This is a genomic window from Brevibacterium sp. CCUG 69071 (assembly GCF_021023135.1).
GTDB lineage: Bacteria > Actinomycetota > Actinomycetes > Actinomycetales > Brevibacteriaceae > Brevibacterium.
Window position 1 is genome coordinate 342,207 of the sequence record NZ_PGFV01000001.1, and the last position, 115,343, is coordinate 457,549.

99 protein-coding genes and 2 tRNA genes (2 of these 101 cut by a window edge) are annotated in these 115,343 nt (G+C 65.4%); 63 read left to right on the forward strand and 38 right to left on the reverse strand.

The window, feature by feature from the left end; genetic code table 11:
• From CV023_RS01580 to tpx, 8 genes are all read left to right on the forward strand, one after another.
• Positions 1 to 567, forward strand: partial view of a S1 family peptidase gene (locus tag CV023_RS01580; RefSeq protein WP_230743717.1) — the 3' portion only. The gene continues 1,662 nt to the left of window position 1, outside the view; 567 of the gene's 2,229 nt are visible here — the last part of the coding sequence; its start codon lies off the left edge, out of view; the stop codon is at positions 565 to 567.
• A gap of 227 nt (positions 568 to 794) precedes the next feature.
• Positions 795 to 1,355 (forward strand): hypothetical protein, encoded by a 561-nt coding sequence (locus CV023_RS01585; RefSeq protein WP_230743718.1) that lies wholly within the window; start codon positions 795 to 797, stop codon positions 1,353 to 1,355.
• Positions 1,356 to 1,391: 36 nt separating this feature from the next.
• The gene (locus tag CV023_RS01590) at positions 1,392 to 2,210 is read left to right on the forward strand and encodes a thioesterase family protein (RefSeq protein WP_230743719.1); all 819 of its coding nucleotides are present in this window, start codon (positions 1,392 to 1,394) and stop codon (positions 2,208 to 2,210) included.
• A gap of 176 nt (positions 2,211 to 2,386) precedes the next feature.
• The gene (locus CV023_RS01595; protein WP_230743720.1) at positions 2,387 to 2,779 is read left to right on the forward strand and encodes a VOC family protein; all 393 of its coding nucleotides are present in this window, start codon (positions 2,387 to 2,389) and stop codon (positions 2,777 to 2,779) included.
• On the forward strand, positions 2,776 to 3,294 hold the full coding sequence (locus CV023_RS01600; RefSeq protein ID WP_230743721.1) for a DinB family protein: 519 nt from the start codon (positions 2,776 to 2,778) through the stop codon (positions 3,292 to 3,294). Before CV023_RS01595 ends, CV023_RS01600 begins: the two co-directional genes overlap by 4 nt.
• 57 nt (positions 3,295 to 3,351) lie before the next feature.
• Positions 3,352 to 4,371 carry a DUF368 domain-containing protein gene (locus CV023_RS01605; protein WP_230743722.1) on the forward strand — a complete coding sequence of 340 codons (1,020 nt, stop codon included), beginning with the start codon at positions 3,352 to 3,354 and terminating at the stop codon, positions 4,369 to 4,371.
• A gap of 108 nt (positions 4,372 to 4,479) precedes the next feature.
• Positions 4,480 to 6,678: a bifunctional metallophosphatase/5'-nucleotidase gene (locus CV023_RS01610; RefSeq protein WP_230743723.1), complete on the forward strand. Its 2,199-nt coding sequence runs from the start codon at positions 4,480 to 4,482 to the stop codon at positions 6,676 to 6,678.
• A 79-nt stretch (positions 6,679 to 6,757) separates the two neighbouring features.
• On the forward strand, positions 6,758 to 7,258 hold the full coding sequence (gene tpx, locus CV023_RS01615; RefSeq protein WP_230743724.1) for a thiol peroxidase: 501 nt from the start codon (positions 6,758 to 6,760) through the stop codon (positions 7,256 to 7,258).
• A 51-nt stretch (positions 7,259 to 7,309) separates the two neighbouring features.
• Here the strand turns inward: tpx and CV023_RS01620 are convergent, their stop codons facing one another.
• Complete coding sequence (locus CV023_RS01620; RefSeq protein WP_230743725.1) at positions 7,310 to 8,026, reverse strand: PIG-L deacetylase family protein; 717 nt, start codon at positions 8,024 to 8,026, stop codon at positions 7,310 to 7,312.
• Between the two features lie 105 nt (positions 8,027 to 8,131).
• On the opposite strand from CV023_RS01620, the gene CV023_RS01625 reads away from it, so the two are divergent.
• On the forward strand, positions 8,132 to 8,800 hold the full coding sequence (locus CV023_RS01625) for a hypothetical protein (RefSeq protein ID WP_230743726.1): 669 nt from the start codon (positions 8,132 to 8,134) through the stop codon (positions 8,798 to 8,800).
• A gap of 15 nt (positions 8,801 to 8,815) precedes the next feature.
• Here CV023_RS01625 and CV023_RS01630 read toward each other — a convergent pair whose 3' ends face one another.
• Positions 8,816 to 10,072: an NAD(P)-binding domain-containing protein gene (locus CV023_RS01630; protein ID WP_230743727.1), complete on the reverse strand. Its 1,257-nt coding sequence runs from the start codon at positions 10,070 to 10,072 to the stop codon at positions 8,816 to 8,818.
• Positions 10,073 to 10,174: 102 nt separating this feature from the next.
• On the opposite strand from CV023_RS01630, the gene CV023_RS01635 reads away from it, so the two are divergent.
• Positions 10,175 to 11,689: a DHA2 family efflux MFS transporter permease subunit gene (locus CV023_RS01635; protein ID WP_442859907.1), complete on the forward strand. Its 1,515-nt coding sequence runs from the start codon at positions 10,175 to 10,177 to the stop codon at positions 11,687 to 11,689.
• A gap of 49 nt (positions 11,690 to 11,738) precedes the next feature.
• Here the strand turns inward: CV023_RS01635 and CV023_RS01640 are convergent, their stop codons facing one another.
• The 3 genes from CV023_RS01640 to CV023_RS01650 all read right to left on the reverse strand — a co-directional run bounded on the left by CV023_RS01640 (position 11,739) and on the right by CV023_RS01650 (position 13,953).
• On the reverse strand, positions 11,739 to 12,080 hold the full coding sequence (locus CV023_RS01640) for a hypothetical protein (RefSeq protein ID WP_230744406.1): 342 nt from the start codon (positions 12,078 to 12,080) through the stop codon (positions 11,739 to 11,741).
• 509 nt (positions 12,081 to 12,589) lie between these two features.
• A complete protein-coding gene (locus CV023_RS01645; RefSeq protein ID WP_230743728.1) occupies positions 12,590 to 13,177 on the reverse strand; it encodes a hypothetical protein in 588 nt (195 codons plus the stop codon).
• Between the two features lie 188 nt (positions 13,178 to 13,365).
• Positions 13,366 to 13,953, reverse strand: coding sequence for an HhH-GPD-type base excision DNA repair protein (locus tag CV023_RS01650; RefSeq protein WP_230743729.1), 588 nt, complete (start codon positions 13,951 to 13,953; stop codon positions 13,366 to 13,368).
• A gap of 56 nt (positions 13,954 to 14,009) precedes the next feature.
• On the opposite strand from CV023_RS01650, the gene CV023_RS01655 reads away from it, so the two are divergent.
• The 6 genes from CV023_RS01655 to CV023_RS01680 all read left to right on the forward strand — a co-directional run bounded on the left by CV023_RS01655 (position 14,010) and on the right by CV023_RS01680 (position 19,234).
• On the forward strand, positions 14,010 to 14,393 hold the full coding sequence (locus CV023_RS01655; protein WP_230743730.1) for a YchJ family protein: 384 nt from the start codon (positions 14,010 to 14,012) through the stop codon (positions 14,391 to 14,393).
• Positions 14,394 to 14,572: 179 nt separating this feature from the next.
• A complete protein-coding gene (locus CV023_RS01660) occupies positions 14,573 to 15,061 on the forward strand; it encodes a DUF2087 domain-containing protein (RefSeq protein ID WP_230743731.1) in 489 nt (162 codons plus the stop codon).
• A gap of 58 nt (positions 15,062 to 15,119) precedes the next feature.
• The gene (locus tag CV023_RS01665) at positions 15,120 to 15,629 is read left to right on the forward strand and encodes a phosphoribosyltransferase (protein WP_135447217.1); all 510 of its coding nucleotides are present in this window, start codon (positions 15,120 to 15,122) and stop codon (positions 15,627 to 15,629) included.
• A gap of 41 nt (positions 15,630 to 15,670) precedes the next feature.
• Positions 15,671 to 17,002 (forward strand): carboxylesterase family protein, encoded by a 1,332-nt coding sequence (locus CV023_RS01670; RefSeq protein WP_230743732.1) that lies wholly within the window; start codon positions 15,671 to 15,673, stop codon positions 17,000 to 17,002.
• A gap of 29 nt (positions 17,003 to 17,031) precedes the next feature.
• The gene (locus tag CV023_RS01675; protein WP_230743733.1) at positions 17,032 to 18,165 is read left to right on the forward strand and encodes a winged helix DNA-binding domain-containing protein; all 1,134 of its coding nucleotides are present in this window, start codon (positions 17,032 to 17,034) and stop codon (positions 18,163 to 18,165) included.
• A gap of 43 nt (positions 18,166 to 18,208) precedes the next feature.
• On the forward strand, positions 18,209 to 19,234 hold the full coding sequence (locus CV023_RS01680) for a diacylglycerol/lipid kinase family protein (protein ID WP_230743734.1): 1,026 nt from the start codon (positions 18,209 to 18,211) through the stop codon (positions 19,232 to 19,234).
• A gap of 69 nt (positions 19,235 to 19,303) precedes the next feature.
• Here CV023_RS01680 and CV023_RS01685 read toward each other — a convergent pair whose 3' ends face one another.
• From CV023_RS01685 to pdxS, 3 genes are read right to left on the reverse strand one after another with little or no spacing between them, the layout of a single operon-like run.
• Positions 19,304 to 20,920, reverse strand: coding sequence for a helicase HerA-like domain-containing protein (locus CV023_RS01685; protein ID WP_230743735.1), 1,617 nt, complete (start codon positions 20,918 to 20,920; stop codon positions 19,304 to 19,306).
• A gap of 10 nt (positions 20,921 to 20,930) precedes the next feature.
• A complete protein-coding gene (gene pdxT, locus CV023_RS01690) occupies positions 20,931 to 21,515 on the reverse strand; it encodes a pyridoxal 5'-phosphate synthase glutaminase subunit PdxT (RefSeq protein WP_230743736.1) in 585 nt (194 codons plus the stop codon).
• Complete coding sequence (gene pdxS / locus CV023_RS01695; RefSeq protein ID WP_230743737.1) at positions 21,509 to 22,390, reverse strand: pyridoxal 5'-phosphate synthase lyase subunit PdxS; 882 nt, start codon at positions 22,388 to 22,390, stop codon at positions 21,509 to 21,511. Before pdxS ends, pdxT begins: the two co-directional genes overlap by 7 nt.
• 176 nt (positions 22,391 to 22,566) lie before the next feature.
• Between pdxS and pdxR the strand changes: the two genes are divergently transcribed.
• Positions 22,567 to 24,024, forward strand: a complete 1,458-nt coding sequence (gene pdxR, locus CV023_RS01700; protein ID WP_230743738.1) for a MocR-like pyridoxine biosynthesis transcription factor PdxR — start codon at positions 22,567 to 22,569, stop codon at positions 24,022 to 24,024.
• Complete coding sequence (locus tag CV023_RS01705) at positions 24,018 to 24,413, forward strand: hypothetical protein (RefSeq protein ID WP_230743739.1); 396 nt, start codon at positions 24,018 to 24,020, stop codon at positions 24,411 to 24,413. Before pdxR ends, CV023_RS01705 begins: the two co-directional genes overlap by 7 nt.
• Positions 24,414 to 24,577: 164 nt before the next feature.
• On the opposite strand, the gene CV023_RS01710 is transcribed toward CV023_RS01705, so the two are convergent.
• The 3 genes from CV023_RS01710 to CV023_RS01720 all read right to left on the reverse strand — a co-directional run bounded on the left by CV023_RS01710 (position 24,578) and on the right by CV023_RS01720 (position 27,992).
• The gene (locus CV023_RS01710; protein WP_230743740.1) at positions 24,578 to 25,222 is read right to left on the reverse strand and encodes a 4'-phosphopantetheinyl transferase family protein; all 645 of its coding nucleotides are present in this window, start codon (positions 25,220 to 25,222) and stop codon (positions 24,578 to 24,580) included.
• A 3-nt stretch (positions 25,223 to 25,225) separates the two neighbouring features.
• Positions 25,226 to 25,696 (reverse strand): LapA family protein, encoded by a 471-nt coding sequence (locus CV023_RS01715; RefSeq protein WP_230743741.1) that lies wholly within the window; start codon positions 25,694 to 25,696, stop codon positions 25,226 to 25,228.
• Between the two features lie 67 nt (positions 25,697 to 25,763).
• Positions 25,764 to 27,992 carry an NADP-dependent isocitrate dehydrogenase gene (locus tag CV023_RS01720; protein ID WP_230743742.1) on the reverse strand — a complete coding sequence of 743 codons (2,229 nt, stop codon included), beginning with the start codon at positions 27,990 to 27,992 and terminating at the stop codon, positions 25,764 to 25,766.
• A gap of 194 nt (positions 27,993 to 28,186) precedes the next feature.
• Here CV023_RS01720 and CV023_RS01725 point away from each other — a divergent pair, with 194 nt between their 5' ends.
• The 4 genes from CV023_RS01725 (at position 28,187) to CV023_RS01740 (ending at position 31,419) form a co-directional block, all read left to right on the forward strand.
• Entirely contained in the window at positions 28,187 to 28,828 is a 642-nt protein-coding gene (locus tag CV023_RS01725) for a thymidine kinase (RefSeq protein WP_230743743.1), read from the forward strand.
• Positions 28,829 to 28,889: 61 nt separating this feature from the next.
• Positions 28,890 to 29,702: an alpha/beta fold hydrolase gene (locus CV023_RS01730; RefSeq protein ID WP_230743744.1), complete on the forward strand. Its 813-nt coding sequence runs from the start codon at positions 28,890 to 28,892 to the stop codon at positions 29,700 to 29,702.
• Positions 29,699 to 30,769 (forward strand): NADH:flavin oxidoreductase/NADH oxidase, encoded by a 1,071-nt coding sequence (locus CV023_RS01735; RefSeq protein ID WP_230743745.1) that lies wholly within the window; start codon positions 29,699 to 29,701, stop codon positions 30,767 to 30,769. Before CV023_RS01730 ends, CV023_RS01735 begins: the two co-directional genes overlap by 4 nt.
• Positions 30,763 to 31,419, forward strand: a complete 657-nt coding sequence (locus tag CV023_RS01740; RefSeq protein ID WP_230743746.1) for an MBL fold metallo-hydrolase — start codon at positions 30,763 to 30,765, stop codon at positions 31,417 to 31,419. Before CV023_RS01735 ends, CV023_RS01740 begins: the two co-directional genes overlap by 7 nt.
• Here CV023_RS01740 and CV023_RS01745 read toward each other — a convergent pair whose 3' ends face one another.
• Positions 31,420 to 32,010 (reverse strand): hypothetical protein, encoded by a 591-nt coding sequence (locus CV023_RS01745; protein WP_230743747.1) that lies wholly within the window; start codon positions 32,008 to 32,010, stop codon positions 31,420 to 31,422.
• Positions 32,011 to 32,257: 247 nt separating this feature from the next.
• Between CV023_RS01745 and CV023_RS01750 the strand changes: the two genes are divergently transcribed.
• From CV023_RS01750 to CV023_RS01780, 7 genes are all read left to right on the forward strand, one after another.
• Positions 32,258 to 34,063 carry an ABC transporter family substrate-binding protein gene (locus CV023_RS01750; protein ID WP_230743748.1) on the forward strand — a complete coding sequence of 602 codons (1,806 nt, stop codon included), beginning with the start codon at positions 32,258 to 32,260 and terminating at the stop codon, positions 34,061 to 34,063.
• Positions 34,064 to 34,168: 105 nt separating this feature from the next.
• Positions 34,169 to 35,713, forward strand: a complete 1,545-nt coding sequence (locus CV023_RS01755) for an ABC transporter permease (RefSeq protein ID WP_230743749.1) — start codon at positions 34,169 to 34,171, stop codon at positions 35,711 to 35,713.
• Positions 35,710 to 36,744, forward strand: a complete 1,035-nt coding sequence (locus CV023_RS01760) for an ABC transporter permease (RefSeq protein WP_230743750.1) — start codon at positions 35,710 to 35,712, stop codon at positions 36,742 to 36,744. The genes CV023_RS01755 and CV023_RS01760 overlap by 4 nt, the downstream gene beginning before the upstream one ends.
• Positions 36,741 to 38,684, forward strand: a complete 1,944-nt coding sequence (locus CV023_RS01765; RefSeq protein WP_230743751.1) for an ABC transporter ATP-binding protein — start codon at positions 36,741 to 36,743, stop codon at positions 38,682 to 38,684. The genes CV023_RS01760 and CV023_RS01765 overlap by 4 nt, the downstream gene beginning before the upstream one ends.
• Positions 38,685 to 38,787: 103 nt before the next feature.
• Positions 38,788 to 40,698, forward strand: a complete 1,911-nt coding sequence (gene typA, locus CV023_RS01770; protein ID WP_230743752.1) for a translational GTPase TypA — start codon at positions 38,788 to 38,790, stop codon at positions 40,696 to 40,698.
• 41 nt (positions 40,699 to 40,739) lie between these two features.
• Positions 40,740 to 42,092, forward strand: a complete 1,353-nt coding sequence (locus CV023_RS01775; protein ID WP_230743753.1) for a PIG-L family deacetylase — start codon at positions 40,740 to 40,742, stop codon at positions 42,090 to 42,092.
• A gap of 72 nt (positions 42,093 to 42,164) precedes the next feature.
• Entirely contained in the window at positions 42,165 to 43,919 is a 1,755-nt protein-coding gene (locus tag CV023_RS01780) for a VanW family protein (protein WP_230743754.1), read from the forward strand.
• A gap of 51 nt (positions 43,920 to 43,970) precedes the next feature.
• Here CV023_RS01780 and CV023_RS01785 read toward each other — a convergent pair whose 3' ends face one another.
• Positions 43,971 to 45,044, reverse strand: coding sequence for a GNAT family N-acetyltransferase (locus CV023_RS01785; RefSeq protein ID WP_230743755.1), 1,074 nt, complete (start codon positions 45,042 to 45,044; stop codon positions 43,971 to 43,973).
• Between the two features lie 191 nt (positions 45,045 to 45,235).
• Here CV023_RS01785 and fdxA point away from each other — a divergent pair, with 191 nt between their 5' ends.
• The 3 genes from fdxA to CV023_RS01800 all read left to right on the forward strand — a co-directional run bounded on the left by fdxA (position 45,236) and on the right by CV023_RS01800 (position 48,147).
• Positions 45,236 to 45,556, forward strand: coding sequence for a ferredoxin (gene fdxA, locus CV023_RS01790; RefSeq protein ID WP_230743756.1), 321 nt, complete (start codon positions 45,236 to 45,238; stop codon positions 45,554 to 45,556).
• Positions 45,557 to 45,559: 3 nt separating this feature from the next.
• Positions 45,560 to 46,681: a succinyldiaminopimelate transaminase gene (dapC, locus tag CV023_RS01795; RefSeq protein WP_230743757.1), complete on the forward strand. Its 1,122-nt coding sequence runs from the start codon at positions 45,560 to 45,562 to the stop codon at positions 46,679 to 46,681.
• Between the two features lie 182 nt (positions 46,682 to 46,863).
• Positions 46,864 to 48,147 carry a citrate synthase gene (locus tag CV023_RS01800; protein WP_230743758.1) on the forward strand — a complete coding sequence of 428 codons (1,284 nt, stop codon included), beginning with the start codon at positions 46,864 to 46,866 and terminating at the stop codon, positions 48,145 to 48,147.
• Positions 48,148 to 48,503: 356 nt separating this feature from the next.
• On the opposite strand, the gene dapD is transcribed toward CV023_RS01800, so the two are convergent.
• Entirely contained in the window at positions 48,504 to 49,448 is a 945-nt protein-coding gene (gene dapD, locus CV023_RS01805) for a 2,3,4,5-tetrahydropyridine-2,6-dicarboxylate N-succinyltransferase (protein ID WP_230743759.1), read from the reverse strand.
• A 42-nt stretch (positions 49,449 to 49,490) separates the two neighbouring features.
• Between dapD and dapE the strand changes: the two genes are divergently transcribed.
• From dapE to CV023_RS01835, 6 genes are all read left to right on the forward strand, one after another.
• The gene (gene dapE / locus CV023_RS01810) at positions 49,491 to 50,657 is read left to right on the forward strand and encodes a succinyl-diaminopimelate desuccinylase (RefSeq protein ID WP_230743760.1); all 1,167 of its coding nucleotides are present in this window, start codon (positions 49,491 to 49,493) and stop codon (positions 50,655 to 50,657) included.
• Between the two features lie 5 nt (positions 50,658 to 50,662).
• The gene (locus CV023_RS01815; RefSeq protein ID WP_230743761.1) at positions 50,663 to 51,493 is read left to right on the forward strand and encodes a TIGR00730 family Rossman fold protein; all 831 of its coding nucleotides are present in this window, start codon (positions 50,663 to 50,665) and stop codon (positions 51,491 to 51,493) included.
• A 31-nt stretch (positions 51,494 to 51,524) separates the two neighbouring features.
• Positions 51,525 to 52,424, forward strand: a complete 900-nt coding sequence (gene folP, locus CV023_RS01820) for a dihydropteroate synthase (protein ID WP_230743762.1) — start codon at positions 51,525 to 51,527, stop codon at positions 52,422 to 52,424.
• Positions 52,425 to 52,538: 114 nt separating this feature from the next.
• Positions 52,539 to 52,808 carry a DivIVA domain-containing protein gene (locus CV023_RS01825; RefSeq protein ID WP_230743763.1) on the forward strand — a complete coding sequence of 90 codons (270 nt, stop codon included), beginning with the start codon at positions 52,539 to 52,541 and terminating at the stop codon, positions 52,806 to 52,808.
• Positions 52,805 to 54,040, forward strand: coding sequence for a hypothetical protein (locus CV023_RS01830; protein WP_230743764.1), 1,236 nt, complete (start codon positions 52,805 to 52,807; stop codon positions 54,038 to 54,040). The genes CV023_RS01825 and CV023_RS01830 overlap by 4 nt, the downstream gene beginning before the upstream one ends.
• A 117-nt stretch (positions 54,041 to 54,157) precedes the next feature.
• Positions 54,158 to 54,328, forward strand: coding sequence for a DUF3117 domain-containing protein (locus CV023_RS01835; RefSeq protein ID WP_230743765.1), 171 nt, complete (start codon positions 54,158 to 54,160; stop codon positions 54,326 to 54,328).
• 95 nt (positions 54,329 to 54,423) lie between these two features.
• Here CV023_RS01835 and CV023_RS01840 read toward each other — a convergent pair whose 3' ends face one another.
• Both CV023_RS01840 and CV023_RS01845 read right to left on the reverse strand, forming a co-directional pair.
• Positions 54,424 to 55,062, reverse strand: a complete 639-nt coding sequence (locus tag CV023_RS01840) for an O-methyltransferase (RefSeq protein WP_230743766.1) — start codon at positions 55,060 to 55,062, stop codon at positions 54,424 to 54,426.
• Between the two features lie 37 nt (positions 55,063 to 55,099).
• Positions 55,100 to 55,432, reverse strand: a complete 333-nt coding sequence (locus CV023_RS01845; RefSeq protein ID WP_230743767.1) for an MGMT family protein — start codon at positions 55,430 to 55,432, stop codon at positions 55,100 to 55,102.
• Positions 55,433 to 55,589: 157 nt separating this feature from the next.
• On the opposite strand from CV023_RS01845, the gene CV023_RS01850 reads away from it, so the two are divergent.
• The gene (locus tag CV023_RS01850) at positions 55,590 to 56,069 is read left to right on the forward strand and encodes a twin-arginine translocase TatA/TatE family subunit (RefSeq protein ID WP_230743768.1); all 480 of its coding nucleotides are present in this window, start codon (positions 55,590 to 55,592) and stop codon (positions 56,067 to 56,069) included.
• A gap of 119 nt (positions 56,070 to 56,188) precedes the next feature.
• On the opposite strand, the gene CV023_RS01855 is transcribed toward CV023_RS01850, so the two are convergent.
• The 4 genes from CV023_RS01855 to CV023_RS01870 all read right to left on the reverse strand — a co-directional run bounded on the left by CV023_RS01855 (position 56,189) and on the right by CV023_RS01870 (position 60,865).
• On the reverse strand, positions 56,189 to 57,700 hold the full coding sequence (locus CV023_RS01855; protein ID WP_230743769.1) for a polysaccharide deacetylase family protein: 1,512 nt from the start codon (positions 57,698 to 57,700) through the stop codon (positions 56,189 to 56,191).
• A gap of 180 nt (positions 57,701 to 57,880) precedes the next feature.
• Positions 57,881 to 59,002, reverse strand: a complete 1,122-nt coding sequence (locus tag CV023_RS01860) for an Mrp/NBP35 family ATP-binding protein (protein WP_230743770.1) — start codon at positions 59,000 to 59,002, stop codon at positions 57,881 to 57,883.
• 23 nt (positions 59,003 to 59,025) lie between these two features.
• The gene (locus tag CV023_RS01865; RefSeq protein WP_230743771.1) at positions 59,026 to 59,586 is read right to left on the reverse strand and encodes a DUF1003 domain-containing protein; all 561 of its coding nucleotides are present in this window, start codon (positions 59,584 to 59,586) and stop codon (positions 59,026 to 59,028) included.
• A 4-nt stretch (positions 59,587 to 59,590) separates the two neighbouring features.
• Complete coding sequence (locus CV023_RS01870) at positions 59,591 to 60,865, reverse strand: magnesium transporter MgtE N-terminal domain-containing protein (protein ID WP_230743772.1); 1,275 nt, start codon at positions 60,863 to 60,865, stop codon at positions 59,591 to 59,593.
• A 228-nt stretch (positions 60,866 to 61,093) separates the two neighbouring features.
• Between CV023_RS01870 and CV023_RS01875 the strand changes: the two genes are divergently transcribed.
• A complete protein-coding gene (locus CV023_RS01875) occupies positions 61,094 to 63,022 on the forward strand; it encodes a calcineurin-like phosphoesterase C-terminal domain-containing protein (protein ID WP_230743773.1) in 1,929 nt (642 codons plus the stop codon).
• A gap of 126 nt (positions 63,023 to 63,148) precedes the next feature.
• Here CV023_RS01875 and CV023_RS01880 read toward each other — a convergent pair whose 3' ends face one another.
• Both CV023_RS01880 and CV023_RS01885 read right to left on the reverse strand, forming a co-directional pair.
• Positions 63,149 to 64,291, reverse strand: a complete 1,143-nt coding sequence (locus CV023_RS01880; RefSeq protein ID WP_230743774.1) for a P1 family peptidase — start codon at positions 64,289 to 64,291, stop codon at positions 63,149 to 63,151.
• On the reverse strand, positions 64,288 to 65,802 hold the full coding sequence (locus CV023_RS01885) for an aminopeptidase P family protein (protein ID WP_230743775.1): 1,515 nt from the start codon (positions 65,800 to 65,802) through the stop codon (positions 64,288 to 64,290). The genes CV023_RS01880 and CV023_RS01885 overlap by 4 nt, the downstream gene beginning before the upstream one ends.
• A 77-nt stretch (positions 65,803 to 65,879) precedes the next feature.
• Here CV023_RS01885 and CV023_RS01890 point away from each other — a divergent pair, with 77 nt between their 5' ends.
• The gene (locus CV023_RS01890; RefSeq protein WP_230743776.1) at positions 65,880 to 66,737 is read left to right on the forward strand and encodes a PHP domain-containing protein; all 858 of its coding nucleotides are present in this window, start codon (positions 65,880 to 65,882) and stop codon (positions 66,735 to 66,737) included.
• A 217-nt stretch (positions 66,738 to 66,954) separates the two neighbouring features.
• Here the strand turns inward: CV023_RS01890 and CV023_RS01895 are convergent, their stop codons facing one another.
• The gene (locus CV023_RS01895) at positions 66,955 to 68,487 is read right to left on the reverse strand and encodes a DEAD/DEAH box helicase (RefSeq protein WP_230743777.1); all 1,533 of its coding nucleotides are present in this window, start codon (positions 68,485 to 68,487) and stop codon (positions 66,955 to 66,957) included.
• A 62-nt stretch (positions 68,488 to 68,549) separates the two neighbouring features.
• Between CV023_RS01895 and CV023_RS01900 the strand changes: the two genes are divergently transcribed.
• Positions 68,550 to 69,182: a ferritin-like fold-containing protein gene (locus tag CV023_RS01900; protein WP_230743778.1), complete on the forward strand. Its 633-nt coding sequence runs from the start codon at positions 68,550 to 68,552 to the stop codon at positions 69,180 to 69,182.
• Positions 69,183 to 69,368: 186 nt separating this feature from the next.
• Here CV023_RS01900 and CV023_RS01905 read toward each other — a convergent pair whose 3' ends face one another.
• Both CV023_RS01905 and CV023_RS01910 read right to left on the reverse strand, forming a co-directional pair.
• The gene (locus CV023_RS01905) at positions 69,369 to 69,590 is read right to left on the reverse strand and encodes a DUF3107 domain-containing protein (protein WP_230743779.1); all 222 of its coding nucleotides are present in this window, start codon (positions 69,588 to 69,590) and stop codon (positions 69,369 to 69,371) included.
• Between the two features lie 78 nt (positions 69,591 to 69,668).
• Entirely contained in the window at positions 69,669 to 70,262 is a 594-nt protein-coding gene (locus CV023_RS01910) for a TetR/AcrR family transcriptional regulator (RefSeq protein ID WP_230743780.1), read from the reverse strand.
• 172 nt (positions 70,263 to 70,434) lie between these two features.
• On the opposite strand from CV023_RS01910, the gene CV023_RS01915 reads away from it, so the two are divergent.
• The gene (locus CV023_RS01915; RefSeq protein ID WP_230743781.1) at positions 70,435 to 73,752 is read left to right on the forward strand and encodes a PD-(D/E)XK nuclease family protein; all 3,318 of its coding nucleotides are present in this window, start codon (positions 70,435 to 70,437) and stop codon (positions 73,750 to 73,752) included.
• Complete coding sequence (locus tag CV023_RS01920) at positions 73,752 to 76,928, forward strand: ATP-dependent DNA helicase (protein ID WP_230743782.1); 3,177 nt, start codon at positions 73,752 to 73,754, stop codon at positions 76,926 to 76,928. The genes CV023_RS01915 and CV023_RS01920 overlap by 1 nt, the downstream gene beginning before the upstream one ends.
• 27 nt (positions 76,929 to 76,955) lie before the next feature.
• Here the strand turns inward: CV023_RS01920 and CV023_RS01925 are convergent, their stop codons facing one another.
• Positions 76,956 to 78,314: an aminoglycoside phosphotransferase gene (locus CV023_RS01925; RefSeq protein WP_230743783.1), complete on the reverse strand. Its 1,359-nt coding sequence runs from the start codon at positions 78,312 to 78,314 to the stop codon at positions 76,956 to 76,958.
• Between the two features lie 129 nt (positions 78,315 to 78,443).
• Here CV023_RS01925 and nudC point away from each other — a divergent pair, with 129 nt between their 5' ends.
• Positions 78,444 to 79,421, forward strand: a complete 978-nt coding sequence (gene nudC, locus CV023_RS01930) for an NAD(+) diphosphatase (RefSeq protein WP_230743784.1) — start codon at positions 78,444 to 78,446, stop codon at positions 79,419 to 79,421.
• Positions 79,418 to 81,457: an ATP-dependent DNA helicase UvrD2 gene (locus CV023_RS01935; protein ID WP_230743785.1), complete on the forward strand. Its 2,040-nt coding sequence runs from the start codon at positions 79,418 to 79,420 to the stop codon at positions 81,455 to 81,457. Before nudC ends, CV023_RS01935 begins: the two co-directional genes overlap by 4 nt.
• Here the strand turns inward: CV023_RS01935 and CV023_RS01940 are convergent.
• On the reverse strand, positions 81,434 to 82,336 hold the full coding sequence (locus CV023_RS01940) for a hypothetical protein (RefSeq protein WP_230743786.1): 903 nt from the start codon (positions 82,334 to 82,336) through the stop codon (positions 81,434 to 81,436). The two genes, CV023_RS01935 and CV023_RS01940, sit on opposite strands and share 24 nt — an antisense overlap.
• 518 nt (positions 82,337 to 82,854) lie before the next feature.
• Between CV023_RS01940 and CV023_RS01945 the strand changes: the two genes are divergently transcribed.
• A complete protein-coding gene (locus CV023_RS01945) occupies positions 82,855 to 83,406 on the forward strand; it encodes a M48 metallopeptidase family protein (RefSeq protein WP_230743787.1) in 552 nt (183 codons plus the stop codon).
• On the opposite strand, the gene CV023_RS01950 is transcribed toward CV023_RS01945, so the two are convergent.
• Both CV023_RS01950 and CV023_RS01955 read right to left on the reverse strand, forming a co-directional pair.
• The gene (locus CV023_RS01950) at positions 83,390 to 83,953 is read right to left on the reverse strand and encodes an NUDIX hydrolase (RefSeq protein WP_230743788.1); all 564 of its coding nucleotides are present in this window, start codon (positions 83,951 to 83,953) and stop codon (positions 83,390 to 83,392) included. The genes CV023_RS01945 and CV023_RS01950 overlap by 17 nt on opposite strands.
• On the reverse strand, positions 83,954 to 85,504 hold the full coding sequence (locus CV023_RS01955) for a zinc-dependent metalloprotease (RefSeq protein ID WP_230743789.1): 1,551 nt from the start codon (positions 85,502 to 85,504) through the stop codon (positions 83,954 to 83,956). It abuts the gene before it with no gap.
• A 171-nt stretch (positions 85,505 to 85,675) separates the two neighbouring features.
• Here CV023_RS01955 and CV023_RS01960 point away from each other — a divergent pair, with 171 nt between their 5' ends.
• Both CV023_RS01960 and CV023_RS01965 read left to right on the forward strand, forming a co-directional pair.
• Positions 85,676 to 86,815 (forward strand): YlbL family protein, encoded by a 1,140-nt coding sequence (locus tag CV023_RS01960; protein ID WP_230743790.1) that lies wholly within the window; start codon positions 85,676 to 85,678, stop codon positions 86,813 to 86,815.
• A complete protein-coding gene (locus tag CV023_RS01965) occupies positions 86,815 to 89,829 on the forward strand; it encodes a UPF0182 family membrane protein (RefSeq protein ID WP_230743791.1) in 3,015 nt (1,004 codons plus the stop codon). Before CV023_RS01960 ends, CV023_RS01965 begins: the two co-directional genes overlap by 1 nt.
• 443 nt (positions 89,830 to 90,272) lie before the next feature.
• On the opposite strand, the gene CV023_RS01970 is transcribed toward CV023_RS01965, so the two are convergent.
• A tRNA-Met gene (locus CV023_RS01970) sits at positions 90,273 to 90,349 on the reverse strand.
• Between the two features lie 231 nt (positions 90,350 to 90,580).
• Here CV023_RS01970 and CV023_RS01975 point away from each other — a divergent pair.
• Entirely contained in the window at positions 90,581 to 91,129 is a 549-nt protein-coding gene (locus CV023_RS01975) for a YceI family protein (RefSeq protein WP_230743792.1), read from the forward strand.
• Between the two features lie 335 nt (positions 91,130 to 91,464).
• Here the strand turns inward: CV023_RS01975 and CV023_RS01980 are convergent, their stop codons facing one another.
• The 5 genes from CV023_RS01980 to CV023_RS02000 all read right to left on the reverse strand — a co-directional run bounded on the left by CV023_RS01980 (position 91,465) and on the right by CV023_RS02000 (position 96,481).
• The gene (locus tag CV023_RS01980; RefSeq protein ID WP_230743793.1) at positions 91,465 to 92,733 is read right to left on the reverse strand and encodes an aminotransferase class I/II-fold pyridoxal phosphate-dependent enzyme; all 1,269 of its coding nucleotides are present in this window, start codon (positions 92,731 to 92,733) and stop codon (positions 91,465 to 91,467) included.
• Between the two features lie 65 nt (positions 92,734 to 92,798).
• Positions 92,799 to 93,593 carry a histidinol-phosphatase gene (gene hisN / locus CV023_RS01985; protein ID WP_230743794.1) on the reverse strand — a complete coding sequence of 265 codons (795 nt, stop codon included), beginning with the start codon at positions 93,591 to 93,593 and terminating at the stop codon, positions 92,799 to 92,801.
• 9 nt (positions 93,594 to 93,602) lie between these two features.
• Positions 93,603 to 94,652, reverse strand: a complete 1,050-nt coding sequence (rsgA, locus tag CV023_RS01990; RefSeq protein WP_230743795.1) for a ribosome small subunit-dependent GTPase A — start codon at positions 94,650 to 94,652, stop codon at positions 93,603 to 93,605.
• Position 94,653: 1 nt separating this feature from the next.
• A complete protein-coding gene (gene aroA / locus CV023_RS01995; protein WP_230743796.1) occupies positions 94,654 to 95,997 on the reverse strand; it encodes a 3-phosphoshikimate 1-carboxyvinyltransferase in 1,344 nt (447 codons plus the stop codon).
• Positions 95,984 to 96,481 (reverse strand): DoxX family protein, encoded by a 498-nt coding sequence (locus CV023_RS02000; RefSeq protein ID WP_230743797.1) that lies wholly within the window; start codon positions 96,479 to 96,481, stop codon positions 95,984 to 95,986. Before CV023_RS02000 ends, aroA begins: the two co-directional genes overlap by 14 nt.
• A 193-nt stretch (positions 96,482 to 96,674) precedes the next feature.
• On the opposite strand from CV023_RS02000, the gene CV023_RS02005 reads away from it, so the two are divergent.
• Entirely contained in the window at positions 96,675 to 97,283 is a 609-nt protein-coding gene (locus tag CV023_RS02005; RefSeq protein ID WP_230743798.1) for a sigma-70 family RNA polymerase sigma factor, read from the forward strand.
• Positions 97,280 to 97,555 (forward strand): mycothiol system anti-sigma-R factor, encoded by a 276-nt coding sequence (gene rsrA, locus CV023_RS02010; RefSeq protein ID WP_230743799.1) that lies wholly within the window; start codon positions 97,280 to 97,282, stop codon positions 97,553 to 97,555. The genes CV023_RS02005 and rsrA overlap by 4 nt, the downstream gene beginning before the upstream one ends.
• Before the next feature lie 216 nt (positions 97,556 to 97,771).
• Here the strand turns inward: rsrA and CV023_RS19090 are convergent, their stop codons facing one another.
• The 3 genes from CV023_RS19090 to CV023_RS02020 form a co-directional block, all read right to left on the reverse strand.
• Positions 97,772 to 97,846: a 50S ribosomal protein bL37 gene (locus tag CV023_RS19090; protein WP_369299098.1), complete on the reverse strand. Its 75-nt coding sequence runs from the start codon at positions 97,844 to 97,846 to the stop codon at positions 97,772 to 97,774.
• Between the two features lie 81 nt (positions 97,847 to 97,927).
• A complete protein-coding gene (locus CV023_RS02015) occupies positions 97,928 to 98,539 on the reverse strand; it encodes a GDSL-type esterase/lipase family protein (protein WP_230743800.1) in 612 nt (203 codons plus the stop codon).
• The gene (locus CV023_RS02020) at positions 98,536 to 102,288 is read right to left on the reverse strand and encodes a multifunctional oxoglutarate decarboxylase/oxoglutarate dehydrogenase thiamine pyrophosphate-binding subunit/dihydrolipoyllysine-residue succinyltransferase subunit (RefSeq protein ID WP_230743801.1); all 3,753 of its coding nucleotides are present in this window, start codon (positions 102,286 to 102,288) and stop codon (positions 98,536 to 98,538) included. Before CV023_RS02020 ends, CV023_RS02015 begins: the two co-directional genes overlap by 4 nt.
• A 101-nt stretch (positions 102,289 to 102,389) precedes the next feature.
• Here CV023_RS02020 and CV023_RS02025 point away from each other — a divergent pair, with 101 nt between their 5' ends.
• The 11 genes from CV023_RS02025 to CV023_RS02075 form a co-directional block, all read left to right on the forward strand.
• Positions 102,390 to 103,847, forward strand: a complete 1,458-nt coding sequence (locus CV023_RS02025; RefSeq protein WP_230743802.1) for a GuaB1 family IMP dehydrogenase-related protein — start codon at positions 102,390 to 102,392, stop codon at positions 103,845 to 103,847.
• A 134-nt stretch (positions 103,848 to 103,981) separates the two neighbouring features.
• Complete coding sequence (locus CV023_RS02030) at positions 103,982 to 105,313, forward strand: hemolysin family protein (protein WP_230743803.1); 1,332 nt, start codon at positions 103,982 to 103,984, stop codon at positions 105,311 to 105,313.
• Entirely contained in the window at positions 105,310 to 106,365 is a 1,056-nt protein-coding gene (locus tag CV023_RS02035; protein WP_230743804.1) for a hemolysin family protein, read from the forward strand. The genes CV023_RS02030 and CV023_RS02035 overlap by 4 nt, the downstream gene beginning before the upstream one ends.
• A gap of 343 nt (positions 106,366 to 106,708) precedes the next feature.
• Positions 106,709 to 107,764 carry a M15 family metallopeptidase gene (locus tag CV023_RS02040; protein ID WP_230743805.1) on the forward strand — a complete coding sequence of 352 codons (1,056 nt, stop codon included), beginning with the start codon at positions 106,709 to 106,711 and terminating at the stop codon, positions 107,762 to 107,764.
• Positions 107,765 to 107,864: 100 nt separating this feature from the next.
• A tRNA-Arg gene (locus CV023_RS02045) sits at positions 107,865 to 107,940 on the forward strand.
• A gap of 176 nt (positions 107,941 to 108,116) precedes the next feature.
• The gene (locus tag CV023_RS02050) at positions 108,117 to 108,938 is read left to right on the forward strand and encodes an ABC transporter ATP-binding protein (RefSeq protein WP_230743806.1); all 822 of its coding nucleotides are present in this window, start codon (positions 108,117 to 108,119) and stop codon (positions 108,936 to 108,938) included.
• Complete coding sequence (locus tag CV023_RS02055; RefSeq protein ID WP_230743807.1) at positions 108,935 to 111,484, forward strand: FtsX-like permease family protein; 2,550 nt, start codon at positions 108,935 to 108,937, stop codon at positions 111,482 to 111,484. The genes CV023_RS02050 and CV023_RS02055 overlap by 4 nt, the downstream gene beginning before the upstream one ends.
• A gap of 50 nt (positions 111,485 to 111,534) precedes the next feature.
• Positions 111,535 to 112,710, forward strand: coding sequence for an MFS transporter (locus CV023_RS02060; protein WP_230743808.1), 1,176 nt, complete (start codon positions 111,535 to 111,537; stop codon positions 112,708 to 112,710).
• Positions 112,711 to 112,866: 156 nt separating this feature from the next.
• Positions 112,867 to 113,604: a DALR anticodon-binding domain-containing protein gene (locus CV023_RS02065; RefSeq protein ID WP_230743809.1), complete on the forward strand. Its 738-nt coding sequence runs from the start codon at positions 112,867 to 112,869 to the stop codon at positions 113,602 to 113,604.
• A complete protein-coding gene (gene lysA / locus CV023_RS02070) occupies positions 113,604 to 115,040 on the forward strand; it encodes a diaminopimelate decarboxylase (protein ID WP_230743810.1) in 1,437 nt (478 codons plus the stop codon). The genes CV023_RS02065 and lysA overlap by 1 nt, the downstream gene beginning before the upstream one ends.
• A gap of 40 nt (positions 115,041 to 115,080) precedes the next feature.
• Positions 115,081 to 115,343: the start of a homoserine dehydrogenase gene (locus CV023_RS02075; RefSeq protein ID WP_230743811.1), read on the forward strand. The gene runs 1,045 nt beyond the window's last position; only the first 263 of its 1,308 coding nucleotides appear in the window; the start codon lies at positions 115,081 to 115,083; its stop codon lies off the right edge, out of view.

Below are 115,343 nucleotides of genomic sequence, written 5' to 3' on the forward strand. Positions count from 1 at the left end.
GCAACCGTCGACGGAGAAACCTCCGAGGCCACCAGCTTCGTGGTGACTGTCGAAGCCTCCGACGACGCTCCTGCTGAGCGCAAGCTGACCGTTGACCCGAAGGAGGTCACCGCCAGCGACTTCGTGAAGAAGGACAAGGGCGTGCAGATCAAGGCCGAAGGCTTCGAAGAGGGCGAGAAGGTCACCCTCAAGGTCACCTCGGGTCCTGACAACGTCGAAGGCATCACCCTCGACGAGACTGCCAACGAAGACGGCGTCGCCGGCTTCTCGATCTACGGCACCAGCGCCGCCGACCCGTCCGCTTACCTCGGTAAGTACGACGTCCAGGTCACCGGCGCCAACGACACCGCTGACGAAGAGGCCCTCAACGGCTCCTTCGAGGTCGTTTCCGATGAAGACGGAAACGGTGGCGGCGGTAACGATGGTGACGACGACGGCAATGGTGACGGCGGATCTGATCTGCCTCGCACCGGTGCTGAACTGACCGGCCTCGCGGCTGGTGCGGGACTCCTCCTCGTCGGTGGTGCCGCAGTGGTTCTGACCCTGCGTCGCAACAAGCAGAACTGAAGACAGCGTTGACGGTCACACAGTGACTGCCAACTGAGAGTTCACAGGAATGCCCCCGGTCTTCGGACCGGGGGCATTCTCTATGCGCGAGAACGGGCAGCGAACCGAGCTGCCGGCTGAATCCTGAGGAAGCCGACGGCAGTGCCGTGCTCCCACTCCTCACACAGAATCGCGTAAGCCACCGTGTCACGTGCATGACCGTCCGCAGTCGGCCAAGCACGACGATAATGCGCTTCCTTCGTCCACCCAGCACGTTCGAACATCGCCGTGTCATCCTGCAGATCTTCGAAGCGCAGATATCCGACCCTGCCCATGACCTCGTCATCGAGCGAATAGGCGGCAGTATCGTCGCTGCAGAAGTCTCCCGCGTCGATGTGGTCTTCGATCTGGATACGCGTCCACGGCTCGGATCGCACATGGAACGGAAAGTCGTTGCTCGTGAAGAACTCGATGAGCGCTTCCCGGTCGGAGCCCTGCGGGTCGATGCGGTTCAGCGTTATGCTCATGCTTACAGACTAGAGGCACCTGCGGCGGCGACCGCGGACGAAGCGGCAGAGGGGAGACATCAGGTGAGCATCGAAGACGATCCGTTCGACTATCAAGTGACGAAGTCCGGTGTGCTCATAATCCGGCGAGGCGGGCGCGCAGTGATGGAATTGGGAGGAAAGAAGGTTGCCGCCCTGATTCCGAAGCTCGGACGAAGTGACGAGGCTGATCAGCAGCTGCTCGCGCGAGTCACCGGGAACTACCGCCGAGGCAATGAAAGGCAGACCCAGAAGCCGCGCTGACTGTACGATCGTTCAGTGCTTGGTAATGTGTCTCACATGAACTCATCGTCACAGAGCGAATTCGCTCGAGCCACCGCCGTCTCCCGCCGATCCGGGAACACCTACTCAGCAGAAATCGGCACCGGCTGGAGCGTTGCTGGAGCCGTCAACGGGGGATATCTCCTGGCTCTGGCAGGACGCACCCTGCGGGAGGCCAGCCCGAACACCCCTGATCCGCTTGTGGTCTCGATGTACTATCTCGGGCCCGGCGGAGAAGGTCCAGCGGACATCACCACACGCCCCATCCGCGAAGGCAGGTCCAGCGCCACCTTCGCGCTCGACCTCGCCCAAGCCGGCGCCCCGAAGATCACCGCACTGGCGACGATGGGCAACCTCGGCGGGCTTCCCGATGATGTGGCGACCACGGCCACGCCGCCTGACATGCCGTCTCCTGACTCATGCATCGATGTCGCCGAGGCGAGCGAGGAGTTCCTGGCGGTCGCGCCCCTGCTCGGACGATACGAGATGCGCCTGGACCCGGCCACCACCGGCTTCGCCGTGGGCAAGCCCAGCGGGCGCGGCCTGCTGCAGGGCTGGGTCCGCTTCGCCGATGGGACCGAACCCGACTCGCTGGCGCTTCTGGCGTTCCTCGACGCGTTCCCGCCGGTGATGTTCGACCTCGGGCGGTTCAACTGGGCGCCGACCATGGAACTGACTGCGCATGTTCGGGCGGTTCCGGCCCCCGGGTGGATCGGGGTGAAGGTCTCTACGCGCAATATCGCCGGCGGGATGTTCGAAGAGGACTGCGAGCTGTGGGACTCCGCAGGCCGGCTCGTCGCCCAGTCTCGACAGTTGGCCAGGCAGCCCCGTGACTGAGCTCGGACTCGTGCCCAACTTCGAAAACAGAGCATCGGCGGTCAGGTGAGACGTGCAATGACCCTCGGTGACGGGCGAAGACGGCCGATGGACACCGATGACGGCACCGGTGCCCGTGTCATCGGACCGGGCTAGAGTGGGAGGCACGAACCGGTCACCTGGAAAGGACCTGTGCCATGGCATCGCTGTCGTCATTGAGCATCACCTTCGACTGCAAAGACGTCGCCATCCAATCGCTGTTCTGGGCCGAACTGCTCGGCGCCGAGATCGATGAGGGAGCCAATGACCAGGTCGCAAGCATCGGCGGCGTCCACAACGGCGAATCGCCGACTCCGGGCATGCTCTTCCTCCGGGTCGATGACCGGGCGGAGAGCAAGAACCCGTTGCACATCGACCTCGACGATCCGAACTACCCCGCCGACGTCGACAAGGCGCTCTCACTGGGTGCCGAACGTTTGGCCTCCTTCGACGAATACGGCATCGAATGGACCACGCTGAAGGACCCAGAGGGCAATGTCTTCGACATTGGCCGCAAGAAGCAGATCGGAGAGAGCGAGCCTGCCGCATGAGTGATCCGCTGATCGAGCCCGCGGATGCTCCGAGCGAACGTCAGGGCCTCGAAGAATTCCTCGACTACTACCGGCAGGTGATGCGACGAAAGGTCTCCGGACTCGATTCGACTGCGCTCTCACACACGATCGCCTCCTCGACTCTCACCCTCGGCGGAATCATCAAACACCTCAGCCTCGTCGAAGAGTCATGGTTCGCCGAAGACATCCTCGGCCAGGAACTGGGCGAACCCTGGGCTGACATCGACTGGAAAGCCGATCCGGAGTGGGAATTCCGCACCGCTGCCGATGACTCTCCTGAATATCTGCTCGGCCTCTATGATCGCGCCTGTGAGCGTTCACGGGAGATACTGGCGGGTATCGACGACCTCGACACACTGGTCGCCCGCGAGAGCAGCTCGGGACACCGATTCAACGTCCGCTGGGTGCTCATCCATATGATCGAGGAATATGCCCGTCACGCCGGCCATGCCGACCTCATTCGTGAGGACATCGACGGTGTGACTGGGGACTGAACGGGTGTGAGCAATGACGCTGCACATCATCGAGGTCAAACCCCATAGGGTAGAGGCATGACGGCGAACTCCCCTTCAGAATCAGCTGCTGAGAATACTCATACCACGAGCCCGCCACGGTCGAAGGCGTGGATTCCCCTCGACCTGATCCGCGGCTTCCTCATCGGCAGTGCAGAACTCGTCCCGGGAGTCTCCGGCGGCACCATCGCCCTGGTGACCGGAGTCTACGATCAGCTCATCGACTCCGCCGCCCACGTCGTCAAGGCAGCCAGAATCCTGGTCACCGGCCCGAACCGTGTGCGGGGAGCCCTCTCCGAACTGCGCCGCACCGATTGGTTCCTCATCGTCCCGGTGCTGCTGGGTATGGTGACGGCGGTGTTCGGGATCGCCGGACTGATGGAATCCTTCGTCACCGCCAACCCCGAACTCGCCCGCGGTCTCTTCTTCGGCCTCGTCGCCGCCAGCATCGCTGTGCCCCTGCGGATGCTGCCGACCCGAACGTCCCGTCAACCGCTGCTGTTGGGTCTGCTCGCGTTCATCGCCGCAGCCGGGCTGGCCTTCTGGCTGACAGGATTGGCAGGAGGCTCCGATGTGGAGGATCCCTCCTATATCGCCGTCTTCTTCGTCGCCTCGATCGCAATCTGCGCGCTCGTCGTGCCCGGCGTTTCGGGATCGTTCTTCCTCCTCGCCGTCGGCCTGTACTCGACGACACTGAGAGCCGTGGATGAACGCGACCTCGGATACCTCGGCGTCTTCATGCTCGGGGCGATTCTCGGACTCGCGCTCTTCGTCAACATCCTGCGCTACCTCCTCCACAACCACCGGTGGTGGACCCTCGTCGTCATGGCCGGACTCATGCTCGGGTCCCTGAGGGCACTCTGGCCCTGGCAGTCCGCTGCCGAGACTGGTGCGGACGGAGAGCCCCATGGTGCCGGCGGACTGCTTGCTCCCTACGACCCGACCGGCGGTCCGATTCTCCTTGCCGTGATCGGTGCGGCACTCGTTGTCGCGCTCATCATCATCGAAGCGAAGTTCTCGACCGCCAAAACGGAGGCCCATCTCGACAAGGAGAGCTGACAACAGTGTTTGTTAAGTTTTCTCCCACGATTCGCTCAGACTTCAGGGTATTCAGGCTAGAGTAAGAGACCTGAATCACAGTCATCTCGTCTGAACTCCTGGAGACTCATGCGTCTGCGCACCCTTGCCTCGTCCACTCTGGCACTGACCCTCATCGTCACTGGTCCCGCCGCTGCCTCGGCAGCCGTACTCGGGGACGGAGCATCCACCGGCGATGCGCAAGCCGCCGCCTCCGGTGAGCTCACACTGCTGGCAACCACCGATGTCCACGGCCACGTGCTGAACTGGGACTACTTCGCCAACAAACCGTTCCCTGACGGCGAGGAACTGGGCATGTCACGGGCCTCCACCCTGATCAAGGGAGTCCGCGAGGAGAAGGGGTCCGACTCGGTGCTCCTGGTCGACAACGGAGACACGATTCAGGGCAACCCGCTCGCTTACTACTATGCGAAACAGGAACGCATCACCGACACCGGTGAGACCCACCCTCTGGCGAAGACGTTCAACCATCTCGACTACGACGCGCAAGTCGTCGGGAACCATGAGTTCAACTACGGGCTCGACCTCCTCGCGAAGTACAAGGAGCAGGTCGACTTCCCTGTCCTCGGCGGCAACGTCATCGACGACGATGACAACGATCCGCACCTCGACCCCTACACCATGGTCAAGAAGCAGGTCGACGGCCAGGAGATCACCGTCGGCGTCCTCGGCGTGACGACACCCGGCAGCCGGATCTGGGACAAGAACAACCTCTCGGGCAAAGTCCACTTCGACGACCCCGTCGAGACCGCACAGAAGTACGTCCCCGAGATGAAGAAGGCCGGAGCCGATGTCGTCGTCGTTCTCTCGCACTCCGGTAAGGACCCGAAGGGCCAGACCTGGGATCCGGAGAAGCTCCAAGAGAACGTGAGCACCTCGGTGGCCAAGGTTCCCGGAGTCGACGTCCTCGTCGCCGGGCACACCCACCAGAACGAACCGAGCGAGGTCGTCACCCGCGAGGACGGATCCAAGGTGCTCATCACCCAGCCCAACTACTGGGCTCGCTCGGTCTCCGAGGTCGACCTGCCGATCAATCTGGACACCGGCCAGGTCGACTGGGGCACCGCAGAACCCGGAGCCACTCCGTTGGCGACCCAGGGCGATGTTGCCGAAGATCCTGAGATCAAGGACCTCGTCGCCGCCCAGCACGAGAAGACCATCGACTATGTGAACACGAAGATCGGCTCGGTCACGGAGACCCTGTCGGCGAAGACGTCCTACTACGAGGACACCGCGATCCTCGACTTCATCTCCAATGTGCAGACCGAAACGGTGGAGTCCGCTCTCGCCGGGACCGAATACGAGGACCTGCCGGTGATCTCACAGGCCTCACCATTCAGCCGCACCGCCGAATTCCCGGCCGGAGACATCACCATCCGCGACGTCGCCGGACTCTACGTCTTCGACAACACCCTCGGGGGAGTCGAGATCAACGGAGCGCAGCTGCGCGACTACCTCGAGTACTCGGCCCGGTACTTCAACCAGACCGAGGAGGGCGCAGAGTTCGACCCCGAGACCGGGACGAACGCGGTCGACGAGGCCAGCGGTGCCCCGATTCCCGACTACAACTATGACGCCCTGGCCGGCGTCGACTACGACATCAACGTGTCGAAGCCGGTGGGTGAGCGGATCGAGAATCTCACCGACGCCGAGGGCAAGGACATCGGCGACGATGACAGATTCGTCCTCGCGATCAACAACTACCGTCAGTCCGGCGGTGGCGACTATCCCGTCGGTGACCTCAAAGAGGTCTACAACGAACAGGTCGAGGTGCGGCAGGCCCTCATCGATTGGGTGGAGGATCGGGAAGTCGTCGATCCGAAGGACTTCTCCGACGAGAACTGGCGGGTCGTGACCAGCAGCCAGGATCCCGGTGATGATGATGCCGGAGACGACGCGGATGCTGGAGACGATGCCGACGGCGGCGACTCCGCGGCCGGCAGTGATACCGCCGACGGCAGCGACAGCGCAGACGATGGAAACGGCGCCGAGGCGGACGCGGACGGTGCGCAGGCCGGCGCAGACGCCGACGGCACGGACGACGCGGAGGGCGGGACCGCCTCGGCGTCGGGATCCGAGGATGCAGGAGCCGGATCGGACTCCGGCACTGACGGCTCCAGCACCGGCGATGACGGTTCCGGCGATTCCGACGGTGGGGGAGACCTGCCGCGCACCGGTGCCGAGATCGCGACCGCGATCGGACTGGCCGTCGGCGCCATCGCCATCGGTGCGGCACTGCTCATCTTCGCCCGTCGTCGCCGCATCTGAACAGCAGATTCCGCTCACCGCCCACTCACGTAGAGTGGGCGGTGACAGCAGTCAGAACTGATGAAGGAGAAAGCGAAGAATGGCGAACACAGCATTTCAGGGAACTCCGGTCAAGACCGTCGGCGAGCTTCCGGGCACGGGTGAGCAGGCTCCTGCCTTCAGCCTCGTCGGCACCGACCTCGGAGAGGTCAACTCCCAGGACACAGCGGGCAAGCGCGTCGTGCTCAACATCTTCCCCAGCGTCGACACCGGTGTGTGCGCCGCCTCGGTGCGCAAGTTCAACGAACTCGCCGCAAGCCTGGACAACACCACCGTCCTCTGCGTCTCCAACGATCTGCCGTTCGCCCAGGGACGGTTCTGCGGTGCCGAAGGCATCGAGAACGTCACCGCAGCCTCCGGATTCCGCAGCGCCTTCGGCAAGGAATTCGGCGTGACCATGGTCGACGGACCCCTGGCCGGTCTGCTGGCCCGCTCGGTCGTCGTCCTCGATGAGAAGGGCACCGTGGTCTACACGCAGCTCGTCGATGAGATCGGCACCGAACCCGACTACGACTCCGCGGTCGCGGCGCTCGGCGCCTGATCCTGGCGTAAAACTGCTGATGGCGGCCGGTATCCGGCCGCCATCAGCGTCTCACATCTCGAAGACCTGCACGGGCAGCGCGCACTCCACGCCTGCCCGTGTTCCGGCTTCCGAGGCGATCCCCGGGATCATCTCGTTCGGAGCAGGGTGGTCGCTCAGCGCTTCGAGATAGACCCGGTGTGCTTCGAGTGAGTGCACCGCCCGATCGACATGCTCCCGCTCGAGTTCGACGGCGTGCGTGGCCTCGGCACCGTTGACCAGGAGCTTCTCGGCCTTCCAGGGGTCGAGGCCCTCGTCGCTGAGTTCGGGGAAGTGCCACGGATTGTCCGCGTCGCGGATCGCATCGACCGTGGCGATCCCTGCCGCCCTGTGGTCGACATGGTTGAGTCCCCACGGGGTCTTGAGGTCCCAATTGGTGACCATCACCGCGTCGGGGCGGAACTGGCGGATCTTCTTCGCTATCGCCCGCCGCAGCTGCAGGTCGGGTTCGAGGAGTCCATCGGGGAAGTCGAGGATCTCGAGGTCGTCGACCCCGACGATGGTGCAGGCTTCGCGCTGTTCGCCTTCGCGCAGGGCGGCCACCTCGTCGGGATGCATATCGCGGATGCCGGCCTCGCCGCGGGTCAGCAGCAGGTAGGCGACCTCTTTGCCCTGAGCGGTCCACTTCGCCACCGCCGCTGAGGCGCCGTATTCCATGTCATCGGGATGGGCGACGATGCACAGGAGGCGGGTGACGTCGTTGTCATCGAAGAGCGGGAGTTCAGTCATAGTCCCCAGGCTATTCGCCGGGACGCGAATCGGCCAGAGTTCTCCGCGTTCGGGCTTTGCTGGGTACGATGAAGCAGTCAGATCGGCACACTGAAGGTGGGATGAATGCGACGGAGACCTCTGCTCATCGGTGCCCTTGCCTGCAGTCTGCTCGTCTCCGGGTGTTCGGCGCTGAAGATCAGCACAGCAGACGGCGATTCCGGACCGGGGAGGATCGGGATCAGCAGCGGTGAGCAGGATCCTCAGCCCGAGGAGTCGTCGTCCGCAGCGCTGCCCGAGGGGATGGAGGCGGTCACCGCCGACCTCGGCTCCGAATGCCCGATCGAGATGTCGCTGGCAATGGACTCCAGTTGGAGCGACGGAGCCGGATTCGACGGCTATCAGCTCTTCTCCAAGGACTCTGGTGCTATCATCACCCTCAACTGCAACGAGGACAGCGATGAGTCTCCGCAGGCGGTCATCGATTCGGCGAAGCGACAGATGTTCAGCGAGTCAGGATCGACGAACCTCGGCGAGAAGTTCGGTTCGCTGCCCGGAGGCCAGTACTGGACCTTCCACGGCGATCTCGCGGCTGCGGACCTGCGGGCCGTCGATGGTGAGGAGTCCGTGATGTACGGGGTGGTGGCTGGGGTCTCGAAGGACGGCCGGCTCTACAAGGTCACCGTCGACATGCTCGCCCAAGCCAGCGACACCGAAACCGACCAGGCGTTCGCGCAGATGCTGCCCACGGTGAGAATCGATGCCCAGGAACTCGAAGCTCCCGATCTGCGCTGATCGACGCTGATCGGCTCAGTTGGTATCTGCTGGTTCCGACGCTGAGGTGGTCCGACTCCGGCGGCGGGAGCGCCCCAATCCGCCGGGGATGCGTTTGAGCAGTTCCCGGGCCGCGATGCGACCGGCCCGCGTAGCTCCCACGGTCGAACTGGCCGAGCCGTAGCCGACGAGGAAGAGGCGGGAATCGTCCTTGACCGCGACCTCGGAATCCATGGAGATCCCGCCATCGGGAGTGCGCAGGTGCAGAGGCGCCAGATGGTTGAGAGCAGCCCGGAAGCCCGTATTCCAGAAGATGACGTCGACCTCTTCGACGCGTTCCTCCGTAAACGGTGCCCACGATTCCGGGACCGCGAGACTGTCGCTGGCTGAAGGACCGAGACCCTCCGAGCTGACCGCTTGCGTGCCCGACCAGCCGGGGAAGCGGACTCCGTGGGGGAGGATCCGATCGAACATGCCACGGGAGACGAGGACTCCGGAATCGATGCCCCGGCGGAACTCTTCCCTGATGGGCAGGCCGGTGGTGCGGACGACGCTGGCCGGGGCCAGGCCCGCCAGCGTCCGGGAGCGGACCGCACGCTCGACTTCGAGGCCCCAGTTGCCGTCGAATTCCCTCGACGTGAAGTTCGGGGGTCTGCGCGTGGCCCACAGCGTCTCGGTCACCTCGGCGAGTTCGAGCAGGAACTGGGTCGCGGAGATTCCGCCGCCGACGACGAGCGTACGCAGACCGCGGAAGTCCTCGACATCGCGGAAGTTCGCGGTATGGAGCTGATGTCCTTCGAACTCGGCGATGCCGGGGACGAATGGAACGTACGGGTGTGTCCAGGTGCCGGTGGCATTGATGAGGTAGTCGCTGGAGAGATGGACACGTTCACCGTCGATATCGACGGTAATGCGGAGCCGACCGGAAGCGCGCTCCTCGGAAGTCACGGTGACCACCTCGGCGGGGCGGACGACGCAGAGTTCGAGTTCCCGTTCGAACCGCTGGTAATAGTCGGAGACCACCGTCGAGGCGGGGACGGAGGGGTCGGGTCTGCCCAGGGGGAATCCCGGCAGATCGGCGACATGGTTCGTCGATCCCAGGGTCAGCGAGTCCCAGCGTTCCCGCCAGGCCCCACCGGGTCCGTCTCCAGCGTCGAGGACGATGAAGTCCTTGCCGGGTTTGAGACCATCGCGCCAGAGATAATGCGCCGCCGAAAGTCCGGCCTGACCCGCACCGATGATGACGATCGGCCAGTGAGAGTCGATGAGGAGCTCGTTGATTCGGCAGACCATGCTGTCATTGTTCCAGGTTCTGTCCGCCGCCGTCGCCGAGTGATCGGTCACATGGCGGGAAACGCGGTTGACCGGGGTGGTGATCGGGACAATGATGAGTCGGTGACTTCTCAACCGGCTGCTCCGGCAAATCCCTGGCGGGCCCTGTGGGCCCTGTGCATCGGCTTCTTCATGATCCTCGTCGATTCGACGATCGTCTCCGTGGCGATCCGCGACATCATGAGCGATCTCAACGCCGATATCAACGCCGTCATCTGGGTGACCTCAGCGTATCTGCTCGCCTACGTCGTGCCCCTGCTCATCACCGGCAGGCTGGGAGATAAGTACGGGCCCAAACGCGTCTACATGGTCGGTCTCGTCGTGTTCACCGTCAGTTCCCTGTGGTGCGGTCTGACCGACAGCGTGGAGATGCTCATCGTCGCACGCGTGGTTCAGGGACTCGGCGCCGCGGCGATGACACCGCAGACCATGGCCGTGATCACCCGCATCTTCCCGCCGGATCGTCGCGGTGCGGCGATGGGCATGTGGGGTGCCGTCGCCGGCATCGCCACCTTGGTCGGTCCGATCCTCGGCGGCCTCCTCGTCGATGGTTTCGGCTGGGAGTGGATCTTCTTCATCAACGTTCCCGTCGGGCTCATCGCCCTGGTCATGGCCTGGCGGCTCGTGCCCCGACTGGAAACGCATCCGCACAGCTTCGATTGGCTCGGCGTCGTGCTCTCGGCGTGCGGTCTGTTCCTCCTCGTCTACGGCATTCAGCAGGCGCATGGGGTCGAATGGGGTGCCCTGATCGGGCCGATCACCGTGCCCTTCGTCATCGGCGGCGGCATCGTCTTCCTCATCGCCTTCGTGCTGTGGCAGAGATTCACCCGCGCCGAGGTGCTGGTGCCCCTGTCCCTGTTCAAAGACCGCAATTTCTCGTTGGCGGCCATCGCCATGACGACGGTCGGGTTCGGGGTGACGTCGATGGCCTTTCCGATCATGCTCTGGGCTCAGACCGTGCTCGGATACACGCCGACCCAATCGGCGCTGCTGTTGGCGCCGATGGCGATCCTCTCCGGAGCCCTCGCTCCGTTCGTGGGCAGGCTCGTCGACCACGGCAGTCCCCGAGTGCTCGCCGGCATCGGTCTGGGTTCGTTCTCGGCGGCATTGTTCTGGCTGGGCGCGATCCTCGACTCGGGCACTTCCCTATGGGCGGTGATTCCGCCGGTGCTGCTGCTCGGCGTGGCGAACGGCTTCATGTGGGCACCGATCAGTTCGACGGCGACGCGGAATCTGCCCCTGCATTACGCGGGAGCCGGGTCCGGTGTGTACAACACCGTGCGTCAGGTCGGGGCCGTGCTCGGCAGTGCTGCCATCGCGGTGGCGATGGAATCCCGGTTGGAGGCGAACATCGGTTCGTCGAGCGGGATGGCCGGTGGCGCCGGCGCCGGCGCCGAGGCGGGTGCTGAGTCTGGTGCGGGTGCCGCGGGCGGCATGTCCGGTGGTCTGCCGGACTCGATCGCATCAGGGTTCGCTCACGCCATGGGGCAGTCGCTGTGGGTGCCGGCGGCACTCGTTCTCATCGGCTTCGTCGCTGTGCTGTTCTTCGAGCGGCCGAAGGCACGCGTGCGCGACTGACATCTGCCGGGGGAGCCGTGTTTCGCTCTTGTCTTCAGACTGTTGTGGTCTATGTGCAGTCGGGGCCGCTTGGATTCGCATAGCAGTCCTCATCGACGAGGTAGCGATGGAATCGGTAGACGTCGATGTCGATCTCGTTGCTGGCGACGTGCGCAAAGCCGTCGATGGGCAGCCAGGGGCCACCGTCGACGGAGAACTCTCCGGTGAACGTGGCCGTCATGACGACGGTCTTTGTGCCGGTCTTCTGATATTCGTGTCCGATCTGAGGGTCTTCGCCGGGGAGTGGTTTCGATCCCTTGTCCGAGGTGGACCCGCCCGTGTCGTCGCCGAAGTCCCAGTTGAACTTCTCGGGAGTGACCTTGACCTGCACCGCGTAGGTCAGGAGGGTCATGTCGATATAGGCGACGTCGGAGTCGGTCCAGAAGGCGGCCGGTTTGCCGATGACGGCCCAGTCCTTGGGCCAGGCGTGGATAGTTGGTGCGGGGATGTCGAAGGTCTGGAACTGCGACTCCGGGATGCGGGTCGGCGGCTCCGGTCGAGCGGGAGCACCGCCACCACCGCCGCCCCCGCCTCCGCCGGGACCGGGGAGGCTCGAACAGATGTAGCCCGTCTCTTCAAGCGGGCAGTCGGGTAACTCGCCACTGCCGCCGCCGCCACCGCCGGAACCACCGCCGCCGGAGCCGCCACCACCTGAACCTCCTCCGCCGCCGGAGCCGCCTCCTCCGGAGCCTCCTCCGCCTGGGCCGGGGCCTGGAGGTTTGGGCGGCTTTACAACGTCGCATTTGCTGGTGTCGCCTATGCTGCACCCAGGGCCTGCGTAAGCTGGCGAGATCGACAGGGCAAGCAAAAGAGCGGCAACGGCAGACCCAGCCGACAGAATCTTTAGCGGTGAGAAGCCAGCTAGCACTTCCGCTCCCAAAGGTCTTGCTGGTCTACCTTCCAGGTTTCGTCTTCGAGGAGTATCTGGTGCTCCATAGTTACTTTGCCGTCGGGATTGCTGGTCGGGGAATTTCCCGCGGGAGTCATCGACCAATTAGACGTGTCGACGCAAAAATGAAGAATGACACTGGAAGATTCTTTAGAGTTTCCGGGAGCCGAGACGTCGAAAACATCAACAGAAATCGGCTCGATGTGACCTTCAAAATCAGTCGCTCCGGACCTAACGGATTCCGCTTCTTCTTGGATGGAAACGAGCGCATCGCCCCTGGCGAATTCAGGGAACTTTGCGATTTGGTCGAAGTCGCCAGAATAGGCGCTATCAATAGAACTGACGAACCCCTCGAACGCCACCAGCGCCCCTTCGACCGCCTCCTTCTCCTCATCGTTGAGGTCGAGTTCGGTGTCGTATTCCGGGATGGACGGCTTGTCAGTTTCGCTGGACGAATCGTCAGCAGGATCCTGGGCCGGCAATGTGGAAGTCGGAGCCGCGACGGGGGAGTGATCCTCGCATGCAGTCAGTGCCAGCGGCAGCGTGACCGCAAGTGCCATGGCAACGCAGGCTGATGCACGGTGTCGAACTCGTCGCTTGGCTCCAGTCTTCATTCCACGCCTCTGTGGTCAACAACTGCGGCGCCGACACAGCCCTGACGCCCGGAGTCCCTACATTATTCGAGAACGCGCACTTTGAGAACAGATGAAGTCAAATCTGTGGATAACTGACGTGCAAGTGGAAAAACCTACTGCTGTGCGGCCTTCGCCGCCTTCGCTGCGGCCTTCTGCTCCTTCTTAAACGCCCGGACTTCCAGCAATGTGCCCTCGTCGACGACATCGGCGATCGAGCGGCGACTGCCATCGGCGCCGTAATCACCGGCCGCCTCCCGCCACCCCTCGGCACTGAGGCCGAACTGCTTGCCCAACAGGGCCAGGAAGATCTTCGCCTTCTGCTCGCCGAACCCAGGCAGCTTCTTCAGTCGTTTGAGCACCTCGGGGCCGGTCGGGTCACCCGTCGTCCAGATCGCCGCAGTATCGCCGTCATAGTCGTCGACGATCGCCTCGGCGAGCTTCTGCACCCGTGCGGCCATCGACTTGGGAAAGCGATGCACGGCGGGCTTGATCGAGAACTGCTCGAGGAAATCGTCGGGATTCATCTCAGCGATCTCCTCGACATCGAGCTTGCCCAACCTCTCTGCCAACTTCGCCGGGCCGGCGAACGCGACCTCCATCGGCACCTGCTGATCGAGGAGCATGCCCATCAGCAGTGCGAACGGATCATCGGCGAGGATGGCATCGGACTGAGGATCACCGGAGAGGAATACTGAGCTCATACCCCCATAATCGCATGCAATCGGACAGCGAGCACCCCCGGAGATATCATCGGCCCATGATCTGTCCCTGCTCCGGCCGCCCGCCGGGAACCACCTACGACCTCTGCTGCCGCCCGGCCCTCGACGGCGAAATCTGGCCGACCACCGCCGAGGCGCTCATGCGATCCCGCTACACCGCGTTCGCTCTCGGCAACGACGACCACCTGTTCCGCACCTGGCACGCCCGGACTCGCCCCTCGGATGTCGGCGTCGATGACGACACCACGTGGCAGGGTCTGACGATCCTCGACACCACGGACGGAGGCGAGAACGACACCACGGGGACGGTGCACTTCCGCGCCGTCTACAGGGACCACCTCGGCGACCATGTGCTCGAGGAGAACTCCATGTTCGTTCGACGCGCCGGTCGGTGGATGTACCTCGAGCCCTTGGAGTCCTGAGCACTAACTGCCTACAATTGCCCCAGCGGCGCATCCAACGCCCAGCCCAGATCGTGGCCCCAGCACACGATCGCATGGCGAAGGGGAGGAGATCCTCGGACGAAACCGGCACGGTGCTTTCCTGACCCCTGACCAGGTTTCGTGCTGGGGAGGAGCTTGGTCGTCGAAGGAAGACCACCATGACCAAGAACAAGGACTTCAAAACCCTCGTGCGTGCGCGGATGTCCGCGACCGGGGAGAACTACACCTCAGCCCGATCGGCGCTGATCACCCAGGATCTGCTCGAAGCCACGGCACATCAGTGTGCCGCGCACCCCGAAGATCCCGAACTCGACACCGCGCTCGAGGCCTTCAGACGCAAGACCCGATCTTCCTTCATGCCGGGGACGACCCTGCTCGCGATTCCGACGAAGCGACGGGCCCTCGTCGTCATCCTTCTCGACCTCCTGACGACCTTCGACCCGGATCGGGTCTACACGGAACCTGAGGTCAACGACCACCTGCGACGATTCCACCCCGACTGCGCACGACTGCGCCGCGAACTCGTCGACTACGGCTACCTCGCACGCGATCCCCACACCGGTCGCTACTGGATGAACACGGCTCTTCCCGATCGGCGCGGCAACCAGGCACAAGAGGCGAAGGACCTCGAATCGTTTCTGCGGTGAGTCGGCGAACACGTATCCTGGACTCTCGGCCACCACCGGCAATCAACTAGGAGTCTTCATGGGCCAGGCATATCACGCCGATTCGAGCGATCTCAACGACAAAGAGATCCTCACCTGGGACACATTCGGCACCTCGGCCAGAGACTTGGCGCAGACGATCGCGGACTCCGACTACGATCCGGAGATCGTCATCGCCGTGGCCCGTGGGGGACTGCTTCCCGCCGGTGCCCTGGCCTATGCGCTGGGCCTCAAGCTCTCCGACGCGATCAACGTCGAGTTCTACACCGACGTGCATGAGACCCTGCCCGACCCGATCCTGCTGGCCCCGATGCTCGACATCGACGCGATCAAGGGCAAGAAGCTGCTCGTCGTCGATGACGTCGCCGACTCCGGACGGACCCTGGCCCTCGTGCTCGAGCTGCTGCGCAAGCACGGCGCCGAGGCCCAGTCGGCCGTCATCTACGCGAAGTCGGCGTCGATCATCGACCCCGACTTCGTGTGGAAGCGCACCGATCAGTGGATCGTCTTCCCCTGGTCGGCCGAACCCCCGGTCCAGCCCAGCAAGTAGGCACACCGACAGACCGGACAACCAGCAAGTAAGCTGACGACGTGAACACGACACGGGAGATCCATGCTCAGTGCGGGCGCGTCCGCGCCTACGAAGCCGGCGAGGTGGTCCGGGCACGGGGCATCCGCTATGCCCGCGCGAAGCGCTTCGCCCCACCGGTCGACGAACCAGCTGTCGACAGCATCGACGGTGCGGGACCGGGACCAGCCAGCCCGCAGCTGCGCCGTGATCCGAACGCGGGCATGACCTTCGATCAGCTCGGCGGACTGCCGATAAGTGAAGACTGTCTGCGCGTGAGTGTGACGATGCCTCGGGACGTGCACACGCCGAGGGACGCTGCCGGTGCGGGCGCGGAGCCATCACGGCTGCCGGTTCTCGTCTGGATCCACGGCGGCGCCTACGTCGCAGGCGCCGGAGACGCGGAGATCTACAACCCGCACGCCCTCGTCGCCGAACAGAACATCATCGTCGTCTCGGTCACCTACCGCTTAGGGATCCTCGGCTATCTGGGTCTGGGGAAGCCCGAGCACTCGAACCTCGGCCTGCTCGATCAGATCTCGGCCCTGCGCTGGGTCCAGCGCAATATCGCTGCGTTCGGGGGTGACCCGGACAACGTCACGATCGCCGGGCAGAGTGCCGGCGCCGACGCCTGCGCACATCTGATGATCGCCGAGGCGACCGAGCACTTATTCCACCGCGTGATCATGGCCTCCGCCCCCTTGGGCCTGGCCGGAGGCACCGAACCAATGAATTGGGCGATGGCCAGAGTCGCGCAGAAGATGAACCCGGAGGCGAACCTCGCCGAGGTTCTCGCCACCCAGGAAGAGGTGCACAAGGCCGCGCTCGTCGGTGGTCTGCATGCGGGAATGTGCTTCGGCGTCCACTACGGTGACCACCCCCTGCCTCCACGCTCCAAGGCCGGGGCGGCCTGGGCCGAGTCGGCTCGGAAATACGACGTGCTGATGACCCGCACCGAACGTGAGATGGCCTTCTTCGCCGGTTTCGTCCCCGCCATCCGCCGCCTCCACGACCGACAGCTGACCTCCCCGATGCTCGAATCGCTGATCTCGGGGATGACCTCGGCGGTGTACACCCGAGCGGCGAAGGAATTCTACGATCGGCACCGCATGTCCGGCGGGCAAGGTGCCCGTCTGCTCATCGTCTCCCGCGGCGACGGCAGCTTCTTCGATGCCGCTCACGCCGGTGACCTGCCGCTGCTGTTCCCCGGTCAGGTGTGGCACAAGAGTTTCCTCGACTACGGGGAGACCGCAGCGATCGCTGGCCCCGAGCTGCGGACCATCTGGGGTCGCTTCACTGCCACCGGAGCATTGCCGCGGGTTCCCGTGCCCGGTCTCATCGACATCCTCGGGTGATCCCCGGACCTCTCGACTATCGTTGAGCCATGGACACAAGTCAGGTCTCCGCCGCGCGTTTGATCTCCCAGGGGCTCATCGGCCCGGCACCGACGTCCCCGACCGGCAGCGCACTCCGCCCGGCAGCTGCTGTCGTCGAACACCTCGGGTGCGTGCAGGCGCAAGCCTTCGGCGGAGCTCTCGTCTCGGTTGCCCTGCGCGCCGATTCCCAAACGGGTGAGGGCGCCCCGGACGATTCGGGAACGGGTGTGGACGCGGTAAGAGCCGCCTTGGACTCCGGAGAGATCGTGCGCACCTGGACCCAGCGGGGAACCATCCACCTCACCACCGCGAAGGACGTCGGCTGGATCCTCGGCCTGACCGGACAGCGAATGATCAAGTCCACGGCCAAACGTCGCGAATTCTTCGGCATCACCGATGCCATGCTCGATACCGCCGCAGGCCTGGCCGCCGAGGCGATCCGTGACCGTGGTCCTCTGACCAGGCAGGAGCTCCTCGATGCCTTCGCGCCGCTCGACGCCGGTGACGAATACGGGCACGACCGCTACCTCATCACCACACTCGCGCTGCAGGGCATCATCGTCCAAGCCCCGACGATCACGGGCAAAGACGATCTGAAGTACGTGCTCACCGACGAATGGGTGCCCGCCCCGACCCGCCTCGATGCCGAGGCCGCCCTGCACGAATGGACCAGGCGCTTTGTCCTCAGCCACGGCCCGGTCACCGTCGACGACACCGCCCGCTGGATGGGACTGCCGAAGACCGGAATCAAGAAGGCACTGGCAGCTGGAGTCGAATCCGGGGAGATCGTGGAGGCCCGCGTCGGTGAGATCGATGTCTTCCACGCCCCCGACCTCGAAGAACGACTGGCCGAATGGGAAAGAGACGCTCAGGCCACCCTGTTGCTGCCCGGTTTCGACGAGATCATTCTCGGCTACAAGGACCGCAGCGTCACACTCGCCCCCGCACATGAGAAGGCCGTGGTCCCTGGCGGCAACGGCATGTTCAAGAACACGGTCATCCAAGCCACCACAGCCCGAGGCACGTGGAAGCGCTCACCGCGAAAGACCGGTCCGCGCGTGGTCATCGAACCCTTCGACGGTGAGAACCCGGACATTGCGGCCGCCGAGGCGGTCGCCGCGACCCATCCTGCCTTCTGCTGATCGCGCGCCCACAGCGGTGGGGTGGAGAAAGGAGGACGGGAAAATGGTCACGGATGACCTCGTGAACGTCGGAATCATCGTCAATCCCAAACATGCGCGCACCACGCGAGCCTACGCAGACCTGGTACGGCGGCTCAGGGCACAGCGGATCCGGTATCGCAGCTCCTCGACGACACCCCAGCGATCTGGCGCCTGGCAGGCGGGAGAGCTCATCGGCTGGGGTGCGGATATCGTGATCATCCTCGGTGGGGACGGAACGATCCGCGCCGCCGCACCGGTGCTGGCGGCCGCCGAAACACCGGTGATGCTGGTTCCGACCGGGACGGCGAATGTGCTCAGCCGACATGTGGGAATCCGATCCCACCGGCACGCCATCGCGGCGTGCGCCCGCCATGCCAGCGACGCGTGCGTCAGCCACGCCATCACGGCGTGCGCCAGCCGTGCCATCGCGGCGTGTGCCCAGCCCGGGTCGACGCGGGAGATCGGGGTTCCGATCAATGACGTCGAATTCCTCGACGTCGACGGACACTGGCAGCGCAGCCACTTCATCTGCCTGGCAGGCCTCGGCGGAGACGCTCGGGCCGTGGCAGAGCACGGACGCGCCCCCGGTCTGCTCGGCTACGCCCTCGGAGGAGTGCGGGCAGTCTTCGCCCCGAGCATGGACGCCCGAATCGATGCGCCCACCGCCGGGGTTCCCGATACCAACGGAGCACCATCGCCGAGGTGGTCGATCATGGCCTCGAAGGTTGCCCGCCCGGCCGGTCCCATCCCGGTGTTTCCGCAGGCCCGGATCGACGCGGACGACTTCTCGTTCCTCAGCGTCGGGCCACTGGCCGAGGAACCGGGGGACCGCCTTGGCGACTGGGCCCGCATCGCCGCCGCCTGCCTGCAGGGTCGACCGGGTGCGCCGGCGACCATGAACTATCGGACGGGCCGTGAACTCACGATCGGACTCGACTCCCCGGAGCCGGCGCATCTCGACGGGGACCCCATCGGAGACTGTCTGGGCATGCGCATCAGCGCCGGGACCACACGGCTGCGAGTCCTCGTCCCGGAGGCAGAGGACTGAGCATTCCGGACCTGATGCGGCATTCCGATCTTCAGGATCGGACCGAGCTGCCGCACCGGGCGGAGAACCCTAGCGGCGACGGCGTGAAGTGCCGAAGATGCCGCGGGCGATCTCCCTGGCGGCGGTGCGGGTGAACTGTTTGAACGCGGAGGACTTCACCACCTGGGAGAACATGTTCTCCTCCGCGGGCTCCTTCTTCGACCGGGACTTCGAACCCGGTGTCGACCCGGTTTCCTCCGGGAACGGCACCTTGTCCGCAGAGTCCGAGGAACCCTGAGGATCCGGCGTCCCCGGCGAGGACTGACCCGCGGCCTGCTCCTCGGCATGAGCCTCGGAACCGGATTCGAGGCGTTTGGCGAGGATCTCCCGGGCCGACTGGTTGTCGATCGCGGTCCCGTACTTCTCGTACTGATCCGATGCCTTGACCGCCGCGGTGACCTCGCCCTCACCCATCGGACCCATCTTCGATTCCGGTGCCCGCATCCGCGTCGGCGCCACGGGAGTGGGCACACCGTCGGGGTCCATCACGGTCACCACGGCCTCACCGGTACCCAGGGTCGTCAGCAGTTCGGCAAGGTCGTAATCGGACTTCGGGAAGGTCTGCACGGTCGCCTTGAGCGCCTTCGCATCATTGGGGGTGTGCGCCCGCAGCTGATGCTGGATCCGCGAACCCAACTGGGCGAGCACGTCCTCAGGCACATCCTTCGGCGTCTGGGTGACGAAGAAGACGCCCACGCCCTTGGACCTGATGAGGCGCACGGTCTGCGTCACCGACTGCAGGAACGCCTTCGAGGCATCGGCGAAGAGCAGGTGCGCCTCATCGAAGAAGAAGACGAGGGAGGGCTTGTCCGGATCGCCGACCTCGGGCAGATCCTGGAACAGGTCCGCGAGCAGCCACATGAGGAAGGTGGAGAAGAGGGCAGGGGACTGGTTGAGCTTCTGCAGCTCGAGCACGGAGACGATGCCGGCACCGTTGTCATCGGTGCGCAGCAGATCGGCTGTGTCGAACTCGGGTTCGCCGAAGAACACGTCTCCGCCCTGCGCGCTCAGCTCGGAGATGTTGCGCAGGATGACGCCCACGGTGGCCTTCGATGCCCCGCCGATGCTCTCGAGGTCGGCCTTGCCCTCAGCAGAGGTGAGGAAGTAGAGCACGGCCTGCAGATCGCTGAGATCGAGCAGGGCCAGTCCGGCCTTGTCCGCGTAGTGGAAGACGAGCGAGAGCACGGATTCCTGGGTGTCGTTGAGCTCGAGGACCTTGGCCAGCAGAATCGGACCGAAGGAAGTCACCGTCGCGCGCAGCGGAGTGCCGAGTCCGGAGTCGCCGAGCGTGTAGAACTCGGTCGGGTTGGCCTTCGGCTCCCACTCCTGACCGGCCGCGTCGAGGCGTTTGCGCAGCTTCTCGGATTCGGTTCCGGCCGCACCGATGCCCGAGAGGTCGCCCTTGATATCGGAGGCGAAGACCGGGACACCGGCGCGGGAGAGCTGTTCGGCGAGCACCTGCAGGGTCACGGTCTTGCCCGTTCCCGTGGCACCGGCGACCAGGCCGTGCCGGTTGAACATGCCCAGCGGGATCGAGATCGGGGTGTCCGGTGAGAGCTCCTCGCCGTCGAGGGCCACTCCCAGCTGAACTGTCGGAGTGTCGAAGGTGTAGCCGTCCTTGAGCGTCTGCAGTGGCTGAGTAGTCATAGGGCAATCTTTACACAGCCGCACCGAGGTGGTGGAGGAATTCTGCGTGGATTCGCAGGTCCTCACCCAGCTCGGGATGGAAGCTGGCACCCCACACATTCGCCGCTCGCACGAGGACCGGATGCCCGTCATGACGCGCGAGGATCTCGACTCCTGGGCCGCTGTCGAGGATCCGCGGCGCCCGGATGAAAGTGGCGGTGAAGTCTCCCGACAGGCCGGTGATCGCCACAGGCGCCGAGAACGACTCCCGCTGCCTGCCGTAGGCATTGCGCGCCACCGTGACATCGAGCCCGCCGAGGCGGTCGTACCCGTCCAGCGAATCGTCGCCGAGGCGATCGGCGAGCAGGATGAGACCGGCACAGGTGCCGAATGTCGGCAGTCCCGCCCGGATCGTGCGTCCGAGGACCGGGAAGAATCCGGTGCCGGCGGCGAGGCGGACCATGGCGCTGGATTCTCCGCCGGGCAGGACGATCGCATCGAGTCCGGGCAGATGCTCGGGGCGGGTGACCCGACGGGTCTCGGCCCCCAGGGAGGTGAGCATCGTGAGATGTTCGCGGAAGGCTCCCTGGAGGGCGAGGACGCCGACTCTCACCATCCGCGTTCGGCCAGACGGTGGGGTGCCGCAACGTCGGCGACATTGATCCCGACCATGGCGTCACCGAGTCCGCGGGAGGCATTCGCCACGGCTGCCGCATCATCGAAGTGGGTGGTCGCCTCGACGATGGCCTTCGCCCGGGCCTCGGGGTTGCCGGACTTGAAGATCCCCGAGCCGACGAAGACGCCGTCGGCTCCGAGCTGCATCATCATCGCCGCATCGGCCGGGGTGGCGATGCCGCCGGCGACGAAGGTGACCACGGGCAGTCGTCCGAGGCTCGCGACCTGCTTGACCAGTGGGTACGGGGCGGCGATCTCCTTGGCGGCGACGTAGAGCTCATCCTCGCTCTTGGCACTCAGGGCGCGGATCTCGGAGTTGATGGTCCGCAGGTGGCGCATCGCCTCGGAGACGTCGCCGGTCCCGGCCTCTCCCTTCGAGCGGATCATCGACGCACCTTCGGTGATGCGGCGCAGGGCCTCGCCGAGGTTGGTCGCCCCGCAGACGAAGGGCACTTCGAAGACGGACTTGTCGATGTGATTGACGAAGTCGGCGGGGGAGAGGACCTCAGATTCGTCGATGTAGTCGACACCGAGGGTCTGCAGGATCTGGGCCTCGACGAAGTGTCCGATGCGGGCCTTGGCCATGACCGGAATTGAGACCGTCTCGATGATCGACTCGATGAGCTCTGGATCGCTCATCCGGGCGACGCCGCCCTGGGCGCGGATGTCGGCGGGCACGCGTTCGAGGGCCATGACGGCCGAGGCGCCGGCGGCTTCGGCGATGCGGGCCTGCTCGGCGTTGACGACATCCATGATGACGCCGCCCTTGAGCATCTGGGCCAGGCCGGTGTTGAGCAGAGTCTGTGTCTGGGTCATTGCGGTGATTTCCGTTCACTTCGGGTATGCGCATCTGCCGCCGACGGTCGACGAAGAGAGTCGGTGGCAGACCTGAACTGATGGGTGAACGGCCGTTCTCGTTCAGCCTAAACCGACCTTTGGCTCAGTGAGAGTGCCAGAGATCGCGCAGAATTTTGGGCCAGTATGATCGGAGCATGGACACATCACTGCGGAACGGACGGCCGCCTCGGCGAGGTGAGTCGACCTCACCCGGATCTGCGGTCGCACCGATGCCGCGCGCCGACGGTGTCGCACTGCCGGTCGAGGTGAGCCGGGAGAGTTCCACGCCCCTGCCCGATCAGCTCGCCCAGGAGATCCGCCGACTCATCGCCTCCGGAACGCTGCGCCCCGGCGAACCGGTGCCCTCGAGCCGGAGGCTGTCGGCGCATCTCGGGATCTCTCGCGGGTCGGTCGAGACCGCCTATACCCAGCTCGGGGTCGAAGGGTTCCTCGTCAGCGCCGAGCGCTCGGCCACGCGGGTCAACCCTGAGCTCTCCGGCACCGGGCACCTCAGCGTTCACCGGCCGGCCACGTCGGAGTCTCCGCGCCGGCGGCTGCGCAACTACGTCGACCTGCGGCCGGGCTTCGGCGGTGACGACCCCCTCCGCGAGCCCGCCTTCCGACGTGCCTGGCGTGAATCGCTCGACACCGATCCCGGGCCGATCGATCCGCTCGGGCAGCCGAGCGCCCGGTGGGCGATCGCGGACTATCTGCGTCTGAGCCGTGGGATGGCCGTCGACCCTGATGATGTGATTCTCACGAGCGGCTCACGCGACGGTCTGCGGCTGCTGCTGACGGTGGGAATCACCGGGGCGATCGCGGTCGAGAACCCCGGCTTCCCGGGCCTGCGACAGGCGATGGCTGATCGCGATCTCGTACCCCTCGACTCCGCGGTCGATCCCACCGCCTCCTCGGATCCTCGTGTGGGTGCCGTGGTCGTCACTCCCAACCACCAGTTCCCCCATGGGACCCCGATGCCGGTCGACGAACGGGTCAGGCTGCTCGAATGGGCGGCACGCAACGACGTCATCGTCATCGAGGACGACTATGACAGCGAAGCCCGCCTGACCCGCACGCTCGTGCCCACGCTCTACGACCTCGCCGAATCCGGCAGCTCGTCGGCGCAGGTCGTGCACATCGGGACGTTCTCGACCCTTCTCACCTCGGCGGTGTCGACCGGGTACCTCGTCGCCCGCGGCAGCATCGGCATCCGACTGATGGAGCTGCGTACGGCGCTCGGTCCTGCGTTCTCCCCGGTGATGCAGACGGCGATCGGCTCGTACCTCAGCTCCGGCGGACTGCGACGACGCATCTCCCGGGGCCGCCGCAGGCTGCGCGCGGCCGAGTCGGTGGTCTCCGGCATCGGTGAGATCCCCGGACTCGTCCACGACGGACGCACACTCGTCATCGAAACCGGCGAGGCGGAGGCGCAGACGCTGCGGACCCAGCTGAGGGAACGCGGCATCCTCGTGGCCTCCCTGGCCGAAGGATGGGCCGGCGCGAACGATGTCCGACACGGCATCGTCATCGCGCATTCGAACGTCGAGGCCGAGGTACTCCGGCAGGCGCTTGAGACGCTGCAGACCCTGTTGAGTAGGCTGGTTCCATGTTGAAGTTCGGGTTCGTCGCCGATGGCGTCTTCAAGCTGCTCGTCGCCGGCGCGATCTGCGTCTTCCTGCCTGCAGTGGAGAGCTTCCTCCTCGCGCCGAGGTGGTTGTCCATCACGGCCGTGGTGCTCCTCTTCCTCAGCGCGGCCACGGAGATCTCCTACGGAGTGCGCAAGGGTGAGAGGAGCCACGCCAGATACCTGGCGCTCTTCGACTCCCTGTGGCTGTTGTCGACGATCGTCGCGGTGGTCCTTGCACTGGAGGACAATCCGGCGGCGGCCTTCGTGTGGTTCGGCTATCTGGGACTCGGCTCCCTGGGCGTCGCCGTGGTCTTCACCACCGGCGCCAACGGCCCCGACTTCGCCGGAGACGAGGCAGACGATCGCGCTCAGTGACCTTCTGAGGGTCATTCCCCTTGCACGGGCTTCTCAGTCCACAGTTCCGTCGTCAACACCGTCTCCCGAGACGGTGTTGACGACGGAACTGTGGATCGAGGGCGAAAGCCTCTCGCTGACGCCTCGTGTCTGCGACCGATCCGACGGGCTGCACAGACTTCGAGTCAGCGGTTGAAGGCGATTGCGGCGCGGTAGCTCTCGGGAATGCCCGCCACGAAGTCGTCGATCTCGACGTCCGGATGCGGTGACTGCGGTGCAGTGCCCGTGCCGATGTAGTCCATCCCGGGGTCGCGGGCCAGTCCGGTGCTCAGCGCTTTGAGGAAGGCTTCTTTGCGCGCCCAGACGCGCACGAACTCTTCGGCCAGGGATTCCTCGGGAAGCTGTTCGAGCTCGGCGCGCTCCTGTGGGTGCAGCAGCTGCATCGCCTCGGCGGCCACGGCGTGCTCGGGAACGGCTTCCAGATCGACTCCCACCGGATCCTCACCTACCGCCACGAGGACCAGGCGCCGGGCGCGGGTGACGGAGAATTCGCATTCGTCGACCCGGGGCTTGCCGGCCGAGTCGAGGCGGATCTCGATCGATGCGGGGTCCTTCTCGAGGTGGGAGCCGAGGACGTGCCGCAACACGACTCGTCCGGCCGACCAGGTCGTCGCGACCTCGGGGTCGAACTCGGCGGCATAGTTGATCTCCTGCTCGGTGAGCACGGAGTCATCGGTGCGGGCCCATTCGGCAACCGCGGCGGTGTCGGCGAGGACGAGGGCGGCAGGGAGCTCAGTGGGCAGAACGGTGAAACTGGGGTGGAACGCCATCGATCAGCGGCCCAGCGCCTTGTCGATCTTCTTGAGCTTGCGGCTGAGAACGAAGATGCGCACAGAGCCGATGATGCCGGCAATGAAGATGCCGCCGATGGCCGCGAAGAGCATGGCGACTCCGAGCGGCAGCTGGAACTGCCAGCCGAAGTACTGGAAGTCGGCGGGAACATTGTTCTGCAGAATGAAGATCAGGAGCAGTACGACGATGACGGCGCCGAGGATGAGGGAGATCCACATCCCCGCCGACATTCCGGACCCGCCCTTGGCTGTGGGCAGCTCGGATTTCCGGCCGGCAGGGGTCGGCTGCTGACCGCCCTGCGTCACCTCGCCACCTCGTGTGGCGCCTCCGCCCTGCGGTTCGACTTCGCGAGTGTCACCGGTCGTCGGAGCGTCCTCACCCAATACGGATTGGGTCTCGGCCAACAGCTCTTCGGGCGTCTGGGATTCGCCACGCGGGTCTTGAGTACTCATGCGCCCCATCATAGTCGCTGATGAGGCGCATGAGTCGGTGGTCCCGGAACGGATCGAACCGAGTCGATCAGACCTTTTCGCTGAGGGTGGCGATGATCTCGTTGAGCGTGGCCGAGGGGCGCATGGCCGCTTCGGTCTTCGCATCGTTGGGGTAGTAGTAGCCGCCCAGGTCGACGGGGCTGCCCTGGATCTCGAGCAGTTCGGCCGTGATCGTGTCGGCCTTCTCCGTGAGTGCCTTCGCCACCGGTGCGATCGCCTCGGCCAGTGCCTCGTCGGAGGTCTGTGCCGCCAGCTCCTGCGCCCAGTAGAGGGTGAGGAAGAAGTGGCTGCCGCGGTTGTCGATCTCGCCAACTTTGCGTGAAGGCGACTTGTTCTCTTCGAGGAACTTGCCAGTGGCCGCATCGAGGGTGTCGGCGAGCACGCCGGCACGCTCGTTGCCGTGGACGTTGAACTCGTGGCGGAAGGATTCGGCCAGGGCGAGGAACTCGCCGAGGGAATCCCAACGCAGGTGGTTCTCTTCGACCAGCTGCTGCACGTGCTTCGGGGCCGAACCGCCGGCACCGGTCTCGAATAGTCCGCCACCGGCGATGAGCGGAACCACGGAGAGCATCTTCGCCGAGGTGCCGAGCTCGAGGATCGGGAACAGGTCGGTGTTGTAGTCACGCAGCACGTTGCCGGTCACCGAGATGGTGTCCTTGCCTTCGCGGATCCGGTCGATCGAGAACTGGGTGGCCTCCACCGGGTTCATGATCCGGATGTCGAGGCCTTCGGTGTCATGATCGCCCAGGTACTGTTCGACCTTCGCCCGGATGTTGCGATCGTGGGCGCGGGTCTCATCGAGCCAGAACACGGCCGGGGTCTCCGACAGGCGGGCCCGTGTGACGGCGAGCTTGACCCAGTCGCGGACCGGGATGTCCTTGGTCTGGCAGGCACGCCAGATGTCACCGGCGGCGACCTCGTGGCTGAGCAGCACCTCGCCGGCGGAGTTGACGACCTCGACGACACCCGCCTCGGCGATCTCGAAGGTCTTGTCGTGGCTGCCGTACTCTTCGGCCTTCTGCGCCATCAGACCGACGTTGGGAACGGTGCCCATCGTCGTCGGGTCGAAGGCGCCCTTGGCGCGGCAGTCCTCGATCACGGTCTGGTAGACCCCGGCATAGGAGGAATCGGGGATGACAGCCAGCGTGTCCTGGGTCTGGTCGTCCTTGTTCCACATCTTGCCGCCGACGCGGATCATCGCCGGCATCGAGGCATCGACGATGACGTCGGAGGGCACGTGGAGGTTGGTGATGCCCTTGTCGGAGTTGACCATGGCCAGGGACGGGCCGTCGGTCAGGCCCTTCTCGATTCCGGCCTTGACTCCGGCGGCGACGTCGGCAGCGAGCTCGTCGAGCCCGCCGAGGATGGCGGCCAGGCCGTTGTCGGAGGTCAGTCCCGCCTCGGCGAGGGCCTCACCGTATTCGGCGAAGACCTCGGGGAAGAAGGCCTCGATGACCTTGCCGAAGAGGATGGGGTCGGAGACCTTCATCATCGTGGCCTTGAGGTGGACGGAGAAGAGAACCCCTTCGGCCTTGGCGCGTTCGATCTGAGCCGTGACGAACTCGCCGAGGGCGGCGGCGTCCATCTTCGTGGCATCGACGATCTCTCCGGCGAGCACAGGCAGGGACTCCTTGAGTACCGTGGTCTCTCCGGCGGCAGTGCGCAGGCGGATCTGCAGGGTGTCATCGGCCTCGAGGATCACTGACTTCTCGTTGTCACGGAAGTCGCCTGCCGCCATCGTCGCGACATTGGTCTTCGAATCAGCGGACCAATCGCCCATGGAGTGCGGGTGGGCCTTGGCGAAGTTCTTCACGGCCTCGGGTGCGCGACGATCGGAGTTGCCTTCACGCAGGACCGGGTTGACGGCCGAGCCCTTGACCTTGTCGTAGCGGGAGCGAACGTCCTTCTCCTCGGCGGTGGCAGGCTCCTCCGGGTAGTCGGGGAGATCGTAGCCCTGCGACTGCAGCTCGGCGATCGTGGCCTTGAGCTGGGGCACCGAGGCAGAGATGTTGGGCAGCTTGATGATGTTCGCGTCCGGAGTCTGAGCGAGCTCGCCCAGTTCGGCCAGCGAGTCGGCGACCTGCTGGTTCTCGGGGAGGCGATCGTTGAACTGCGCCAGCACGCGCGCGGCGAGGGAGATGTCTCGGGTCTCGACCTCGACACCCGCCGAGGTGGCGAAGGCTTCGATGATCGGCTTGAGCGAGTACGTCGCCAGAAGCGGCGCTTCATCCGTGCGCGTGTAAATGATTTTAGCCATAGTGATGGACTACTCCGCATCGTCTTGGGGTTTGTCAGCTTCATCTTACCTTTCCTGTGATTTCGGTAGACGGCGGCCTGTGATGAGAGTGCTCACACGCGGGGGCGGAACCGGCAGACGGAACCGGTAGTCTTCTGTGTCGGCACGGACAGTCGCCACGGGCAGTCGGCACGGACAACAGAAAGAGGAGCACGGTGGCCAAACTCTACTTCCGCTACGGGGCGATGAACTCCGGCAAGTCGACCGCGCTGCTCCAGGCCGCCTTCAACTACGAGGAGCGCGGACAGCGGGTGCTGCTGGCCAAACCGGACATCGACACGAAGGGCGCCTCGGAGATCGTCTCCCGCCTCGGCGTCACCCGGGAGGTCGACTTCCTCATCCCACCCGAGGCCGATGTCGAGACCATCTATGCCGAGCACGCCGACTACGTCGACCACGACGCTCTCCTCGAATCCATCGACACTCCGAAGGCTCCCGTGGCCTGCCTGCTCATCGACGAGGCGCAGTTCCTCAGCCCCACACAGGTCGATTCGCTTATGCGCATCGCCACCAACGCCTCGGTGCCGGTGATGTGCTACGGAATTCGCACGGACTTCCGGACCAAGGCCTTCCCCGGATCGGGCCGACTGCTCGAGATCGCCCACACCCTCGAAGAACTCAAGACCATCTGCCGCTGCGGTCGCAAGGCGATGTTCAACGGCCGCCTCGTCGATGGGACCTTCATCTTCGACGGTGATCAGGTCGCCATCGACGGCAATGCGGTGACCTACGAATCGCTGTGCCCGCGCTGTTATCTCGAGTACTCCGGCGGTAGGCTGACCAGTGTTGACTCCTGACCTCGAACGGCACCGTCCACTCGATCACTTCTCCGTTAACGTCACCTGCTAGGAGCCTGCCATGCGTATCTCAGTCCATGCCTTCAACGACAATCCCGGTTCACCCGTCCTCGTGTTCGGCAATGCTCTGGGCACCCGCCTGCCGCTGTGGTCGGCCGTGGCCGCTCGACTCGCCGACGACTATCAGATCTACCTCTCCGACCTGCCCGGGCACACCTTCCCAGCCCCCGCAGCGGGCACCTCGACGACTCCGGCCGCAGCGGCCGCCGGCTCCGAGGCGGGTGCCGGTTTCACGATCTCCGACCTCGCCGCCGGCCTCGTCGACTCCCTGGCCGAGATCGGCGTCGAGAAGTTCGCCTACTGCGGAGTCTCGATCTCCGGAGGCATCGGCCTCACTCTGGCTCTCGAACACCCCGAATCCCTGACCGGACTCATCGCCTGTGCGACCGCGACGAAGTTCGGCACACCCGAATCCTGGGCCGAGCGCATCAAGGACGTCCGCGAGGACGGCACCCGCGGCCTCGTCGACGACACCGCCGACCGCTGGTTCGCCGCGGGCTTCCTCACCGAGGACATCGCCACCGGCCCCCTCATCCTCGCCGATCTCGCCGCGATCGACGACGAGGCCTACATCGCCTGCGCCCAGGCCCTGCAGAGCTACGACCTCGGCGGCGGACTCCACGGCATCAGCGTGCCCACGCTGTTCATGGCCGGATCGCAGGACCCCGGCTGCACTCCCGAGGCCATGTCCGAGATGGCCGGGCAGGTCGAGGGTGCCGAACTCGTCACGGTCCCCGACGCCGCGCACTTGGCGATGGCCGAACACCCGGACATCGTCTTCGACCACATCCACGATTTCCTGGGAGCCCTATGACTCAGCTGTTCGCCCCGATCACCTTCCGCGGCCTCGAGGTCGCCAATCGCATCTGGCTGGCACCGATGTGTCAGTACTCCTGCGAAGCCGAGGACGGCATGCCGGGCACGTGGCACCTCGTCCACCTCGGCGCCCGCGCTCAGGGCGGCTTCGGGCTCATCCTCACCGAGGCCTCGGCCGTCGTCCCGGAGGGGCGCATCTCGCCCCAGGACGCGGGTATCTGGAATGACGATCAGGCCGCAGCCTGGTCCGAGGTCGTCGACTTCGTCCATTCCCAGCGCAGCGCGATCGGCGTGCAGCTGGCCCATGCGGGCCGCAAGGCCAGCACCTACCGTCCCTTCGACGGCAATCCACGGGGCAGCGTCCCCGAGGCCGAGGGCGGTTGGCCGACCCTGGGAGCCAGCGCGATCGCCTATCCGGGATATGCGGAACCGAGCGAGATGACGAGCGAGGACATCGCCGAGGTGGTCGAGGCCTTCGCGGCCGCTGCCGTCCGGGCCGTGGATGCCGGATTCGACCTCGTCGAACTGCACGCCGCCCACGGCTATCTGCTCCATTCGTTCCTGTCCCCGCTGTCCAATGAACGCAGCGACGAATACGGCGGCGATCTGGCCGGTCGCTCACGGCTGCTCGTCGAGACCTATCAGGCAGTGCGCGCTGCGGTGGGGGAGCAGGTTCCGGTGTTCGTCCGGCTTTCTGCCAGCGAATGGCAGGAGGGCGGATTCGACATCGCCGAGGCGGTCGAGGTCTCCCGTGACCTCCACGCCCGCGGTGTCGACCTCGTCGATGTGTCCTCAGGCGGGAACGTTCCCGTCAAGGTGCCCGTGGGACCTGGCTATCAGGTGCCGCTGTCGGCGGCGATCCACGCCGAAGGGGTGCCCACGGGAACGGTCGGACTCATCACGGATCCGGAGCAGGCCGAGACCATCCTCGGCACGGATCAGGCCGACGCGATCTTCCTCGCCAGGGTGGCCCTGCGTGAGCCGTCCTGGCCGCAGCGAGCCGCCCACGATCTCGGTGTGGAGCCGGGACCGTATCCGACGCAGTACACGAGAGGTGCATGGTGAACACGATCGAAACCGAACACGTCGTCATCCGGCAGATCGCCGTCTCCGAGATGGCGAACAACGTCTACCTGATCACCGCCCGCGAATCGGGCTCCCAGGTCCTCATCGACGCCGCTGACGACGCCGAGGCGATCACGGAGCTGGTGGCAGCCGGCGCCGCGGACACCGCGGCCGAGCCGGTCCTGCGTGCGATCATCACGACCCATCAGCATTGGGATCATATTCGGGCGCTGCGGGCCACCTCGGCGAGCTATCCCGATGCGCTGACCATCGCCGGCGCACCGGATGCCGCGGCGATCACGGAGGCCGAAGGCGTGGACATCGCCCATCCGGTCGAGCACCTCGACGTCGGAGACTTCGGCGGCTTCGTGCTCCAGGCGATCGGACTGCGCGGTCACACCCCGGGCTCCATCGCCCTGCTGCTGCGCGATGGGGGAGAGACCATCCTCTTCTCCGGAGATTCGCTGTTCCCCGGCGGACCCGGCAAGACGTGGTTACCCGAGGACTTCACCTCGCTCATGGACGATCTTGAGGAACGCGTCTTCGCGCAGCTGCCCGATGAGACCCAGGTGCTCCCGGGGCACGGAGACGCCACGACTCTCGGCACCGAACGTCCGAAGCTGGGGGAGTGGCGCGAGCGCGGCTGGTGATCAGCTGGGCAGGGCGGTGAATCCGAACACTGCCCAGACGATCGCGACGATCAGCGCGATGATAATGGCGAGATTCCACCGCTCCGTGATCGTCCGCTCGCCGCGGGGATTGGCCAGCTCCGCATCGCTCAGAGCGGCATAGCGGTCGAGGACGGTGTCCACAGCGGGGCTGGGATTGTCCATGAGACTGCGGATGCCGCGCTCGTCCTTCTCCATCTTCTTGCCCTTGCCCGCCAACGGCCAGGACGAGTAAGTCTTCTCATGCGTGCGCACCGACAACCCGAAGTGGGTGTCCAAGCCGTCGACGAGGTTCCAGGGGACTGCGATCGTCTTGAGCGGATTGACCAGGCCGATCTGCTGTTGTCCGAGTTCGACCCGCGGGAATCGGTAGAGCACGAAGACGAGCGTCAGCACGGCGACCGGAATCCCTGCCACGGCCAGGCCGCGCATGGTGAAGTCCCCGAGCACGATCGACCCGAGGCCGAGCACGCAGATGGCGGCGATGACGATGAAGAGCACCGTCGAACTCGTCGTCCGCACAATCGTCGGCTGAATTTCGTCTGAGTTGCGACCCATCTCACTGTTTACCACCTGAACATCCTATCCATTGAGACTTCAGGTTTCTTGTATGTTTCCTTGGTTTCGAAACGGTAACGATTCCTAAGGATGCTCAATATGTGGACTCTGTCACAGTGGCGAGTGGATTAGCTTTGATGCATTCCATGTGAAAAACATGAACGCGGTCACATGCCCGATCAGGGCACGAATGACCGGAGAGCATCCCGGACTTGGGATGCAAGCACGAGGGTGACTCGCCCTACGACAACAAGGAGAGAACGTGAAAAAGCGCTTCCTCGCAGCCGGAGCCTCAGTTGCCGCAGCAGCAATGGTGCTCACTGCCTGCACACCCCCCGGCGGCGGCGATGACGAGCAGTCATCCGATAACTCGGCTGTGAACATCGGTTGGAACGAATCCTTCCGCTCGATGAACACCCTGACCGCGAACGGCAATGCCGTCTCCAACGCCATTCTCACCTACATGATGAATGACAACTTCGGCTACTACGACGGCGACCTCGAAGTTCAGGACGGCGCACTCGGCAAGGTCGAGCAGGTCTCCGAGGATCCCCTCAAGGTCAAGTACACCTTCAACGACGATGCCAAATGGTCTGACGGCACCCCCGTCGACGCGGCCGACCTCGCCTTGACCTGGGCAGGCACCTCGTCGAACTTCAACACCGTCGAGTCGAACAACGATGACGAAGGTGCTGTCAAGGAGAACGACGAGAAGACCGTCTACTTCGACTCGTCGACCGCTGGCTCCGCGCTCATCAAGGACTTCCCGGAGATCTCCGATGACGGCAAAGAGATCACCCTTGAATACTCCAAGCCCTATGCCGACTGGCAGACCGAGTTCGGCACCGGTGCCGACGGCGTCGGCGTGCCCGCGCACATTGTGGCGAAGAAGGCCCTCGGGGTCGACGACGCTGCCGAAGGCAAGCAGGCCATCCTCGACGCGATCAAGGATAAGGACACCGAGAAGCTCTCGAAGATCTCGAACACCTGGAACACCGGGTTCGACTTCACCTCGATGCCCGAGGATGAGGATCTGCTCGTCCATAGCGGACCGTACAAGATGACGAAGTTCGAAGAGGGACAGTACGTCACCCTCGAACTCGACGACAATTACTCAGGTCCCGTCAAGCCCAAGGTCCAGACCGTGACCGTGCGCTACAACGGCGACCCGATGGCGATGATCCAGGCAGTCGAGAACGGTGAGGTCGACATGACCCAGCCGCAGGCGACCGCTGACGTGCTCTCCGCCGCCGAAGACCTCGACGGTGTCACCGTCGACTCGGCCGACGGCGCTACCTACGAGCATGTGGACTTCACGTTCGACAACAAGGGTCCCTTCGACCCCGAGGCGAACGGCGGCGATGAGGAGAAGGCGAAGAAGGTCCGCCAGGCCTTCCTCAAGACTCTGCCGCGTGAGGACATCGTCGAGAAGATCATCAAGCCGCTCAACGATCAGGCCGTCACCCGCGATTCCTACTCGCAGGTTCCCGGATCGCCGATGTACGACGCGATCACCGGAGCCAACGGGGTCGTCGATGCGACCACTGTCGACGTCGACGCCGCGAAGAAGCTGCTCGAAGAGGCCGGGGCCGACGCTCCGACCGTGCGTGTGATGTACGACAACACGAACGCCCGCCGCCAGCAGGAGTTCCAGCTGATCAAGGAATCGGCAGAGAAGGCCGGCTTCAAGATCGAAGACGTCGGAGACGTCAACTGGGGCACCCGCCTCGGTGACGGCACCTACGATGTCTCGCTCTTCGGCTGGCAGTCCGAGGGCACCGGCGTGACCGAGAACGATGCGAACTTCCGCACCGGAGCTCAGAACAACTACGGCGGTTACTCCAACCCGGATATGGACAAGCTGCTCGACGAGCTGCTCGTGTCCAAGGAGGACGAGCACGAAGAGCTGCTCACGGACATGGAGAAGATGCTCAGCGAGGATGCCTTCGGTGCTCCGATCTTCCAGTTCCCCGAGCTGACGATCTACCGTGACAAAGTCAAGAATGTGAAGTCGACAGCTGTGTCGCCGACGATGTTCTGGAACTACTGGGAGTGGGAGACGAACTGATACCTCCTCGATGAGGTCGGTTCTTCTCCACGCTCAAGCCGCTGTGGGGATCACTGTGTGGTCCCCACAGCGGCGTCTTCGGAAGTTTGAAACGGACACACCACTATGATCAGATTCATCCTCAGACGACTCCTCTCGACAGCACTCGTGCTCCTCGTCGTCACCTTCGTTCTATATCTCCTCCTCAACGTCGCCCTCGACTTCTTCTGGGATCTCCGCGCGAGCACTTCCCCGAACATCGCGGCCCTCTATGAATCCCGGACCAGACTCCTCGACCTCGACACGCCCGCGGTCGTCCGCTACTTCAAGTGGCTCGCCGGCGTCGGCGGATGCGTGGTCGGCCAGTGTGATCTCGGCATCGCGTGGAAATCAGGGCAGGAAGTCACCGACCAGCTGCAGGGCGCGATCGTCAACACGATCAAGCTCATCACCGCCTCGACGATCGTCGCCATCATCCTGGGCATCGCCGTGGGTATGATCTCCGCGATCCGCCAGTACTCGGGCTTCGACTACTTCATCACCTTCGTCTCGTTCCTGCTCTACTCGCTGCCCGTGTTCTGGGTCGCGGTGCTGCTCAAGCAGTACGGGGCGATCGAGATCAACAACTTCATCAACGATCCGACCCTGAGCAGTTGGGTGCCGATCATCCTCGTCTGTCTCGCTATGGGACTGTTCTGGATGGGTGCCTTGGGCGGTGGGGCGAAACGCCGCCTCATCACCTTCTCGGCCGCATCGATCATCACCTTCGCGACGATCTATTACATTCTCGCCAGCGGCTGGCTGCAGCAGCCGAGCATCGGCATCGTCGGAATCATCGTCATCGGCGCCGGCGCGGCCGTCGTCATGACCTTCCTGTCCACGGGGCTGAAAAACAAGCGGGTCCTATACGCGACTCTGTCGATCGCCGTCATCGGTGCCCTGCTGTACATGCCGCTGCAGTACCTCTTCTACTACGTGGAGATGAATTGGCTGTGGATGTTCGGACTGCTCATCGTCGCCATCGGCGTCGCCGTTGCGGTCGGTCTCGCCTTCCGCGGTCCCGATCCCTGGGACACTGTGCGCACGACGAGCTTCACGGCCATCATCATCGCGTTCCTCATCTTCGCGGACCGCGTGCTCCAGGGATGGACCGAGTATTCGAACGACCCGGCGATCAACAATCGTCCGATCGCGACGATCGGTGCCTCGGCCCCGAACATGGATGGAGACTTCTGGCTGACGAACCTCGATTCGTTCACCCACCTGCTGCTGCCCTCGATCGCACTGATCCTCATCTCCTTCGCCTCGTACACCCGCTACACTCGCGGATCGATGCTCGAGGTGATGGGACAGGACTACATTCGCACGGCGCGGGCCAAAGGCCTGAACGAACGCACCGTGATCATGCGCCATGCCCTGCGCAATGCGCTGCTGCCTCTGGCGTCGATCATCCCGGTCGACATCATCACGATGATCGGCGGTGCCGTGATCACAGAGACGATCTTCGGCTGGAACGGCATGGGCAAGCTCTTCATCGATTCGATGCGGCAGTCCGAACTCGATCCGATCATGGCCTACATCCTCATCACAGGCCTGCTCGCCATCATCGCCAACCTGGTCGCGGACTTCCTCTACGCCGTCCTCGACCCGAGAATCCGAGTGAACGCATGAGTACCAACTACGACAATCAGAATTCCGCCGATCTCGACGAGGTCGGAGACAATGCGATCGAAGCCAAGGAGACCGAAGGCCTGTCCCAGGGCAGGATCGTCTTCCAGAAGTTCCTCCGCCACAAAGGCGCGATGATCAGCATCGGCGTCCTCGCCATCGTGGCGCTCTTCGCCTTCACCGCGCTGGGTGTCGGCGCAATCCCCGGCTGGTGGCAGTTCACCCACACGGCCTCGGGGCCCGTCGTCAATCCCGGCGGAGCACCGACGTGGTCGCTGTCGAACATCTTCTCTCCCGGTCAGCACCCGTTCGGACAGGACGAGATCGGCCGCGATAACTTCGCCCGGGTGATGAAGGGGACGCAGATCTCGCTCGTCGTCATGGTGATCATCGGGGCGGTCTGCCTCGTCATCGGAACGGTCGTCGGTGCGCTGGCCGGCTATTACCGCGGCTGGATCGACTCGGTGCTCATGCGCATCACCGATGCCTTCGTCATCCTCCCGGTCATCGTCGTCGGTTCGATCCTCGGCGTTCTCGTCGGCGGCGCAAGCGGACCGATGCTCGGCCTCGCCCTCGGTGCGATTCTGTGGGTCGGTCTGGCACGTCTGGTACGTGGTGACTTCCTGTCGCTGCGCGAACGCGAGTTCGTCGACTCGGCACGGGTCGCCGGGGCCAGCGACTTCCGCATCATGTTCAAGCACATGTTGCCCAACGCGATGGGCGTGATCATCGTCAACACCACGCTGATCATGAGCCAGGCGATCGTGCTCGAGGCCTCCCTGAGCTACCTCGGTTTCGGTATCCAGCCTCCGGGAATCTCCTTGGGCCAGCTGATCAGCGAGTACCAGACCTCCTTCGCCACCCGCCCGTGGCTGTTCTGGTGGCCCGGTCTGTTCATCATCGTCATCGCTCTGTGTGTGAACTTCATCGGCGACGGTCTGCGCGATGCCTTCGACCCGCGTATGAAGACGATCCCGAGCTGGAGGAAGATGAAGAAAGCCGAACGCATGGCGCAGAAAGGAGCGAAGCGATGACCGCACAGTCAGAGTCTCAGACACCGGTTGAAAAGGGCACACCGATCCTTGACGTCAACGACCTCGGCGTCAGTTTCTGGGTCAGCGACGAATGGTGGACGGCCGCAGAAGGCCTCAATTACACGGTCAACGCGGGCGAGGTGCTTGCCATCGTCGGCGAGTCCGGATCCGGAAAGTCACAGTCGAGCATGTCCCTGCTCGGACTGCTGCCGAGCAACGGTCGGGCCACAGGCTCGGCGAAGCTCAACGGAACCGAACTCATCGGCATGCCGCAGGAGCGGATGCAGCGCATCCGCGGCAATGAGATCTCCGTGATCTTCCAGGAGCCGATGACCGCTCTCAATCCGGTCTACACCGCCGGGTACCAGATCGTGGAGACGCTGCGCGTCCACCTAGACATCGGCCCCACGGAGGCAAAAGAGCGGGCTCTCGAGCTCATGCGCCTCGTGGAGATGCCCGATCCGGAGGACCGCTTCCACTCGTTCCCGCACCAGCTCTCTGGCGGTCAGCGTCAGCGCATCATGATCGCGCAGGCCTTGGCCTGCCAGCCGAAGCTGCTCATCGCCGATGAGCCGACCACGGCGCTCGACGTCACGGTGCAGGCCGAGATCCTCAAGCTCATGCGTGAACTCAAGTCGAAGCTCGACGCCGGCATCATCCTCATCACACATGACATGGGCGTAGTCGCCGATATGGCCGACCGCATCATTGTGATGAGGGCTGGTCGCGTGGTGGAGGCGGGTTCAGCCGACGAGATCTTCTATGCACCGCAGCATCCGTACACGAAGCAGCTCCTCGAAGCTGTGCCGCACCTTGGAGCCGGGGCAGACGGTGCAGTGTTCGGCTCGAATCTCGACGCTGTCGAATCTATCTCCTCCGCACACCGTGAGGAAGAAGAGATCGATCCGCATATCGACGGATCTCGTGATTCTCTGGACTCGACGCACGCCGGCTCCGCGACCGTGGTAGAGGGAGGCGGGAGCCGGACTGACGATCTGGACACCGAATCGCGTGAGATCGCCGAGCGTGGGAAGGTTGATCATCAGATCGAGATGGACTCCACGGAGACCTACTACCACCCCGGATCCCAGGCCGACTTCTCACAGCCTTCGGCCCTGCAGCTGCGGGACGCGGCCATCGAGTATCCGGCGATCGGCCGGAAGAAGGCCTTCCGCGCCGCCCACCACATCAACCTCATGGTCAGCCCCGGCGAGGTCGTGGGGCTGGTCGGTGAGTCCGGTTCGGGTAAGACCACGATCGGGCGCGCCGCACTCGGCCTGCTGCCGACCGTCGAGGGCGATATGGTCGTCAACGGCAAGAGCATCAAGGGCCTGAGCAACAAGCAGATGAGGCCTCTGCGCAAGGAGGTCGGGATCGTGTTCCAGGATCCCGGCTCCTCGCTCAACCCGAGGCTGCCCGTCGGTGAGTCGATCGGCGAACCGCTCTATCTCCACGAGGGGATGAAGGGGCCGGCCCTGAGCAAACGGGTCGAGGACCTGCTGTCCGCGGTGGAGCTGCCGACCTCGATGCGCAACCGCTACCCGCACGAACTCTCGGGCGGGCAACGGCAGAGGATCGGCATCGCCCGAGCACTGACGCTGCGTCCGAAGCTGCTCATCGCCGATGAGCCGACATCGGCGCTCGACGTCTCCGTGCAGGCGAAGGTCCTCGACCTCTTCGAAGGGCTGCAGAAGGAGTACGGATTCGCGTGCCTCTTCATCAGTCACGACCTCGCCGTGATCGAGCGCATCGCCTCGCGCATCGCGGTGATGCGGCACGGCTACCTCGTCGAGATCGGCAAGAGCTCGCAGGTCGTGGCCAACCCGGTTCACCCGTACACGCAGCGCCTGCTCTCCGCGGTTCCGGTACCGGACCCGAAGGAGCAGCGCAAGCGACGTGAAGCCAGGGACGCTGTCCTCGAGGCCACTGCGAACGCCTGAGAACCCACTTGTACGGCCACCTGCACGTGAACACGCGCGGGTGGCCGTATAATTGTCTGTTGGGTCCCCACCGGGCCACTCTCTCTATTTCATAAGGTATTTGATGACTGAAGCCATCACGCGTCGTGAGAATCGCCGCAACGTCGCAATCGTCGCCCACGTCGACCACGGCAAGACCACCCTGGTCGATGCCATGCTCCGCCAGACCGGTGTGTTCAGCGAACACGGTGATTTTGCTGAACGCGTCATGGACTCCGGAGACCTCGAACGCGAGAAGGGCATCACCATTCTCGCGAAGAACACCTCCGTTCTCTACAACGGCCCCTCGGCCGGTGACGAACCGATCGTCATCAACGTCATCGACACCCCCGGACACGCCGATTTCGGCGGCGAGGTCGAGCGCGGCCTGTCCATGGTCGACGGAGTCGTCCTGCTCGTCGACGCCTCGGAAGGCCCGCTGCCGCAGACGCGCTTCGTGCTCCGCAAGGCTCTGGCCGCGAAGCTGCCCGTCATTCTGCTCATCAATAAGACCGACCGCGCCGATGCGCGCATCGACGGAGTCATCGAGGAATCTCAGGACCTGCTGCTGGGTCTGGCTGCAGACCTCGCCGACGAAGTTCCGGACCTCGATGTCGACTCCGTGCTCGATGTCCCCACCGTCTTCGCCGCCGCCAAGGTCGGCGCCGCCTCCCTCGAGCAGCCGGCCGACGGAGAAGCGCCGTCGAACCCGGACCTCGAGCCGCTGTTCAAGACGATCCTCGAGACCATTCCGGCTCCGGAGATCAACGAGGACGACGTCCTCCAGGCGCATGTCACCAACCTCGACGCCTCGCCGTTCCTCGGTCGTCTCGCGCTGCTGCGCATCTTCGGCGGCACGCTGAAGAAGGGCCAGCAGGTCGCATGGGCACGTGGGGACGACATCAGCTCGGTCAAGATCACCGAACTCCTCGAGACCCAGGGCCTCGACCGAGTCCCGGCCACCGAGGCCTCGGCCGGTGACATCGTCGCCGTGGCCGGCATTCCCGACATCATGATCGGTGACACTCTCACCGACATCAACAACCCGAAGCCGATGCCGGCGATCATCATCGACGATCCTGCGATCTCGATGACCATCGGCATCAACACCTCGCCGCTGGCCGGTCGCGAGAAGGGCACCAAGGTCACCGCACGGATGGTCAAGGACCGTCTCGATCAGGAGCTCGTCGGCAACGTCTCGCTCAAGGTTCTGCCCACCGAGCGTCCCGACGCCTGGGAGGTCCAGGGCCGCGGTGAGCTCGCACTGGCCATCCTCGTCGAGCAGATGCGTCGTGAAGGCTTCGAGCTCACGGTCGGCAAGCCTCAGGTCGTGACCAAGCAGGTCGATGGCAAGGTCCACGAGCCCTTCGAAGAGCTCACGATCGACGTTCCGGAGGACTACCTCGGCGCCGTCACCCAGCTCATGGCCAGCCGCAAGGGCGTCATGTCGACCATGACGAACCACGGCACCGGTTGGGTCCGGATGGAGTTCCGCGTCCCGGCTCGCGGTCTCATCGGGTTCCGCACCCGGTTCCTCACCGAGACCCGCGGCACCGGCATTGCGAACTCGTTCTCTGCCGGCTACGGCCCTTGGGCCGGGAACATCGAGTTCCGGACCAACGGTTCCCTCGTGGCCGACCGGGCAGGAGCTGTGACTCCCTACGCGATGATCAATCTGCAGGAACGCGGCACCTTCTTCGTGCAGCCGACCTCCGAGGTCTACACCGGCCAGATCGTCGGCGAGAACTCTCGCGCCGATGACATGGACGTCAATATCACGAAGGAGAAGAAGCTGACGAACATGCGTTCGGCCTCGGCTGACTCCTTCGAGAACCTCGTCCCGCCGCGCAAGCTCACCCTCGAGGAGAGCCTCGAATTCGCCCGCGAGGACGAATGCGTCGAGGTGACCCCGGGCACGGTGCGCATCCGCAAGCTCGAGCTCGACCCGAAGGAACGGGCGAAGACCTACGCGAAGCTGCGTCGCCAGAACGCCTGATCGACGCCCCGACCGCATGACCTCGAGCACTTAAGGACCCTATGACCGTCGTTCCCCGCATCCTCTTCGTGCACGCTCATCCCGACGATGAGACGATCACGACCGGAGGAACGATCGCGTCCCTGGTCTCCGAAGGTGCCGAGGTCACCGTCCTCACCGCCACGCGGGGTGAGGGCGGGGAGGTCATCCCCGCCGAGCTCAAAGGGCTCGAGGGGGACCGCGCCCGTCTGGCACAGGTCCGGGAGACCGAGATCGCTGAGGCGATGGCGGCCCTGGGCGTGCGCAGGCACCTGTTCCTCGGCGGCGAGTCCCGCCGTTTCGAGGACTCGGGCATGGAATGGGGATCCGATGGTCATGCGCGGCCTGCCGCGTCGATGCCCGCCGAGGCGCTGTGCGCGGCCGATGTCGCCACGGTGGCCCGGTACATCGCAGCGGTCATCGACGAGACCCGACCGCATGCCGTGGTCACCTATGCCGCCAACGGCGGATACGGCCACCCCGATCATGTGCGGGTCCACGATGCCACCGTCGCGGCCCTCGACTTCGCGAGCTGGCACACCGGTCGCCTGCTCTTCGTCGACACCCCCGCCGAGGCGGCCCGCGCCGCCTTCGACCCCGCGCAGTCCGGGTTCGCCGAGACCGGATTCGCCGCGGCGGAGACGATTCCGACGAAGCCGCCGGTCGGGGACATCGTCGTGGCCCAGGACATCGCCGGGGTGCTCGACTCCAAACGAGCGGCGCTGGCCGCCCACCGGACACAGGTGAGCGTCTCGGGCGAGTTCTTCGCCCTCTCGAACGGCGTCGGACAGCGGATCGCCGACCGCGAGCACTTCTCGATCGGCGCCGGCGCACCGATCGCGGCGGTGGCCCTGCACGCGGGACCCGCCTCTCACATTCTGGCCGACCTCGACCTCGACCTCGCCGCTGTCGAGGCGCAGTCGATGCCTGCAGAATACGGTGCTGTCGGGGCTGCAGATGACAAGCCTCTGCGCCGCCGTCGTGAACCGAAGAAGCCCGGAATCTTCGCCTACGTCCACGCCGCCCTGCTCGCCCTGCTAATCGCCTTCCTCGGCGCGATGCAGCACCTCAACGTCACGGTCATCGACCTGGCGGGCACACCGGTGATCCTTCCCTGGGGCCTGGCACTGTCACTGCTCCTGGCCGCATGCGGACTCTGGCACCTCAAGACCATGTACCGCAGCTCGGCGCCGATGCTCGTCGCCGCAATCGTCATTGCGCTGCTGTCCTATGTGCTCGGCCAGCCCGATTGGCTGCCCGGTGCAGACATGATCGTCACCGGCACGCTGCGGTCCGTCGCCTGGCTCCTCGGACCGATGGTCCTCGCCGCGATCTTCGCGTTCATCAACGTGCGACGGGCAGACCCGACTCGGTAGAATCGGGACGATCATGTCCACGCACACGTGTCGGACCGGACAGGGACCGGGCCCGACAGAACCGGGAGAACGATGCCGACGCAGACTCTGATGGGTGCCTCGCCGAATCCAGGCGGAGACCCGGCTCCCACGAGCGAGCCGCGGAAGAAGACCTGGGTGATCCTGGGCGTCATCGTGCTCGGGCTGGCAGTGATCTATCTGCTCATCGGCTTCTTCAGCGGACGTGTCCTCGCCCCCGGAACGAGCGCGGCCGGCATCGACATCGGCGGCAAGAGCCGCACCGATGCCGAATCGACGTTGCGCAATGAGCTCTCCGATCGTACTGCGGAGACCATCGAACTCAAGGCCGGGGAGCCGAGCGCGAAGCTCGATCCGGAGAAGGCCGGGATCTCCTTCGACGCCGATGCCACCATCTCCCGCATCACGGGTTTCACACTCAACCCGATGATCATCTGGGATCGACTCTTCGGCGATGATGAGGTCGCCCCAGTCATCAGAGTCGATGACGACAAGTTCGAGACGGCCACGGGCAAGGTCACCAAGTCGCTCGAGGTCGAACCCGTCGATGCCGAGCTCGGCTACGAGAAGACGAAGCCGAAGGTCAAGGACGGCACGGTCGGACAGACCGTCGACGCGGACCAGGTGCGCGCCGCCATCGATGAGCATTGGCTGCGCAGTGAGGACACAGTGCCCGTCGAGGCCAAGCAGGTCGATCCGGAGATCACCACCGCCGAAGCCGAAGAGATGGCCGAGGGCTTCGCAGCCGACGCCGTGAGCTCGGAGAGGACTGTCCGGGCGAAGCCGGGCAAGGACGCCGACGACGATGTCGACGGTGGGGACCTGAGCATCAGTCCGACCATCATCGCCAACTCGCTGTCCTTCGACGCGAAGGATTCGTCTCTGCGTCCTGTGTTCGACAAAGACGATCTGCAGAAGCGGGTGCTGGCGGCCAATAAGGACATCGGTCGCCCTGCGAAGGATGCGAGCTTCACGATCAAGGACGGCAAGCCCAGCGTCGTCGAATCCGAAGACGGCATCGGCATCAAGGGCGACGAGCTCGCCACGGCTCTCACCGAGGCGATCAAGGGAGACACGGAGAAGCCCGAAGTGACCTTGGCGTCCGTGAAGCCCGACTTCACGACCAAGGATGCGAAGAAGGCCGATGTCTCGAAGGCGATGAGCGAATTCTCCACCGGCTACAACTCCGAACCCAACAGGGACAACAACCTGCGCGTGGCGACGAAGAAGGTGTCCGGGACCGTCATCAAGCCGGGGGAGCAGTTCTCCCTCAACGAAGCTCTCGGACAGAGGACGGCGGCCAACGGGTACAAGCCCGCCGGTGTGATCTCTGAAGGTCAGATGAAGGAGGACTTCGGCGGTGGAGTCTCCCAGGTGTCGACGACGCTGTTCAATGCGGCGTTCTTCGCCGGCTTCGATCTCGACGAGCACCGTGCGCACTCCCGCTACATCTCCCGTTACCCCGAGGGCCGGGAGACGACCCTGGACTGGTCGTCGATCGATCTGAAGTTCACGAACACCTCGAAGTCCCCGGTCGTCCTCGACATGTATCTCAAGGACGGTGAAGTCCACGCCAAGGTCTTCGGCGTCAAGAAGCTCTATGTGGACGCCGATGCTTCGGATCGCTTCAACTTCACCTCACCGGGATCCATCACCGAATCCGGGGCCTTGTGCACGCCGCAGGCGCCGAAGGAGGGATGGTCGATCAAGATCACCCGCACGATGAAGGACATCGAATCCGGACGCACGACGAAGGACTCTTTCGTCACCGACTACCGGCCGGTGAACAAAGTGGAGTGCAAGGACTGAACCCGGCTCAGCCTCGGGAGGCGTGACAAGCAACCGCTGGGGGCGCGAGGCTCAGCCTCGGGTGGCGTACCAGGAACGGTGCCGAACCGTGGCACCCAGGGAGTCGAAGAGTCCCAGAGAGGCGGTGTTCGACGCCTCCACATCGACGAGGTAGGAGCGCGCGCCTCGCTGGGACAGCAGGGCCGCCGCCGCCCTGGCCACTGACCTGCCGGCACCGCGGCGACGCAGATCCGGACGCGTGATGAGATTGGTCAGCACACCCCACTTGCTGCGTTCGACCACCCGGCACGCGGCCACCAATGACCTGCTGCCATCGGGATGGTCGGCATAGGCGGTGACGAACTCACAGGGCTGGGCGGCTTCGACGAGGGCACGGAACGCCTCGTCGGAGCCGGGATCCCGCTCGCTCGTCCAGGCCGCATAGTGCACGGGCGTCGGGACCTCGCTGACTTCGATGGTCAGTCCGTCCGCGGCCGCGTCGGTGGGGCTGGCGGCGCCGTCGGCCGCCTCGGCGGTGGCACCGGTGAGCAGGAACGTTGCTTCGCCGGGTGCATATCCGCGTGCCGAGAGCAGGGGCGCCAGGCCCTCACACTCGGGTGCCAGCGTCGCCGAGTCCGCGGCGGAGTAGATCTGGATCTGCGGTGACTTGTCCCGCGCGGCGTACCAGGCTTCGACGGCGTCGAGGGACTGTTCCCAGCCCAGGCCTGTCTCGGTCACGGGCAGGCAGCTGTTCGACCGCCGCGTCACCGATTCGGAGCTGCGCAGCAGCCAGCCCTTCTGCAGCAGGCCGACATCCGCGTCGGCGTCGGGGCTCTCATTGCGCAGATTCTCCACATGCAGCCACGAGACGTCCGCGGGCAGCCACGCGGCCGCGGAGATACGGCGCAGGTCGACGGCGGAGACGATCTCATGGGTGCGTCCCGATCGCGTCGGCGCGGGAGGGACTTCGTGGACGAGTTGGATCTGGGCCCGGGCGATGCGGAGCGGACCGTTCTTCGTCGTGATCTCCACGCTCGACTCATCGGCGGCGGAGATGACACCGAGGGCATCCGAGGTCGAGTGCGTGTCCCCGGGGTTGAGCGAATACCGTACGACAACTCTCTTGCCGGGCTGCAGATCGTCCACTTCTCGCCTTCCGCCTGATTTCGGTCACCCCCAGCCTAGAACACTCGGGTCCCGGCGCAGTCGAGGCGTGACGCGGGACACGAATATGCAATGAGGATCACGTGCCCCCGGTGGAGCCCCGTGCATGCGGAGGGCGTATTGTTGAGGGTGCCACGCGCTTGATCAGTGAGTCTTTAGTAGGAGTCGGTTCCGTGACGTACATCATTGCCCAGCCTTGCGTCGATGTGAAGGACAAGGCCTGCATCGACGAATGTCCGGTCGACTGCATCTACGAGGGCGAACGCAGCCTCTACATCCACCCCGACGAATGCGTCGACTGCGGTGCCTGCGAACCTGTCTGCCCGGTCGAGGCGATCTTCTACGAAGACGATGTTCCCGACGAGTGGGAGTCCTACTACAAGGCCAATGTCGAGTTCTTCGACGAACTCGGATCTCCCGGCGGTGCCGCGAAGCTCGGCAACACCGGCAAGGATCACCCGATGATCTCCGCGCTGCCTCCGCAGAACGGCTGAGGCATGACGGCCGGCTTCGGGCTCAACCTGCCCGACTACCCCTGGGACCGCCTCACCGAGTACCGCCAGCGTGCCGCCGAGCACCCGGACGGGGTCTGCGACCTGTCGATCGGGACCCCGGTCGATCCCACCCCTGAGGTGATCCGAAACGCCCTCGGCGCCGCCGCCGATGCGCACGGCTACCCGACCACCGGAGGGGCCGTCGAACTGCGTGAGGCGATCGCCGGGTGGTATGAGACCTGGCACGGCGTGAGCCTCGACCCCGCCGCCGAGGTGCTGCCCACCGTGGGGTCGAAGGAGTTCGTGGCGTGGCTGCCCACCCTGCTGGGGCTGCGGGAGCGCGGACTGACCGTCGCCTGCCCCTCGGTGGCATACCCGACCTACGAGATGGGGGCGATGATCGCGGGCGTCGACTGCCGACGCCTCGACGCCGCCGATATCGTCGCCGGCGCGTCCCTCGAGGGCATCGGACTGCTGTGGATCAACACGCCGAGCAATCCGACCGGTGAGGTCCTCTCGGCCGATATCCTCGCCGAGGTTGTCCGCCGTACCCGTGAAGCCGGAGTCATCCTCGCCTCCGACGAATGCTACGGACTGCTGAATTGGGAATCCGATGAACCCGCGCCGAGCGTGCTGGCGGCGGCGGGGGAGACCTACTCGGGCGTGCTCAGCGTCTACTCGATGTCAAAGCAGTCCAACCTCGCCGGCTATCGTGCGGCCTTCGTCGCCGGAGACGCCGAGCTGATCGCCGATCTGACGCGCTCACGCAAGCACGCGGGAATGATCGTACCCTTCCCGATCCAGGCGGCGATGACTGCAGGGCTGGGCGACACGGCTCATGTGCGCGAACAGAAGGAGCGGTACCGGGCCCGACGCGAGCTGCTGCGGGCCGGACTCGAAGCCTACGGATTCCGCATCGATCACTCGACGGCGGGGCTGTACCTGTGGTCGAGTGCGGGAGTCGGCTGCTGGGAGTCACTGAGCGGACTGGCTGATCTCGGGATCATCGCCGGCCCGGGGGAGTTCTACGGCGACGCGGGCACCGAGCATGTGCGAATCGCTCTGACGGCGACCGACGAACGGATCGCCGCGGCAGCGAAACGACTCCAGAACGCCGCTCACTGAGCGTTCGCCAAAGTGCCGTCCAGCTGCCGCAAATGTGGTGGATGACCAGGTCAAACGTATTACCGGTCGGTAAGGACCGGTGTGAGTGATTTTCTGATTCCTGGAGTTGTCGGTAGTCTTTGATGGAACTGTGCAAGACACCTCAGGAAGTTCTTGGGGTGGGTCGACGGTGAGGAGATCATATGACTTCGGAGGCGAACCTCAGGATCGCTGACACGGAGCTGACACTGCCCGAAGTGTCATCGTCAGCTGGAAACAACGGATACCGCATCGGCTCGCTGCTCAAAGAGACCGGTTCGGTGACCTACGACCCGGGGTTCGGCAACACGGCTTCGACGTCCTCGGCCATCACCTTCATCGACGGTGACGCCGGAGTGCTGCAGTATCGCGGCTACCCGATCGAGCAGTTGGCCGAACAGTCGAACTTCGTCGAAGTCTGCTACCTCCTCATCCACGGTGAACTGCCGACTCAAGAACAGTACGACGCCTTCGACGCCCGACTGCGCGGACACACCATCGTTCACGAGGATCTGCGGCGCTTCTTCCGCGCCTTCCCCTACGATGCGCATCCGATGCCAATGGTGGCAGCAGCGGTCGCTGCTTTGTCGACTTTCTACCAAGATGACCTCGATGTTTTTGACGAGGGACAGATCGACACCTCCTCCTTCCGCCTGCTCGCGAAGATGCCGACCATCGCGGCACTCGCGCACCGGAAGAATATGGGACTGCCCGTCATTCATCCGGACAACTCCCTGAGCCTGGTGGAGAACTTCCTCCGTGTGAACTTCGGAGTGCCCTCGGAGCCCTACGAGCCCGACCCGCTGGCGGTCAAGGCCATCGACCAGCTCTTCATCCTCCACGCCGATCACGAGCAGAACTGCTCGACCTCGACCGTGCGCCTCGTCGGCTCTTCGCAGGCGAACCTGTTCCAGTCGATCTCGGCCGGTGTGAACGCTTTGGCCGGTCCGCTGCACGGCGGCGCGAACTCCGCAGTGCTGGAGATGCTGCAGAACATCGCGGCCTCCGATGACGGTCCGAAGAAGTTCATGGAGCGCGTGAAGAACAAGGAAGACGGTGTCCGTCTGATGGGCTTCGGCCACCGCGTGTACAAGAACTACGATCCGCGTGCCCGCATCATCAAGAAGACCGCTGACGAGATCCTGGCCCGCTCCGGCGGCGATCCGCTGCTCGAACTCGCTCAGCAGCTCGAAGAGATCGCCCTGGCCGATGACTACTTCGTCGAGCGCAAGCTCTACCCGAACGTGGACTTCTACACAGGTCTGATCTACAAGGCACTCGGCTTCCCGACGAACATGTTCACGGTGCTCTTCGCCGTCGGTCGTCTGCCCGGCTGGATCGCCCAGTGGCGCGAGATGATCAAGGATCCCGAGACCCGCATCGGTCGCCCGCGCCAGATCTACACCGGCGCACATTCCCGCGACTACAAGGACATCGACAACCGCTGATCCCAGCCATCGACAACCGCTGATATAGGTCGTCGACAACTGCTGATATCCGCATGGCCCAAGCGCCGTGAGCATGGCACCTCGTGCCGGCTCACGGCGTTTGCGCATTCAAGCGCGGTGCCCGCTGCGCATCATGCCCTACAGCCAGTGACACACCGCATCGGAGGCCCGGTAGGATGTGTCACTCTCGCGGCGTTATGTCCGTCTGAAGGGCGGTACGCGGGAGCGGGCGCGTGCCGCCGAGGCCCGCACGCGGATGCGCGTCGGTTCGCTCGCGGATGCACTGAGGGCGCGCTCCCAGCGTGGGAGCGCGCCCTCAGTGCAGACCGGACCGACTCAGCGCAGATCAGACAGTCTCAGTGGAGGTCGGGGTTGAGCTCGATGCCTTTGGAGTCACGCGAGATGGCCTCGACGGTGCCGGAGACGGAGTTGCGGCGGAACAGGATGTTGTTCTGCCCGCTGAGCTCAGCGGCTTTGACGACGGCTCCGCCCTCGCCGGGGACCGTCACCCGGGTGCCGGCGGTGATGTAGAGGCCGGCCTCGACGATGCAGTCATCGCCGATGGAGATGCCGACACCGGCGTTCGCGCCCAGCAGGCTGCCGCTGCCGATGGAGATGCGGTGCGTGCCGCCGCCGGAGAGGGTGCCCATGATCGAGGCACCGCCGCCGATGTCCGAGCCGTCGCCGACGACGACGCCCTGGGAGATGCGGCCTTCGACCATGGCCGACCCGAGCGTGCCGGCGTTGAAGTTGACGAAGCCTTCGTGCATCACGGTCGTGCCCGCTGCCAGATGCGCGCCGAGGCGGACACGGTCGGCGTCGGCGATCCGCACACCGGAGGGGATGACGAAGTCGGTCATCCGCGGGAACTTGTCGAGACCGTACACGGCGACCGGGCCGCGAGCCAGCAGCTTCGCCCGAGTGGCCTCGAAGTCCTCGGGGGAGCAGGCGCCGAACGAGGTCCAGACGACGTTCGAGATGTGACCGAAGATGCCGTCGAGGTTGACGTCATTGGGAGCCACGACCCGGTGGGAGAGTGCATGCAGTCGCAGGTAGGCATCGGCCGCCGAGGCGGGAGCCTCGTCGAGGTCGACCGTGGTGGTCACGACCTCGGACTGGGTGCCGCGGGCGTCGTCGGCACCGACGAGGGCGTCGAGTCCGTCATCGGTCGAGTGGGAGGTGGCGGCCGCCTCGGCGAGGTCATGGGTCTCACCCGTGCTCAGGGCGGGGTACCAGACGGAGAGGACGATGTCGTTGTGAGTCGTGGCGAGACCACGAGCGGAAACTATGCGTTCTGTCATGGTTCAAGACTAGTCGGTGGCGGCGGTACTAGGCTAAGCGATATGACTCTCGATCCACCTGCTGAGACTGCTGCCGTGTTCGTGCCCACCGGTGAGCTCGGCGACTATCTGTTCGCCGCCATCGACGATCCCGCGACCCTGACGGGGCGACTGTGCGCCATCGAATCCGTATCCGGCAACGAGACGGCCATCACCGATGCCGTCGTCGCCGTGCTCGAACGCATCAGCGCAGGACAGGGACCCGATCTCGAGATCCTGCGCGACGGGGACACCGTCGTGGCGCGCACCAGGCTGGGCCTGCCGGAGCGCATCGTCGTCGCCGGCCACCTCGACACGGTGCCCGTCGAGGACAACCTGCCGCCCAGGCAGACCGTGCTCGACGGCGCCGACTACCCAGCCGATCCGGTGATCTGGGGCCGGGGAGCCTGCGATATGAAGGCCGGGGTGGCCATGCAGCTGTCCACCGCGGCGGCCCTGCGCGCCCCGCACCGGGACGTCAGCTGGGTCTTCTACGATCACGAAGAGGTCGACGCCTCCCTCAACGGCCTCGGCCGGGTCGCACGGAATCATCCGGAGTGGCTGACCGGTGACTTCGCCATCCTCGGCGAGCCGTCGAACGCCTCCGTCGAAGGCGGCTGCAACGGCACCATCCGCGTGGACGTCACCACCACGGGGGTCCGGGCGCATTCGGCCAGGGCGTTCATGGGCGTCAACGCCATCCACGCGGCTGCCGAGGTGCTCACCCGTCTCGCCGAATTCGAGACCGAGACTGTGAACGTCGACGGTCTCGACTACCGCGAGTCCCTGTCCGCGGTGTCGATCAGCGGCGGCGTCGCAGGTAATGTCGTGCCTGATGAGTGCCGTGTGGCCGTGAACTACCGTTTCGCTCCCAGCAAGTCCGCCGCCGAGGCGGAAGCCTTCCTGCGCGAGTTCTTCACCGGGTTCGATGTGGTGGTCACCGATGCTGCCGAAGGTGCGCGGCCCGGCCTGGATCGTCCGATCGCGCAGGACTTCATCGCCACTCTCGGTCTCTCACCCGCACCGAAGCTGGGGTGGACCGATGTGTCCCGGTTCAGCGCCCTGGGCGTGCCCGCGGTGAATTTCGGTCCGGGCAATCCGCTGTACGCCCACAAGTCGGATGAGCATGTCAGGATCGCCGAGGTGGAGCTGGCCACCCGGACCCTGCGCAGCTACCTCGAGGGCAGCTGAGCGACATGGCCGACGAATTGGACGACGGGAAGGACCCGAGTGTGACCTCGCACGCGAGCGATGACAGTGCGTACTACAGCAAGGGACCGCTGCGGCTGCGCGGCAGCCAGGTGCCGACGACGACCACCGATCAGCGACTCCTCGAATCGCGGTCCTCGGCGGACTGGGTGCATGAGGATCCGTGGAGGGTGATGCGGATCCAGGCCGAATTCGTCGAAGGCTTCGGCTGCCTCGCTGAACTCGGACCCGCGGTCTCGATCTTCGGGTCGGCCCGGTTGAAGGCCGACACCCAGGCGTACCGGGATGCCAGGGTCATCGCCCGCCGCATCGCCGAGAACGGCAATGCCATCATCACCGGCGCGGGACCGGGGATCATGGAGGCGGGCAACCTCGGTGCCGCTGAAGCCGGCGGCGTCTCCGTCGGACTCGGCATCGAGTTGCCCTTCGAATCGGGTCTCAACGAGCACGTCGAACTCGGGGTCAATTTCCGGTACTTCTTCGTCCGCAAGACCATGTTCCTCAAATACTCTCGCGGGTTCGTCGTCATGCCCGGCGGGTTCGGCACCCTCGACGAGCTCTTTGAGGCCTTCACCATGGTCCAGACCGGCAAGGTCACCTCCTTCCCGATCGTGCTCTTCGGCACGTCCTATTGGCAGGGTCTCGTCGACTGGATGAAGTCGACGCTGCTGGCCGAGGGCACGATCAGTCCGAGGGATCTGGAGATGTTCACCCTCACCGACGACATCGACGAAGTGGTGGCGACCATCGGCTCGGCGGCCACCGCAGACGAGGGGCCGGAACCGGTCGATCCCGAACAGCTCGGGCCCCAACAGTGAGTCGGGGCCCAGCAGTGAGGCGGGTACAGAAGTGAAGGGCAGTGCGGAGGCGAACCCGGCAAGCGGACGCTTCGACCTCACCAAGGCACGCGCCGGGAGGCCGGCGATCATGGCGGTGATCAACAGGACGACTGACTCCTTCTACGAATCGGCGTCGACCGCCGAGGAGGCGATCGCCGCGGTGGGCGAAGCCGTGGCCGCAGGCGCCGACATCGTCGACATCGGCGGAGTGCGGGCGGGCCGGGGCCGCGAGATCTCCGTGGCCGAGGAGATCGACCGGGTCTGCCCCGTCATCGAAGCCGTGGCGCAGAGCCACCCGGGAGTGCTCATCAGCGTCGACACCTGGCGCCATGAGGTGGCCGAAGCCGCCTGCGCAGCCGGGTCAGGGCTGCTCAACGACACCTGGGCCGGAGTCGACCCACGGCTCGCCGAGGTGGCCGCTGCCCACGATGTCGGCATCGTCTGCTCCCATACCGGGGGACTGGACCCGCGCACGGACGCCCACCGCAACCGCTACGGACTGCACAGCGGTGAAGTCGTCGACCGGACCATGGCCGGAGTCATGGCCCTGGCCGCGGCGGCGCGGACCGCCGGAGTGGCCGCCGAGAAGATCATCATCGATCCGACCCCTGACTTCGGGAAGAACACCTTTCAGTCGCTGCGGCTGCTGCGTGAACTCGAACGCTTCGTCGGCACAGGTTTTCCGGTGCTGCTGGCGATCTCCCGGAAGGACTTCATCGGCGAGGCGATCGGCGAGGCCGGCCCGGGCGAACGGCTCAACGGAACCGTCGCCGCCACCGCTCTGGCTGTGGCCAAGGGAGCGGCGATGATCCGCACCCACGATGTCGCGGCGACCGCCGAGGCGATTGCGGTGACGCTGGCGATCTCCGGGGAGGCGAGCCCCCGGCACGCAGTGCGCGGCCTGCGCTGAGCACGCCGGTTGCACACGCGCTGGGCGCGCCGTGCCTGCGCTGAGCACGCCGGCTGCGACAAGCGCCTGCGGTGCCTGAGAATCCCGCACAGGCCCCTGTGAGAAGATGACGGCATGCCACTGTGGATAGTCATCGGGGTCGCCGCCGCGATCTTCGTCCTTGTGATCGTCGTCGCGGCCTCCTTCAACATCTTCAACGCGGAGGCCGCCGAGGAATCCGAGGGCGGCTGGGACGGACTGCGCGAGGACTTCACCGCCGCGGACCTCGACCGTCTCTCCTTCCGCCCGGCACTGCGCGGCTACCGGATGGACGACGTCGACCAGGCGATCGGAGTACTGCGCGAGCGCATCCGTGAGCTGGAAGCGACCCCCGGCCAGCAATGAGCAGACCCGCCGACCTGCCCGGAATCACCCTCGCCCCCGAAGTCTTCGACTCCTCACGTCTCTCCCGCCTCGGCGCGCTCTTCCTCACCCTGCCGATGTGGATCCAAGCGATCGCGGTGTACCTGTGCTCCCGCGTCGTGAGCCTCGCGATCTTCGCCGCAGTGCTCAAACGGCAGGACCCGGCGAACTGGTCCTCGAGCCCGGTGACGACGACCCTCAACGACTTCCTCAACTTCTGGGACGGCGGGTGGTACGGTCGCGTCGCCAAGGAGTGGTACCCGAGCGTCCTGCCCGTCGACGAGACCGGAGCGGTGACGGAGAACCAGTGGGCGTTCTATCCGCTGCATCCCTCTGTCGTGGCCACTCTCTCCGACTTCACTGGACTGAGCTACGAGGTGATCTCGCCGCTCGTGTCCACAGTTGCTGCGGGCTTCGCTTCGATCGTCATCCTCGCGCTGTTCCGCAAGTACACGGATCCCGGTCAGGCGCTGATGGGGCTGGCTCTGGTGATGTTCTTCCCACCGGCGGCGATCTTCTCCACCGGATACGCGGAGTCCCTGACCCTGCTGCTCCAGGCGATGGCACTGTTCCTCATCGTCGAGCGCCGGTACCTGATGGCGATTCCCGTGGTCGTCCTCATGGACCTCTCACGACCGATCGGCGTGGCCTTCTCCTTCTTCATGCTCTTCCACCTCATCGACCGGTTCCTCAGGCGACGTGAGGACCCGTATCCGGTCGCCGAGGTGGTCCGTTCGTGGACATTGGGCGTGCTCTCCTGTGTTGCCGCCCTCCTCCACCCGATCCATGCGTGGTGGGTGACGGGCTCGATCACCGCCTACACCGACACCGAGGCGGCCTGGCATACCGGGGATTCGACGTATTTCGTGCAGTGGCTGGGACAGGCCAACAGTCTGATCGGGCCGCTCGGGCCCGTGCTGCTGTTCGTGGTCATCGCCGGGATGCTGGCGATGATCTTCTCTCCGGCCGGGGCCAGCATGGGGCGGACGATGCAGCTGTTCTGCCTCGGCTACGGCATCTACCTGCTCATCTTCTTCATGCCGCAGACTTCGACACTGCGCCTGCTGCTGCCCCTGTTCCCGATGGCTCTGACGCTCGGACTGGTCCGCTCGCGAGGCTATCGGGCGGCGCTGCTCGTGTCCTTCATCCTGCTCCAGATCATCTGGGTCGCCTACCTGTGGCACTTCACTCCGCCGGCCGATCTGCCGCCGTAAGACACAAATATCGTCTGGGTTACCCCGGATTGACCGTATCGTGGAATAATCGAATCACAACATTCGGTCCACCGAGCGTGGACCGTCTTTGCATGGACAACGGAAGGAAGAGCCCACATGGCAGCCCAGAAACCCCGCACCGGCGACGGACCTCTGGAAGTGACCAAGGAAGGCCGAGGCATGGTGATGCGGCTTCCCGTCGAGGGCGGAGGTCGCCTGGTGATCGAACTCAGCCGGGATGAAGCCACCGGCCTCTATGACACTCTGGCAGAGACTCTGGGCCTCTGAGAGAGACGCACCGGCAGAACAGCCCGCACGAACAGCAGAGACTTCGCAGAGTCTCTGCTGTTTTCGCATTCACCGGCCGCTCAGGCAACCGTCGCTCAGCGGTTGGCCTTCTGCAGCACTAGGAGGCCCTGGCCGATGGGCAGCAGCACGTGCTCGAGCCGTTCCTGCCGGGCCATCCGGTTGAGCAGACCGCGGGCGGCCTGGGTCTTCGGACTGCGGTCGACGGGATCGGCCACCCCGCCCTTGAGCAGCGTCTGATGGATGACGAGGAGGCCGTGTGAGTCCAGCAGCCGCAGCGCGGGTTCGATCATGCGCTCGAGGTTCGTGGGATCCGAGTCGATGAAGACCATGTCGTAGGCGGTCGGTGCGAGCTTCTTGAGAACCTCTTCGGCGCGGCCGTTCATCAGTCGCAGTCGTCCGGGTCGGATCCCGGCCATGTCGACGAGGTCACGGGCGGCGGCCTGAGCCGTGGAGTTCGTGTCGATCGAGGTGAGGATGCCCGCGGTCGGCATGCCACGCAGCAGGGCCAGGGTCGAGGTTCCGACCCCGGTGCCGACCTCGACCGCGGCGACCGGCGTGAGCAGTCGAGCGAGCAGGCTCAGCGTCTTCGCAGTGGTCTGCGAGACGGGAACGAGACCGCTTTCGTGAGAGTGCGTGCGCGCCGCGTCGAGGAGCGGATCGGGACCGTTGTACTGCTCCGAAAAGGTGAGGTCACCTGCGTTTTCGCGTGACAATCGTTCCCTCGCTTTCGGCTGACATCTGCCCTTCAGTCTAACCGCACTCGGGGTCGATGCCGTGGGTGCGCCACAGCTCGTCGAGCTCATCGACAGCGAGAAATGCCGAACGGCTGACCTTGTCGTGGGAATGCTCGGTGCCTTCGTCGGCCCAGAGCTCACGCGCACGGGGGAGCAGCGCCTCGGGGAGGACCCCGGCGGCGTTGACGACTCGCCACCAGGTGACGTTCGAACCGAACTCCTTCATCACCCGACCGACATAGCGCGGGGAACACTCCGCGACCGCACCGACGGTCCCGTAGGCGACGACACGCGAGGCGGGCACGAGTTCGACGATGCGCAGAACTCGCTCGACCACGACCTCATCCATCCGTCTGCTTCCTTTCCCCTGGTCTTCGTCTCTCCCGGCTCCTCGCAGGCCCCTGTTGCCGGACTCTTCCGGCCCAGCAGATCTCGGGGTCCGCGCTGTGTTCAAGCTGTGCCGTTCGTGAGTCGAGCATACTGCCGTCCACGGTAGACTTGAGGGCATGTTGGGTATCAACGGCACCGAGATGTTGATCCTGGTGGTCGTGGCTCTGGTCGTCATCGGGCCCAAACGCCTCCCCGAATATGCTCAGAAGCTGCGCGACCTGGTTCGGCAGATGCGTCGGATGGCCGAGGGCGCCAAGGACAGCGTTCGGCGTGACTTCGGTGACGAGTTCAAAGACGTCGATTGGCAGAAGCTCGATCCGCGTCAGTACGACCCGCGGCGCATCGTGCGTGAGGCGCTCGTGGAAGAGGACGCCGCGATCCGCGAGTCCAAACGCAATGACCGTTCGCTCGGGTCAGGCTCCGATGCGGCACCTGCCGTGACCGACGGCGCCGCCGGATCCGGCGAGAGCGCCGAAGACTCCGCGTCCTCATCGGTGACCCCGACACGTGACATGTCGCCGATCGAACGCTTCCAAGCGCAGACGGCCCAGCGCGATCAATCTTCCGCGGCCCCCTTCGATCCTGAGGCCACCTGAGCGCTTCGCAACCAGGGCCGGCAGAGCGCCCGGCAATGCCGTAGTCGCCTGCGCACTGCGAACCCGCAGCCTCCCGAGCACTGCCCTGAGAATCGGATCCCCAAGTCGCCAGCGTGTGATCAGTTCTTGTGCACAGAAGGATGTTCGGGATTCGAGCACAGCTTATCGGAGTAGCCGCGACAGAAGTATGAGCCGCCGTTCTCCCATTTGATGCCGTCGAAGAGTTCGCTCACCGTCACTGCGTAGAGTCCCTTGTCGGCGACCGCGGCGAACACGCCGGGCGCCGCGTCGACGGTGGTCGGGTGGATCGAGTGCATGAGCACGATCGATCCCGGTTTGGTGTCGCGCTTGACCGTTGAGATGGTCTTCTTCGGCTTCTTGTGCCTCCAGTCACCGGAGTCGACGTCCCAGATGATGGCGGGGTGGCCCAGCGACTTCGCTGCCCGTTTGTTCAGTGCCCCATAGGGCGGTCGGACGAGGAACGGCTCCTTCAGACCCTGCGCCTCAAGGGACCGGTCCGTTCGGTTCACCTGCTTCTTGACGAGTCCGGGCGGGGTCTGGTCGAGCTGCGGGTGGTTGTAGGTGTGATTGGCGATCTCATGCCCGGCACCGGCGATCCTCTTGACCTCGCCGGGACTCTCATCGACATGCCCGCCGAGGAAGAAGTAGGTGAGCCGGACCTGCGCCTTCTTCGCCGCGTCGAGCAGGCGTCCCTCCGTCTTCGCATCGCCGGGGCCGTCGTCATAGGTCAGCGCCACGCAGGGGAGGAGGGAGCAGGAATAGTCGGGTATGCGCCGATCCGCCGCCTCGGGCAGCTGGACCGGTGTGTGCAGGGACGAGATGACCTGCTTGCCGAGTTCGGTCAGTGCGTCTCCGCTCGCGGTCTTCTTACCGAGGGTGAGCGCCCCGGTGTCATCGGCAGCGAGATCGGCGACGTCGACCTGTGAGGTGAACATGTCTTGGGCGTCGACCGTCTTGTCCTCGTGGAGATCGGTGAGGAGGATCCTGACCTTCTGCGCCGGGCTGGTCTGTTCGACCGCTGAGACGAGGTATCTGCCGCCGGCGGCGATGACGCGGGTGCTGTAGTCGATGACTCCGTCGTCCCCGGATCCTTCGTCGCCTGATCCTTCGTCCCCGGCATCCGGGGATGCCGCGGCTTGGTCGGTGGGGGTAGCAGCCTTCATGTGCTCGGCCGCCGAGGCGGTCGTCGCATCGGTGAAGGCGGTGGTTTCCCAGCGGTGCGAGGGTGGAGTGAGAACCGGGTCGTACGCCTCGTGCCGGCCGAAGCCTCCGGCGTCCTTGATGCGTGCGAGCAGGGATCGTTCTGTTGCGCTGCTGAGCGAGCCGAGGCCGGGGATCCCGAAGAAGTGGGCGTTGATGCGGGGGTGGCCCTTGTCGGTGACGATGGCATAGCTGCGTGCCTTCTCGGCGACGGTGCGGAGATTGGCCTCTGCTGTCCGCTGATTCCGGGCGGAGTCGGCGACGGTTTGGGAGGGGCCCGTCTGAGAGGGATCGCTTCGGGTGGGTCCGGCGACCACGCAGCCGGCGATGATGATGACAAGGGAGGTGGCGGTGAAGAAGGTGATGACGGAGCGGACGGGGGGCAGGGACCTGGGGAGGACGAACGCCAAAAGCAGTTCCTTCGCAGCGGACGGAGAGTGTTCGGGGGAGTCGGCCGAAGCCGCACAGACAGTCTAGTCAGCTCGATCGGGACAGAGGCAGCCGAGCATGGGGTCCGCCGCGAAGAGATGCCCGATCGTGATGGCCGCGTGTGCAGACAACAGAATCGTTACACGCATCCAAGCCGGTACTCAGACGGGACTGAGCCCCAGGGACTTGCCTGCCAGTCCGCGGGTGCGCTGACGCAGGGAATCGGCGAGCGAATCGAATGCCTGCGCGGCGGGGGACTCCGGGTGTGCGAGGACGACCGGGGTGCCCGCATCCGAGCCCTCCCGGACTTCGGTGTCGAGCGGAATCTGCGTGAGGAGCGGAACCTGGGATCCGATCGTCTCGGACAGGTTCGCTGCCACACTCGCCCCACCGCCGGAGCCGAAGACCTCCATGCGGGTGCCATCGGGCATGACCATCCAGGACATGTTCTCGATGACTCCGGCCAACCTCTGCTTCGTCTGCGTGGCGATCGACCCGGCACGTTCGGCCACCTGGGCGGCCGCGGCCTGCGGGGTGGTGACGACGAGGAGTTCCGAACCGGGCAGCAGCTGTGCCACGGAGATCGCGATGTCACCGGTGCCCGGGGGCAGGTCGAGGAGCAGGACGTCGAGGTCTCCCCAGAAGACGTCGGTGAGGAACTGCTGGAGGGCACGGTGGAGCATGGGTCCGCGCCACACCACGGCCTGGCTGGGCGGGACGAACATGCCGATGCTCATCACCTTCACCTCATGGGCGATCTGCGGCAGGATCATGTCATCGACCCGAGTGGGTTTGCCGCCCAGTCCCAGCATGCCGGGGATCGAGAACCCGTAGATGTCGGCGTCGACGATGCCGACCCGCAGTCCCTTCGCCGCCAGCGACACGGCAAGGTTGGCGGTGACCGAGGACTTTCCGACGCCGCCCTTGCCGGAGGCGACGGCATAGACCTTGGTCAGGGAGTCGGGACGATTGAACGGAATATCGCGGGTCCCCGCGCCCTGCAGCTTCTCCTTCATCGCGGTGCGCTGTTCCGCGGTCATGGTGCCGAGGACGACGGACACCTCGGTGACGCCGTCGAGCTTCGAGACCGCGGCGGTCGTGTCCTTGGTGATGGTGTCTTTGAGCGGGCACCCGGAGATGGTGAGGAGGACGGTGACGGTGATCTTGCCACCGGAGATGGCGATGTCCTCGACCATGTCGAGTTCGACGATGGAGCGGCGGATCTCCGGATCGATGACGCCGGTCAGCGCCTGGCGAACCGCTTCCACGGTTGGTCCGGTCATGCCCACGTCCTTTCTGTCCCGGCTCATTCCTTCCGGGGCTTCAACCCTACCTGTTCGCCTTCGTCACCGTCACCCCGTCCGTCACCTTTCGCCGCCGGTGCTTCGGCCTTCGCATCCTCCTCGAGTTCCTTGAGCAGGTCCTTGAGCTCGGAGCGGATGAAGTCTCGGGTGGCGACCTCACGCATCGAGATGCGCAGGGCAGCGACCTCCCTGGCGAGGAACTCGGTGTCGGCGAGATTGCGCTCGGCACGCTGGCGGTCGTGTTCGAACTCGACCCGGTCACGGTCGGTGCTGCGGTTCTCCGCGAGCAGGATCAGCGGTGCCGCATAAGAGGCCTGCAGGGAGAGGATGAGGGTGAGCAGGGTGAAGTTGAGCGAGCGCGGGTCGAACTGCCAGGACTCCGGCAGCAGCGTGTTCCACAGCAGCCAGATGGCACAGAAGACCGTCATCCCCACGAGGAACGCCGGAGTGCCCATGAACCGGGCGAAGGCTTCGGCTCCTCGCCCGAAGGTCTCCGGTGACATCGCGAAGTTGGGGAGTTTGCGCTTGCTTGAGCGGGGGACCTCGAAATCGTCGGCAGCCATGTCTCTATCCCCTCCTGTGATCGTCGCGACCGGTGGTGCGCCAATCCTCGGGCAGCAGCTCGTCGAGGACGTCATCGACCGTGACCACGCCGATGAGGCGGTCGTTGTCATCGGTGATCGGCACCGAGACCAGATTGTACGCGGCCAGGAGCTTGGTCACCTCGCCCAGCGGCGAATCGGGGGGCAGCGGTTCGACCTCGGTGTCGAGCATGATGCCGACCGCCTCGTGCGGCGGGTGGCGCAGCATCTCCTGGATGTGGACGAGACCGAGGTACTTTCCCGTCGGCGTCTCGACGGGTTGACGGCAGACGAAGACGGCGGCCGCCAGGGCTGCGGGCAGGTCCTCCCGGCGGACGTGGGCGAGCGCCTCGGCGACTGTGGTCTCCGGGGTCAGGATCACTGGCTCCGTGGTCATCAGACCGCCGGCGGTGTCGTCGTCGTAGGACAGCAGGGTGCGTACGTCCTCTGCCTCATCGGGCTCCATCAGGGCGAGGAAGCGCTCGGCCTGTTCGTCGCTGAGCTCGCCGAGGAGGTCGGCGGCGTCATCGGGCTCCATCTCCTCGAGCACGGTTACGGCGCGTTCGGTGTCGAGAGCGGACAGCAGCTCGACCTGGGTGTCATCGGGAAGCTCCTCGATGACGTCGGCAAGGCGTTCGTCGTCGAGGGCGCGGGCGACCTGGAGGCGCCGCTCCGGATTCATCTCGAACATGACATCGGCGAGGTCGGCCGGTTTCGTGTCCTGATAGGCGGCGATGAGCTGGGTTGCTTCCTGATCATCGGCGGAGTCCGCGGGATGGTCGGCGTCCGTCCAGTCGATCTGCTTCGTCTCTCCCCGCCGGCGGAAGGCGGAGAACGCGCTGCGTTCGGCCACCTTGCGAACGAACAGGCGGGTGACCTCCCAGTCCTTATTCACCTGCTGTTCGATGCCGACGTCCTCGATCTGGATGGGGGAGTTGTCCTCGCGAAGTCGCAGCCTGCGGTCGAGCAGGTCATTGACGACGAGCGTCTCGGACTGGCGCTGCTCGAAGCGGCGCATGTTGACCAGGCCGGTGGTGATGACCTGCCCGGAGTCGATGGAGGTGACTCGCCCCATGGGCACGAAGACGCGGCGGCGGCCCGGGACTTCGACGACGAGACCGATGACCCGAGGGAACTGGCGCATGGTCGCCCGGTAGACAATGACGGCGTCGCGGACACGCCCGACCTGATCGCCCAGGGGGTCGAAGACGGGGACGGCGATGAGGCGGGCGACGAAGACTCTTTTCGGTGGACCACTCATACCCTCAGACTACGTGGTGGAGGGGCGGATGCGCCGGATCTCATCGGCATGCGGAGGCGGAATCCCTGTCCGAGCGACGTGAGACTCCACACGATATGGGCCCGGTGTTCCATACCCGATCCTCTTCCTATTCATCAAGAGGCCCTGTGTGCTTCATCCCGTTGTCGCTCGGTCTCCTTAGGGTCGATTCTCGGCAGATACCGCCACAGTCGAACACAGGAGACATCCATGCCCGCACGACGAATCCGCCCACATGCCGCCGCAGGTCTCAGCGCCTGCGCGGCACTGACCCTGCTCACCCCGCTGCTCGCCTCTTCGGCAGCCGCGGCGGCCGATGCCCCCGCCGAGAGCTACGAAGGCCACGTCCAGGTCGACCGCGGCAAGGCCGCCGATCCGGAGAAGTTCACCGGACAGGTCTTCGACGACGTCAACGAGAACTCGAAGCTCGACGGAGACGAGAAGGGTGTGCCCGGGGTCGCCGTGTCCAACGGCGTCGACGTGGTGCAGACCGACGGGCAGGGACGCTACAGCCTGCCGGTACGTGAGAACATGACGGTCTCGATCACCCAGCCTTCCGGGTGGCAGGTTCCGGTCGACTCGGACAACTTCGCCCAGTTCAGCTACAACCATCTGCCGGAAGGCTCGCCCGAGCTCAAGTACGGGGGCATCAAGCCCACCGGGGACACTCCCAAGGCCGTGAATTTCCCGATGATCGAGTCCTCCTCGACCGCCTCGGCGGAGCAGGACTGCGCCATCGCCTCGGACACCCAGACCTATGACAAGAAGGAAGTCGGCTACGCTCGCGACGGTGCCGTCGGCGACCTCGCCGATCGCGACGACTACCAGGGCTGCGGTGTCCTCCTCCTCGGAGACAACGTCGGTGACGACCTCAGCCTCAACCCCGATCTGCGCGATCTCTACTCGAACATGAACGGACCGGTGCGCGCCGCGGCCGGCAACCACGATCAGGACTACGACTCACCGGACGACGAGCACGCACTCGACACGTTCCGCGACCAGTTCGGTCCCGATCACTTCTCCTACGACGTGGGCAAGACCCACTTCGTCGTGCTCGACTCGATCGACTACTCGGGCAACGCGGAGACGAAGAAGTACACGGAGAGAATCAGCGAAGACCAGCTCGAATGGCTGCGCAACGACCTCGCCAATGTGCCGAAGAACGCTCAGGTCGTCGTCGCCACGCACGCACCGATCGTGACCCACCGGGATGTCGTCGTCGAGAACGCCAAGGACTTCTACGACGTCATCGCCGACTACCCGAACGCGGTGACCATCGGCGGACACACGCACACGCAGGAGAACCTCGTCGCTGGCGAGAAGCGCGAGGAATGGGCCGCCGCCGGCATCCCCGAACTGCCGAACACGCAGATCGTCGCGGGTGCGGTCTCCGGTGACTGGTACTCCGGCGGGCTCAACGCCGACGGACTGCCGTACTCCTTCACCTCGGACGGCTCCGAGCCCGGAATCCTCACTCTCCAGTTCGACGGTGCCAGCCGCAGCGAGCGCTACACCGTCCGCAACGAATCCGATGACCACCAGCTGCTGCTCGGCGTGAACTCTCCCGAGTGGCGCGACTGGGCGCAGAAGGCTCAGGACTGGCAGGATGCCGACAAGAAGGGCGAGGCTCCCGAGGCGATCTCCGAGAAGGTCGTCACCCGTGATGACCTCAAGCAGGGCGACACCTGGCTGACCTCGAGCTTCCTCGCCGGAACCTCCGATGCCCGCGTCGAGGTCAGCTTCGACGGCAAGTCACCGGCCCAGGCCGAGCACACCCAGCCCGGCAAGGGCGAGGCCCTGAACAAGGGATGGGAATACACCGATCCGTACACCGCCTCGCAGAACCTGCGCACCTCGGGCAGCGTCGGACAGACGAGCTCGCACCTGTGGCGGACCCCGATCCCGGCCGGCCTCGACCTGGGCACGCACAGCGCCGAGGTGACCGGCACCGACCGCTACGGCCGCGAGTTCACCGAGACGGTGCGCTTCACGGTCGTCGAGGACGAGAAGGCCGCCGCCACGCAGTCCGAGAAGCTGCTGCGCAACGACGGCTTCGACCTCCAGCAGGAGAAGAAGACCACCGGCGAAGACCGTCCGGGACTCGACTCCGAGGAAGCGGGAGCGGCGAAGGCCGACTGATCTCCTGACCCTGCGCGTCTGCGGGCCGGCTGTTCGGCCCGCAGACGCACAGCGCACACGCCGGACTCGCCCCGGGCGTCCCTCACCTTCGGGTGGCGGAGGCCCGGGGCGAGTGCCGTAACCAGGTCAGGGCAGAGCGGTGAATGCCTCGACGAACTCCGGCGCAATGTCGGACAGGGTCGGAGGCTGACCCCAGGTGCCCTCCGTGGGAGCCGCAGAGACATGGGCATCGAGGATCGCCAGGCTGAGAGCGTCGGCGGCCGCGGCGGTGATGGTCACGAGCTCTCGGGTCGCCTCGGAGAAGCCGGTCGGCAGGGCCCGGGTTCCGGTGGCCAGACCGAAGACGGTGTCGCCGTCGTAGAGGGTGTGCGAAGGGTGCACGGCCCGGGCGATCCCGGCATGGGCTCCCGACGCCATCCGAGTGACCTGCGCCGTGTCGAGGGCCGCGTTCGTCGCGACGACCGCGATCGTCGTGTTCTTCGCCGAGGTGGCCGTGGGCGTGGCATCGGCGGCCGCGGTCTCCGGCGGTGCGGGCAGGTGATCGAGTTCGGGCAGATCGAGTCCGTACGAGTGCAGCAGTGTTCGGGCCCACAGGGAGCCCGCGGAGGTTCCGAGGGTGCCGAGCGAGTTCGCAATGACGAGCGCGGCGACGGTGAGACCGCCGGGCAGTCGGATCGCGAAGGAACCCATCGAGGAGCGCAGGCTCTGGAATCCCGAGCGTGCTCCGGTGCCGGCCCCGATGCTGCCGCGCACCGCCGGGAGCGGGCCTTGGGAGGTCGAGTGCGTCGGTGCGGATCCGGCCGGGGACCCGAGTTCTTCAGCTGATGACTGGACTGCCAAGGCGTCTCGGGCGGCTTCCGCACCTTCTTCGACCGTGGGTGGCAGCACCCCGGCGTCCCCGCGCCCGAGATCGAAGATCCCTGCCGCGGGGACGATCGGAATCACCGTGTCGGGAAGGCCGGCGGCGGGGAAGCCCCGCCCCGCCTCGGCGAGGGCCGTGACGGCTCCACTGACCGACCGCAGACCCAGAGCGGACCCGCCGGTGAGGACGATGGCGTCGGCACCATAGGAATGCGTTCCCGGGGCGATGACGTCCGTTTCATGCGTCGCCGGACCCCCGCCCCGGACGTCCACGCCGACCGTCGCTCCGGCCGGTGGCACGATGACCGTGGTTCCGGTGAGCCGTTCGCGGGAGAGCTGCCCGGCGTGGCCGAGGCCGATGCCGGGGATCTCGAGAAGTCCGCGACCGCGCATCGGTCCGAGGGTCATCGTCCCTGCACCCAGGCCTCGATCTCGGCGCGGGTGCGGGGGAAGTCCGCGGAGAGGTTCTCCACTCCCGTGTCGGTGACGAGCACATCGTCCTCGATCCGGACTCCGCTGCCGCGGAACTCCTCCGGCAGCAGGAGGTCATCGGTCTTGAAGTACAGGCCCGGTTCGATCGTGAACACCATTCCCGGCTCGAGCACGGCGTCGAGGTACATCTCCGCTCTGGCCTGGGCGCAGTCGTGGACGTCGAGGCCGAGGTGGTGGCTGGTGCCGTGGACCATCCACCGGCGGTGCTGCTGGCCTTCGGGGGAGAGGGATTCGGCGGCGCTGACGGGTAGGATCCCGAACTCTTCGAGGCGGGCGGCGATGACGGCCATCGCCGCCTCATGGACCTCACGGAACCTCACCGGACGTGAGACGTGCTCGGCGGCGACGGCGAAGGCGGCATCGGCGGCGTCGAGCACCGCATCGTAGATCTTGGCCTGAACCTCGCTGAAGGTTCCCGATACGGGCAGAGTGCGCGTGATGTCGGCGGTGTAGAGGGAATCGGCCTCGGCTCCGGCATCGACGAGGATGAGGTCGCCGGCGTGCACCTGACCGTCATTGCGGATCCAGTGCAGGGTGCACGCGTGATTGCCGGAGGCCGCGATCGTGTCGTAGCCGACTCCGTTGCCGTCGGAACGGGCGGCGGTCTCGAAGGCGGTCTCGACGATCCGCTCGCCCCGGCGATGGGACACGGCCTGCGGCAGGGCGGCCACGACATTGTCGAACCCGGCGCGGGTGATCGCCACGGCTTCGCGCAGCGCCTCGACCTCGTGCTCGTCCTTGATCAGGCGCAGCTCGGAGAGAGTCTGCGCCAATTCGGCGTCTCCGGCCTCCGAGGTCTCGAGATCGGCCTGGACCTGGGTGCGGGCGAGATCGATGACCGAGTCGATGCGCACATCGGCCTGTCGCACGAGACGGACCGAGATCGCTCCCAGGTCCTTGGTGATGGCATCGTCGACGGTTGCGGAGCTCTCGGTGGCGATGCCCGTTATCGTCGACATGGCTTCGAGGTCGGCCCGCGGTCCGACCCAGTATTCGCCGTAGCGGGAGTCGGAGAAGAATTCCTCGGTGTCCGAACCGGCACGCGGACGGAAGTACAGGGTGACGGTGTGGCCATCGTCTGTGGGTTCGAAGACGAGGACGGCATCCGGTTCGGAATCACCTTCCAGGCCGGTGAGGTGGATGAAGGCCGAATGGGCCCGGAACCGGTAGTCGGTGTCGTTCGAGCGGACCTTGAGCCCGCCTGCCGGGATGACCAGCCGTTCTCCCGGGAAGGCCGCAGAGACCTTGGCTCGGCGCTCCGGAGTGAAACCGGCGGCCGCGAGTGCCTCGGCATTGAGCGGGGTGCGATCCCAGCCTTCGGCGACGAAATCGCGGAAGGCTCGGGAGTTGGGGCGGTGGGAGCGGTTGTTGACGCGGTCGTTGAGTGCCTGGGTCGTCTCTGAGCTGTCTTCGGTCTGCGCTGTCATGGTTCCATTCTAGGCATCATCACCGGTGCCGGCGGACGGCGACGAGGAGGTGGTTCGCTAGCGGATACACTGGGCACATGGTCATTGATCTCCATGTGCACACCGCATTCTCGGACGGGACCCAAACCCCGTCCGAACTCATATCCGAAGCCTCGATGGAGGGCATCGATGTCATCGGCATCACGGATCATGACACGACCGCCGGTTGGGCTCCCGCGGAAGAGGCCGCACGCGTCTACGGGCTCGGTCTGGTGCGGGGAATGGAGATCTCCTGTCGCCATGAAGGCATCAGTGTGCACCTGCTGTCCTACCTCCATGACCCCTATGACACCGGTCTGGCCGAGGTCGTCGAGGAGACCCGGCGGGCCCGACTCGATCGCACGCACCTGATCATCGAACTCCTCGCCGAGGACTATCCGATCGACATGGACGCCGTGCTCGCGGTCTCGGGTGAGGATGCGACGATCGGTCGACCGCACATCGCCGATGCCCTCGTGGCTGCGGGGATCGTCGAGACCCGGACGGAGGCCTTCGCCTCGATCCTCTCGAGTCAGGGTAAGTACCATGTCAGCCTGCCCACGATCGATCCGATCACCGCGATCAGGCTGATCCGCGAGGCCGGGGGAGTCTCGGTCTTCGCTCATCCTCGGGCGGCGATGCGCGGGCTGGTGGTCCCGGATTCCGCGATGGCCGATTTCATCGCGGCGGGCCTCGACGGCCTCGAAGTTGATCACCGCGACAATCCGCCCAATGAGCGTGAGGTCATGCGCCGACTCGCCGGTCAGCACGATCTGATCATCACCGGCTCGAGCGACTATCACGGCACCGGCAAACCCAACCGCCTCGGCGAGCATGTCACCAGCGAGCACATGTTGGCCAAGCTGCTCGAACGTGCCCGGACCCGACCCGGCGGAGTCGACTTCATCCAGGGCTGAGGCCCTCGCGGGTCACCGGGAATGACTGGCCGTTTGCGATTCCGAACCCGGTCATCCTCGGACTCGCCCATGGGCTGCATCCTGGTGCTGTCGTTTCCCAAGTGATGTAATTGGGGCACCGCGACTGCCACCTCACGGCGGCCTAGGCGGCAACCCAGAGATGAGCTCGGGCCCCGACCGTAATGGTCGGGGCCCGAGAGACAGACGGATCAGAGGCTCACTCGGCGGATGGCTCCGAGCTGGAGTGGCCGCCCTGAGCGCGATTGACGGGTTTGCCGTTGCGGGTGCGACGGCGCTGACGATTGCGACGGGGCTTGCCGGATTCATCACCGGAGGACGAAGAATCGTCCCGGCGCTCCGAGGAGCCGCCTCGGCGCTGGCCGGAGCCGCCGCGCGAACGATCGGAGCCGCGGCGTCCCTCCGAGCTGCGGCCTCGGCTCTCCGAACGCTGTCCGGTCGAACGCTCCTCGTCACCTTCACCGTGAGCACGCGGCAGGCGGCCCTTGGTGCCCTTGGGAATGCCGAGATCGGCGAAGAAGTGCGGCGAGGTCGAATAGGTCTCCGCCGGTTCGTCGTGCTCGAGGCCGAGGGCCTTGTTGATCAGCCGCCAGCGAGGCATGTCATCCCAGTCGACGAGGGTCACCGCGACGCCGGAGTTGCCGGCGCGACCGGTGCGGCCGATGCGGTGGACATAGGTCTTCTCGTCGTCGGGGCACTGATAGTTCACGACGTGGGTGACATCGTCGATGTCGATGCCGCGGGCTGCGACATCGGTGGCCACGAGCACATCGACCCGGCCGTCGCGGAAGCCCTTGAGGGCCTTCTCCCGCTGGGCCTGACCGAGATCGCCGTGCAGGGCGCTGACGAGGAATCCGCGATCACCGAGCTCGGCGGCCAGCTTGTCCGCCGTGCGCTTGGTGCGGGTGAAGATGATCGTGCGTCCCCGGCCCTCGGCCTGGAGCAGGCGGGCGACGAGTTCGCTCTTGTCCATCGAGTGGGCGCGATAGACGTACTGAGTCGTGTTCTTCCCGGTCAGCGACAGGTCTTCGTTGTCGTGGGCACGGATGTGGGTGGGGCGGCTCATGTACCGGCGGGCAAGCGTGATGACCGCACCGGGCATGGTGGCCGAGAACAGCATCGTCTGTCGGTGCGCGGGCACGGCATTGATGATCTTCTCGACGTCGGGCAGGAACCCGAGGTCGAGCATCTCATCGGCCTCGTCGAGGACCACGGTGCGTACTTTGTGGAGTTTGAGGATCTTGCGACCGTAGAGGTCGAGCAGCCGGCCCGGGGTGCCGACGACGACGTCGACGCCTGCCTTGAGGCGGGAGATCTGCGGATCGAAGTCCATGCCTCCGTAGATGGTCATGATGTCGATGTCTCGTTGGGTCGAGGCGGTGACGAGATCGGCGGCGACCTGCTTGGCCAGCTCACGGGTGGGCACGACGACGAGCGCCTGCGGCAGACGCACCTCGGCGCCGTCATCGACGATGTCCGGAGTCAGTTCGGGATCGAGCGGCGCGGAGGGGTCCTCGGTCTTGCCGACGACGCGCTGGAGGAGCGGGATTCCGAAGCCGAGGGTCTTTCCGGTTCCCGTCTTCGCCTGGCCGATGATGTCGGCCCCGGACAGAGCCACGGGCAGCGTCATCGCCTGGATGGGGAAGGGGTGGGTGATTCCCGAGGCCGCCAATGAGGCCACGATCGGTCCTGCGACTCCCAGCTCCGCGAAATCCGGTTCTGTCTCCGCCATATTGAAAACTCCTTTTAGCGCATCAGCGCTCGTCATGGTCGTGAACCGGTAGGCTATGAGCCATGCCCGATTCTGTCCCATTGGCCGGTAATGATGCTGCGACGCTCGCTCTTCTTGCATATGGCGAGCTGACCGCATTCGAACGAATGGCCACCAACGCGACCACTGCGGTGCACATGGATGACAAGGTCATCCTCGCACGCTTGGCTTCGCAGTCCTTTGCGAACTTCGAAGAGCTCTCGCAGCACATCAGTCATCTGGGCCAGGATGTGATCGAGCTCAGTCGGCATTTCGAGCCGACCTTCACCGTGCTGGCTGAAAGGACTCGTCCGCGCGACTGGTACGAAAGCCTCATGAAGGGATTCGTCTTCGACGGGATCATGAATGATTTCTACCGCACGGCCGTGGACGAACTCCGAGAGCCCGGATACAGCCTGGCTGTTGCAATTCTCGATGATACACGGGCCACTGACTATGTACGCAATCGTCTGACCTCCGATGTGGCCGTGGACACCCAGTTGGCCTCTCGTCTGGCGCTCTGGGGACGCAAGCTCGTGGCCGAGACTCTCGGCCGGGCCCGCAATCTGCTCACCGACCCGGTGCTGGGCATCAACGAGGATCTCGTCGTGGAGGCGATCCCGGCCGTCACCGCGAACCATTCGAGGCGAATGTCGGCATTGGGGCTGGTGGCTTAGACCCGTCCGGCCCGGAGCATCGGCGGATTTGGGGGCGGCCTTCGCGGCGAAGGCATCACTCCTCCTCGGCGGCTGCGAGGTGTGAATGGGTGTGGACCCGGTCAGTTGACCGGGTCCACACGCATTCACATGGAATTCACTCATCGCGGCAGAATGCGAACACTCCGCGCGATGGCACGAGTCGGATCAGGCGCTGAAGCCGACGCGACGCGAGGCTTCGGAGCCGATCTCGAGGTAGCCGAGGGAGCCTGCCGGAACGAACACCTGACGGCCCTTCGTGTCCGTGAAGGTCAGGAGCTCGTCGGACTTGAGCTTCTCCTCGATGCGCGCAGCGAGTTCCTTCGGGTCCTCACTCGATTCCAGGGTGATCTCACGCTGGGTCTGCTTGACGCCGATCTTGATTTCCATTGTGCTCCTTGTGCGGATCGTGGTTTGAGTCGTGTTCAGCATAACGTCAGCGGACCGGTGTTTTCTTCCGGCCGACGTTCACTTCGTGGCGAAGGACTGCAGACCGCCCCAGCTCATCTGCGTCAGCAGAGTCACCGTGGCCTCGACGTCGAGGTCCCCGGCGGATTCGAGCTGTTTGACGACGACCTCAGCGGTGCCGATGAGCGTCCGGCACAGGAGCGCGGCCTCGGCGTCGGCGAGTTCGGCATGGTCCTTGAGTGCGGCGACGATGCGGGATGCCGAGCGCTCCCGCAGATTGCGTATCCGCTGCTGTGCTTCGGGCTCGTAGACATCGGAGTTGAAGAGGATGACGAATTCCTCGCGATGCGAGACGACGAAGTCGAAATAGGACCGGTAGGTGGCGCGGACCTTCTCATGCGGATCGGTGGTCGATTCCAGCGCCGAGGCGAGTGCCGAGTCGAGCTGGGCCGCGGAGTCGTCGATGAGGGCGAGGTAGAGATCCTGCTTCGAGGCGAAGTGCTGGTAGAGGACCGGCTTCGAGACACCCGCAGAGTCAGCGATCATGTCCATCGACGTCGTGCGGTAACCGCGGGTGGCGAAGACCGACCGTGCGACTCCCACCAATTGGTCACGACGCTGTTCACGGGGCAATCTCTGCTGGGGACTCGACATTCTTCAATGTTACGCGAAAAATGCGCAGGAATTTCGAATCGGCATCCGTACAGCGATGCATCCAAATCGCATCCTCGATAATCTGCGGCCAACAGCGGCTGCGGGGACTCGACTGCGACGCGCGGGACCGGGGACCGGCGGCGGTGTCAGTGGCCCATGATGGAATACGACTATGGACGAAACGACTGAGCTCATCGAGGCGAAGCTGCTCGCCGGCGAGTCGACGACGATCATCGGTCGCCCCGGGACGGGCAAGACGAGTCTGCTCGAAACCGTCTACTCGCAGCTAGTCACCGAGCTGTCCCCAGCTTCCGTGCTCGTTCTCACCCCGAACCGGGACCATGCTGATCTGCTGCGCAACCGGTTGGCTGTGCCTCCCGATGCGGTGCTCTCGGCCGCACCGGCCCGGAGCCTCTCGTCTTTCGCCTACGGCATCGCCCGGGCGGCTCACTCCGCTCGCACCGGTGAGGACCTGGAGTTCGTCTCCGGAGCCGATCAGGACGTGTTCCTCGCCGATCTTCTCGCCGGGCACGAACGTGGCCACGGGCTCGGTCCCGTGTGGCCGACGGAGATCTCCGCCGAGGTGCGGTCCACCTCGGCGTTTCGCACCGAGGTGCGCGATGTGCTCAACCGTGTGATGGAATTCGACTTCGGCGTCCGGCTTCCGTCTCCCCTCGAATGCGCGGACGCCGAGCCGGAATACGTCTTCGACTACGGGCGCGGCGCTCTGGCCCGCGCCCTCGAGGACTGTGACGACCCGAGGTGGGCGGCAGTGGCGCAGATCCTCGAGGAGTATCTGGGGATCATGAGCATGCCCGGTTACGGCGGCATCGACTCGGCCACGGTACTCGCCCGTGCCGCCTTCGACATTCTGCGCGAACCTGCCGAGGTGACCGTCGGACGGCGGTGGAGCTTCGCCCCGGACGTGGTGCCCACCGTGGTCCTCGCCGACGCCGTCCAGGACTTTCCGGCGGCCAGTTGGGGAATGCTCGAACAGCTGCGCGAGCGGGGCTGCGCACTGGCACTGTTCGGAAGCCCGGAGACGGTGACCGGTCGTTTCCACGGCGCCGATTCCTCGATCATCGATCGCAGCGCCACGGACCCGAACTTCTCGACCGTCGTCCTCGACGAGGTGAAAGGCATCGATCCCGGAGTGGCCGCGATCGTCGATGATTTCGGTCGGCGGATCACCAACCGGTGGCGACTGCACCACATGCCGCGGCACATGCCGCGGCGGCCGGCAGCCGTCGAGCCGACCGATGACCGGGCCGAGGAATCGGATGCCGCCGGGGGGACAGCTGCGAAGGAACCGGACGCCGCTGGTGAGGCGGGCACCGCGGAATCGGATGCTCGCGGTGAGACCGGCGCCGAGGCGGTGGAGACCCATGTGTTCGACAGTGCCTCCTCCGGGTACCGATACCTGGCCAGACGCGTGACGAACTTCGTCGAAGACGGTCACTCCTGGTCCGATGTGGCGGTGATCTGCAGAAACACCTCGACAGCACGCGTCATCGCCAATGAGCTGCGCGTCTCGGGTGTCGCCACGGCCACGATCATGCAGCCGCTCAACGTCGATCCGGCGACGGCTCCGCTGCTTGAGCTCCTGTCGGCTGCCCCCGATTTCGACGATGACGAATCGATCGCCGCTCTCGCGCTGTCCCTGGCCGGCAGCATCTACGTCCGACTCGATCCCGTGCAGATCCGCCGTTTCAGGCGAATCGTACGCAGACAGTTCCCCGCGGACAGCAGCACCGCCTCCCTGGCGATGGCGCTGCGCAGCCCGATCGGAGATGACTCCGCGCCCGGGCTCGCCGTCATCTCCCGCATGCTCAACGCGGCCGCCGAGGCAGGTCCGGCCGATCCGCACCAAGCTCTGTGGACGATCTGGGAGGCCGCAGGAGTCGCCCAGAAATGGCAGGCCGAAGCTCTGCGGGATCCCGAATCAGAAGCCAACGCCCATCTGGATTCCGTGCTGCGACTGTTCACCTTGGCTGAGAAGATCGCCGATCGCGGAGGATTCACCGCCCGCTCCTTCGCCGGGATCGTCGCGGAGCAGGACATCGCTCAGGACTCACTGGCCGCCACCTCGGGCTACGCCGACCTCGTGCGGGTCGGCACCGCCTCGTCGCTGGCCCACGTGCGCACACCCCTGGTCGTCATCGCCGAGGTCAACGAGGGCGTGTGGCCCAACCCGAAGCTCCGCGGGGGAATCCTCGGACTCGACGATCTCAGCTCCGTGCTGCACACCGGGGAGCCGGTGACCTCGGATCCCGGCTATCACGGGCATGCGAAGAGGACGAACCTGCGTGAGGAGGGTGAGCTGTTCTACACGGCGCTGACGCGCGCCACCGAGCAGATCATCGTCACCGCGATCTCCGATGCGGAGAGCGAACCGTCGCCGTTCTTCGACGTCCTCGCCGCAGGCACCGCCAGGGGCACCGAAGACGTCGGCGGATACGTGATCACCCATGAGGACGAGCTTCCACCGCTGTCGCTGCCGGAGATGGCGGCACATGCGCGTGCCCAGCTCCTCGGGGCTGCCGCCAGAGCCGAGCCGGCAGCCGCAGGAGCGACGGACGATCCTCCCGATGAGGACACGCGGACCTGGGCCGCGCTGATGCGCTCCCTGGCGCGGACCAGCCAGGCAGTGGAGCCGCCGGAGCGGTGGCGGGAGAGCGAGGACCTCACCTCCTCCGAACCGCTCTTCGGTCCCGAGGACACCGTCAGGGTCTCACCGTCCCAGGTGGAGACCTTCACCGACTGCTCCCTGCGGTGGTTCCTCACCCGCAACGGGGGAGACCGACCAGGCACGACCGCCCAGAACCTGGGCACGATCATCCACGCCGCCGCCGAGACGTTCCCACAGGGCCCGCCCTCGGCGATCCGTAACTACGTCGACCAGGAGTTCGCCGCTCTCGAATTCGACGCCGACTGGGAGCGGGAACGCGAACGGGAGGTGGCCCTGAAGATGGCAGACCGCCTCGGCGAGTATGTGACGAACACCGAGGGAGAACTCGTCGGCGTGGAAGTGGCCGTCTATGCCACCGGTGTCGATGAGGCCGGCCGGGAATGGAAGGTCACCGGCCGACTCGACCGGGTCGAGCAGGGAGCCGAAGGTGTGCGCATCGTCGATTTCAAGACCGGGAAGAACGTCGTTCCGGGCAAGGACATGGATCGGCATGCACAGCTGGGCGTCTACCAGGAGGCGATCAACTCCGGAACCATCACCACCGCCGACGGTCGCACGATCGACGCGCAGGCCTACGGTGCCGAACTCGTCTTTCTGCGCAACTCGTCGAGGACCAGACGGGAGCAGCCGGCACTCGAGGTCGCTGAGGATCCCAAGTGGGCCAGGCATCTCATCAACGACGTGTCGACGAGGATGCGTGCGGCGTCGTTCCCCGCCCGAGTCGAGCCCCAGAAGTGCCAGAGCTGCCCGGTGCGCTCGTCCTGCCCGGCCATCGGCCCGAAGATGTTGGAGGATTCCTGATGCGGTTCACTGCCGATGACCTTGCGCGACTCACGGCCGCCGATCCGGCCAAGGCATTCCCGCCCAGCCCGGAGCAGCGGATCATCATCGAGGCCGACCCGCAGCAGTCGATGAAGGTCACGGCAGGGGCTGGTTCCGGGAAGACCACGGTCATCTCCCAGCGCGTCGTCTGGCTGGTGGCCAACGACTATGTCGCTCCGGAGCAGATCCTGGGACTGACCTTCACCCGCAAGGCCGTCGGCGAGCTCGGCGGTCGGATCCGCGTTCTGCTCGCCCGCCTGCGCCATAACCTCGGGATGGCCACGGACCTGAGACTGCCGGGCCTGGACAATCCGACGGTATCGACCTACAACTCCTATGCCGCCTCGATCGTCAGCGAGCACGGGGCGAGCATCGGCATCGAACCCGAGACCGTGCTCCTCGACGATGCCGCCGCACATACGATCGCCGGGCAGATCATCGATGCGACTGCCCCGGGGGACATCCCCGGAAACTTCTCACGCGAGACGATGATCGCCGACATCATCGCTCTGGCCGGTGCGATGAACGATCACGGACGCGACCTCGACGAGGTCACCGACTACCTCGAGCAGTGCCTTCAGGCACTGGTCTCGAGCAAGGGCAAACCCGTCGACCCCAGCGGTCGGCGGGCCAAACTCGAAGCCAAGATCAGGACGGCCCGACTGGCCGATTCCTATATGGCAGCGAAACGTCGCAATCTGGCCATGGACTTCTCCGATCAGGTTCGGTTCGCGCAGCGCATCATCGACGAGGTTCCGGCCGCGGCAGAGGCCGAACGCGCTCGGTGGTCGATCGTGCTGCTCGACGAGTTCCAGGACACTTCGGTCGCGCAGCTGGGACTGCTGCGCGACCTGTTCGCGACCACCGCAGTGACCGCGGTCGGTGACCCCCGACAGGCCATCTACGGGTGGCGCGGGGCCAGTGCGGACAATATGGACCGCTTCTCCACTGACTTCCGAGAGGTCGAATCGCTGACCCTGAGCACCAGCTGGCGCAACGACCGGGCCATCCTCGTCGCCGCGAATCGGATCGCAGCGGGTCTGACCGACAGCAGCGAGACACCGCTGTCCGCCCGGGACGGTGCCGGCGAGGGCGAAGTCAGCATCGACGTCAGCTCCGGGGCGCATGACCCTGACTATCTCAGCGTGGGACTCCGGTCGCTGACCGAATGGGTCGCCGAACTGCCCGCGGGCACCACGAAGGCTGTACTGTGTCGCAAGCGAGCCCACTTCGCCCCGGTGTCAGCGGCACTGGAGGCCGCCGGTTTCGCCGTCCACGTCCACGGCTCGTCCGGACTCCTCAACGATCCCTTCGTGGCTGATCTGCGCGCGGTCCTGACCTCGGCGGTCGACCCGATGGCGGGGGACAGTCTGATGCGTCTGATCAGCGGACGGATGGGCGGCCTCGGTGCCAGCGACATCGCCGCCCTCAATTCCTTCACCCGTCGGCAGAGCGACCGTCGGCTCGCCGAGCTCGGTGCAGGACAGGGCGAGGTCGTCGCTGAGGCGATCGACCAGCCGACCATCGTCGAAGGCCTCGACGAACTCATCGACGCAGCCTGGGCGATCGAGCAGGGAGCGAAGACGTCACGGGAGAGGAACCTCACCGTCGACCTTCGCGAATCGGGTCTCAGCGACATCGCACGTGAACGGCTGACCGCATTGGCCAGGGCCCTGCGCGCGGTGCGTTCGGGCAGCGGCACCATCTCCTCGATCATCCGCCGGGCGATGACCGAGACCGGAATCGACTCCGACATCTGGGGCCTCAACGATGCCCTGCGCAGACTCCACAGGTCCTCGATCGACGCATTCCTGTCCGCCGCCAGCCAGTATTCGGCCACGGTCGATCGACCGTCGGTGCCCGGATTCCTCGAGTGGCTGAGCATCATGGAGGCACAGGATGCGCTGAGCGTCGCCGAGCCGAACGCCTCCGAGGATGCGATCAACATCATGACGGTGCATGCTTCCAAAGGTCTGGAGTTCGACGCTGTGGCCGTGCCGTCGCTCGTGGTCAAGGACTTTCCGACCGAACCACGGGACAAGGAAGGGTGGATGGAGCGCACCGCGCTGCCCTATCCGCTGCGAGGCGACCGTGACCATCTCGTCGACTTCGATCTGCGGGAGGCCGCATTCGATACCAAGAAGGCCCTCGACGAGTGGATCAACGAATTCATCCGTCCCAAGATCGCCGATGCCCACGAGGCCGAAGAGCGTCGCCTCGCCTATGTGGCGTTCACCCGTGCCAAACGGCATCTCTGGCTCGGCGCGGAGCTGATGGGATCGCGATCGACTCCCGACGAGCTCTCCCCATTCCTCACCGAGGCGGTTGAGGCGCTCGGCATGGACATCGAGATCCCCGAACCGGCGGAGGAATCCGAAGAGGACCGCATCGAGACGAGTCAGTGGCCGGTCCCGCGCACCCACCAGGTCAGTGCGGCGCGACGGGCAGGGGAGTGGGTGCGGACGGCACCGGAGATCGAGCTTGCGGAATTGGCCGAGGTGCCCGGGACCGTGGGTCGCTACGCCGCCCAGGCGATGCGGATCGGAAGTCGCCCGGGAATCGCCTCGGACGGCAGCGTCCCCGACCGATTGTCGGCGACGGCCCTCGTGTCGTGGCGGCGCGATCCGGAGGGCTTCCTCACTCAGACCCTGCGTCCGATTCCGAGTCCGCCGAGCCGGGCCGCGGAGATCGGCACGACCTTCCACTCCTGGGTCGAGCATCACTTCGGGCAGGCGAGCATCGACGTCGAGGAGGACGAGCGCGTGCGTCCCATCGATCAGGTGACGATCGAGAGGCTGGAGGAGACGTTCCTGTCCTCAGAGTTCGCCGCCAGATCGGCCGATCACGTGGAGATGTCCTTCGAGCTCGTGCTCGGCCGCTTCCGGGTACCCGGGAAGATCGATGCGGTCTTCATCACCGACGAGCACGCCGAGGTGGTCGACTGGAAGACCTCGAAGAAGCCCGCTGACGATGTGCTCGAGGTGATGAAGTGGCAGCTGGCGCTCTACCGCTTCGCAATCCAGCGCGCTCACCCCGAGATCAGCGAGGTCACCGGCACGTTCTACTTCGTCGGCAGCGACGAGATCGTCCGGTTCTCCGACCTGCCCGAGGAGGCGGAGATCATCGCCTGGTTGGAGGCCAACGAGGCCGACTGAGCCGCCGTCAGACCGCACCGAGTCCCGTCAGGGACGCTCGATCCGTGCGGTGTCGTCGCCGTCCTCGTCGTCGACCGTGTCGTCATCGATCGATGCGGTGTCAGCACCGTCGGCTTCCGCCCTCGGGCGATCGGCATCGGTTTCACCGGCGGCGTCAGCAGTATCACCGGAGCGGCCTTCACTGGTATCAACGGACAGGCCTGTGCCGGTTACAACGGAGCGGTCATCACCGGTATCAACGAAGCGGTCATCGCCGTCCTCGTCGGGGTTCACTGTGGCGGCGGCCCGGCCCGACTGGCCGTCTTCGGTGCGCGATACACGGGCCTGCGGACGGAATGAGTCCGGCTTCTCGGCTTCGGTGAGCGCAGCCTCGACGTTCGGTCCTGCCGATGTGCTCTGCGGCGGATCCTGGTTCGGCGACGCCTCAGGGGTCGGCGCCGACTCCTCGTGCGCTCCCGGCTGCGAGGAGTCGGCGAAGAGGATCTCGTTGAAGTTCGCCAGCAGGTCCGCAGCGTCCTGAATGGCCGCCTCATCGCCGGAATCGACGGCTTCGAGCAGCCAATCGAGGACGGCGAACTCGGCCAAGAGTTCGGCACGGTCGATGATGTGCTCGTCGGCTCGCGGCCGAGAGTTGCGGTATTCGTCGTAGAAGGTCTGCAACGCTGCCGGATCGATCAGCGCCGAGGCGGCAGCGAGATCGATAGCCGGATCGGAGACGCGCAGGCGTCCGAGCTCGGCCAAGGCGAGAACCCGCTCCTGGTCCGTGTAGACGCTCGACTCGTCGACGGAGCCGTGAATCGGGGTGGCCAGGAAATGCCAGAGGGCGACCTTCTCGAACTCTTCCTCCCAATGCTGAAGCAGAGAGGACGGCACACGCCCCGTCCCGGCCGCCTGGTCGAGGCGTTCGAGAATGAGGAACTGCGATCGAGACGGATCTTCGACGGGGAAACCTGCCTCGGAGACAGGTTCGGGCGCCGCGGAATGCAGAGTCGCCAGCGCCTGTGCCAGAGAGCTGGCGCGCGCGATATCGGCGATCGGCTGGTCTCCGAGGGGTGCGCCGGGAAGCGGATCGGACAGTGTGATCGTCGTCGGCCCAGGGGTGTCGAAGTACTCGGGCTCGACCTCTGTGAGGGCGCGCAGACGCGGCCAGGCGAAGTCCGCATGGGGGTACATCACGTCATAGATGCGGGCTGCCTCGGCTGCCGAACCGGTATCGGCGGCGCGGTCGAGTCGCGTCTGCGCCGTCGCCACCAGCTGCTGCTTCTCATCGTCGAGGAGCACCCTGATTCCGGCCCCCAGAGGAGGCAGTGACGTCCATTTCGTCGGGGCGAAGCCGTCGAGCATCGTCGACCCGATCGCTGCCAACTTGAGTGCCTTGGTATCCACCCTGCCCAATCTACCTTCTGCCATGGGCAGACACACGGGATTGAGCCTCCGAGCGTGTCAGCGAATGCCGTGCCGAGGGCTCCGGCACCGGCGGACTTCGCGTCAGAACCCTGCGTTATCGTGGAGGGCATGAAGCCGCTGCCACCTGTGACACCGATCAGTCTCGCCCGCCACGGAATCGACCGAGATCATCTCACCCGGGGGCAGGACGGAGATCTCGCCGAGGTGTGGGAGGCAGGGGCACACCCGGTCTTCGAACACCGCGGGGCGCTGCTCGTCGCCGCCGGCGGCCTGTTCTCCCCGGACCGCGAACTGGTCCCGACCGGACAGACCGAGATCTACCTCGGCTGCGACTCGGACGGCGACCGCTACATCGGCGTCTCGCTCGATGACGCAGGACGCAGCGAACTCGACTCGCATCTGGTCGCCTCCCGGGCCCGTGACGCCACCGACCTGCTCACCGCACCCGGCGGCGGCCTCGACAGTGCAGAGCCGACCTGGTTGCCCCTGCGACAGCTGGCCGAAGCACTCGACGACGTCGAGGTCTCCCTGGCCTGCGAACTCGTCGGGTTGGGCAATTGGCACCGCGCCCACCAGTTCTCCCCGCGGACGGGAACCCCGACCAGACCCATTCTCGGCGGCTGGGTCCGCGAGGACCCGGACACCGGCAGCCAGCATTTCCCCCGTACGGACCCGGCCGTCATCGTCGTCATCGTCAACACCGATGACGAGGGCACGGAACGAGTGCTGCTCGGCAACAACGTCGCGTGGGAATCCGACCGGTATTCGCTGCTGGCCGGCTTCGTCGAGCCCGGCGAGACTCTCGAGCACGCCGTCACGCGGGAAGTCTACGAAGAAGCTCATCTCGAGGTGATCAACCCCCGCTATCTCGGATCGCAGCCGTGGCCGTTCCCCTGTTCCCTGATGCTCGGATTCTCGGCCGAAGCCCCCAGCCGTGAGTTCGCTGCGGACGAAGACGAGATCGCGTCCCTCAAATGGTTCACCCGGGACGAGCTCAACGCCGCCATAGAGAACGAGAGCGTTCGCGCTCCCGGGACGGTGTCGATCGCCGGGCAGCTGCTGGCCAATTGGCTGGACAACGTGTGAGCGCTGCGGCCCATGCCCTGCTCGATGCCCTCGATGAGGAGCAGCGAGACGTCGCCACCCATTTCGAGACCCCCGTCATCGTCCTGGCCGGGGCCGGAACCGGGAAGACCCGGGCGATGACACATCGGATCGCCTACGGCATCGCCACCGAGGTGTTTCCGCCCAATCATGTCCTCGCCCTCACCTTCACGGCGAAGGCCGCCGGCGAGATGCGGTCGCGACTGCGCACCCTGGGAGTCCCCGCTGTGCAGGCTCGCACCTTCCACTCGGCGGCGCTGCGTCAGCTGCGGTTCTTCTGGAACCGGTTCGCCGAAGGTGACTTCCCTCGCATCATCGAGAACAAGACCGGCATCATCGGCTCCGTGCTGCAGAGTCTCGGCCTCGAGACCAGTCGTGAGCTCAATCGCGATGTCGCCTCCGAGATCGAATTCGCCGCGGCCGGGCTGCTCGGAGTCGACGATTATGCGAGCAAGGCTGCCTCCCGTGACCTGCCCGGTGATCTGGGGGTCGAGGATATGGTTCGCATCTTCGAGGCCTACGGGGAGGCGAAGACGCGCGGCAGGCTGATGGACTTCGACGATGTTCTCCTCGTCCTCGACGGAGTCCTGGCCGAGCATCCCGAGATCGCCGCGGAGATCCGGGAGCAGTACCGCCATTTCGTCGTCGACGAGTTCCAGGACGTGTCTCCGCTCCAATACGATGTCCTCACTCGCTGGCTGGGTCCGCGTGACAATCTCTGCGTCGTCGGAGACCCGGCTCAGACGATCTATTCGTTCGCCGGTGCCGATGCGAGCCTGTTGGGTTCTCTGAGCAATGCGCTGCCGGGGGCCAGGACGATCCGCCTGGTCCGCAACTACCGCTCGTCACAGGCCATTGTGTCGACGGCGAACAACCTGCTCCGGCACACCTCGAGGAGCGCTCTGACGCTGCGCTCGGACAACCCGCCCGGTCGACAGCCGTCGATGCGCGAATACCCCACCGACGAGGCCGAAGCCGAGGGCGTGGTCAAAGCCATCGCAGCCGAGATCCACGCAGGCAGGCGACCACGGAAGATCGCGGTGCTCTTCAGGACCAATGGCCAGAGCCCCGCCTACGAGCAGGCCCTGGCGGCCGCCGGGATTCCGTATGTGCTGCGCGGAGGTGAGCGCTTCTTCGCTCGCAAAGAAGTCAAGGAGGCCGTGCTGCTGCTCAAGGCCGCGCGCGCCACCTCCGGGGGACGACCGCTGCCCGAGGTGGTGGCCGAGGTCCTCGGCTCGCTGGGCTTCACCCGACAGGCGCCGAGCGCAGGAGCCGGCCGACAGAAATGGGAGTCGCTCAAGGCGCTCGTCGACCTGGCGGAGGCACGACAGGCCGAGCAGGAGCTGCCGGTGCCGTTGGAGGCCTTCCTCGATGATCTGGCCGATCGTGCCGAGCATCAGTTTGCTCCCGACATCGAAGGCGTGACTCTGGCCTCCTTCCACGCGGCGAAGGGCCTCGAATGGGACAGCGTCCACCTGGTGGGTCTGAGCGAAGGTCTGCTTCCCATCAGCTATGCCCAGACTCCGCGCGCCATCGCCGAAGAACGCCGCCTCTTCTACGTCGCGGTGACCCGTGCCGGAACAGATCTGAGCCTGAGCTGGTCGCTCTCGCGTCACGAATCCAAGCAGCGTCCACGGAAGGCGTCACGGTTCCTCACCGAACTCGGTCGGATCGATCACGGACAGGGATCAGACCGTCCCACCATCACCTCGGCGCAGCTGAACCGATGCCGTCACTGTGGGCGAGCTCTGGTCTCACAGATCGACCGAGCGCTCTTCCGCTGCTCGAACTGTCCGGCCGAGGTCGACCTCGAACTCCTCGACCGTCTGCGTCGCTGGCGAGCCCGAGTCGGTCTCGAACGCGGCCTTCCGCCCTACCTGGTGCTCACGGATGCTTCGATCTCCGTCATCGCCGAGATGAGACCTCGTGACATGCAGGCCCTGGCACGGGTGCCCGGGATCGGTGCGACGAAGCTCGAACTCTACGGAGCGGGGCTACTGAGCCTGCTGGTCGACTGAGTCGAAATGGGGAACGGGCACTCGGCAATGACAGGACGGATGGAAGTCCAGGCCTTCATCGACCTCCGCACCGGTGGCCAATGAGATCAGTCTTCTCAATGGTTCGGTCTCGGCTCCGAGCAGGGCCTGGCGCAGCCTGAGCACGACATTGAGGCCTCCCACCACACGGGACAGCGGATCGGCGAGGCTCTCCCGGTCCGGCAGCGCCCGGAGGCGGGGAAACTGATCGAGCCATTCCTCGTCGACGTCGCGCCTGTGCAGGCACGTGCAGATCGTACAGGGCGTGCTTCCTGGTCGGATGAGTCCCGTGACTTCGACGGACTGCTCGCCGATGACGACCTGGCAGTGAGCGATCTCGCGATCGGTCAGCCACATGGCGGTGTGGAGATCCGGAACCAGGTAGGAACTGGTGATGACGATGGGGTTGGTGAGCAGATCGAGTTCCTCGACCCGTACGGCCGGTGACGTGGCGAAACCCGAGGCCGAGAGGTACTGCTCGGTGATCGACCGCAGAGGACCGATGGCCATCACCGGTCGTGAGGCGAGGAGTGCGGACACTCTGTCCGGGGACAGACCGAAGGTGCGTGCGGTCGACAGCAGCGGTGACCCTTTGGCCACGGTGGCCGCCTCGGCGTCCTCGGGAATGAGCACACCGGCCTCACCGAGGAGAGTGATGAGCGAACTGGCCCGGGAGAGATCGACGCCCAGATCTTGGGCCCGCGAATAGTACTGGGCCGATCCGACGCCGAGGCGAAGGTCTTCGACGAGGCTGACGTCGGCAGGTAGCAGGCCATCGATGAGCACCGGGTCTTCGACGCCGAACTGCACACACGACGATGATCTCCAGGTGATGGGAACACTGGGAAAGATCCTGAACATGCTGGCCCCTTGGTTCGAACGGTCCGGACTTCCACGGTAGTGAAAGGAGCACGGATCCGCCACGGGACGTTCGAAGCTGTGGAAAAGCTTGTGGAAAACGGTTGAGGACAGGCCGGAAAATGTGTTCCGACATGCCCTCAACCGCATTGTGCCCCAGGCGCTCGCGGGGACCCGTGCGGCTTCCCCTTCCGCACGCATCTCCGGGTTTTCCGGGGTCAGACATAGAACCTATTCTGCATTTGCGGCCCCGTCAATGCCGGGTCATGCACAGGCACGTCAACAGCGTGTGGATAAGTTGTGGAAATCGCCGAGGGGCTTGTGGAGGAAAGGTGCCTTGGGTGGTCGGCAATCGGACGAGGTGGTGCGCGAAATCGTAGGTCACTTCTGTTCCGGCGCTGTCTGATCATACGAATCGGCTGTGGACAGCGGAGAGGAGAGGCTCGATCGGCGATACTCAGGAAACTCACAACAATGCCGAGCGGATTTCCTGAGTCAGTGCCTGTTCCTATGATGGGGAGGTGGCAGACAGACAGCGGTGGAATGAGGAAGAGGTCCTGCGGGCGATCGCCCGCGGCGATATCACGGTGCGGCGATCGCCGCGCCGGAAGAAGACGGTGTCGATCTCCAAGGAGATCGACACCTATGTGCTGAGAACGCCCCTGCGCTACAGCGTCGAGGCGAATGTCCGATCGCTGACGAGCCTGCTCAATCGTCTCGCCGCTCGTGATCATTCATCGGCCGAAGACCTCGAGCGTCTCGCCACGGAGCTCAGCGGACGCTACTTCGGCGGCCGGCTGCGCCCGCAGTCGATCCGCTGGGTCACGAATCAGAATGTCTCCCGCTGGGCGTCGACGACCACCTCCACCGGAGACATCCGGGTCTCACACCGGCTGCAGAGCGTCCCCAGATGGGTTCTGGAGACGGTCATCGTCCATGAGCTCGTCCACCTGCAGATCGGCGAGCATTCGAAGGAGTTCCACGCCCTGGCCGATCGGCACCCGCGTCAGGCCGAGGCCAAGCTCTACCTCGAGGGATTCAGCGCCGGCGAACACTTCAGCCGCGGGAACTGAGTGACTCGGCCCGGACGGCCGCACGGTAGAGGTCCGGCAGCCGTGCCGGGAGATCCGGCAACAGGTCGACGGGCAGCTCGCTTAAGGGAAACCAGCGCACGTCGATGGATTCGCCGGACACGACGGGTGAGTCCGTGATTCTGGCTCGGGCGGCATAGACGACGTCATAGTGTCGCTGACAGCGACCGAACGCAGCAGAGAGGTCGTGGACATGCAGATCGACCGGCGTGGGGGAGACCCACTGCAAGGATCCGAGCCCACTCTCCTCGAGAGCCTCTCGCACGGCCGCGGATTCCAGACTGTCGTCCTCGGGCTCGAGGTGACCGCCGAACTGACCCCACAGCTTTGCTTTGCCATGATGGTTGAGCAGCACGGATTCGGACTCCGAATCGAAGACGAGGCAGCTCGCGGTGACGTGAGACTCGCCGCCCTCCCGGCGAAGGGCGGCGGCGCCGGCTTCGTCGAACAGCCGTGCGAAATCACCGGCAAAGACGTTGTCGGCCGAGACGGCATCGACCTCGGAGCGTGCAGTGTCGAGATCGATCATTCAGCGCTCGTCGGTGTCGTCTCCGGACGCATCGTCCTCGGAGTCCGATTCGGGGGTGGACTTCTCACGGTCGGCCGGCCCGTCGGCCGACGTCTCGCGGTCCTCGGTCTCGTCGGCGCGCCTGTCGGACACGGTCTCGCCGGCATCCGTGTCGGACACGGTCTCAGCGGCGTCCTTGTCGGACTCGGTCTCCGTGTCGGACTCGGCTTCGGCACTGCCTTCGGTGCCGTCGAGTCCTTCGGCGAGGATCCGGCTGAGCGCCTCATCGAGCGTCGACTCGCTCGTCCATTCGGCCTGCCTCCGCTCGGAGTAGCCGAGGGGATCGTCGAGATCCTCAGTGGTCGGCAACAGGTCCGGGTGGGAGAACACCTTGTCCCGGGCCTCCGGTCCGCCCTGCGTCTCGAGGTAGGCGAAGAGCGCGGCGGCATCGCGGAGACGGCGCGGGTTGAACTGCAGACCCACGAGAGTGGAGAAGGTCTTCTCGGCCGGACCGGCAGTCGCCCGGCGACGACGCAGGGCCTCGCGGATCTGATCGCGGCCCGGCAGGTGCGCACACGCCGCGTAGACGACGACATCGACCCAGCCGGCGATGACGGCGAGGAGATTCTCGAGAGAAGTCAGGGCCTTCTTCTGGTCCTCGGTCGTCGGCGGGTTGAACAGACCCTGGCGAATGTTGTCGCTGAGATCCGAGATGTTCGAGGGATCGATCGAGGAGGTCATGTCCTCGATCTGCGAAGTGTCCACCTTGAGGCCCTGGGCGTAGCGGGTCAGAACCGTCTCGACCTGGGCGGTGAGCCAGGGTGCACGTTCGAACAGCGCCAGATGGGCGAGTTCCTGTGCGGCCAGGTAGATGCGGACTTCGGAGACGTCGACGTCGATCTCGGTGGCGAACGCGGCGACGTTCGTCTCGACGAGCGCGGCGGAGTCATTGGGCAGGAGGGGAAGCCCCACCTCGGTGCCGGTGAGCACGCTTTCGGACAGGGCCCCGACGGCCTGACCGATCTGCATCGCGAACATCGAATCGCTCATCGACCCGAACATCGATGAAGCACCGGCGAGGATTCCCTTCATCTCCGCCGGAACCTGAGTCTCCAACGTCTCGGTCAGAGCGGTCGACATGTTCTCCTTGATCGGGAGCACGAACTTCTGCCACCCGGGCATGGTCTCCTTGACCCAATCGGATCGAGTCAGTGCACGTGCCGAGCGATTCCCACCTGAGAATTCGGTCGCCTCGGCGAGCCACAGCTCAGCCAGACGGAACGCGTCCGTGGTTGCGTGCGCCGATTCGTCGCTGATCGAAGGGTCGGGCTTGGGGACGGCCTTCTCGGCGATCGATGCGGCCTGATTGCTCGAGTTGCCGCCCTGGCCGAACATCCCCTGCATCTGGTTCATGATCGTCGCCATCATCGCGGGGTCGATCTGGAACCCTTGGGGCGACCCGGACTCGTTGCTGTTCTCGCCCTGACCGGCGCCGGGGCCGCCCTGCCCGAACAGCATCCCGAAGATCTGCTCGAACGGATTCTGCTCGTTGTTGTTCTCGTCGTCGCTCATTTTCTCAAAGCCCCCATGAATCGGTTTGACTTACACGTTAACCGCTGAGGATGTGCGAAGCTTCCCAATTCGGGGAGGTTTCGCACGATGTTCGCACCGGGCGAAAGGACTCTGTGAATCTCACGGTCAGGTTTCAACTAGACTGGTGGGGCGGTGCAGCGAAAGGAATACATGACAGAGAATGCCCCTCGGGCCGTGCCCGTGCCAGAAGCATCGTCACGTGGTGCGACTCGACGACGTTCTCCACGTCTGACCGCGACCTCAGGTGTCCTCACCTACGTCCTCATCGCGCTTGCCGTGCTCTTGCCGGTTCCGTACATGCTCCAGCTGCCGGGTCCGGTTTTCAATACTCTCGGCGACTATCAGGGCAAGCCCATGATCAGCGTCTCCGGAGCCAAGACCTATCCCACGGATGGCCGGATCGACATGCTCACCGTCGCCGTCAGCGGCGGGCCGGGGCGTGACACCTACGCCTCCCAGGCGCTCGGCGCCCTGCTCCGGGGGAAGGAGACGGTCATTCCCACCGAGGCCTATTACCCCCTGGACACCACACGGGAAGACGTCACCGAATCCAATGCGGTCGAGATGTCCTCAAGTCAGGATGTCGCCGTCGCCGCCGCGATGGAGCAGCTCGACAAGCCCTATGAGGTGCACCTGCTCGTCGACGAGGTGCTCCCGGATTCGCCGGCCGAGGGTCAGCTGCGCAAGGGGGATCGGATCATCTCCGTCAACGGCACGAAGCTCGATTCCGATCCGGCTGCGGCGCAGATGATGAGTCAGACCGTCCAGAAATCGAAGTCCGTCGACCTCGTCGTCGACCGCGACGGCGAAGACACCGACGTCTCCCTGACACCTGCGAACATCGAGGGCAGGCAGGCGATCGGGATCAACATGAAACAGGGCTTCGACTTTCCCGTCGACGTGAAGTTCAACGTCGAGGGCATCGGCGGTCCCTCCGCCGGCACCATGTTCGCCCTCGCGATCGTCGACGAACTCACGCCGGGCGCCATGACCGGCGGCAAACACGTGGCCGGAACGGGAGAGATCGATCCTTCCGGCAAAGTCAGCCCCATCGGCGGGGCACGACAGAAGGTGGCGGCCTCGACCGAGCAGGGAGCGACGCTGTTCATGTCGCCCGCAGAGAACTGCGAAGAGGTCATGGCCGCCGCAGACCAGTCCAAAATCACGGTGACGCGCATCGACACCCTCGATGACGCGCAGAACGCCGTGGAGCAGTACGCCGCCGGTCACACTTCGGAGCTTCCGAAGTGCCCGACCGGTGGTGCCGACACCAATGAGAAAGGGCAGTAGTGAGCACTTCGTCCTCACCCACCTCCGCACGCATGCCGGCGAATCGGCCCAGACGTTCGCCGCTGCTGCTCACGCTGGTATCCGTCGCGATCCTGCTGGTCGCATTCATCGCGTTCACCCAGGTCTATACCGAGATCCTGTGGTTCGAGCAGATCGGTGCCTCCCAGGTGTTCCGCACCATGTGGGTCACTCGCGGTCTGACCTTCCTGGCCGGCTTCATTATCATGGCCGTCCCGGTCTGGCTGAGCCTGCACCTGGCGTTCCGCAACCGACCGGTCTACGCGCCGACGACACCGCGGCAGGAGAACCTCGACCGCTACCGTGAGGCGATCGAGCCGCTGCGCAGGGTTGCGACCCTGGCCATCCCGGCCGTGGTCGGCGTGCTCGCCGGCATCACCGCCTCGGCGCACTGGAACACGGTCCTCGAATGGATCAACTCCTCGTCCTTCGGGTCGAAGGATCCGGAATTCGGGATGGATAAGTCGTTCTTCGTCTTCATCCTTCCCGGACTGCGCCTGATCGGCGACCAGCTGGGCATGGCGCTCCTGCTCTCGCTCATCGCCGCGGTCGTCGGTCACTACCTCTTCGGGGGCATCCGTCCCGGAGAGCAGAAGGGCGTGACGCTGACGAAGACCGCCCAGTGGCAGCTGGGCATCACCGTGGCCGTGCTCATCCTCGTCCAGGCCGGCCGTCTCTGGCTCTCCCGCTACGAGCGCCTGACCGCGACCGGCGGCATCGTCCCCGGCGTCACCTACACCGACGACCATGCGGCACTGCCGGCCATGGCGATCGTCGCGATCGCCTCGGTGCTGGTCGCCCTGCTCTTCGTCTACACGGCGTGGAAGGGCAACTGGCGGATCTCGATCATCGCGACCCTCACCCTCATCGTGATGGGCGGAATCTCGATCATCGCCTATCCCGCGCTGATCCAGCAGTTCCAAGTCGGTCCCTCGCAGCAGAGTCTCGAGTCCGAGTACATTCAGCACAACATCGATGCCACGCGTGAGGCTTTCGGCTTCGACGATATCGAGGTCACTCCCTATGAGCCGAGCACGAGCGGTGAGAAGGGAGCCCTGCGTGAGGACGCGGAGACCGCGGCCTCGATCCGACTGCTCGATCCGAACCTCGTCTCGGACACGTTCCGACAGCTGCAGCAGGTGCGGCCCTACTACTCCTTCCCGCAGCAGCTCGACGTCGATCGCTACGACATCGACGGGCAGATGCGCGATACCGTCATCGCCGTGCGTGAGCTTGCTCCGAGTTCGGTGAACAGCCAGAGCTGGTACAACCGGGCGATCGTCTACACCCACGGATTCGGTGTGGTCGCCGCCAACGGCAACCAGCGCAACCCTGACGGCGAGCCGACGTTCATGGAATCGGACATTCCGCCCAAGGGAGACTTCCCGGACTACGAACCGCGGGTGTACTTCGGTGAGAGTTCACCGGACTATTCGATCGTCGGTGCCGAGGACGGTGCGACCCCGCGCGAGCTCGACTACCCCTCTGACGAGGACAGCGGCTCCGGCCAGGTCAACAACACCTTCACCGGCGACGGCGGTCCGTCCATCGGCGGCCTGTTCAACCGACTTGCCTTCGCCCTGAAATACCAGGACGAGCAGATCCTGCTCTCGGACGCGGTCAACGACAATTCGCAGATCCTCTTCGATCGCCACCCGCGTGAGCGCATCGAGAAGCTGGCTCCGTTCCTCAAGATCGACGGCGACCCCTACCCGGCGGTCGTCGACGGCAAGATCAAATGGATCCTCGACGGCTACACCACGGCCGAGGACTACCCGTACTCGACTCCGCAGCCGCTGCAGGAGGCGACGGAGGACTCGACGACCGCCACGGCGCCGAACTCGGTCGCCACACTGCCGGATGACGAGGTCAACTACATCCGGAACTCGGTCAAGATCACCGTCGACGCCTACGACGGCAGTGTCGACATGTACCAGTGGGACAAGGACGATCCGGTTCTCAAGACCTGGATGAAGATCTTCCCCGACCTGATCAAGCCGGCTTCCGAGATGTCCAGTGAACTGATGAGCCACGTGCGCTATCCCGAGGATCTGTTCAAGGTTCAGCGCGATCTGCTCACCCAGTATCACGTGAGCTCCGCCAGTGAGTTCTACACCGGTCAGGACTTCTGGACCCTGCCGACGGATCCGACGAAGAGCGCGAACAGCGGACTGACTCAGCCGCCGTTCTACATGACTCTGCAGATGCCGGGACAGCAGTCGCCGTCGTTCTCACTGACGAGCTCCTATATTCCGGCTCGCTCCTCCGAGGGACAGTCGCGGAACAACCTCACCGGCTTCCTCTCGGCCGATGCGGATGCGGGCGGCACGAAGGGTGAGGTCGCCGAGAACTACGGCAAGCTCAGGCTGCTGCAGCTGCCGCGCAACACGACTGTGCCCGGTCCCGGGCAGGCGCAGAACAACTTCAACACCGCTCCTGACGTCCAGCGCAGCCTCAACCTGTTGCGACAGGGTGAGTCCGAGGTGCAGAACGGCAACCTGCTGACTCTTCCCGTCGGTGGGGGACTGCTCTACGTGCAGCCGGTGTATGTGCGCTCTGCCGGTGAGACCTCCTACCCGCTGCTCCAGCACGTCCTGGTCGCCTTCGGTGAGGACATCGGATTCGCTCCGACCCTCGATGAGGCTCTCGACCAGGTCTTCGGCGGTGACTCCGGTGCCCAGGCCGGTGACGCCGGCACCGAGGACAGCGGAAACGGCGAATCGGGCTCCTCGAGCAGCGGAGACGAGTCCGGTGACTCGGGCGGCGCCTCTGACAACAAGGGCCTCAACGACGCCCTGCAGGAGGCGAAGAAGGCCATGGAGGACTCCGACGCCGCGCTGAAGGACGGTGACTTCGAGGAGTACGGAAAGGCTCAGGAGCGCCTGAAGAACGCGATCGACGATGCGGTGGAAGCCGATCCCTCGATCGCCGAGGATGGGGCTTCGGCTCCGGCCTCCGCGCCTGCCGATGAGGCAGGAGACGGCGGAGGCAACTGAGGCCACGCGACGGCGCGGTCGGCTGAGTCGTTGAGACTACGCCGCCCGTGCCGGTGAGCCATCACCGCAAAACGGCTGACGCTCCCGGGAGATTGTTCCCGGGAGCGTCAGCCGTTTCTCGTGCAGTGTGGGGGAGGGAAGGCGATCACGTGGGCTATCACGTTTGGCGGAGGCTGCTCACCTGCAGGGGCGGCTGCTGACGTGCAGGCGAGGCTTCCGGCGTGCGGTGAGGTTTCTGACGGGCATGGGGCGTAGGAAGCGATGTCCTGGCGATTGTTCGGCTGCTTCCGAGCAGAATCAGAGCGGATTCTGCTCGGAAGCAGCCGAACAATCCCGGGCCAAGGGGTCTTCGCGGGCGGGTCTACGCGGGTGGGACCGGAATGTAGGCGATGTGAATGAGATGAACCCCCAGCCAGATGAACTGACTGGGGGTTCTGCCACTTTGGTGGCGGGGGGAGGATTTGAACCTCCGACCTCCGGGTTATGAGCCCGGCGAGCTACCGAACTGCTCCACCCCGCGGCGTGTTCTTAACTTTACACGAGCGTAATCAGACATTCCAAACCGGTGACCAGTGACCTTTGCCACACGGTCACCTCGGGTTCACCTGCCGGTTGCAGAGAGGGGAGCAGGATAGGTGCTGAAGGCCAGGGTTTCCGCTCAATCAAGAAAGATCGTCCCGACACTTGCGTGTGATTGAAAACTAAACTATAGTCGCTTCTGTACTTCAAATTTCAACCAAAAGGAGAAATCATGTCTGCTCTGCCCAAGGGACTCACCGCCGGAACCTGGAACATCGACCCGGTGCACTCCGAGTTCACCTTCACCGCTCGTCACGCCGGCGTCTCGAAGGTCCGCGGCCAGTTCGAAGAGATCGGCGGAGTGGTCACCGTCGCTGAGAACCTCGAGGACAGCTCGGTCTCCGCCGAGGCTGTGGTCGACTCGATCACGACCCGCAACGAACAGCGCGACGGCCACCTCAAGAGCGGTGACTTCTTCCAGGCAGATCAGCACCCCAAGCTGACCTTCTCCTCGACCACCGTCAAGGCCGAGTCGGCCGATGAGTTCGAGATCGTCGGCGAGCTCACCATGCGCGGTGTGACCAAGGAAGTCGCCTTCGCCACCGAATTCGGCGGAGTCGCCACCGATCCCAACGGAAACCAGGTCGCCGGCATGTCCGCATCGACCACCGTCAACCGCAAGGACTTCGGCATGGAGTTCGAGGCCGTGCTCGGCGGCGGCGAACTGCTCGTCTCGGACAAGGTCAAGATCGACCTCGAACTCGAGCTCGTCAAGGCCTGAATGTCCCAGCCTCATCGAGGCCTCACCTGATCGTTCCGCCGAACTTAGCTCCGGAGCCCTGATCGCTGCGGCGAACTGAACACTCGCCGCGATGCTGGTCGATCCGCACAGGCGCGAACGGCACAGGTGCGATCGGCACAGGCTCGATCGTCAGAAGGGGTGAAACGCTGATCCAGCGTTTCACCCCTTCTGTCTATTCATCGCCAGCTGCTGTCGTGCCCCCAGCTGCCGTCCTCCGCCGCTGCGCCGCCAGCAACTCCTGTCAGCTCCTGCCGGCCCCCGACAGCCGCCGGAAGCCCCCGACAACCGCCGATGGCTGCTGTCACCCACTCAAGTCACCGAGCGGCCCCGCGCAAGGCGTCGGGCCGCTCGCGCAGCCGTGCTGCCAGTGCCAGGAACAGCTGCGCCCCCTGATCCACGTCGGCCACGGATTTGCAGAAGGAATAGCGGATCGAGGTGCGATAGACCTCGTAGGCCGGACTGCCCTCGCGGCACAGGGCCGGCACGGGGATGCCCACGAGGGAGAACTCGCGGGCCAAGAGATCATTGAGGGCGAAGGCGTCGAGATCGGTCAGAGCCGAGAAGTCGACGACGGTGAAGTAGCCCGCTCCCGGCGTCGAGACATGAGCACCCGGGACCGCCCGGCAGGCCGGCACCAGCACCTCGGCGCGGGCCCGCAGGGAGGCGCGATTCTCCTCGACGAAGCCCGGTCCTTCGGAGAGCATCCGTGCCATACCGATCTGCATCGGTCCACCGGCGGTGAAGGTGAGGAACTGCTTGACTGCCTGGATCGCCTCGCGGACCTCCGGTTCGGCGATCACCCAGCCGATCTTCCATCCCGTGGTGTTCCAGGACTTTCCCGCCGAGGAGACGGTGACCACCCGCGAGGGGTCGGCCACAGCCACTGCCGGCGGCACATGTGAGCGGTCGTCGAGGATGAGCTGCTCGTAGACCTCATCGGTGAGCACCCAGGCATCGACACTTCCAGCCGCTTCGCCGATATGAGCCAGATCGGAGGCGCTGAAGACGAATCCGGTGGGATTGTGCGGGGTGTTGACGAGGATGACGGCAGGTGTGTGCTCAGCGACAGTTCTGTCGAAGAGATCCCAGTCAGGTGCGAAGCCTCCGCCGGCAGTGGGCAGGATCGGCACGGTCACCAGTGAGCCGCCGGCCGCAGTGATCGCGGCCGGATACGAGTCGTAGAAGGGTTCGAAGGCCAGCACCGTCCCGCCCCTGGGCAGCAGCGCGAGGATCGCCGCAGTCAGGCCTTCGGTGGCCCCGGCGGTATAGAGAACCTGCTCGGCCGACACCGACTGTCCGAAGTCACGACGGCGCTGGTCGGCGATGGCGTCGAGCAGCTGCGGAAAGCCCTGACCGGGGGCGTACTGGTTGTATCCCTCCCGCATGGCCGCGGTGGTGGCATCGATGAGCGCGGCCGGTGGTTCTGTGCCTGGGGCACCCTGCCCGAGGTTGACGGCACCGATTTCGCTGGCGAACTTGGTCATCTGCCCGTAGATCGTCTCACCGATCGACCCGTCCGGGTTGGTCAGTCCAGCTGCTTCCGCCATGTCGTGCCACAGCGTGGCCTTCCGGACATCAGGCATGTCATCCCTTTCTGCGGTGGGTGGCAGGCGGTCGTGCGGACTCGACTGCGCACGAACCCGCCGAATCAGTCGGCAGGCCCTGCCGGTTCGATGTGTCCTAAGATGTCGAGGGCTGCCTCGTGAAGTCTGGAGTTGCTGGCCACGGCGTTGCCCCCGAACGGTCCGGGCGCTCCGGCCGTGTTCGTGAAGGTTCCGCCGGCCTCGAGCACGATGGGCACCAAGGCGCCCATATCGTAGAGAGCCAGCTCGGGCTCGCAGGCCAGATCGACGGCGCCTTCGGCCAGCAGCATGTAGGAGTAGAAGTCACCATAGCCGCGGGTCCGCCACATCGAGGCGCACAGCGTGAGGAACTCCTCGATGATCCCCAGTTCCTTCCACCCGTCCAATGAGGCATAGGACAGGGAGGCATCGCCGAGATCGTCGACCTCGGAGACGTGAATCCGCCTGGCCGGCTGTCCGAGAGCCTGAGCGAACGCTCCTTGGCCGGTCTGCGCCCACCACCGACGCCCGAGGGCCGGGGCCGAGACGAGGCCGAGGACCGGCGTCTCACCGTCGTAGAGGGAGATGAGGGTCGCCCAGATCGGGACGCCGCGGACGAAGTTCTTCGTCCCGTCGATGGGGTCGACGATCCACCGCCTCGGCGAGGTTCCGTGAGAGCCGAATTCCTCACCGAGGACGCTGTCGTCGGGACGGGCCTCGCCGAGGCGGTCCATGATGGCCTGCTCCACGGCTCGGTCGCATTCGGTGACGGGGGTGAGATCGGGTTTGGTCTCGACGGTGAAGTCCTGGGCGATGAAGTGCCGGTGGCTGATGGAATCGGCGAGGTCGGCGAGTTCGGCTGCCAGCTCGAGGTCGTTCATGACATCACCTTATCCAGATGCCGGCAGCAGCCTGCGCAGCGAATCCAATCGTGAGACACCGCCGGGGCCGCCGTGCCCGTCGGCAACCCAATCGTCGAGTCGGCAGCCGGGAGAATCCGCCAGATGCGAACATCCACGTGGACAGTCGGCGGTGGCTTCGACGAGTTCGGGGAACGCCGAGAGCAGGGTCTCCCGGTCGACGTGGGCGAGTCCGAAGTTGCGCACACCGGGAGTGTCGACGAGCCAGCCGCCCCCGTTGAGAGGTAGACAGACCGCCGAGGATGAGGTGTGGCGGCCGCGCCCGGTGACATCGTTGACGTCTCCGGTGGCGCGTTCTGCGGCTGGGACGAGGGCGTTCATCAGGGTTGACTTGCCGACCCCGGAGTGGCCGACGAGGACGCTGAGGTGGCCATTGAGCCGCTCGAAGACGGTGGGGTCGGCGATTTCTCCGTCCTCCGTCAGCCCGGAGGCGACAATGTCGACCCCGGTGGCGGCGAAGCGCTCCGTGATCTCAGCGGCCGATTTCAGGTCGGTCTTCGTGACGATGAGCAGGGGAGTGATGTCGGCGTCGTAGGCGGCCACGAGGGCACGGTCGATGAGTCCGTAGGAGGGCTCGGGGTCGGCGGTCGCGGTGACGATGCCCATGCGGTCGACATTGGCGACGATGACGCGTTCGCTGGGGTCGATGTCATCGGCGCTGCGCCGCAGCAGGGTGCGCCTCTCAGTGATCTCGACGAGGCGGGCCAGCGTGCCGTCGGCACCCGAGGTGTCGCCGACGAGGCGGACGATGTCCCCGGGGACGATGGCCTGCTTGCGCAGATTCGAGGCCCGTACCGCGGTCACCTGGTTCACGTGAGCCGGGTCGGAGCTCTCTGCCGCCCCGGCCGTCGGGAAGCCATCGGCCGAATCGGTGAGGACGACTCGATAGCGACCCCGATCGACGGCGGTGACCAGACCGGTCACCGCCGAGCTGTGCTCAGGGCGGTTCTTCGTCCGCGGTCGTGAACCGCGACGATTCGGGCGCGGGCGATAGTCCTCTTCGCGATAGATCCGGGTCATCTCAGGCGCCGAGGTCGAGCATGGCTTCCCACAGCTGCGTGAACTCGGGCAGCGTCTTGGCCACGGTGGCGGCATTCTCGATCGTCAGTCCGCGATCGCGCAGGCCGAGGACCGCGCCGGCCATGACCATGCGATGGTCATGATAGGTGTGCCAGATGCCGGGACGCAGATCGTTCGAACCGGTGATCGTCAGCGCGTCAGGATGCTCCTCGACGGCGACTCCGATGGCTCCGAGCTCACGTCGCAGCGCTGCGAGGCGGTCGGTCTCGTGACCGCGCAGGTGTCCGATTCCGCGCAGGTGGGAGGTGCCCCTGGCCAGTGCGGCAAGTGCGGCGACCACGGGAGTGAGCTCCCCGACGGCCGAGAGATCGAGATCGACGGCACGCAGGGTCTGCGGCCCACGCACGCGCAGGCCTTCGCGATCGAGCACCGCGGATCCACCGAAGGCCTCGGCGATGGCGCGGAACCCGTCTCCGGCCTGAGTGGTGTGGGCCGGCCAATCACGGATGGTGACTTCGCCGCCGGTGGCCAGTGCCGCGGCTGCGAAGGCGGCGGCATTCGACAGGTCAGGTTCCACGCGCACATCGAGTCCCCGCGGCAGGCCCGGCTCGACGGTCCAATGCTCGGGCGCGGGTTCGGAGACATCGACGCCGGCATCGGCGAGGACCTCGAGGGTCATGTCGACGTGGGTGCGGCTGGGCACGGCGGAGCCGATATTGGCCAGTTCGATGCCCAGCGGCATGACGGGAGCGGCCAGCAGCAGTCCGGAGACGAACTGGCTGGAGGCGCTGGCGTCGATTTCGAGGTGACCGCCGCGCAGCTGCGAGCCGGGGTGGATCCGCAGCGGCAGCCGGTCATCGTCCGAGCTGATCGAAGCGCCGAGGCTGCGAAGGGCCTGGATCGTCACCGACATGGGACGCACGCGAGCCTGCTCGTCGCCGTCGAGGATGACCTCACGGCCTGTGGCTGCGGCCAAGGGCGGAACGAAGCGCATCACAGTTCCGGCCAGACCGCAGTCGATGGTGATCGGGGTGCCGTCGTGATCCGCGCCGGGGGCGGTGTGGGCACCGAAATCGATGGGGTCGATGCGCAGCGTATCGCCGTCCTCCACAATGACAGCACCGAGGGACCGCAGCGCCTCGATCATCAGCAGAGTGTCGCGGCTGCGCAGCCAGCCGCGCAGATCAGAGGCGGATTCGGCCAAGGCAGCCAGAACGAGATAGCGGTTGGTCAGAGATTTGGAACCGGGGACCGTAACTGCTGCAGTGACACCGGAACCGGCGACCGGTGCCAACCAGTCACCGGTTGCCGGTGGTGTGTGCGGGGGAGTGTCAGTCGACGCCAAGAGCGCTCATTGCCTGTTTGGACGTATCCTCGACCGTCGACCACAGATCTTCTGCGGCATGCTGGGTGCGCCACCACAGTCCGGGGCGACCGGCGGTGTCGACGCTGGCCAGGAGTGCGCCGCCGAGCATGGAGGTGCGCAGCAACGTCCGCTCGTTGCGGGCCTTCTTGTCGTCCTTCGACGTCGCCTTCTCGGCAGAGAGGCGCTCACCGACGGTGTCGAGCAAGTAGGTGCCGACGAGGATGGTGGCACTGATGCGGGGGAACCGGCCGATGGCCAGAAGGGAACCCGCGGCGACCTGAGCGGCCCCGGTGGCACGGGCGATGGTCGGCGCATCGAGGGGGATGTCGACCTGCTTGCGAGCCTGAGTCAGCAGGGGACCGATCGAGGCGGCAGCCGCTTCGGGGCGGCGCAGTCGTTCGACGCCGTTGATGATGTAACCGGCGGCCAGCATGGGCCGAGCGATGAATCTGATGGGAGACACTAGGGTCCTTCCTCCGTGGCGGGCATCTCATTGGCAAGCATAACGGTTGTCACGGGAATAGTGGGACCGCGAGGTGGTGTTGACCGGATGAACATATGCAGCGGGCGATCCCCGCCGCCACGTCGTCAGGCAGAAGGAGATGTCTATGAGCGTCACTGCCGTCTTGGAGAGAACGGGCGTACCATTGAGGACGATGACCGAATCAGTCAAAGAAGTCCCCGAAACCGAGGCCGAGCGTTCGGCCCGGTTCGAGCGCGACGCTCTGGAATACCTCAACCAGCTCTACGCCGCGGCCCTCAGGATGACCCGCAATCCTGCCGATGCCGAGGATCTCGTGCAGGAGGCGTATGCGAAGGCCTATGCTGCCTTCCATCAGTACACTCCGGGCACCAATCTCAAGGCGTGGCTCTATCGGATCCTGACGAACACCTTCATCAACAACTATCGGAAGAAGCAGCGCCAGCCGCAGGAGCACGGCAGCGAGGACATCGAGGACTGGCAGATCGCCCAGGCCGCGAGCCACACCTCGTCCGGAGGACGCTCGGCTGAGCTCGAGGCACTCGACCACCTGCCCGACACCGATGTCAAGGAAGCACTGTCGTCGCTGCCGGAGGATTTCCGGATGGTCGTCTACTATGCGGATGTCGAAGGTCTGCCGTACAAGCAGATCGCCGAGATCATGGACACGCCGATCGGCACAGTGATGTCGCGCCTGCACCGTGGACGTCGTCAGTTGCGCGAGATGCTGGCCGACTATGCCGCCGATCGCGGCTTCGGGAAGCATGAAGGAGGTGCGAAATGAGCGGAGACGAATGCTGCGAGAGCGTCCGAGCCGAATCGCTGACTCGCATCTACCATTATCTCGACGGTGAGCTGACGACGACCGAGATCCGCGAGATCTCGATTCACCTCGATCATTGCCCCTCGTGCCATGACGAGTACGAGATCGAAGCACTCCTCAAGGAACTCGTGCGCAGGTCCTGTTCTCGTGAGCAGGCTCCGATGGGACTCCGGGAGAAGATCCGACAGCGGATCGCCGCGGAGCAGTCCCAGTCCATCTGGCCCGGCAACTGAGCCAGACGGGCAACTGAGCCGGCCGAGCAACTGACCCGACAACTGAACTGGCCGGCAACTCAGCCGGAAGCCGTTGCGAGCCTGCAGCAGAGCAGGCGCGGCAGCATCCGCAGGGCAACGTCGCAGATTTACGCAGACGGCAGATGAACGAAGACGAGGGCGGGAAGAGTGTGATCACTCTTCCCGCCCTCGTCATGCGCGTGATGATTCAGCGCATCAGCTGTTCGGACGGTTGCCGTGGTTCGCTTTGGAACGGCGGCGGTCGCGACGCTTACGGCCACGCTTGCTCATAGCAGCACTCCTTCAATAGACGGTTAATTCTCTCATGATCGCCCGGTGAGGGCAAAGCCTGTCACGGAGGGTCGCTCCAGGTCAGTCGCCGAGGACGTCCTGGACACCGAGCCACTGGAACCAGCCGCGGTGAAGTACCAGCCACGCCAGGAGTCCATAGCCTTCCTGAGCCGGCAGATGATCACGTGACGAAGCGAGCTCCCGCTGCCAGACCGGGTGGCCCAGCAGGGGAGTGAAGGTGTCGACATAGGCGATGCCGCGCCGTTTGGCGACATCGGAGAAGCTCGCATTGAGTTCGGCGATTCCCCGATTGCGGTCCGAATCGTGTTCGGGGGGCGGTCCGATGACGAAGGCGGAGACCTTTCGAGCCAAAGCCTCGTCGAGGACATTGGCCACATCGAGACGGGCCCGAGCCACGGACCGACCCGTGTCGAGGTCTCCCGATCCCAGGGCCAGCACGAGACGATTGTCGCTGTCGGAGCTGAACCGCAGGGTCGCCTCGGCGATCGTGCGGGCATGCAGCCCCGAGGAATCCTCATGGGGGACAGCCAGGGGATAGACCTTGAGCTCGGGCAGGCTGGGCAGGGTTCGCGCGGTGACGCGACCGACCCAGCCGAGCCCGCGGCCGTCGCCGTGACCGGCGACCAAGGGGCCGCCGATCACCGCAACGGTCGTCGAGGTTTCGCTGCTCACCGGCGGAAGGCCCGGTCGACGACCTCTTGCTGCTGCAGCTCATGGAGGTGCTTGAGTCCGGTGGCGGTGGCGGCCGAAGCGGTACGGGCGACCACGGTCAGCTCACGGTCGCCGAGGATCTCGGGCAGGTTGAGCGCCATGAACGGCCATGCTCCCTGGTTCTCCGGCTCCTCCTGAGCCCAGATGAGCTCGGCCGAGGCCGGGTAGCGATCGAGGATGGCGGTGATGGCCTCCGCATCGAGCGGGTAGAGCTGCTCGACCCGGACGAGTGCGGTCTTCGTGTCCTCGGACTTCTCGCGCTGGGCCTTGAGGTCCCAGTAGAGCTTGCCGGAGACGAGGACCACGCGATCGACCTGCTCGGCATCGACGGTGGAATCGTCGATGACCGGCTCGAAGGTGCCCGAGGTGAACTCCTCGGGGGAGTTCGCCGCTGCCTTGAGTCGCAGCATCGACTTCGGCGTGAAGACGATGAGCGGGCGCTTGTTCGTCGTCATCGCATGGCGACGGAGCAGATGGAAGTAGGAGGCTCCGTTCGAGGGCAGTGCGACCGTCATGTTCGACTCCGCGCACAGTTGCAGGTAACGCTCGATGCGGGCCGAGGAGTGATCGGGACCCTGCCCTTCATAGCCATGGGGCAGGAGCATGACCACACCGGAGTTCTGCTGCCACTTCTGTTCGGAAGAGGTGATGAACTCGTCGATGACGGACTGGGCACCCTGGGCGAAGTCGCCGAACTGGGCTTCCCAAGCCACCAGGGCATCCTTGCGCTCGACCGAATAGCCGTACTCGAAGCCGACCGCGGCGTACTCGCTCAGCAGCGAGTCGTAGACCCAGAAGCGGGCCTGATCGTCGCTGAGGTTCTGCAGCGGTGTCCACTCGTTGCCGTTGACGGAGTCGATGAGCACCGAATGGCGCTGAACGAAGGTTCCGCGACGCGAATCCTGACCGGCCAGTCGCACCGGGACCCCGTCGATGAGGAGCGACCCGAAGGCGATGAGCTCGGCGAAGCCCCAGTCGATGCCGCCGGAGAGCGACATCTCCTTGCGCTTCTCGAGCAGCGCCCGCAGCTTCTTGTGGATGGTGAAGCCCTCGGGAATCTCAGCGAAGGCCTCACCGATGCGGGTGAGCGTCTCGGGGCTGATCGCCGTCTCGGCGTCGTTGAACGCTTCGATGTCGCTGGGCACATGCGGGTTGTTGAACGCATTGCCGTCGTAGGGACCGGTCTCGGCCTCCTTGGTCTCGGCGAAGGCCGATTCCAGCTTCGACTGGTAGTCCTTGAGCGCCTCGGCGGCCTCGTCGTCGGTGATGCACTTCCTGCCGACCAGCGACTCGGTGTAGACCTTGCGCACCGAGCCCTTCTTCTCGATCAGCGAGTACATCAGCGGCTGGGTCATCGAGGGATCGTCTCCCTCGTTGTGTCCGCGGCGGCGGTAGCACACGAGGTCGATGACGACATCGCGGTTGAATTCCTGCCGGTATTCGAAGGCCAGGCGGGAGGCGTGGACGACAGCCTCGGGATCATCGCCGTTGACGTGGAAGATCGGGGCGTTGATCGACTTGGCCACGTCCGTGCAGTAGAACGAGGACCGCGCCGAGGCGGGCGGCGTTGTGAACCCGACCTGGTTGTTGATGATGACGTGGATGGTGCCGCCGGTGCGGTAGCCGCGCAGCTCCGAGAGGTTGAGCGTCTCGGTCACCACACCCTGTCCGGCGAAGGCGGCATCGCCGTGGACGAGGACCGGCAGGACAGTGAATCCTGCCTCACCCTGGTCGACGACGTCCTGCTTGGCGCGGACGATTCCCTCGAGAATCGGGTCTACCGTCTCGAGGTGGCTGGGGTTCGCCGCGACGTAGACATCGGTCGAGTTGCCGGCGGGGGAGGTGAAGGAGCCCTGAGTGCCGAGGTGGTACTTGACATCTCCGGAGCCCTGCACGCTGTCGGGGGACATGGTGCCGTCGAACTCGCGGAAGATCTGCGCATAGCTCTTTCCGGCGATGTTCGTGAGCACATTGAGCCGACCGCGGTGGGCCATGCCGATGGCGACCTCGTCGAGACCGGAATCGGCCGACTGGTTGAGGATCTCATCGAGGAGGACGATCGCGGACTCGCCACCTTCGAGGCTGAAGCGCTTCTGCCCGATGTACTTCGTCTGCAGGAATGTCTCGAAGGCCTCGGCGGCATTGAGGCGACCGAGGATGTGTCCCTGCTCCGAGCGGGTGAGCTCCTGATGGGGAACCTCGATCTTGGCCTGGAACCAGCGCCGCTGCAGAGGATCGGCGATGTGCATGTACTCGAAGCCGATGGTCCGGCAGTAGCTGTCGCGCAGCAGTCCGAGGATGCTGCGGAAGGGCATCATCGCCTTGGCGCCGAAACCGCCAGTGGGGAACTCGCGTTCGAGGTCCCACAGCGTCAGTCCGTGCTGGTTGATGTCGAGATCCGGGTGGGACCGCTGACGGTAGACCAGGGGGTCGATGTTGGCCATCAGGTGACCGCGGGTGCGGTAGGCGTCGATGAGCTCGATGACGCGCGCGGTCTTGTTGACGTCGTCCTGGTCCTCCGCCGAGACGTCGGGCACCCAGCGCACCGGCTCATAGGGCAGTCGCAGGGACTCGAAGACGTCGTCGTAGAAGCCGTCTTCGCCGAGCAGGTAGCCGTGGACGAGCTTGAGGAACTCACCCGAACCGGCGCCCTGGATCACGCGGTGATCGTAGGTCGAGGTCAGTGTCAGCACCTTCGAGACAGCGAGCTTGTTGATCGTCTGCTGGCTCGCACCCTGGAATTCGGCCGGGTAGTCGAGTGCGCCGACGCCGATGATGCAGCCCTGGCCCTTGGTCAGGCGCGGCACCGAATGCACGGTGCCGATGCCGCCGGGGTTCGTCAGCGACACGGTGGTCCCGGCGAAGTCATCGGCGGTGAGCTTGCCCTGGCGGGCCTTGTCGACGAGGCCGTCGTAGGCATCGACGAACTGGCGGAAGGTCAGGGTCTCGGCCTTCTTCACATTGGGCACCAGAAGGCTGCGCGTGCCGTCCTTCTTCGGGACGTCGATCGCGAGACCGAAGTTGATGTGCGCCGGTGAGACCATCACGGGCTTGCCGTCGCGGACGTCGTAGGAGACGTTCTGCGAGGGGAAGTTCTTCAGCGCGCGGATGACGGCGAAGCCGATCAGGTGGGTGAAGGAGACCTTCCCGCCGCGCGTGCGCTTGAGGTGGGAGTTGATGACGATGCGGTTGTCGATGAGCGCCTTGGCAGGCAGCGCCCGCACCGAGGTGGCCGTGGGCACCTCGATCGAGTCATCCATGTTCTTGGCGATGAGCTTGGCAGGTCCGCGCAGCGGGGTGACGGTCTCCTCGGGTGCCGGCTTGGGCTCGGCTTCCTTGACGACGACCTTCGGCACGGACTTCGTCTCGGCCTTCAGCGTCTCGGTCTCGGCAGTCGAGGGAGACACGCCTCGCGACGTCTCCTTCGCTGCGGGCTCAGCGGCCGAGGACTCGGTCGGGCCCTTCGCCGCGGACTTCGCCGCAGGCTTCGTGGGGGCAGCGGACTTCGCCTGTGCACCCGATCCGCCGGTGGGCTTGGTGCCAGCAGAGGCTTTGTCGCCTCCGCTGTTCTTCTCGTACTTGTCGAAGAACGGCCACCAGGACTTGTCGACCGAGTTCTTATCTGACTTGTACTGCTCATACAATTCCTCGACCAACCATTCATTCGACCCGAAGTCGTCGACGGTGCGGTTCGGAGTATTGACGGACACGGCGTTGATCGCCTACTTCCTGATTCAAGAATTGCTGCTTAACGACATGACCAGCCTAACGCGATGTGCCCTCTTATGTGCACATAAGGGACAATAGTGTTATGCGTTTCATCTCAAATGACCCGAACACCGATCTGACCTACTCCGATGTGTTCCTCGTCCCCAACTCGTCCATGTTGACCTCGCGTTTCGACGTCGACCTCACCACGGTCGATCCGACGGCGTCGACGACCCCGATCGTGGCCGCGAACATGACAGCCGTGTCGGGCCGGAGAATGGCCGAGACGATGGCGCGCCGAGGCGGTCTCGCCGTGCTTCCCCAGGACATTCCCCTGACCGCCGCCGTGGACACGATCAAGTGGGTCAAGAGCCGCGATCGGATCTTCGAATCGGCGCTGCGATTCTCCCCGGACGACACCGTGCTCAGCGCCCTGCACGTCCTGGCCAAACGCCCCCACGGCTTCGGCGTCGTCGTCGATGATGCCGGCCGTCTCGAAGGCGTCATCGATGCCGCGGGCCTGGGAGACGTCGATCGCTTCACCTCGGTGTCGGATCTCCTCGAATCCTCGCCCCACGTGCTGCGCGCCTCCGAGATCGACTGGAACGACGAGGCGCAGCTCGAATCCCTCTACGAATCGATGAATGAGGCGCGGGCGGCCTTCGCCGCGGTCGTCGACGAGGAGAACATGGTGCTCGGCTGCCTGACTCCGAAGTCGCTGCTGCGCTCATCGATCTACGGACCCAACGTCGATGACCGCGGCAGACTCAAGATCGCGGTGGCCATCGGGGTCAACGGCAGGGCCGTGGAACGCGCACAGGCCCTAGTCGAGGCAGGGGCAGACGTGCTCGTCGTCGACACCGCCCACGGCCACCAGGTGAAGATGCTCGATGCGCTCAGTGCGATCGCCGGTGCCGATCTCGGTGTGCCGATCGTCGCAGGCAACGTCGTCACCGGTGACGGCGTCCGGGACCTCGTCTCTGCGGGCGCGCAGATCATCAAGGTCGGAGTCGGACCGGGCGCCATGTGCACGACCCGGATGATGACGGCCGTGGGACGACCGCAGTTCTCTGCGGTGCGCGAATGCGCCGAGGCGGCCCGCGAGCTGGGCGCGCACGTCTGGGCCGACGGGGGAGTCCGCTACCCCCGGGACGTGGCCTTGGCACTGGCGGCCGGAGCCTCTCAGGTGATGATCGGCTCATGGTTCGCCGGCACCCACGAATCCCCGGGCGACCTCCTGCTCGACGGAGAGGGACGGAAGTACAAGGAGAGCTTCGGAATGGCCTCGGCGCGTGCGGTGGCGAATCGGACCCGGACGGAATCGGCATTCTCGCGGGCCCGCAAAGGCCTGTTCGAAGAGGGCATTTCTGCGTCCACGATGTACATCGACCCACAATCTCCTGGGGTTGAGGACCTCCTCGACGGCATCACCTCGGGAGTGCGCAGCTCCTTCACCTATGCCGGGGCCCGCAATCTCGAGGAATTCGTCGATCGTGCCACCGTGGGCGTGCAGAGCGCGGCCGGTTATGAGGAGGGCCGACCACTCGCCCGGAGTTGGTAGGATTCTTCCATGCACAGTGACAGTCCCGGCCGGCGGGAAGCCGGCGCCCCAGACGATGACCCCTATCCCCTCAAGCGGGTCGATCGATACACACACAGAGATCTCCTGACCGCGAACGGCAGGGATCGTCACTGATGGAATGGCTGTTCCTCGCCCTCGCTCTGATCCTCATTCTCGGCACGGGCGTCTTCGTGGCCGCAGAATTCTCCCTCCTCACCCTCGATCGTCACACCGCCGACAAGGCGGTCGAAGACGGTGTCGTCGGCGCGAAGACCCTGCGCCAGTCGATGACCCACCTGTCCACCCAGCTCTCTGCGGCACAGGTGGGCATCACGATCACGACGCTGCTCACCGGTTATCTCATGGAGCCCTCGCTCGGGAAGCTGCTGGCACCCGTGTTCGAGTCCTGGGGTGTCGGCCCCGGCCTGGCGGCACCGCTGGCGCTGACGATCGCGCTCATCGCCTCGACCATCCTGTCGATGATCTTCGGCGAACTCGTGCCCAAGAACCTCGCGATCGCCGTGCCTCTGGCCACCGGTCGGATCGCGGCACCGATGCAGTACGTCTTCTCGATCGTGTTCAAGCCGATCATCGCCATGCTCAACGGGACCGCGAATAAGATCCTGCTGTCGATGGGCATCGAGCCGCAGGAGGAGGGCTCCGTGGGGCGCTCTCCCGAAGAGCTGACCTCGCTGGTGCGCCACTCTGCGGAGGAGGGCATGCTCGATGAGCAGACCGCGGATCTGCTCGAGCGGACGCTGAGCTTCTCCGAGCGCAGCGCCGAGGACGTGATGACCCCGCGGACGAGAATGTCCTCGGTGGTCAAAGACACCACCGCCCGACAGATCATCGAACAGGCCCGCGAGACCGGTTACTCGCGATTCCCCGTGGCGGGGGAGGACAAAGACCACATCGTCGGCGTCGTCCACGTCAAACAGGCCTTCGCCGTGCCCCTGTCCAATCGCGACGATGCCTACGCCGGAGGGTTGATGACCGAGGTCACCGAGATCCCGGAGACCCTCCGACTCGACCCGCTGCTCATGGAGCTGCGCGCCCAGGGACTGCAGATGGCGGTCGTCGTCGACGAATTCGGCGGCACCGCCGGAGTCGTCACGCTCGAGGACGTCGTCGAGGAGCTCGTGGGCGAGGTCGCCGACGAGCACGATCGGATGCGAGTGGCCGCACGCCCGGCTCGTGACGGCACCTGGATCGTGCCCGGGCAGCTGCGACCCGACGAGATCTCGTCGACGATCGGGATCGACATCCCCGAGGACTCGGACTACGAGACCCTCGCCGGATTCGTCCTCAAGGAACTCGGCCACATTCCCGAACCCGGGGACAGTGTGCGCACCGATGACGCACTGATCCGCGTCGAGCGGATGCACGGACGCCGGATCGAACGACTGCGGGTGGTGCTGCGCGCCACGGATGCCACGGCCTACGAACAGCGAGGTGAGAGCCGATGAGCGCCGATTGGTTCGGACTCGTCTGGTTGGTCGTCCTGCTGCTGGGCAACTCCTTCTTCGTCGCCGCGGAGTTCGCCGTGGTCGCTGCCAAGCGCTCACAGATCGAACCGCGTGCGGCGGAGGGCTCAGGGGCCGCCAAGACTGCCCTCTATGCCATGGAGCATGTCTCGCTGATGCTGGCGATCTGCCAGCTGGGCATCACCGTCTGCTCTCTGCTGTTGGGAAATGTGGCAGAACCGGCGATCCACCATCTGCTCGCCGGGCCGCTCGAAGGCCTCGGCATTCCCGCGGGCCTGTCCTCGACGATCTCCTTCGTCCTCGCCCTCGGCGTGGTCACCTATCTGCACGTGGTCATCGGTGAGATGGTGCCCAAGAACATCGCCCTGGCGACATCGGCGCAGGCCGTGATGATCCTGGCGACCCCGCTCGTCTTCCTGGCCCGCGTGTTCGGGTTCGTCATCAGGCCGCTCAACGGTCTGGCGAACTGGGTCCTCCACCTGATGAAGGTCGAGGCTCGCGACGAGGTCAATGAGGCCTACACGATCGAACAGGTCGAATCGATCGTGGCCGAATCCAAGCGCGAAGGTCTGCTCTCCGATGACACCGGACTGCTCAAGGGCGCCCTTGAGTTCAGCGACAAGACCGCCGCGGACATCATGGTGCCGATGTCCGAGCTCATCACGATCTCGGACAAGGTGACTCCCGACGAGCTCGTCACCCTGGTCGGCAAGACAGGATTCTCCCGCTACTTCGTAGTCTCCGCGGACGGCTACCCGCAGGACTATCTGCACATCAAAGACGTCCTCTACGCCGACAGCGACGTCGAATACGACGCACCGGTGCCGGCCAAGCGCTTCCGGCCGCTGTTCACCGTCACCGCCGGTGATGAGGTCGAGGAGGCGCTGGCGCAGATGCAGAAGGCCGGCATACACGTCGCCCGTGTCATCGATGCCGAGGCGACGGTGCTGGGACTGCTGTTCCTCGAAGATGTGCTCGAAGAGCTCGTCGGCGAGGTGCAGGACGCGATGCAGCGCGGCCGCTTCGACGGCTGACCGGATACGGCGGCAGGGCTCCGAGGCCATGGACTCGGCGGCCGTGCTCGGTCCGGCGGGGCCGTGATCTCGCACACGATGCGGGCCTCATCTGTGATGGGGCCCGCATCGTCGCCCCGGATGTGTAACGATATGTAACGAAAACAGCACTCCGGAGCACCGTCTTTCCCGCATCTGCGTGGTCTGCGACACACCGAAACCGGAATATTCGCTGGTCACGCGCCTAGTATGAACGAAAGGTGACATTTGGTAACGGGGTCGTTATAGTGTTGTGACATAAGCTTTTCGGGCGCCGACGTTCTTGGGCCCGAGGTACATCCGACAGTCAACAGTATGGAGCACTATGTCGAGTCAGTCCTCGACCGTCGAGGCGCCGCCGGTTCGCCGACGCGATCTGCGCAAGCAGGAAGCCTCCTCCAAGGGTTCAGCGCTCTTCACCCGGAAGTCCGCGACGCAGGAGTCGCGGCCTTCGCACACAGACACCTCCGCACTCTCACCTCGCCGTGCCGCCATGGCCGCCGAGGCGCGGGCCCTCCAGGGATCTCCTCGCCGCGCAGCGATGGCCAAGGAGACCGAGCGCTCGCACAGCACGTTCGCCGCAGCAGGCCACGGCAGTCCCGCCTCCGTCGCCACCCGTTTGGGCAGCCGCGGTTCGGACGGTTCGCTGCTGCGCTCGGTTCGTCTTCGTCGCATCACCACGGCCTCAGCCCTGGCGACGGTGTCGGTGACCGGAACGGCTATCGCGGCGGTGATGATCGCAGGCAACATGAGCGGACAGCAGGAAGTCAAGGTCGACGAGACAGCTGCCCAGTCACAGCCGCAGGCCATCAACGCAGAGTCGGTCTCGGCCGATGTCCAGCTCGATAAGGACGACAAGACCTCGATGGCGATCGGCGCTCCGAGCGCCAAGCAGACGAAGGCCGAGGCGGCCTCGCGCGCCATCACCAAGACCGTGCTTCCCGGTTGCGATGGCAAAGCTCCCTCCGGGGACGTCTCCAACGGCGAACTGCCCGACGAATGGCTGTGCAAGATCGGCATCGGCGATCACAAACTGCGCACCGACGCGGCAGTCTCCTTCGCCAAGATGAATGCGGCCTTCAAGAAGGACACCGGCAAGGATCTCGCCGTGACCGATTCCTATCGCTCCCTGGAATCCCAGATCTCCGTGGCCGCCCGCAAACCGGGATTCGCTGCTCGTCCCGGAACCTCGAATCACGGATTGGGCCTCGCCGTCGACCTCGGTGCCGGCACCTCGAGTGGAACCGGCGAACAGTACGACTGGCTCGTCGCCAATGCGAAGAAGTACGGCTGGGAGAATCCCGACTGGGCCCAGCGCAATTCCTACGAACTCTGGCACTGGGAATACGTTCCCGGCCGCAAGGACATGAAGGGCGCCTGAACCCCCTTCTTGTAAGTTGAGAGCCGCGTGCAGTCGAATTCGACTGCACGCGGTTTCGTTTTGGGAGCGTCCCCGGATCGGTGATAGCATTGCATCCGTTGCCCGCGTAGCTCAGTGGATAGAGCGTCTGCCTCCGGAGCAGAAGGTCGTAGGTTCGAATCCTGTCGCGGGCACCATCCGAACCGCCCACCTCACATATCGAGGTGGGCGGTTCTGCTTGTCCTGTCGACCTTGTCCCGGCGGCCTCACCCACTGCCTCGCAGCCTCGGGTGCCGAGTCGGCAGATGAGCGGCCGGGCCGGGCACCGACTAAGGTAGACGGTGACGATGCCGGTCCGCGTGCGAAAGTGAAGATGTCGAATCCTGCAGGAGTGTCCGAAGCCGAAGCGGCCAGCCCCCGGGGCGCCGTGCGCACTCACGATTCAGGCGCGGATGGACCCGCCGCAGGCGATATCGTGCTGCGAGCCGAGCACCTGCGCAAGGGCTTCGGCCGGGGCGATACCGCGGTCAACGCTCTCGATGACATCAGCGTCGACTTCGAATCGGGTCGGTTCACCGCGATCATGGGTCCCTCGGGTTCCGGGAAATCGACTTTCATGCACGTCCTTGCGGGACTCGACCGCGTCGACGCGGGATCGATCACCATGCGCGGCCAGGAGATCACCTCCCTCGATGACAAGGAGCTCACCCAACTCCGCCGCGACCGGGTCGGGTTCATCTTCCAAGCCTTCAACCTCGTGCCCACACTCAGCGCAGAACAGAACATCGAACTGCCCGTCGCACTGGCCCGAAAGAGAATCGACCGGGACTGGAAGGCCGAAGTCATCGACCGCCTCGAACTCGGCGACCGCCTCGGCCATCGTCCGCATGAACTCTCCGGAGGACAGCAGCAGCGGGTCGCCGTCGCCCGTGCGCTGCTGACCAGGCCGGACGTCATCTTCGCCGATGAGCCGACCGGCAATCTCGATTCCCACGCGGGCGCGGAGGTGCTCGATCTCCTCGGCAGCGCCACCACTGTCTACGGGCAGACGATCATCATGGTCACCCACGACCCGGTCGCCGCCTCACACGCCGATCGGGTCGTCTTACTCAAGGACGGACGCGCCGGTGGAGAGGTCAGACGGCCGACCCGCGAAACGGTGGTGACGGCGCTGAGCGAACTGAGCGATCTGTGATCGCTGTCGCTCTGGCCCAGATCCGCATCCACTGGGCCAGATTCCTCGCAATCGGACTCGGGATCGCACTTGCGGCCGGCTTCGTGGCCACCACGATCATCATCAGCTCCTCGCTGCAGGCGAGCCTGCGCGAGTCGGTCGGCAACGCCTTCTCGAACGCGGATCTCGTCGTCATCCCCGGACAGGACGTCTTCGTCGACGGACGCGAGATCGCCCCTCTGGTCGAGCCGCTGTCGACAACGGACGGGGTGGACTCTGTGGCGGTGTCGTCGCGGACCACGACCAGCGGACGCGGCAGCACATTCTCCGAGAGCACCTTCGCCCTCTCGCCGTCCCCAGCTGATCCTGGTCTCGACACCTTCAGCATCGTCGAAGGCAGCCGACCGCTGGCAATCACCGATCTCGTCCTCGATGAGAAGACCGCGCAGGATCTCGGTGTCGGAATCGGCGACGAGGTCCGGTTCTCCGTCGACGTGGTTCCCGTCGAGAACGGCGAGGACGATGTTCCGATCTACCGCGGACCGAGTCAGAGCACGACCACGTTCACGGTGGTCGGCATCGCCGACATGGGCGTCGACCCCAGCGCCCCGGGGATGAACCGGGCACTGACCACCTCGGCGAGCTATCAGGAGCATTTCGCCTCCCAGGGCGATGTCATCGCCGTCCAGGTCGCCCTGGACGACTCCGCGGACCCGGCCGAGGTGCGTCGCGGTCTGCAGGCGGCGATCGACTCCTCTCAGCTGGACAAGAGCCTCGAGGTGATGGACGTCGCGGAAGCCACCGAGGCCAAGGCCGAACGGCTCTCGGGCGGCAATGACGTCATCGCCGCCATGCTGCTCGTCTTCGCAGGGATCTCCGTGATCGTCGCGATCCTCGTGGTCTCCAACACCTTCTCCGTCATCGTCGCCGGTCGCCGTCGTGAATTCGCGCTCCTGCGCTGTCTCGGCGCCTCCAGGACACAGATCTACGCCTCCGTGGTCGCAGAGGGCGGCGCGGTCGGCCTGATCGGTTCGGTCCTCGGGGTGCTCGGGGGCACGGGGTTCAGCTACGCCCTCTCCGCCTTCGCGAAGCGCCTGTGGCCGGAGAACTTCGCCCACAGCATCGTGGAGGTGCCCGTGACCGCGCCGGCCGCGGGCATCGCCGTCGGCGTGCTGCTGACGATCCTCGCCACGATCCGACCGGCCCGCAGCGCCATCGCCGTCACCCCGCTCGAGGCGCTGCAGCCCTTCGACGCCTCGTTCGCCCCGGCCTCGCGGAGCCGGCCCCGGCAGATCTCCGGGTGGTCGGCCATCATCCTCGGAATCGGTCTGCTCACCGTCTCGCTCGCTCTGGCCGCCTCCTCCCAGGGCTGGGTCCTCGGGGGAGCTCTGGGCGGTGCCCTCATCGTCACCGGCCTCGTGATCAGCTCCGCCCAGATCATTCCTCCGATCGTCGCCGGGATCGGGGAGCTCGTACTCAGCCCCTGGGGAGTCCCGGGCCGTCTGGCGACATTGAACACGCTGCGCAATCGCCGGCGCACCGCCACCACCGCCAGCGCACTGATCATCGGCGTGACTCTCGTCTCGACCATCCTCGTCGGAGGACTGTCGACGAAGGCCACACTCGGGCACGGACTCGACGAGCGCTTTCCCGTCGACGTCGCCGTCCCTCTCGACACGGCGGTCGACGAGGACGCCCTCGACAAGCTGCGCTCTCTCGAGCCGGTGTCCGCCGTCGCCGTCGCGCATCGTGCGCAGGCCCTCGACGACATCGACGGCGCCGTCCCCGAACTCTATGTGATCGATCCGGAAGCGGCCGCAAGCGTCCTCGGCGAGGGTGCTCCGGAACTCAGCCCCGGTCGCGTCATCGTTCCCGAGGACTACCCCGCTTCGACGGTTCGGGCCAAAGGCCTCAACGAGATGAACGTGCCCGTGGAGAAGCAGGGAAACTCGAATCTTGCCCTCTTCACCACCACCGACGTCGGCAACGATCTCGGAGTCTCCGCGACGACCACCTCGGTGCTGGTCAAGCTCAGCCCCGATGTCGATGTGGCGGGCATCTTCGCAGTCCAGAGTCAGATCGCCGAGATCCTCGACGTCTCCAGCGACGAGGTGACCGGCTCGGCCATCGCTCGCGGGGTCTACTCCGAGTTCATCGACGTCCTGCTCGTGTGCGCAGTGGTCCTCCTCCTCGTCGCCGTCCTCATCGCCCTCCTCGGGGTCTCGAACACCGTGAGCCTCTCGGTGATCGAACGCCGCCGGGAGAACGCTCTGATGCGCGCCCTGGGCCTGAGCATCGCGCAGCTGCGGGCCCTCCTCGCCCTCGAAGCCGTGCTGGTCTCATCGGTGGCCGCACTGATCGGCATCGTCCTCGGCGGGGGACTGGGCATCGTCGGCACGCGCCTGCTCACGATCGACTTCGCAACTGCGCTCATCGTCGACTGGTCGCTGCCGGCATCACTGGGCATCCTCGCGGTGGCGGTGATCGCGGGCCTCCTGTCGGCACTCGCACCGGCCCGGCGGGCGGCCAGACTCTCGCCCGTGGAGGGACTCAAACACGGGCACTGAGCCCACCCCGCCATGCCCGGCCGGGGAGGGGCGATGGTACAAAGAAGACCATGAGATCTGCGTGGACAGGAATTCTGGTCATCCTCGGAATCATCGTCGCCGCATTCAACCTTCGGCCCGGTGTGACAGGTCTGTCCCCTCTGCTCGATCTGATGGGACAGGACATCCGCCTCGGCGCGACCTTCCTCGCCGTCATCGGCATGCTACCCCCGCTGCTCTACGGACTCAGCGGCTTCATCACCCCACGCCTGTACAACAGGTTCTCGGGACTGACGATCACCCTGGCCGCGATGGTGATGATCGCGGTCGGACTCGGTGTGCGCGCGCTCATCGACTCCCCGGTGATCTTCCTCGGCCTCAGCGTGCTCGCGCTGCTGGGCATGGGCATCGGCAACGTCGTGATCCCGCCGATCGTCAAGTCGTACTTCCCCGACCGGGTCGCCCTCATGTCGACCGTCCATGTCGGCCTGCTGCAGCTGGGCACCTTCATACCGCCGCTCGTCGCCGTGCCCTTGGCCACAGGCCTCGCGTGGCGCGGATCGCTGCTCGTCTGGGCGGGCTTCGCCGGACTCGCCGTCCTCGTCTGGGTCCTCATCGTCGTGCTGCGCCCGGCTCCCCGCGCCGAGGTGGCCGCGACCGTCGTCGGCGGCAGCGAGCTCTCCCGCCTGGTCAGGAGCCCTCGCGCCTGGGCACTGATGACGATGACGGGCCTGACCTCATTCAACAACTTCATCCTCTTCACCTGGCTGCCCTCGCTGCTCACCCGGGCCGGATTCGATGCGACCTTCGCCGGGGCCATGCTCGCTCTCGTCACCGCGATTCCCCTCGTCCTCGGGTTCGTGCTGCCCGCACTGGCCCAGAAGATGCGGTCGGCCTATGTCATCGTCGCGGCCTTCTGCCTGAGTCTGGCCCTGGGATACATCGGACTGTGGCTGATTCCGAGCGCGGCCCCCGTGCTGTGGACGGTTCTGCTGGGCGTCGGGATCTCCACGTTCCCCCTGGCACTGACGCTGATCACCCTGCGCTCGGGCAGCGCGGAGTCCTCGGCGGCACTGTCCGGCTTCGTCCAAGGAGGCGGCTATCTCATGGCGGCCGTCGGCCCGCTCGCCTTCGCCTTCCTGCTCCAGAGCTTCGACGCCTCCTGGCCCGCCTATCTGCTCGTCCTCGCCTCGGTCGGGGTCAAGTTCGCGGTCAGCCACGCGGCGTGTAGACCCGGGACGATCTGAGACCTGGAACGATCTGAGACCCGGGACGATCTGAGACCCTTCCGCTGCGCCGCCGCGACCGCAGCCCCACCGCAGGCCGATGACGGCGGTCTCGCAATGAGAGCGAAGACGACGTCGGATTCGTCCTCGCCAGATGCCGAATAGTACTCTGTCCGAGTGACCCCGGAACTTCTGCATGCCGCACTGGAGCGCGCCTCGGCGACCGCTCGTGCGGCGCAGGGATCCGCTCCGGCTCCACATCCCGACTTCTTCGTCCGCCGACCCGATTCGCACGAACACGGGGACTGGACGACGAACCTCGCCCTGTGCGACGCCACCGGCGACCCCCGACGATACGCCGCGGAGATCGCGGCCCGCATCCGCACCGAGCCGCGCGTGGCCGCCGCCGAGGTCGCCGGGCCGGGCTTCATCAACATCACCCTGACCACGGCCGGCCGGTCCCGGGCAGCCCTCGAGATCGTGGACCTGGGGGAGGGCTTCCTGCCCGGCCAGGCGGTGTCGGATGCAGCCGAGGGAGTGCGGCGCATCCAGCTGGCCCATGCGGCCGCCCACCGCGCGCACCGTCGTGCGACAGCGGCCGGGATCGATCCGACCGACTTCGACGCGGATACGCTCGTCCATGTCACCGAGGTGGTCCTGCTGAATGCGCTCGCGCAGGCTCGCAACGGTCTGCCTCGGGCTCTCGACTCCGGCGATGGGAGTTCTTTCCTCGCCACACTGTCGGCCGTGGTCGAGGCATTCGAGGACTGGATCGCCGTCTGCGTCGTGACTCCGACGATCGACGTGGAGATCGCGAGGGTCCACGCCTCCCGGCTGCTGCTGGTCCGCGCCGCCATCACCGTCCTCGCCGCAGGACTTCGACAACTGGGAGCTTCGGCCCCGGAGAGGATGTAATGCCCGCACATATCGCAGGACCTCTGCACGCGACCCCGGCTCCCGTCTGGCTGCCCTACCCCGAGGATGTCAACGCTCTGCTGCCGAGTCTGTGGTCGGACAATGTCACGAAGACCGCCGAGGGAGTGCTCAGCATCGCCGGACACGAAGTCACGGAGCTCGCGGAGCGGTTCGGAACGCCGACTCTGGTGATGGACGTCGCCGACTTCAAGGCCCGGGCCCAGACCTACCTGTCGACCTACTCCGCCGCCTTCTCCGAGGAGAAGGGGCTGGCCGGCGTCGATGTCTTCTATGCGGGCAAGGCCTTCCTGTGCACCGCAGTCGCCCGCTGGGTGCACGAGGCCGGACTCGGACTCGACACCTGCACTCTCGGCGAGATGATGATCGCTCGGGCCGCCGGCGTGCCCGGTGAGCGGGTCGGCCTGCACGGCAACAACAAGTCCGCGGCCGAACTCGAATACGCCCTCGACTACGGCGTCGGCAGAATCTTCGTCGACAGCCTCGACGAGGTCGCCCTGCTCGAATCGATCGCCGCCGCCAAGGGCGTGCTCGCGCCGGTGATGCTGCGGGTGACCGTCGGCGTCGAAGCTCACACCCACGATTTCATCGCCACCGCGCACGAGGATCAGAAGTTCGGCCTGTCCGTCTCCGATGGGACCGCCGCAGCCGCCGCGGAGGTCGTCGCGAACTCGCAGCATCTGCGCTTCGACGGCCTGCACTCCCACATCGGCTCCCAGATCTTCGACATCTCCGGGTTCCGCGTCGCGGCCGCCCGAGTGCTCGAACTCCGTGCGCAGATCATGGCCGAACACGGCGTCGACCTGCCCGATATCGATCTCGGCGGCGGATTCGGCATCCGCTACACCTCCCAGGACACTCCGATTCCCGTGGCGGAGATGGCGGGAGAACTCGCCGAGGTGGTCGCGAAGGAATGCCGCGGCCTGGGCACGAACGTGCCCCGGATCTCGATCGAACCCGGCCGGGCGATCGTCTCGCCCACGATGTTCACGCTCTATCGGGTCGGCACCGTGAAGCGAGTGGCCACGGACAGCGGCGAACGCACCTACGTCGCGGTCGACGGAGGAATGAGCGACAACATCCGGACCGCGCTCTACGACGCGGACTACTCGTGTACCTTGGCCAACCGGGCCTCTCAGGCAGAGCCCGCCATCGTCCGGGTCGTCGGCAGACACTGCGAATCCGGAGACATCATCGTCCGCGATGAGTACATCGGCGCCGACGTCACCGCCGGCGACCTCGTCGCGGTTCCCAGCACCGGCGCATACTGCCGTTCTCTGGCCAACAACTACAATCATCAGCCCCGCCCCGGAGTCCTGGCGGTGAGTGCGGATACAGTTGAGTGGATCGTGACTCCCGAGGACCACACCCAGATGTTCTCCACGGACCCGGGAATGGCCCAGGTGAGGAACGGATGATTTGCACGAACAGCTTCGATCACAGCGGAAAGGTGAGGATATGCAGGCGCTGAAAGTGGCCATGCTCGGATGCGGCGTCGTCGGCACGGAGGTCGCCTCCCGCATTCAGAACCGGGGTGACGGTCTGGCGGAGCGCATCGGCGCGCCTCTGGAGCTGAGCGCGGTCGTCGTCCGCGATATCGAGAAGGACCGTCCCGGCATCGACCGCTCGCTGCTGACGACAGATGCCGAAGCGGCGATCGCCGGGGCAGACATCGTCATCGAACTCATGGGCGGCATCGAGCCGGCGAAGTCCCTCATCAC

Bases quoted from the DNA above. Each gene is read 5' to 3' on its own strand.
- CV023_RS01715 (WP_230743741.1), bottom strand. From the start codon at position 25,696: ATGAGTACTCAAGACCCGCGTGGCGAATCCCAGACGCCCGAAGAGCTG.
- CV023_RS01980 (WP_230743793.1), bottom strand. From the start codon at position 92,733: ATGCCTGATGTCCGGAAGGCCACGCTGTGGCACGACATGGCGGAAGCA.
- CV023_RS01630 (WP_230743727.1), bottom strand. From the start codon at position 10,072: ATGGTCTGCCGAATCAACGAGCTCCTCATCGACTCTCACTGGCCGATC.
- tpx (WP_230743724.1), top strand. From the start codon at position 6,758: ATGGCGAACACAGCATTTCAGGGAACTCCGGTCAAGACCGTCGGCGAG.
- CV023_RS02030 (WP_230743803.1), top strand. From the start codon at position 103,982: ATGGAATGGCTGTTCCTCGCCCTCGCTCTGATCCTCATTCTCGGCACG.
- CV023_RS01625 (WP_230743726.1), top strand. From the start codon at position 8,132: ATGCGACGGAGACCTCTGCTCATCGGTGCCCTTGCCTGCAGTCTGCTC.
- CV023_RS01850 (WP_230743768.1), top strand. From the start codon at position 55,590: ATGTTGGGTATCAACGGCACCGAGATGTTGATCCTGGTGGTCGTGGCT.
- CV023_RS01975 (WP_230743792.1), top strand. From the start codon at position 90,581: ATGTCTGCTCTGCCCAAGGGACTCACCGCCGGAACCTGGAACATCGAC.
- CV023_RS01610 (WP_230743723.1), top strand. From the start codon at position 4,480: ATGCGTCTGCGCACCCTTGCCTCGTCCACTCTGGCACTGACCCTCATC.
- CV023_RS01590 (WP_230743719.1), top strand. From the start codon at position 1,392: ATGAACTCATCGTCACAGAGCGAATTCGCTCGAGCCACCGCCGTCTCC.
- CV023_RS01835 (WP_230743765.1), top strand. From the start codon at position 54,158: ATGGCAGCCCAGAAACCCCGCACCGGCGACGGACCTCTGGAAGTGACC.
- dapC (WP_230743757.1), top strand. From the start codon at position 45,560: ATGACGGCCGGCTTCGGGCTCAACCTGCCCGACTACCCCTGGGACCGC.
- CV023_RS01705 (WP_230743739.1), top strand. From the start codon at position 24,018: ATGTTGAAGTTCGGGTTCGTCGCCGATGGCGTCTTCAAGCTGCTCGTC.
- dapE (WP_230743760.1), top strand. From the start codon at position 49,491: ATGACTCTCGATCCACCTGCTGAGACTGCTGCCGTGTTCGTGCCCACC.
- CV023_RS01885 (WP_230743775.1), bottom strand. From the start codon at position 65,802: ATGACAGCGCAGACCGAAGACAGCTCAGAGACGACCCAGGCACTCAAC.
- CV023_RS01825 (WP_230743763.1), top strand. From the start codon at position 52,539: ATGCCACTGTGGATAGTCATCGGGGTCGCCGCCGCGATCTTCGTCCTT.
- CV023_RS01605 (WP_230743722.1), top strand. From the start codon at position 3,352: ATGACGGCGAACTCCCCTTCAGAATCAGCTGCTGAGAATACTCATACC.
- nudC (WP_230743784.1), top strand. From the start codon at position 78,444: ATGAAGCCGCTGCCACCTGTGACACCGATCAGTCTCGCCCGCCACGGA.
- typA (WP_230743752.1), top strand. From the start codon at position 38,788: ATGACTGAAGCCATCACGCGTCGTGAGAATCGCCGCAACGTCGCAATC.
- CV023_RS01780 (WP_230743754.1), top strand. From the start codon at position 42,165: ATGCCGACGCAGACTCTGATGGGTGCCTCGCCGAATCCAGGCGGAGAC.
- CV023_RS01860 (WP_230743770.1), bottom strand. From the start codon at position 59,002: ATGACCGGACCAACCGTGGAAGCGGTTCGCCAGGCGCTGACCGGCGTC.
- CV023_RS01650 (WP_230743729.1), bottom strand. From the start codon at position 13,953: ATGAGCTCAGTATTCCTCTCCGGTGATCCTCAGTCCGATGCCATCCTC.
- CV023_RS01910 (WP_230743780.1), bottom strand. From the start codon at position 70,262: ATGTCGAGTCCCCAGCAGAGATTGCCCCGTGAACAGCGTCGTGACCAA.
- CV023_RS01655 (WP_230743730.1), top strand. From the start codon at position 14,010: ATGATCTGTCCCTGCTCCGGCCGCCCGCCGGGAACCACCTACGACCTC.
- CV023_RS01915 (WP_230743781.1), top strand. From the start codon at position 70,435: ATGGACGAAACGACTGAGCTCATCGAGGCGAAGCTGCTCGCCGGCGAG.
- CV023_RS01865 (WP_230743771.1), bottom strand. From the start codon at position 59,586: ATGGCTGCCGACGATTTCGAGGTCCCCCGCTCAAGCAAGCGCAAACTC.
- CV023_RS01815 (WP_230743761.1), top strand. From the start codon at position 50,663: ATGGCCGACGAATTGGACGACGGGAAGGACCCGAGTGTGACCTCGCAC.
- CV023_RS02035 (WP_230743804.1), top strand. From the start codon at position 105,310: ATGAGCGCCGATTGGTTCGGACTCGTCTGGTTGGTCGTCCTGCTGCTG.
- CV023_RS01960 (WP_230743790.1), top strand. From the start codon at position 85,676: ATGACAGAGAATGCCCCTCGGGCCGTGCCCGTGCCAGAAGCATCGTCA.
- CV023_RS02005 (WP_230743798.1), top strand. From the start codon at position 96,675: ATGACCGAATCAGTCAAAGAAGTCCCCGAAACCGAGGCCGAGCGTTCG.
- CV023_RS01680 (WP_230743734.1), top strand. From the start codon at position 18,209: ATGGTCACGGATGACCTCGTGAACGTCGGAATCATCGTCAATCCCAAA.
- CV023_RS01940 (WP_230743786.1), bottom strand. From the start codon at position 82,336: ATGTTCAGGATCTTTCCCAGTGTTCCCATCACCTGGAGATCATCGTCG.
- CV023_RS01845 (WP_230743767.1), bottom strand. From the start codon at position 55,432: ATGGATGAGGTCGTGGTCGAGCGAGTTCTGCGCATCGTCGAACTCGTG.
- CV023_RS02040 (WP_230743805.1), top strand. From the start codon at position 106,709: ATGTCGAGTCAGTCCTCGACCGTCGAGGCGCCGCCGGTTCGCCGACGC.
- CV023_RS01675 (WP_230743733.1), top strand. From the start codon at position 17,032: ATGGACACAAGTCAGGTCTCCGCCGCGCGTTTGATCTCCCAGGGGCTC.
- CV023_RS01600 (WP_230743721.1), top strand. From the start codon at position 2,776: ATGAGTGATCCGCTGATCGAGCCCGCGGATGCTCCGAGCGAACGTCAG.
- lysA (WP_230743810.1), top strand. From the start codon at position 113,604: ATGCCCGCACATATCGCAGGACCTCTGCACGCGACCCCGGCTCCCGTC.
- CV023_RS01720 (WP_230743742.1), bottom strand. From the start codon at position 27,992: ATGGCTAAAATCATTTACACGCGCACGGATGAAGCGCCGCTTCTGGCG.
- CV023_RS01800 (WP_230743758.1), top strand. From the start codon at position 46,864: ATGACTTCGGAGGCGAACCTCAGGATCGCTGACACGGAGCTGACACTG.
- CV023_RS01620 (WP_230743725.1), bottom strand. From the start codon at position 8,026: ATGACTGAACTCCCGCTCTTCGATGACAACGACGTCACCCGCCTCCTG.
- CV023_RS02025 (WP_230743802.1), top strand. From the start codon at position 102,390: ATGCGTTTCATCTCAAATGACCCGAACACCGATCTGACCTACTCCGAT.
- CV023_RS01830 (WP_230743764.1), top strand. From the start codon at position 52,805: ATGAGCAGACCCGCCGACCTGCCCGGAATCACCCTCGCCCCCGAAGTC.
- CV023_RS01955 (WP_230743789.1), bottom strand. From the start codon at position 85,504: ATGAGCGACGACGAGAACAACAACGAGCAGAATCCGTTCGAGCAGATC.
- CV023_RS01645 (WP_230743728.1), bottom strand. From the start codon at position 13,177: ATGGCACTTGCGGTCACGCTGCCGCTGGCACTGACTGCATGCGAGGAT.
- CV023_RS01895 (WP_230743777.1), bottom strand. From the start codon at position 68,487: ATGGCGGAGACAGAACCGGATTTCGCGGAGCTGGGAGTCGCAGGACCG.
- CV023_RS01920 (WP_230743782.1), top strand. From the start codon at position 73,752: ATGCGGTTCACTGCCGATGACCTTGCGCGACTCACGGCCGCCGATCCG.
- CV023_RS02050 (WP_230743806.1), top strand. From the start codon at position 108,117: ATGTCGAATCCTGCAGGAGTGTCCGAAGCCGAAGCGGCCAGCCCCCGG.
- CV023_RS01890 (WP_230743776.1), top strand. From the start codon at position 65,880: ATGGTCATTGATCTCCATGTGCACACCGCATTCTCGGACGGGACCCAA.
- CV023_RS01760 (WP_230743750.1), top strand. From the start codon at position 35,710: ATGAGTACCAACTACGACAATCAGAATTCCGCCGATCTCGACGAGGTC.
- CV023_RS01585 (WP_230743718.1), top strand. From the start codon at position 795: ATGCGCTTCCTTCGTCCACCCAGCACGTTCGAACATCGCCGTGTCATC.
- CV023_RS01595 (WP_230743720.1), top strand. From the start codon at position 2,387: ATGGCATCGCTGTCGTCATTGAGCATCACCTTCGACTGCAAAGACGTC.
- CV023_RS01775 (WP_230743753.1), top strand. From the start codon at position 40,740: ATGACCGTCGTTCCCCGCATCCTCTTCGTGCACGCTCATCCCGACGAT.
- hisN (WP_230743794.1), bottom strand. From the start codon at position 93,593: ATGAACGACCTCGAGCTGGCAGCCGAACTCGCCGACCTCGCCGATTCC.
- CV023_RS01665 (WP_135447217.1), top strand. From the start codon at position 15,120: ATGGGCCAGGCATATCACGCCGATTCGAGCGATCTCAACGACAAAGAG.
- CV023_RS01710 (WP_230743740.1), bottom strand. From the start codon at position 25,222: ATGGCGTTCCACCCCAGTTTCACCGTTCTGCCCACTGAGCTCCCTGCC.
- CV023_RS01905 (WP_230743779.1), bottom strand. From the start codon at position 69,590: ATGGAAATCAAGATCGGCGTCAAGCAGACCCAGCGTGAGATCACCCTG.
- dapD (WP_230743759.1), bottom strand. From the start codon at position 49,448: ATGACAGAACGCATAGTTTCCGCTCGTGGTCTCGCCACGACTCACAAC.
- CV023_RS01875 (WP_230743773.1), top strand. From the start codon at position 61,094: ATGCCCGCACGACGAATCCGCCCACATGCCGCCGCAGGTCTCAGCGCC.
- CV023_RS01900 (WP_230743778.1), top strand. From the start codon at position 68,550: ATGCCCGATTCTGTCCCATTGGCCGGTAATGATGCTGCGACGCTCGCT.
- CV023_RS01950 (WP_230743788.1), bottom strand. From the start codon at position 83,953: ATGATCGATCTCGACACTGCACGCTCCGAGGTCGATGCCGTCTCGGCC.
- CV023_RS01880 (WP_230743774.1), bottom strand. From the start codon at position 64,291: ATGACCCTCGGACCGATGCGCGGTCGCGGACTTCTCGAGATCCCCGGC.
- CV023_RS01730 (WP_230743744.1), top strand. From the start codon at position 28,890: ATGCGTATCTCAGTCCATGCCTTCAACGACAATCCCGGTTCACCCGTC.
- rsrA (WP_230743799.1), top strand. From the start codon at position 97,280: ATGAGCGGAGACGAATGCTGCGAGAGCGTCCGAGCCGAATCGCTGACT.
- CV023_RS01755 (WP_230743749.1), top strand. From the start codon at position 34,169: ATGATCAGATTCATCCTCAGACGACTCCTCTCGACAGCACTCGTGCTC.
- pdxT (WP_230743736.1), bottom strand. From the start codon at position 21,515: ATGGTGAGAGTCGGCGTCCTCGCCCTCCAGGGAGCCTTCCGCGAACAT.
- CV023_RS01735 (WP_230743745.1), top strand. From the start codon at position 29,699: ATGACTCAGCTGTTCGCCCCGATCACCTTCCGCGGCCTCGAGGTCGCC.
- CV023_RS01765 (WP_230743751.1), top strand. From the start codon at position 36,741: ATGACCGCACAGTCAGAGTCTCAGACACCGGTTGAAAAGGGCACACCG.
- pdxR (WP_230743738.1), top strand. From the start codon at position 22,567: ATGGACACATCACTGCGGAACGGACGGCCGCCTCGGCGAGGTGAGTCG.
- rsgA (WP_230743795.1), bottom strand. From the start codon at position 94,652: ATGACCCGGATCTATCGCGAAGAGGACTATCGCCCGCGCCCGAATCGT.
- CV023_RS01685 (WP_230743735.1), bottom strand. From the start codon at position 20,920: ATGACTACTCAGCCACTGCAGACGCTCAAGGACGGCTACACCTTCGAC.
- CV023_RS01870 (WP_230743772.1), bottom strand. From the start codon at position 60,865: ATGAGTGGTCCACCGAAAAGAGTCTTCGTCGCCCGCCTCATCGCCGTC.
- CV023_RS01660 (WP_230743731.1), top strand. From the start codon at position 14,573: ATGACCAAGAACAAGGACTTCAAAACCCTCGTGCGTGCGCGGATGTCC.
- CV023_RS02060 (WP_230743808.1), top strand. From the start codon at position 111,535: ATGAGATCTGCGTGGACAGGAATTCTGGTCATCCTCGGAATCATCGTC.
- CV023_RS01740 (WP_230743746.1), top strand. From the start codon at position 30,763: ATGGTGAACACGATCGAAACCGAACACGTCGTCATCCGGCAGATCGCC.
- pdxS (WP_230743737.1), bottom strand. From the start codon at position 22,390: ATGACCCAGACACAGACTCTGCTCAACACCGGCCTGGCCCAGATGCTC.
- CV023_RS01640 (WP_230744406.1), bottom strand. From the start codon at position 12,080: ATGACCCTCCTGACCTACGCGGTGCAGGTCAAGGTCACTCCCGAGAAG.